This is a genomic window from Micromonospora marincola, assembly GCF_056150385.1.
In genome coordinates this window covers 1-113,763 of sequence record NZ_JAXCFT010000003.1, presented here as the reverse complement: position 1 = coordinate 113,763, position 113,763 = coordinate 1, and the positions used below count along the sequence as shown (strand labels likewise).

111 protein-coding genes (1 of these 111 only partly in view) are annotated in these 113,763 nt (G+C 72.6%); 54 read left to right on the top strand and 57 right to left on the bottom strand.

Annotation, left to right across the window (positions count from 1 at the left end):
- The 13 genes from SM450_RS08615 to SM450_RS08555 form a co-directional block, all read left to right on the top strand.
- Positions 1–523, top strand: the 3' end of a protein-coding gene (locus SM450_RS08615) for a VWA domain-containing protein (RefSeq protein WP_474619160.1). 794 nt of this gene lie to the left of the window's left edge; the window shows 523 of its 1,317 coding nt (coding positions 795–1,317); the start codon falls outside the window, past its left edge; it ends in the stop codon at positions 521–523.
- A gap of 13 nt (positions 524–536) precedes the next feature.
- Entirely contained in the window at positions 537–1,649 is a 1,113-nt protein-coding gene (locus SM450_RS08610) for an ATP-binding protein (RefSeq protein WP_474619159.1), read from the top strand.
- Positions 1,646–4,492, top strand: a complete 2,847-nt coding sequence (locus tag SM450_RS08605; protein WP_474619158.1) for a DUF5682 family protein — start codon at positions 1,646–1,648, stop codon at positions 4,490–4,492. Before SM450_RS08610 ends, SM450_RS08605 begins: the two co-directional genes overlap by 4 nt.
- 126 nt (positions 4,493–4,618) lie before the next feature.
- Complete coding sequence (locus tag SM450_RS08600; protein WP_474619157.1) at positions 4,619–4,999, top strand: YccF domain-containing protein; 381 nt, start codon at positions 4,619–4,621, stop codon at positions 4,997–4,999.
- A gap of 548 nt (positions 5,000–5,547) precedes the next feature.
- Positions 5,548–6,270 carry an FkbM family methyltransferase gene (locus tag SM450_RS08595; RefSeq protein ID WP_474619639.1) on the top strand — a complete coding sequence of 241 codons (723 nt, stop codon included), beginning with the start codon at positions 5,548–5,550 and terminating at the stop codon, positions 6,268–6,270.
- A gap of 225 nt (positions 6,271–6,495) precedes the next feature.
- The gene (locus SM450_RS08590; RefSeq protein WP_474619156.1) at positions 6,496–7,497 is read left to right on the top strand and encodes a LacI family DNA-binding transcriptional regulator; all 1,002 of its coding nucleotides are present in this window, start codon (positions 6,496–6,498) and stop codon (positions 7,495–7,497) included.
- Positions 7,498–7,619: 122 nt separating this feature from the next.
- Entirely contained in the window at positions 7,620–9,299 is a 1,680-nt protein-coding gene (locus tag SM450_RS08585; protein WP_474619155.1) for an ABC transporter substrate-binding protein, read from the top strand.
- A gap of 86 nt (positions 9,300–9,385) precedes the next feature.
- Complete coding sequence (locus SM450_RS08580) at positions 9,386–10,510, top strand: ABC transporter ATP-binding protein (protein ID WP_474619154.1); 1,125 nt, start codon at positions 9,386–9,388, stop codon at positions 10,508–10,510.
- Positions 10,507–11,484: an ABC transporter permease gene (locus tag SM450_RS08575; protein ID WP_474619153.1), complete on the top strand. Its 978-nt coding sequence runs from the start codon at positions 10,507–10,509 to the stop codon at positions 11,482–11,484. Before SM450_RS08580 ends, SM450_RS08575 begins: the two co-directional genes overlap by 4 nt.
- Before the next feature lie 4 nt (positions 11,485–11,488).
- Complete coding sequence (locus SM450_RS08570; RefSeq protein ID WP_474619152.1) at positions 11,489–12,523, top strand: ABC transporter permease; 1,035 nt, start codon at positions 11,489–11,491, stop codon at positions 12,521–12,523.
- A complete protein-coding gene (locus SM450_RS08565) occupies positions 12,520–13,527 on the top strand; it encodes an ABC transporter ATP-binding protein (RefSeq protein ID WP_474619151.1) in 1,008 nt (335 codons plus the stop codon). The genes SM450_RS08570 and SM450_RS08565 overlap by 4 nt, the downstream gene beginning before the upstream one ends.
- A 34-nt stretch (positions 13,528–13,561) precedes the next feature.
- Complete coding sequence (locus tag SM450_RS08560) at positions 13,562–14,971, top strand: GH1 family beta-glucosidase (RefSeq protein WP_474619150.1); 1,410 nt, start codon at positions 13,562–13,564, stop codon at positions 14,969–14,971.
- Positions 14,972–15,122: 151 nt separating this feature from the next.
- On the top strand, positions 15,123–17,006 hold the full coding sequence (locus SM450_RS08555) for a ricin-type beta-trefoil lectin domain protein (protein ID WP_474619149.1): 1,884 nt from the start codon (positions 15,123–15,125) through the stop codon (positions 17,004–17,006).
- 39 nt (positions 17,007–17,045) lie between these two features.
- Here SM450_RS08555 and SM450_RS08550 read toward each other — a convergent pair whose 3' ends face one another.
- Entirely contained in the window at positions 17,046–18,287 is a 1,242-nt protein-coding gene (locus SM450_RS08550; protein ID WP_474619148.1) for an ROK family transcriptional regulator, read from the bottom strand.
- Positions 18,288–18,424: 137 nt separating this feature from the next.
- Between SM450_RS08550 and SM450_RS08545 the strand changes: the two genes are divergently transcribed.
- Positions 18,425–19,768: a glycosyl hydrolase family 18 protein gene (locus SM450_RS08545; protein WP_474619147.1), complete on the top strand. Its 1,344-nt coding sequence runs from the start codon at positions 18,425–18,427 to the stop codon at positions 19,766–19,768.
- Positions 19,769–19,842: 74 nt separating this feature from the next.
- Positions 19,843–21,246 carry a Si-specific NAD(P)(+) transhydrogenase gene (gene sthA, locus SM450_RS08540; protein WP_474619146.1) on the top strand — a complete coding sequence of 468 codons (1,404 nt, stop codon included), beginning with the start codon at positions 19,843–19,845 and terminating at the stop codon, positions 21,244–21,246.
- A gap of 63 nt (positions 21,247–21,309) precedes the next feature.
- On the opposite strand, the gene SM450_RS08535 is transcribed toward sthA, so the two are convergent.
- From SM450_RS08535 to SM450_RS08505, 7 genes are all read right to left on the bottom strand, one after another.
- The gene (locus SM450_RS08535; RefSeq protein WP_474619145.1) at positions 21,310–21,594 is read right to left on the bottom strand and encodes an SDR family oxidoreductase; all 285 of its coding nucleotides are present in this window, start codon (positions 21,592–21,594) and stop codon (positions 21,310–21,312) included.
- 164 nt (positions 21,595–21,758) lie between these two features.
- Entirely contained in the window at positions 21,759–23,546 is a 1,788-nt protein-coding gene (locus SM450_RS08530) for a gamma-glutamyltransferase family protein (RefSeq protein WP_474619144.1), read from the bottom strand.
- 11 nt (positions 23,547–23,557) lie between these two features.
- Positions 23,558–24,544 (bottom strand): ABC transporter ATP-binding protein, encoded by a 987-nt coding sequence (locus SM450_RS08525; RefSeq protein ID WP_474619143.1) that lies wholly within the window; start codon positions 24,542–24,544, stop codon positions 23,558–23,560.
- Positions 24,541–25,518: an ABC transporter ATP-binding protein gene (locus SM450_RS08520; RefSeq protein ID WP_474619142.1), complete on the bottom strand. Its 978-nt coding sequence runs from the start codon at positions 25,516–25,518 to the stop codon at positions 24,541–24,543. The genes SM450_RS08525 and SM450_RS08520 overlap by 4 nt, the downstream gene beginning before the upstream one ends.
- Positions 25,515–26,396 carry an ABC transporter permease gene (locus SM450_RS08515; RefSeq protein ID WP_474619141.1) on the bottom strand — a complete coding sequence of 294 codons (882 nt, stop codon included), beginning with the start codon at positions 26,394–26,396 and terminating at the stop codon, positions 25,515–25,517. The genes SM450_RS08520 and SM450_RS08515 overlap by 4 nt, the downstream gene beginning before the upstream one ends.
- Positions 26,393–27,337, bottom strand: coding sequence for an ABC transporter permease (locus tag SM450_RS08510; RefSeq protein WP_474619140.1), 945 nt, complete (start codon positions 27,335–27,337; stop codon positions 26,393–26,395). The genes SM450_RS08515 and SM450_RS08510 overlap by 4 nt, the downstream gene beginning before the upstream one ends.
- 1 nt (position 27,338) lies before the next feature.
- Positions 27,339–28,880, bottom strand: coding sequence for an ABC transporter substrate-binding protein (locus SM450_RS08505; RefSeq protein ID WP_474619139.1), 1,542 nt, complete (start codon positions 28,878–28,880; stop codon positions 27,339–27,341).
- 170 nt (positions 28,881–29,050) lie between these two features.
- Between SM450_RS08505 and SM450_RS08500 the strand changes: the two genes are divergently transcribed.
- Positions 29,051–30,679: an acyl-CoA dehydrogenase family protein gene (locus tag SM450_RS08500; RefSeq protein WP_474619138.1), complete on the top strand. Its 1,629-nt coding sequence runs from the start codon at positions 29,051–29,053 to the stop codon at positions 30,677–30,679.
- Between the two features lie 3 nt (positions 30,680–30,682).
- Entirely contained in the window at positions 30,683–31,504 is an 822-nt protein-coding gene (locus SM450_RS08495; RefSeq protein WP_474619137.1) for an MOSC domain-containing protein, read from the top strand.
- Positions 31,505–31,511: 7 nt separating this feature from the next.
- Here SM450_RS08495 and SM450_RS08490 read toward each other — a convergent pair whose 3' ends face one another.
- Positions 31,512–32,072, bottom strand: coding sequence for a GNAT family N-acetyltransferase (locus tag SM450_RS08490; protein ID WP_474619136.1), 561 nt, complete (start codon positions 32,070–32,072; stop codon positions 31,512–31,514).
- Between the two features lie 34 nt (positions 32,073–32,106).
- On the opposite strand from SM450_RS08490, the gene SM450_RS08485 reads away from it, so the two are divergent.
- A complete protein-coding gene (locus SM450_RS08485) occupies positions 32,107–33,327 on the top strand; it encodes a MalY/PatB family protein (protein ID WP_474619135.1) in 1,221 nt (406 codons plus the stop codon).
- A gap of 16 nt (positions 33,328–33,343) precedes the next feature.
- Here the strand turns inward: SM450_RS08485 and SM450_RS08480 are convergent, their stop codons facing one another.
- Positions 33,344–33,928 carry a DinB family protein gene (locus SM450_RS08480; protein WP_474619134.1) on the bottom strand — a complete coding sequence of 195 codons (585 nt, stop codon included), beginning with the start codon at positions 33,926–33,928 and terminating at the stop codon, positions 33,344–33,346.
- 89 nt (positions 33,929–34,017) lie between these two features.
- Between SM450_RS08480 and SM450_RS08475 the strand changes: the two genes are divergently transcribed.
- A complete protein-coding gene (locus SM450_RS08475) occupies positions 34,018–35,055 on the top strand; it encodes a helix-turn-helix transcriptional regulator (RefSeq protein WP_474619133.1) in 1,038 nt (345 codons plus the stop codon).
- Here SM450_RS08475 and SM450_RS08470 read toward each other — a convergent pair.
- Positions 35,027–35,338, bottom strand: coding sequence for an NIPSNAP family protein (locus SM450_RS08470; RefSeq protein WP_474619132.1), 312 nt, complete (start codon positions 35,336–35,338; stop codon positions 35,027–35,029). The genes SM450_RS08475 and SM450_RS08470 overlap by 29 nt on opposite strands.
- A gap of 20 nt (positions 35,339–35,358) precedes the next feature.
- The gene (locus SM450_RS08465; protein WP_474619131.1) at positions 35,359–36,129 is read right to left on the bottom strand and encodes a TetR/AcrR family transcriptional regulator; all 771 of its coding nucleotides are present in this window, start codon (positions 36,127–36,129) and stop codon (positions 35,359–35,361) included.
- 222 nt (positions 36,130–36,351) lie between these two features.
- Between SM450_RS08465 and helR the strand changes: the two genes are divergently transcribed.
- On the top strand, positions 36,352–38,565 hold the full coding sequence (gene helR / locus SM450_RS08460) for an RNA polymerase recycling motor ATPase HelR (protein WP_474619130.1): 2,214 nt from the start codon (positions 36,352–36,354) through the stop codon (positions 38,563–38,565).
- Here helR and SM450_RS08455 read toward each other — a convergent pair.
- Positions 38,531–39,409 carry an alpha/beta fold hydrolase gene (locus SM450_RS08455; protein WP_474619129.1) on the bottom strand — a complete coding sequence of 293 codons (879 nt, stop codon included), beginning with the start codon at positions 39,407–39,409 and terminating at the stop codon, positions 38,531–38,533. The genes helR and SM450_RS08455 overlap by 35 nt on opposite strands.
- Before the next feature lie 97 nt (positions 39,410–39,506).
- Between SM450_RS08455 and SM450_RS08450 the strand changes: the two genes are divergently transcribed.
- The 6 genes from SM450_RS08450 to SM450_RS08425 all read left to right on the top strand — a co-directional run bounded on the left by SM450_RS08450 (position 39,507) and on the right by SM450_RS08425 (position 45,121).
- Positions 39,507–41,453, top strand: a complete 1,947-nt coding sequence (locus SM450_RS08450; RefSeq protein WP_474619128.1) for a BTAD domain-containing putative transcriptional regulator — start codon at positions 39,507–39,509, stop codon at positions 41,451–41,453.
- Positions 41,454–41,462: 9 nt separating this feature from the next.
- On the top strand, positions 41,463–42,839 hold the full coding sequence (locus tag SM450_RS08445; protein WP_474619127.1) for a pyridoxal phosphate-dependent decarboxylase family protein: 1,377 nt from the start codon (positions 41,463–41,465) through the stop codon (positions 42,837–42,839).
- A 67-nt stretch (positions 42,840–42,906) separates the two neighbouring features.
- Positions 42,907–43,308: a YbaB/EbfC family nucleoid-associated protein gene (locus tag SM450_RS08440; protein ID WP_474619126.1), complete on the top strand. Its 402-nt coding sequence runs from the start codon at positions 42,907–42,909 to the stop codon at positions 43,306–43,308.
- Positions 43,295–43,615 carry a type VII secretion target gene (locus SM450_RS08435; protein WP_474619125.1) on the top strand — a complete coding sequence of 107 codons (321 nt, stop codon included), beginning with the start codon at positions 43,295–43,297 and terminating at the stop codon, positions 43,613–43,615. Before SM450_RS08440 ends, SM450_RS08435 begins: the two co-directional genes overlap by 14 nt.
- A complete protein-coding gene (locus SM450_RS08430) occupies positions 43,612–44,886 on the top strand; it encodes a WXG100 family type VII secretion target (RefSeq protein WP_474619124.1) in 1,275 nt (424 codons plus the stop codon). The genes SM450_RS08435 and SM450_RS08430 overlap by 4 nt, the downstream gene beginning before the upstream one ends.
- 4 nt (positions 44,887–44,890) lie before the next feature.
- Complete coding sequence (locus SM450_RS08425) at positions 44,891–45,121, top strand: hypothetical protein (protein ID WP_474619123.1); 231 nt, start codon at positions 44,891–44,893, stop codon at positions 45,119–45,121.
- A 135-nt stretch (positions 45,122–45,256) separates the two neighbouring features.
- On the opposite strand, the gene SM450_RS08420 is transcribed toward SM450_RS08425, so the two are convergent.
- Genes SM450_RS08420 through SM450_RS08390 form a run of 7 tightly spaced genes read right to left on the bottom strand, consistent with a single transcriptional unit; the run spans position 45,257 to position 53,009 of the window.
- On the bottom strand, positions 45,257–45,862 hold the full coding sequence (locus tag SM450_RS08420) for a hypothetical protein (protein WP_474619122.1): 606 nt from the start codon (positions 45,860–45,862) through the stop codon (positions 45,257–45,259).
- On the bottom strand, positions 45,859–49,311 hold the full coding sequence (locus tag SM450_RS08415; RefSeq protein WP_474619121.1) for a WD40 repeat domain-containing serine/threonine protein kinase: 3,453 nt from the start codon (positions 49,309–49,311) through the stop codon (positions 45,859–45,861). The genes SM450_RS08420 and SM450_RS08415 overlap by 4 nt, the downstream gene beginning before the upstream one ends.
- Positions 49,312–49,320: 9 nt before the next feature.
- Positions 49,321–49,911 (bottom strand): DUF7019 family protein, encoded by a 591-nt coding sequence (locus SM450_RS08410; RefSeq protein WP_474619120.1) that lies wholly within the window; start codon positions 49,909–49,911, stop codon positions 49,321–49,323.
- Positions 49,912–49,948: 37 nt separating this feature from the next.
- Positions 49,949–50,437 carry an NUDIX hydrolase gene (locus SM450_RS08405; protein ID WP_474619119.1) on the bottom strand — a complete coding sequence of 163 codons (489 nt, stop codon included), beginning with the start codon at positions 50,435–50,437 and terminating at the stop codon, positions 49,949–49,951.
- A 16-nt stretch (positions 50,438–50,453) separates the two neighbouring features.
- On the bottom strand, positions 50,454–51,272 hold the full coding sequence (locus SM450_RS08400) for a hypothetical protein (protein WP_474619118.1): 819 nt from the start codon (positions 51,270–51,272) through the stop codon (positions 50,454–50,456).
- Entirely contained in the window at positions 51,269–52,297 is a 1,029-nt protein-coding gene (locus tag SM450_RS08395) for a tetratricopeptide repeat protein (protein WP_474619117.1), read from the bottom strand. The genes SM450_RS08400 and SM450_RS08395 overlap by 4 nt, the downstream gene beginning before the upstream one ends.
- Positions 52,284–53,009 carry a TauD/TfdA family dioxygenase gene (locus SM450_RS08390; RefSeq protein WP_474619116.1) on the bottom strand — a complete coding sequence of 242 codons (726 nt, stop codon included), beginning with the start codon at positions 53,007–53,009 and terminating at the stop codon, positions 52,284–52,286. The genes SM450_RS08395 and SM450_RS08390 overlap by 14 nt, the downstream gene beginning before the upstream one ends.
- 120 nt (positions 53,010–53,129) lie before the next feature.
- Between SM450_RS08390 and SM450_RS08385 the strand changes: the two genes are divergently transcribed.
- Together SM450_RS08385 and SM450_RS08380 are read left to right on the top strand one after the other, a co-directional pair.
- Entirely contained in the window at positions 53,130–53,465 is a 336-nt protein-coding gene (locus SM450_RS08385; protein WP_474619115.1) for a nucleotide pyrophosphohydrolase, read from the top strand.
- 126 nt (positions 53,466–53,591) lie between these two features.
- Positions 53,592–55,547 (top strand): DNA/RNA helicase domain-containing protein, encoded by a 1,956-nt coding sequence (locus tag SM450_RS08380; protein ID WP_474619114.1) that lies wholly within the window; start codon positions 53,592–53,594, stop codon positions 55,545–55,547.
- Here the strand turns inward: SM450_RS08380 and SM450_RS08375 are convergent.
- Positions 55,537–56,082, bottom strand: a complete 546-nt coding sequence (locus tag SM450_RS08375) for a DUF6817 domain-containing protein (protein WP_474619113.1) — start codon at positions 56,080–56,082, stop codon at positions 55,537–55,539. The two genes, SM450_RS08380 and SM450_RS08375, sit on opposite strands and share 11 nt — an antisense overlap.
- Before the next feature lie 90 nt (positions 56,083–56,172).
- Between SM450_RS08375 and SM450_RS08370 the strand changes: the two genes are divergently transcribed.
- On the top strand, positions 56,173–56,904 hold the full coding sequence (locus SM450_RS08370) for a class I SAM-dependent methyltransferase (RefSeq protein ID WP_474619112.1): 732 nt from the start codon (positions 56,173–56,175) through the stop codon (positions 56,902–56,904).
- A 67-nt stretch (positions 56,905–56,971) separates the two neighbouring features.
- Here the strand turns inward: SM450_RS08370 and SM450_RS08365 are convergent, their stop codons facing one another.
- The 11 genes from SM450_RS08365 to SM450_RS08315 all read right to left on the bottom strand — a co-directional run bounded on the left by SM450_RS08365 (position 56,972) and on the right by SM450_RS08315 (position 64,588).
- On the bottom strand, positions 56,972–57,181 hold the full coding sequence (locus SM450_RS08365; RefSeq protein ID WP_474619111.1) for a hypothetical protein: 210 nt from the start codon (positions 57,179–57,181) through the stop codon (positions 56,972–56,974).
- Entirely contained in the window at positions 57,178–57,993 is an 816-nt protein-coding gene (locus SM450_RS08360; RefSeq protein ID WP_474619110.1) for a Cof-type HAD-IIB family hydrolase, read from the bottom strand. Before SM450_RS08360 ends, SM450_RS08365 begins: the two co-directional genes overlap by 4 nt.
- Positions 57,986–58,531: an AAA family ATPase gene (locus tag SM450_RS08355; RefSeq protein WP_474619109.1), complete on the bottom strand. Its 546-nt coding sequence runs from the start codon at positions 58,529–58,531 to the stop codon at positions 57,986–57,988. The genes SM450_RS08360 and SM450_RS08355 overlap by 8 nt, the downstream gene beginning before the upstream one ends.
- Positions 58,528–59,103, bottom strand: a complete 576-nt coding sequence (locus tag SM450_RS08350) for a histidine phosphatase family protein (protein WP_474619108.1) — start codon at positions 59,101–59,103, stop codon at positions 58,528–58,530. Before SM450_RS08350 ends, SM450_RS08355 begins: the two co-directional genes overlap by 4 nt.
- A 1-nt stretch (position 59,104) precedes the next feature.
- Positions 59,105–59,851 carry an alpha/beta hydrolase gene (locus SM450_RS08345; RefSeq protein WP_474619638.1) on the bottom strand — a complete coding sequence of 249 codons (747 nt, stop codon included), beginning with the start codon at positions 59,849–59,851 and terminating at the stop codon, positions 59,105–59,107.
- A 2-nt stretch (positions 59,852–59,853) separates the two neighbouring features.
- Positions 59,854–60,279: a hypothetical protein gene (locus SM450_RS08340; RefSeq protein WP_474619107.1), complete on the bottom strand. Its 426-nt coding sequence runs from the start codon at positions 60,277–60,279 to the stop codon at positions 59,854–59,856.
- Positions 60,257–60,913 carry a hypothetical protein gene (locus SM450_RS08335; protein WP_474619106.1) on the bottom strand — a complete coding sequence of 219 codons (657 nt, stop codon included), beginning with the start codon at positions 60,911–60,913 and terminating at the stop codon, positions 60,257–60,259. The genes SM450_RS08340 and SM450_RS08335 overlap by 23 nt, the downstream gene beginning before the upstream one ends.
- Before the next feature lie 298 nt (positions 60,914–61,211).
- Complete coding sequence (locus SM450_RS08330) at positions 61,212–61,625, bottom strand: NUDIX hydrolase (protein WP_474619105.1); 414 nt, start codon at positions 61,623–61,625, stop codon at positions 61,212–61,214.
- A gap of 227 nt (positions 61,626–61,852) precedes the next feature.
- The gene (locus SM450_RS08325) at positions 61,853–62,362 is read right to left on the bottom strand and encodes a pyridoxamine 5'-phosphate oxidase family protein (protein ID WP_474619104.1); all 510 of its coding nucleotides are present in this window, start codon (positions 62,360–62,362) and stop codon (positions 61,853–61,855) included.
- A 40-nt stretch (positions 62,363–62,402) separates the two neighbouring features.
- Entirely contained in the window at positions 62,403–63,560 is a 1,158-nt protein-coding gene (locus SM450_RS08320) for a mandelate racemase/muconate lactonizing enzyme family protein (protein WP_474619103.1), read from the bottom strand.
- A complete protein-coding gene (locus SM450_RS08315; protein ID WP_474619102.1) occupies positions 63,557–64,588 on the bottom strand; it encodes a LacI family DNA-binding transcriptional regulator in 1,032 nt (343 codons plus the stop codon). The genes SM450_RS08320 and SM450_RS08315 overlap by 4 nt, the downstream gene beginning before the upstream one ends.
- A 138-nt stretch (positions 64,589–64,726) precedes the next feature.
- Between SM450_RS08315 and SM450_RS08310 the strand changes: the two genes are divergently transcribed.
- From SM450_RS08310 to SM450_RS08275, 8 genes are read left to right on the top strand one after another with little or no spacing between them, the layout of a single operon-like run.
- Complete coding sequence (locus SM450_RS08310; protein WP_474619101.1) at positions 64,727–65,605, top strand: ABC transporter permease; 879 nt, start codon at positions 64,727–64,729, stop codon at positions 65,603–65,605.
- A 17-nt stretch (positions 65,606–65,622) separates the two neighbouring features.
- Positions 65,623–66,642: an ABC transporter substrate-binding protein gene (locus tag SM450_RS08305; protein WP_474619100.1), complete on the top strand. Its 1,020-nt coding sequence runs from the start codon at positions 65,623–65,625 to the stop codon at positions 66,640–66,642.
- Between the two features lie 5 nt (positions 66,643–66,647).
- Positions 66,648–67,469, top strand: a complete 822-nt coding sequence (locus tag SM450_RS08300; RefSeq protein ID WP_474619099.1) for an ABC transporter ATP-binding protein — start codon at positions 66,648–66,650, stop codon at positions 67,467–67,469.
- Between the two features lie 20 nt (positions 67,470–67,489).
- Positions 67,490–68,641: a Gfo/Idh/MocA family protein gene (locus SM450_RS08295; protein ID WP_474619098.1), complete on the top strand. Its 1,152-nt coding sequence runs from the start codon at positions 67,490–67,492 to the stop codon at positions 68,639–68,641.
- Positions 68,638–69,801 carry a dihydrodipicolinate synthase family protein gene (locus tag SM450_RS08290; protein ID WP_474619097.1) on the top strand — a complete coding sequence of 388 codons (1,164 nt, stop codon included), beginning with the start codon at positions 68,638–68,640 and terminating at the stop codon, positions 69,799–69,801. Before SM450_RS08295 ends, SM450_RS08290 begins: the two co-directional genes overlap by 4 nt.
- Positions 69,798–70,637 (top strand): sugar phosphate isomerase/epimerase family protein, encoded by an 840-nt coding sequence (locus tag SM450_RS08285; protein WP_474619096.1) that lies wholly within the window; start codon positions 69,798–69,800, stop codon positions 70,635–70,637. The genes SM450_RS08290 and SM450_RS08285 overlap by 4 nt, the downstream gene beginning before the upstream one ends.
- On the top strand, positions 70,637–71,803 hold the full coding sequence (locus tag SM450_RS08280) for a glycerate kinase (RefSeq protein ID WP_474619095.1): 1,167 nt from the start codon (positions 70,637–70,639) through the stop codon (positions 71,801–71,803). Before SM450_RS08285 ends, SM450_RS08280 begins: the two co-directional genes overlap by 1 nt.
- An 18-nt stretch (positions 71,804–71,821) precedes the next feature.
- Positions 71,822–72,997, top strand: a complete 1,176-nt coding sequence (locus SM450_RS08275; protein WP_474619094.1) for an SGNH/GDSL hydrolase family protein — start codon at positions 71,822–71,824, stop codon at positions 72,995–72,997.
- A 45-nt stretch (positions 72,998–73,042) separates the two neighbouring features.
- Here SM450_RS08275 and SM450_RS08270 read toward each other — a convergent pair whose 3' ends face one another.
- Together SM450_RS08270 and SM450_RS08265 are read right to left on the bottom strand one after the other, a co-directional pair.
- Entirely contained in the window at positions 73,043–73,618 is a 576-nt protein-coding gene (locus SM450_RS08270; protein WP_474619093.1) for a hypothetical protein, read from the bottom strand.
- A 199-nt stretch (positions 73,619–73,817) separates the two neighbouring features.
- A complete protein-coding gene (locus SM450_RS08265) occupies positions 73,818–74,087 on the bottom strand; it encodes a GlsB/YeaQ/YmgE family stress response membrane protein (protein ID WP_474619092.1) in 270 nt (89 codons plus the stop codon).
- Positions 74,088–74,225: 138 nt separating this feature from the next.
- Here SM450_RS08265 and SM450_RS08260 point away from each other — a divergent pair, with 138 nt between their 5' ends.
- Positions 74,226–74,585: a hypothetical protein gene (locus tag SM450_RS08260; protein ID WP_474619091.1), complete on the top strand. Its 360-nt coding sequence runs from the start codon at positions 74,226–74,228 to the stop codon at positions 74,583–74,585.
- On the opposite strand, the gene SM450_RS08255 is transcribed toward SM450_RS08260, so the two are convergent.
- From SM450_RS08255 to SM450_RS08245, 3 genes are all read right to left on the bottom strand, one after another.
- Entirely contained in the window at positions 74,582–74,914 is a 333-nt protein-coding gene (locus SM450_RS08255) for a YciI family protein (RefSeq protein WP_474619090.1), read from the bottom strand. The genes SM450_RS08260 and SM450_RS08255 overlap by 4 nt on opposite strands.
- 164 nt (positions 74,915–75,078) lie before the next feature.
- Positions 75,079–77,181, bottom strand: a complete 2,103-nt coding sequence (locus SM450_RS08250; protein ID WP_474619089.1) for a PQQ-dependent sugar dehydrogenase — start codon at positions 77,179–77,181, stop codon at positions 75,079–75,081.
- Between the two features lie 32 nt (positions 77,182–77,213).
- Positions 77,214–78,164, bottom strand: coding sequence for a LamG-like jellyroll fold domain-containing protein (locus tag SM450_RS08245; RefSeq protein WP_474619088.1), 951 nt, complete (start codon positions 78,162–78,164; stop codon positions 77,214–77,216).
- 154 nt (positions 78,165–78,318) lie between these two features.
- On the opposite strand from SM450_RS08245, the gene SM450_RS08240 reads away from it, so the two are divergent.
- On the top strand, positions 78,319–79,353 hold the full coding sequence (locus SM450_RS08240; protein ID WP_474619087.1) for a LacI family DNA-binding transcriptional regulator: 1,035 nt from the start codon (positions 78,319–78,321) through the stop codon (positions 79,351–79,353).
- 65 nt (positions 79,354–79,418) lie between these two features.
- On the opposite strand, the gene SM450_RS08235 is transcribed toward SM450_RS08240, so the two are convergent.
- Genes SM450_RS08235 through SM450_RS08225 form a run of 3 tightly spaced genes read right to left on the bottom strand, consistent with a single transcriptional unit; the run spans position 79,419 to position 82,823 of the window.
- Positions 79,419–81,365: a beta-propeller domain-containing protein gene (locus SM450_RS08235; RefSeq protein WP_474619086.1), complete on the bottom strand. Its 1,947-nt coding sequence runs from the start codon at positions 81,363–81,365 to the stop codon at positions 79,419–79,421.
- Positions 81,366–81,414: 49 nt separating this feature from the next.
- Positions 81,415–81,711 (bottom strand): MoaD/ThiS family protein, encoded by a 297-nt coding sequence (locus SM450_RS08230; protein ID WP_474619085.1) that lies wholly within the window; start codon positions 81,709–81,711, stop codon positions 81,415–81,417.
- A complete protein-coding gene (locus SM450_RS08225; RefSeq protein ID WP_474619084.1) occupies positions 81,708–82,823 on the bottom strand; it encodes a WD40/YVTN/BNR-like repeat-containing protein in 1,116 nt (371 codons plus the stop codon). The genes SM450_RS08230 and SM450_RS08225 overlap by 4 nt, the downstream gene beginning before the upstream one ends.
- A gap of 163 nt (positions 82,824–82,986) precedes the next feature.
- Between SM450_RS08225 and SM450_RS08220 the strand changes: the two genes are divergently transcribed.
- From SM450_RS08220 to SM450_RS08205, 4 genes are all read left to right on the top strand, one after another.
- Positions 82,987–83,406 (top strand): MmcQ/YjbR family DNA-binding protein, encoded by a 420-nt coding sequence (locus tag SM450_RS08220; RefSeq protein WP_474619083.1) that lies wholly within the window; start codon positions 82,987–82,989, stop codon positions 83,404–83,406.
- Between the two features lie 142 nt (positions 83,407–83,548).
- A complete protein-coding gene (locus SM450_RS08215) occupies positions 83,549–85,219 on the top strand; it encodes a serine/threonine-protein kinase (RefSeq protein WP_474619082.1) in 1,671 nt (556 codons plus the stop codon).
- A 115-nt stretch (positions 85,220–85,334) separates the two neighbouring features.
- On the top strand, positions 85,335–85,781 hold the full coding sequence (locus SM450_RS08210) for a CBS domain-containing protein (protein WP_474619081.1): 447 nt from the start codon (positions 85,335–85,337) through the stop codon (positions 85,779–85,781).
- On the top strand, positions 85,778–87,076 hold the full coding sequence (locus SM450_RS08205) for an ArsB/NhaD family transporter (protein WP_474619080.1): 1,299 nt from the start codon (positions 85,778–85,780) through the stop codon (positions 87,074–87,076). Before SM450_RS08210 ends, SM450_RS08205 begins: the two co-directional genes overlap by 4 nt.
- A gap of 9 nt (positions 87,077–87,085) precedes the next feature.
- Here the strand turns inward: SM450_RS08205 and SM450_RS08200 are convergent, their stop codons facing one another.
- On the bottom strand, positions 87,086–87,604 hold the full coding sequence (locus SM450_RS08200) for a GNAT family N-acetyltransferase (protein WP_474619079.1): 519 nt from the start codon (positions 87,602–87,604) through the stop codon (positions 87,086–87,088).
- Between the two features lie 96 nt (positions 87,605–87,700).
- Here SM450_RS08200 and SM450_RS08195 point away from each other — a divergent pair, with 96 nt between their 5' ends.
- From SM450_RS08195 to SM450_RS08185, 3 genes are all read left to right on the top strand, one after another.
- Positions 87,701–88,324, top strand: coding sequence for an alpha/beta hydrolase family protein (locus SM450_RS08195; protein WP_474619078.1), 624 nt, complete (start codon positions 87,701–87,703; stop codon positions 88,322–88,324).
- 26 nt (positions 88,325–88,350) lie between these two features.
- Positions 88,351–88,770 (top strand): ASCH domain-containing protein, encoded by a 420-nt coding sequence (locus SM450_RS08190; RefSeq protein WP_474619077.1) that lies wholly within the window; start codon positions 88,351–88,353, stop codon positions 88,768–88,770.
- 112 nt (positions 88,771–88,882) lie between these two features.
- Positions 88,883–90,316 carry an acyl-CoA synthetase gene (locus tag SM450_RS08185; protein ID WP_474619076.1) on the top strand — a complete coding sequence of 478 codons (1,434 nt, stop codon included), beginning with the start codon at positions 88,883–88,885 and terminating at the stop codon, positions 90,314–90,316.
- 5 nt (positions 90,317–90,321) lie between these two features.
- On the opposite strand, the gene SM450_RS08180 is transcribed toward SM450_RS08185, so the two are convergent.
- From SM450_RS08180 to SM450_RS08170, 3 genes are all read right to left on the bottom strand, one after another.
- Positions 90,322–90,954 (bottom strand): dihydrofolate reductase family protein, encoded by a 633-nt coding sequence (locus SM450_RS08180; protein ID WP_474619075.1) that lies wholly within the window; start codon positions 90,952–90,954, stop codon positions 90,322–90,324.
- A 164-nt stretch (positions 90,955–91,118) separates the two neighbouring features.
- The gene (locus tag SM450_RS08175; RefSeq protein WP_474619074.1) at positions 91,119–91,310 is read right to left on the bottom strand and encodes a DUF397 domain-containing protein; all 192 of its coding nucleotides are present in this window, start codon (positions 91,308–91,310) and stop codon (positions 91,119–91,121) included.
- A complete protein-coding gene (locus SM450_RS08170) occupies positions 91,297–92,103 on the bottom strand; it encodes a helix-turn-helix domain-containing protein (protein WP_474619073.1) in 807 nt (268 codons plus the stop codon). Before SM450_RS08170 ends, SM450_RS08175 begins: the two co-directional genes overlap by 14 nt.
- Positions 92,104–92,258: 155 nt before the next feature.
- Between SM450_RS08170 and SM450_RS08165 the strand changes: the two genes are divergently transcribed.
- Both SM450_RS08165 and SM450_RS08160 read left to right on the top strand, forming a co-directional pair.
- A complete protein-coding gene (locus SM450_RS08165; RefSeq protein WP_474619072.1) occupies positions 92,259–92,549 on the top strand; it encodes a hypothetical protein in 291 nt (96 codons plus the stop codon).
- On the top strand, positions 92,546–92,818 hold the full coding sequence (locus tag SM450_RS08160; RefSeq protein WP_474619071.1) for a hypothetical protein: 273 nt from the start codon (positions 92,546–92,548) through the stop codon (positions 92,816–92,818). Before SM450_RS08165 ends, SM450_RS08160 begins: the two co-directional genes overlap by 4 nt.
- A 26-nt stretch (positions 92,819–92,844) precedes the next feature.
- Here the strand turns inward: SM450_RS08160 and SM450_RS08155 are convergent, their stop codons facing one another.
- The gene (locus SM450_RS08155) at positions 92,845–93,306 is read right to left on the bottom strand and encodes a tetratricopeptide repeat protein (RefSeq protein ID WP_474619070.1); all 462 of its coding nucleotides are present in this window, start codon (positions 93,304–93,306) and stop codon (positions 92,845–92,847) included.
- 209 nt (positions 93,307–93,515) lie between these two features.
- On the opposite strand from SM450_RS08155, the gene SM450_RS08150 reads away from it, so the two are divergent.
- A complete protein-coding gene (locus SM450_RS08150) occupies positions 93,516–94,253 on the top strand; it encodes a zf-HC2 domain-containing protein (protein WP_474619069.1) in 738 nt (245 codons plus the stop codon).
- Between the two features lie 120 nt (positions 94,254–94,373).
- On the opposite strand, the gene SM450_RS08145 is transcribed toward SM450_RS08150, so the two are convergent.
- The 7 genes from SM450_RS08145 to SM450_RS08115 form a co-directional block, all read right to left on the bottom strand.
- Complete coding sequence (locus SM450_RS08145) at positions 94,374–94,943, bottom strand: sigma-70 family RNA polymerase sigma factor (protein ID WP_474619068.1); 570 nt, start codon at positions 94,941–94,943, stop codon at positions 94,374–94,376.
- Between the two features lie 162 nt (positions 94,944–95,105).
- Positions 95,106–95,579: a molybdenum cofactor biosysynthesis protein gene (locus SM450_RS08140; protein ID WP_474619067.1), complete on the bottom strand. Its 474-nt coding sequence runs from the start codon at positions 95,577–95,579 to the stop codon at positions 95,106–95,108.
- 5 nt (positions 95,580–95,584) lie between these two features.
- A complete protein-coding gene (locus SM450_RS08135; protein ID WP_474619066.1) occupies positions 95,585–96,667 on the bottom strand; it encodes an NYN domain-containing protein in 1,083 nt (360 codons plus the stop codon).
- A 35-nt stretch (positions 96,668–96,702) separates the two neighbouring features.
- Complete coding sequence (locus tag SM450_RS08130; protein WP_474619065.1) at positions 96,703–96,930, bottom strand: hypothetical protein; 228 nt, start codon at positions 96,928–96,930, stop codon at positions 96,703–96,705.
- Positions 96,931–97,171: 241 nt separating this feature from the next.
- Positions 97,172–98,761 (bottom strand): DHA2 family efflux MFS transporter permease subunit, encoded by a 1,590-nt coding sequence (locus SM450_RS08125; RefSeq protein WP_474619064.1) that lies wholly within the window; start codon positions 98,759–98,761, stop codon positions 97,172–97,174.
- 877 nt (positions 98,762–99,638) lie between these two features.
- Positions 99,639–100,244 carry a DUF305 domain-containing protein gene (locus tag SM450_RS08120; RefSeq protein ID WP_474619063.1) on the bottom strand — a complete coding sequence of 202 codons (606 nt, stop codon included), beginning with the start codon at positions 100,242–100,244 and terminating at the stop codon, positions 99,639–99,641.
- Between the two features lie 56 nt (positions 100,245–100,300).
- Positions 100,301–101,053, bottom strand: a complete 753-nt coding sequence (locus tag SM450_RS08115) for a lytic polysaccharide monooxygenase (protein WP_474619062.1) — start codon at positions 101,051–101,053, stop codon at positions 100,301–100,303.
- A 225-nt stretch (positions 101,054–101,278) separates the two neighbouring features.
- Between SM450_RS08115 and SM450_RS08110 the strand changes: the two genes are divergently transcribed.
- Positions 101,279–103,357, top strand: coding sequence for a cellulose binding domain-containing protein (locus SM450_RS08110; RefSeq protein ID WP_474619637.1), 2,079 nt, complete (start codon positions 101,279–101,281; stop codon positions 103,355–103,357).
- An 8-nt stretch (positions 103,358–103,365) separates the two neighbouring features.
- Here the strand turns inward: SM450_RS08110 and SM450_RS08105 are convergent, their stop codons facing one another.
- Positions 103,366–104,217 carry a phosphatase PAP2 family protein gene (locus SM450_RS08105; RefSeq protein ID WP_474619061.1) on the bottom strand — a complete coding sequence of 284 codons (852 nt, stop codon included), beginning with the start codon at positions 104,215–104,217 and terminating at the stop codon, positions 103,366–103,368.
- A 91-nt stretch (positions 104,218–104,308) separates the two neighbouring features.
- Positions 104,309–105,949, bottom strand: coding sequence for an MDR family MFS transporter (locus tag SM450_RS08100; protein ID WP_474619060.1), 1,641 nt, complete (start codon positions 105,947–105,949; stop codon positions 104,309–104,311).
- Between the two features lie 120 nt (positions 105,950–106,069).
- Here SM450_RS08100 and SM450_RS08095 point away from each other — a divergent pair, with 120 nt between their 5' ends.
- The gene (locus tag SM450_RS08095; protein ID WP_474619059.1) at positions 106,070–106,660 is read left to right on the top strand and encodes a TetR/AcrR family transcriptional regulator; all 591 of its coding nucleotides are present in this window, start codon (positions 106,070–106,072) and stop codon (positions 106,658–106,660) included.
- An 11-nt stretch (positions 106,661–106,671) separates the two neighbouring features.
- On the opposite strand, the gene SM450_RS08090 is transcribed toward SM450_RS08095, so the two are convergent.
- The 3 genes from SM450_RS08090 to SM450_RS08080 form a co-directional block, all read right to left on the bottom strand.
- Positions 106,672–107,358 carry a class F sortase gene (locus tag SM450_RS08090; RefSeq protein WP_474619058.1) on the bottom strand — a complete coding sequence of 229 codons (687 nt, stop codon included), beginning with the start codon at positions 107,356–107,358 and terminating at the stop codon, positions 106,672–106,674.
- A 7-nt stretch (positions 107,359–107,365) separates the two neighbouring features.
- Positions 107,366–108,157 (bottom strand): hypothetical protein, encoded by a 792-nt coding sequence (locus SM450_RS08085; RefSeq protein WP_474619057.1) that lies wholly within the window; start codon positions 108,155–108,157, stop codon positions 107,366–107,368.
- A gap of 84 nt (positions 108,158–108,241) precedes the next feature.
- Positions 108,242–110,125, bottom strand: a complete 1,884-nt coding sequence (locus SM450_RS08080) for a serine/threonine-protein kinase (protein WP_474619056.1) — start codon at positions 110,123–110,125, stop codon at positions 108,242–108,244.
- A gap of 91 nt (positions 110,126–110,216) precedes the next feature.
- On the opposite strand from SM450_RS08080, the gene SM450_RS08075 reads away from it, so the two are divergent.
- From SM450_RS08075 to SM450_RS08065, 3 genes are all read left to right on the top strand, one after another.
- The gene (locus tag SM450_RS08075) at positions 110,217–111,533 is read left to right on the top strand and encodes a low temperature requirement protein A (RefSeq protein ID WP_474619055.1); all 1,317 of its coding nucleotides are present in this window, start codon (positions 110,217–110,219) and stop codon (positions 111,531–111,533) included.
- Between the two features lie 33 nt (positions 111,534–111,566).
- Complete coding sequence (locus tag SM450_RS08070; RefSeq protein WP_474619054.1) at positions 111,567–112,628, top strand: SRPBCC domain-containing protein; 1,062 nt, start codon at positions 111,567–111,569, stop codon at positions 112,626–112,628.
- 377 nt (positions 112,629–113,005) lie between these two features.
- Positions 113,006–113,763: cellulose-binding domain-containing protein (locus tag SM450_RS08065; RefSeq protein WP_474619053.1), on the top strand; the 758-nt coding region annotated here is incomplete at its 3' end.

The following is a 113,763-nucleotide window of genomic DNA, read 5'->3' as shown; positions in this document are numbered from 1 at the left end:
TTACCGGCAGACCGCCCGCCGCACCACCCCGGCCCGGCTCATCGTGGTCGTCGACCAGTCCGGCTCGATGGTCGACTCCATGGTCAACTGCACCATCCTCGCGTCCATCTTCGCCGGCCTGCCCAGGGTCGACGTGCACCTGATCGCCTACGACACCCGGGCACTGGACCTCACCCCGTGGGTCCACGACCCGTTCGAGGTGCTGCTGCGCACCAACCTCGGCGGCGGCAACGACGGCCCGGTCGCCATGGCCCTGGCCCGGCCCAAGATCGTCGAGCCGCGCAACACAGTGCTGGTCTGGATCTCCGACTTCTACGAGTTCGACCGCTCCCAACCGCTGTTCGACGGCATCGAGGCCGTGCACCGCTCCGGGGTGAAGTTCATCCCCGTCGGCTCCGTCAGCAGCTCCGGCCACCAGAGCGTCAACCCCTGGTTCCGGCAACGCCTCAAAGACCTCGGCACGCCAGTCATCTCCGGCCACATCCGCAAGCTCGTCACCGAGCTGAAGAACTTCCTCACCTAGGAGAGCACCCCTGATGTCCGACATGCTCCGCGCCCCCGCCGAGGCCAAGTACGCCGACGAGCTGGACTGGCTCGAATCGGTCGACACCGGGCCGAAGCCGTTCTCCTGGCGCCTCAGCCCCCGCATGGTCCGCCTGTTCATCCTCGGTTCCGAACGCGCCGACGGCCTCGACCGGGAGATCCCGCAGAAGTGGTTCGGCGACCGCAGCTTCGTCGAACGCAGCATCGTCACGCTCGCCTCCGACCGGGGCCTGCTGCTCATCGGCGACCCCGGCACCGGCAAGAGCTGGCTCGCCGAGCTGCTCTCCGCCGCGATCTGCCGCAACTCCACGCTGGTCGTGCAGGGCACCGCCGGCACCACCGAGGACCACATCAAATACTCCTGGAACGTCTCCATGGTCATCGCCCGCGGCCAGTCCCGTGAGTCGATGATCCCCTCGCCGATCATGAACGCGATGGAGCAGGGCGTCATCGGCCGTTTCGAGGAGCTGACCCGCTCCACGAGCGACGTGCAGGACGCGCTCATCTCGATCCTGTCCGAGAAATACGTGTCCATCCCCGAGCTGGACCACGACAACATCGTCTTCGCCCAGCCCGGTTTCTCGATCATCGCCACCGCCAACAGCCGCGACCGGGGCGTCAACGACCTCTCCTCCGCGCTCAAGCGCCGGTTCAACTTCGTCCGCATCCCGGTCGTCACCAACAAGCGCAGCGAGGCCGAGATCGTCCGCTTCCGCACCGAGGAACTGCTGCGCCGGCACCGCATCGAGCTGGAGGTCCCCCCGACCCTGCTCGACATCCTGCTGCAGAGCTTCGCCGACCTGCGCGCCGCCGCGTCCGCCGCCACGAGCGACGACGAGAAGCTCGAGTCGGCGCTGTCCACCGCCGAGCAGATCGGCGTGCTGGAGGACGCCGTCCTGCACAGCCAGTTCTTCGGCGACCGCACCCTGCGCGCCCAGACCCTCGCCGGATCACTCGTCGGCTCGCTGGCCCGCCGCAGCCCGGAGGACCTGGCCATCCTCAACAAATACCTGCACGGCGTCGTCGAGCCCCGCGCCAAGGCCGACGGCGGCGACTGGGACGGCTTCCTCGACGGTGGCCGCCAGGCGATCGCGTCCCTGTCGTGACCGCACCCGCCCCGACCGGCCTGTTCGGCGCGCTGCGCGAACAGCTCACCGACGCCGCCGCCGCGTTCGCCGACTCCCCCGACGCGCTCGCCGACATCCTCGCCGGCATGGTCGACGACGTCGACCGGGCCCTGCGCGAACGGCTGGAGATCTTCCCGGTCTGCCACCACTCCCCCGCCTCCGCGCTGGCCATGGCCCGCCGGCTGCGCGCCCGCCCACCCAAGGTCATCTACCTCGAACTCTGCGAGGACCTGCGGCCCCTGCTCGACGAGCTGCGCAACTGCCGCCTACCGGTGGCCGTGCAGGCGTTCGCCACCGAACTCGACGGCTTCCCCGTCGAGTGGAGCCCGCTGAGCGTCATCGCCCCGATCACCGAGGCCTCCGCGGAATACCAGGCCATCGCGTACGCCCTGGACACCCCCGGGGTGGAGCTGGTGCTCGTGGACCGCTCCACCGACCACGTCTACCAGTGGACCCCGCGCGCCGACGGCCCCGGCGCGGCCCCGACGTCCGACGAGGACGCCGCGCTGCACGGCGACGCGGTCGGCGTGGAGATCGGCGACCTGCGCCCCCGGTTCGCCGAGCTGGAGGCGCACCTGCTGCACCACGGCAAGGTCCGGCACTGGTCGGAATGGTGGGAGCAGTACGTCGAACGCCCCCTCGCCGACGCCGACCACGACGCCTACCGGCAGGTGATGGTGCTCATCGGCAGCCTGTTCCGGCGGCTGCGCCCGTCCCGGGCCGACCGCGACGACCGGGACGCCGACCGCGAACGCCACATGTGGACGCGGATGCGCCAACACCTCGCCGCCACCGGCGCCGACCCGGCCGACTGCCTATACGTCTGTGGCGCCTACCACGCCGCCAGCCACGTCGAGCAGTTCGGCCTCGACTCCACCGCGCCGGACTTCCCGATCAGCCCCCGCACCGGCACCCGCTGGCGCTACGGTCTCATCCCGTCCAGCCACTCGGCCATCGAGTCGCAGTTCGGGCTCGCCCCCGGCACCGTCTCCATCGCCGCCGCCAACTGGACCACCGCGCTCGGCCGCAGCAGGCTCACGCCCTACCGGCTGACCGGACAACCCACGGCGAAGAAGGGCCGGCGTGCCCGCGCGGGCACCGCGCCCGCCGCGCCCGCCGCAGCCACCGACCGCCTCACCGGCTTCCTCGCCGCGCCGCCCGCGCTCGACGATCTCGACGAGGCGCAGCTACGCGGCTGGTGCGTGGACATCGTCCGGCTCGCCCGCCGCAACGGCTACCTGGCCAGCACCGCCGACGCGATCGCCGTGTTCGAGACCTCGATCCTGCTGGCCAACCTGCGCAACCGGGCCCGACCGACGCCGTACGACTTCGCCGACGCCGCCGTCACCTGCATCGAGAAGGACGTGGTGCCCGGACGGCGCGACGTACGCCGGCTCTGCGAGATCCTGCTCGGCGGCGACCGGATCGGCCAGGTCGGATACGATTCCCTGCCACCGCTGGCCCGCGACGTCCTCGACCGGCTCCAGCCGCTCGGCCTCGACCTGGAGCGGCGCACCGTGCAGCGGGCACTGCTCGACCTGCGGACGGACCCGGCGCTGGCGCCCTGTTCCGACCTGCTCTGGATGCTGCGGCACCTGCTGCCCGCCGACGCGGTCCGCCCGATCATGGGTGAGCACCGCCTCGGCCACCGCTCCACGCAGGAGAGCTGGGACCTCGCCCTCGGCCGCAACCAGCGCGCCCTCATCGAGCTGGGCTACGAGGGCGTCACCGTCGAGCAGGTGCTGGAGCAACGACTCCGCCGGGCCGTCCGCGGCCCCGACGCTACCGCCGCCCGCGCGCTCGCCGCCGTCGAGGACGCCATCCGCCTGCTCGGCAGCCCCCGCCTGGTCGACGAACTCGGCACGCGGGCGGTGGAGCTGCTCGCCGCCGAACGCACCGTCGACGACGCGCCGGAGGTGCTGCGCCGCATCCGGCGGCTGCTCGCCCACCACCGCACCACCGCGCCGGCGCTGCCCGCCTGGTGCCAGGCGTTCGTCACCACCGGCTACGCCCACTACTGCACGCTCCTGCCCACCGCGTTCGTCGACGAGGCCACCGGCGTACGTCAGGTCGGCGCGATGCTCGGCTTCCTGTTCAGCATGGAGAGCCTCGCGTTGTCGCTGGGCTGCGACAGGTCCCAGCTCGAACTCGCCGTCGCCCAGGCCCACCCGGAGACGCCCGCCAAGCTGGCGCTGCTCTGGGCCGCCCGCCACCAGCTCGGCCTGCTGCCGCTGGCGCGCCTGCGCGAGCGCTGCGCCGAACTGCTTGCCAATCCGCTAGTGGTGCCGGCGTTCCCGCAGTACCTGTCCGGCTTCGTGCACGCCCTCGAACCGGTGCCCGGGCTGGCGCCGTTCGTGGTGGAGACCATGTCCGCCGCGTTCGCCGGGCTGCCCGATCCGGTGCTGCTGCCCTGGCTGCCCACCCTGATCACCACGCTGCGCGAGCACGGCCCCGAGCTGGTGCCGCTGCTGGTCCGCGAGGCGGAACGCACCTTCCCCGCCACGCTGCCCGCGCTTGACGACTGGACACCGCCGTGGGCCGCCGACCCCGCCGCGCCCACCGCGCCGACGCCGACGGTCCAGGCCGGACCGGTACTCGACCTGCTGACCACCCATCCGGACGCGGTCGAAGCGGTCGCCGCGCTGCTGGGCTGCGACGCGCCGTGGCGCTCCCCCACCGGCGAGGCCCAGATGTCCGGCGGTGCTGGCGGGGCCCCGGTGGCGGGCGCCGCCACGGCGCTACTCACCGCGCATCCGGCCACCGCACACGCCGTGGCGGCCCTGGTGACCACGCCGGAGCGCACCGCAGTCGGCACGGGGTGACCAGCGTCTCCACAAGAGCGTTCGAGGACCTCGACATCGCCGACGTGGCGGGCGTCAGGCCCGGCCCCCGGCGTGGATCAGCACCGGCTCGGCGGGGTGGTTGCGGGCGGCGGGCACCATGAAGTGGTGATCCGCTTCCTGCTGAACCTGCTGTGGCTCGTCTTCGGTGGCGGCCTCGTCCTCGCCCTCGGCTACGGCGTGGCCGCCCTGATCTGCTTCGTCCTGGTCGTCACCATCCCGTTCGGTGTCGCCTCGCTGCGCCTCGCCTCGTACGCGCTGTGGCCCTTCGGGCGCACGATCGTGCCCAAGCCGGGCGCCGGCGTGCCCTCCGGCCTGGCGAACGTGCTCTGGGTGCTGCTGGCCGGCTGGTGGCTGGCCCTGTCGCACATCCTCGCCGGGGTGGCGCTGTGCGTGACGATCATCGGTATCCCGTTCGGGGTGGCCAACTTCAAGCTGGTCCCGGCGGCGCTCTGGCCGCTGGGCCAGGAGATCGTCGAAACCCCCTGAGTTCATGATCCGGGACGACGTCTGGTTGACCCGTTCTCGCGTGGGCGTGGCGCACCGACGCCATGCCCCTGAGGCGGCGGCATCTCCCGTCCCTTGATCGACTCCACCTCGCCGAAGTGGTGGCATCCCGACGCCGTGATGCCACCACTTCGGCGGACTGGAGTCGATCAAGGGCGCGTTCTCGCTTCATGGGAGAACCTTCCCACCTCCTGGCGACGGGAGATGGGAGCGGGGAACAGATCCACCCTGCCTCTGGTTGCCCGGTTTTCGCGTCTGCGTGATGCCCCCGGAGGGCTGGGTTACCGCCGGAACGGACCGGTGTTGCCCGTTGGCCTTTGCGGCATCTCGCGGGACCGGGTCATCTGCCACGAAGATGCTCCCGGAGAGAACTCCGGCGAGCCGGGTCACCACCCCTCAAGCGTCCTAGGGGGGTGGGGTGGTGGGCGGGCGGAAGCGCGTGAGCCGCCCGCCACGATCAAGGGCGGGCTACGGTCGGTGGTGTGGGAGATCGGGACGAGGTGATCGAGGCGCTCAAGGCCGATCCGGCGATGTCGGGCCTGCGCCGGTCGCTTGAGTTCTATCACGGTGACCGCGCGCGGGAGGCGGCACTCGACGCGTTCTACGCGCCCCTGGTCGACGCCGGTGACCTGGTCTTCGACGTCGGCGCGCACGTCGGCGACCGGCTGGACAGCTTCCGTCGCCTCGGCGCCCGGGTGGTCGCCGTGGAGCCGCAGGCGCTCTGCGCGCGGGTGCTCCGCGCCCTGCACTCGGGCGACGACGCGGTGACGGTGGTGGAGGCGGCCTGTGGACGGGTCCCCGGGCCGGTGCGGCTGCACGTGAACTCCGTCAACCCGACCGTCTCCACCGCCTCCCGGAGTTTCGTCCGCGCCGCCGGGCAGGCCGCCGGCTGGGAGGGCGAGACGTGGGACGGCGAGATCGAGGTGGCCGGCACCACACTTGACGCGCTCGTCGACGCCCACGGTGTCCCGGCGTTCGTGAAGGTGGACGTGGAGGGCTTCGAGGACGCCGTGCTGGCCGGGTTGAGCCGCCCGGTGCCGGCGTTGTCGTTCGAGTTCACCACCATCGCCCGGGACCTGGCCGAACGCTGCCTGGACCGGCTCACCACGCTCGGCTTCACCGGGTTCGCCGTGGCGCTCGGCGACGAGATGGCGTTCGCCCCGCCGGGTTGGCGTCCGGCCGCCGAGGTGGCGGCGCACCTGCGCGCGCTGCCGCACGAGGCCAACTCCGGCGACGTGTACGCGCGGATCTGATTTCAGTCCACATCGGACAGCCCGCTCGGCGCCGCATCGACCCTGCTCACCGCCGTGATCGACACATCCGCTGCCCGACTACTTTTTTTAGGAGTCGAACTTAGCCGTGTTTCGTTATCTGCCCGTTATTGACGTGACCGGCGCCACTTCGGTTGACTGCCACGGAACCGCTACCGCAACCGGTTCCGAAACATCCCCCTCATCCCCGCGACCCGGGAGCGTCACGTGCCGATCACCATCGCCGACGTCGCCACCCGCGCCGGGGTGAGCAAGACGACCGTGTCGCGGGTGCTCAACGGCAAGGGCGAGGTGCACATCCGCACCGCCGACCGGGTCCGCGCCGTCATCAGCGACCTCGGTTACGTGCCGAGCGCCCGCGCGGTCGGCCTGGCCCGCGGGCGTACCCGGGTGGTGGGCATGCTGGTGCCGGCGCTGACCTGGCCCTGGATGGGTGAGGTGCTCCAGGGCGCGGTGGACGCGGTCGAGGCCGCCGGGTACGGCATGCTGCTGTTCACCTGCACCCACGGCGACGAGTCGATGCGGCGGTTCGCCTCCCAGGTCTCGGCCAAGTCCTTCGACGGCCTGCTCGTGGTCGAACCCGAGGGCACGCTCGACTACATCACCGGGCTGCACCGGCGCGGCCTGCCGGTCATCCTCATCGACGACCGTGGCCACCAGCCCGGCTTCCCGTCGGTGCGCACCACGAACGAGGCGGGCGCGCGGGCCGCCGCCGTGCACCTGCTGGCACTCGGTCGCCGCCGTCCGCTCGTCGTCACCGGCCTGCGCCGCTTCGGCTGCACCCGGGAACGGCTGGCCGGCTTCGCCGACGCCTACGCCGACGCCGGCGTACCCACCGAATCGATCCGGGTGGTCGAGGGCGACTTCACCTTCGAGTGCGGGCGCGCCGCGGTACGACGGCTGCTCGCCGAGGGCGCGCCGTTCGACGCCGTCTTCGCGCACAACGACCTGTCCGCCGCCGGCGCGCTCCAGGCGCTGCGCGACGCCGGCCGGCGCGTCCCGGAGGACGTGGCGGTGGTCGGCTTCGACGACCTGCCGCTGGCCGGGCACACCCACCCGCCGCTCAGCTCGGTGCACCAGCCCCTGCGGGAGATGGGCGCCGCCGCCGCCCGGCTCCTCATCGCCCACCTCACCGGCACGCCGCTGCCCGACACCCCCACCGTCATCCCGACCCGCTTCGCCGCCCGCGCCTCCACCGGCGTCACCTGACCCCGTACCGCCGAACCTCGGCGACCACGCCGTCGGGCACCCGCCCGCCGGTGGCACCACCGCACACCCTTCATCCACCACATCCCGCCCGAGAACACGCGGGACCACCGAGGGAGACCTCCATGAGAAGAAGGCAACTCCTCGCCGTCGCGCTGGCCGGCGCGATGGTCACCACCACGGTCGCCGCCTGCGGCGACAGCCCCAACGCGGAGAAGAAGAACGGCCAGGCCGCGACCGTGCTGAACGTCGGCATGCCGAACGGTCCGCAGGCCGAGAACAACAACCCGTTCCTCACCACCTCGGCCGCGGCGTCGCTCGGCTACCGCTGGCAGATCTACGAGCCGCTGATGATGTGGAACCCGGTCAAGCCGGCCGAGCCGTTCAAGCCGTGGCTGGCCACCAAGGCCGAGTGGTCGGCGGACTACAAGTCGGTCAAGGTGACCGTCCGGGACGACGCCACCTGGTCCGACGGGCAGAAGGTCACCGCCGAGGACGTGGCGTTCACCTACAACCTGGTCAAGAAGTTCCCGGCGCTCAACGACCAGGGTGTGCCGTACACGGACGCGACCGTGAGCGGCAACGACGTCACGATCACGATGTCCAGCCCGCAGTTCGTCAACCAGCAGAAGGTGCTGTGGCGGGTGCCGATCGTGCCGAAGCACCTCTGGGAGAAGATCGCCGACCCGACCACCGACCCGGTGAAGCAGCCGGTCGGCAGCGGCCCCTACACGCTCAAGTCGTTCACGCCGGCCACCACCACGCTCACCGTGCGCGACAGCGGCTACTGGCAGGACGCGCCGAAGGTGAAGGAGCTGCGCTTCACGTCGTACACCGACAACAGCGCGCAGACCACGGCGCTCGCCAACGGCGAGTCGGAGTGGAGCTTCGTCTTCATTCCCAACTACCAGACCGTGTTCGTGGCCAAGGACCAGAAGAACCACAAGGTGTGGGCGCCTGCCGTGCTGGGCATCCACGGCCTCTACCTCAACACCACGAAGAAGCCGTTCGACGACCCGGCGCTGCGCAAGGCGATGAACATGGTCGTCGACCGGGCGGACATCTTCACCACCGCCGAGGCGGCCTACTTCCACCCCGAGGTCAAGAGCGTGACCGGCCTGCCCAGCCCGGCCGGCGACTCGTTCATCGCGCCGGAGTACCAGGGGCAGGAGCACAAGGTCGACGTCGAGGGCGCCAAGGCACTGCTCGCCGGCGCCGGCTACAAGCTCGACGGCACCACGCTCAAGGACAAGAGCGGCAAGCCGGTCACGATCAAGCTGACCGACCCGGCCGGCTGGTCCGACTACCAGACCAGCCTGGAGATCGTGAAGGACAACCTGTCGAAGATCGGCATCGCGGCGACCATCGACAAGGCCAACCAGGACGCCTGGTTCCGCAACGTGGAGCAGGGCAACTTCGACGCCACCTTCCGGTGGACCGAGAGCGGCGCGACGCCGTACGACATCTACCGGACGATCATGGACGGTCGGGTGCTCAAGCCGATCGGCACCGCCTCCCCCGCCGGCAACTTCGGCCGCTTCGACAACAAGACGGCGACCGACGCGCTCGTCTCGTACGCCAACGCGACCGACGAGGCCGCCCGCACCACGGCGCTCGCCACGCTGCAGAAGATCTTCGTCGAGCAGACGCCGATGATCCCGGTCGGCGCGGACAACATCGGCGGCGCGTACAGCGCGAAGAACTGGACCGGCTGGCCGGACGACTCGAACCCGTACGGCGCGCTGCAACCCACCCAGCCCAACGCGCTGGACGTGGTGCTGCACCTCAAGCCGACCGCCGGCTGACCCGGCGTCGCCTCCCCGGCCGGCCCGCGCCGGCCGGGGAGGCGGCACCCGCCCCTCACCCCGGCAACCCCAGACAGGAATTCGGCATGACGACGACCGAGAGCGCCCCGGCGCCGGCCGACGAGGTGGTGCTGGAGGCCGTCGGCCTGACCAAGCACTTCCCGGTCCGCCGGCGGCTGCGTGACCTCCTCTCCCGGACCCCGGCGGCGGTGCACGCCGTCGACGACGTCTCGATCGCGCTGCGTCGCGGCCGGGTGACCGCGCTTGTCGGGGAGTCCGGCTCCGGCAAGTCCACGGTGGCCCGGCTGCTGGCCCAGCTCTACCCGCGCACCGCCGGCGACATCCGGCTGCACGGCGTCCCGACCCGGGTACGCGGCGGACGCCGGTTCCGGGCGTACGTGCGCCAGGTGCAGTTGATCCTCCAGGACCCGTTCGCGTCGCTGAACCCGGTGCACACCGTGCGCTACCACCTCACCCGGTCGCTGCGCATCCACGGCAACGCCGGGGCCGGGCCGGACGGGCTGGAGAAGGCCCTGGCCGACCTGCTCACCCGGGTCAGCCTCACCCCGCCGGAGCGCTACCTCGACGCGTTCCCACACGAACTCTCCGGCGGCCAGCGCCAGCGCGTCGCGATCGCCCGGGCGCTCGGCGCCGACCCCGAGGTGCTGCTTGCCGACGAGCCGGTCTCCATGCTCGACGTCTCGATCCGCCTCGGCGTGCTCAACCTGCTCCAGGACCTGAAGGACCGGCTCAACCTGGCCATCCTCTACATCACCCACGACATCGCCTCGGCCCGCTACTTCGCCGACGAGACGATCGTGATGTACGCCGGGCGGATGGTCGAGGGCGGCGACAGCGAGACGGTCACCCAGCGGCCGGCCCACCCGTACACCAGGTTGTTGATCGACTCGGCGCCGGACCCGCAGCGGATCACCGGCGCGGACGCCGGCGGCGACGCGGCGGGCGAGCGCGGTCACGGCGAGCCGCCGAGCCTGATCCGCCCACCCGCCGGATGCCGCTTCCACCCCCGTTGCCCGCACGCCATGCCCCGATGCGCCACCGAACTGCCGCCGCCGATCCCGATCGACGACCGGCCCGGACACTGGGCGGCCTGCTGGCTGTTCGACCCGGCCACCGCAGCGGCCGGGAAGGCCGACCCCACCGTGGCGGCCGAGAGCGCCGGCGCCGCCGGACGGGAGGCGGCCCGATGAGGTTCCTGCTGCAACGGACGGTCTTCTACCTGTTCACCGCCTGGGCGGCGATCACCCTCAACTTCTTCATCCCGCGGATCGTGCCGGGCGACCCGGTGCAGGCGCTGATCTCGCGCAACCAGGGCCGGATCAGCGCCGACGCGATCGCGTCGCTGCGGGTGCTGTTCGGGCTGGACTCCGACCGCAACCTGTGGCAGCAGTACGTCGCCTACTGGGGCCAGCTCCTGCACGGCGACCTGGGGTTGTCGTTCACGTTCTTCCCGGCGCCGGTGTCCGAGGTGATCGGGAGCAGCCTGCCGTGGACGGTCGGCCTGGTCGGCGTCACCACGATCGTCAGCTTCCTGCTCGGCACCGCGCTCGGCGTGGGCGCCGGCTGGCGGCGCGGGTCGTGGATCGACGGGCTGCTGCCGGCCACCACGTTCCTCTCCTCGATCCCCTACTTCTGGCTGGGCCTGGTGGCGATCGCCTTGTTCGCCGGCCCGGGCAGCTTCTTCCCCTCCTCCGGCGGTTACGAGCCGGGACTGGTGCCGGCGTTCGACGCGTACTTCATCCCGAGCGCGCTCCAGCACAGCATCCTGCCCGCGGCGACCATCCTGGTCTCGTCGATGAGCGGCTGGATCCTCAGCATGCGCAACATGATGGTCACCGTCTCCAGCGAGGACTACATCACCGTCGCGCACGCCAAGGGGCTCTCCGAGCGCCGGGTGGCGCTCAGCTACGCCGCCCGCAACGCGCTGCTGCCGAACGTCTCCGGCTTCGCGCTGTCGCTCGGTTTCATCGTCGGCGGCACGCTGCTCGTGGAGATCGTCTTCTCCTATCCGGGCCTGGGGTTCCAGCTCTTCCAGGCCGTCGGCAGCAAGGACTACCCGCTCATGCAGGGCATCTTCCTGATCATCACGATCTCGGTCCTGGTGGCGAACCTGCTCGCCGACGTCGCGTACCTGCTTCTCGACCCGCGGACCCGAAAGAGCTGAGCCGATGACACTCTCCCCTTCGAGTATCGAGCAGGTCATCCCCGGCCAGGGCGCGATGGCGCAGCCGTCGGCCCGGGCGCGGCGACGCCGGTTCCGCTTCGTCGCCAACGGCAAGGCCGCCACCGGGCTGGCCATCGTCGGGGTGTACGGGCTGCTTGCGGTCATCGGGCCGTGGATCGCGCCGTACGACCCGGACGCGCGCGGCGCCGACGTGCTCCAGGCCCCCTCGGCCCGGCACTGGTTCGGCACCACCCACCTCGGCCAGGACATCTTCAGTCAGATCCTGGTCGGCACGCGCAGCGTGATGGTGGTGGGGCTGATCGCCGGCGTGCTGGCCATGATCCTGTCCATCCTGATCGGGGTGACCGCCGGCTATCTGGGCGGCGCCGCCGACGAGAGCCTGTCGGCGCTCTCGAACGTGTTCCTGGTGATCCCCGCGCTGCCGCTGATCATCATCGTGGCGTCGCTCGTCGACCAGGCCGGCGAGCTTCTGGTCGCGCTGATCATCGGCCTCACCTCGTGGGCCTGGGGCGCCCGGGTGCTGCGCGCCCAGACCCTGTCGTTGCGCCGCCGCGACTACGTCGAGGCCGCGCGCGCCACGGGCGAGCGGACCTGGCGGATCATCGGCTTCGAGATCCTGCCCAACCTGACCGCGATCATCGCCTCCGGCTTCGTCGGCACCGTGATCTTCGCGGTGATGTCGGAGATCACCCTGGCGTTCATCGGCATCTCCTCGGTGTCGTCGTGGAACTGGGGCACCATCCTGTTCTGGGCGCAGGGCCAGCAGGCGCTCGCGCAGGGCGCCTGGTGGTGGTTCGTGCCGGCCGGACTGGCCATCGCGTTGCTCGGCACCGCGCTCGCACTGATCAACTTCGGCATCGACGAGTTCGTCAGCCCCCGGCTGCGCACCGGCGGCCGGACCCGGATCCGCACCGCCGACGGCCGGACCGTCCGGATGCGGGTCGGCTTCACCCCGGTGCTGGCCCCGAAGGCCGCCGCCGTGCCGATGCAGGACAGCCGGAAGGACGTCACCCCATGAACGGCAAGGTGCTGGAGATCCGTGGGCTGTGCGTCGACTACGGCATCGGCGCGGACGCGGTGCACGCGGTCCGCGATGTCGACCTGACCCTGCACCGGGGCGAGGTGCTCGGCCTGGCCGGGGAGAGCGGCAGCGGCAAGTCCACCCTGGCGTACGGGCTGACCCGGCTGCTGCCCCCGCCCGGGGTGGTGAGCGGCGGTCAGGTGATCTACCACCCGGTCGACGGCCCGCCGGTGGACGTGCTGACGCTCAGCCCGGCCCGGCTGCGCCAGTTCCGCTGGGCGGAGACGTCGATCGTGTTCCAGGGCGCGATGAACTCGCTCAACCCGGTGCACAAGGTCTCCACCCAGCTCCTCGACGTGATCAAGGCACACGAGCCGAAGAGCACCGCGGCCGGCCGGCTGGCCCGCGCCAAGGATCTGCTGCGGCTTGTCGGCATCGCCGCCGACCGGCTGGACAGCTATCCGCACCAGCTCTCCGGCGGCATGCGGCAACGGGTCATGATCGCCATGGCGTTGGCGCTGGAGCCGCAACTGGTCATCATGGACGAGCCGACCACCGCGCTCGACGTGGTGATGCAGCGCCAGATCCTCGGCCAGCTCGCCGAGCTGCGCGAACGGCTCGGCTTCGCGGTGCTGTTCATCACCCACGACCTGTCGCTGCTCGTGGAGTTCTCCGACCGGATCGCCATCATGTACGGCGGCCGGATCGTCGAGGAGGCGCCCGCCGCCCGGCTGTACGCCGAGCCGCTGCACCCGTACACCGAGGGGTTGCTGCACTCGTTCCCGGCGCTGCACGGGCCGCGCCGCGAGCTGACCGGCATCCCCGGTTCCCCGCCGGACCTGCGCGCCATGCCGGCCGGCTGCGCGTTCCACCCGCGTTGCCCGAAGGCGTTCGACGGGTGCGACGAGCGGGTGCCGGTGCTGGGGCCGCCCGGCGTCGACGATCCGACGCGGGCCGTCGCGTGCTGGCTGCACCCGGCCGTCGCACCCCTACCCCGCTGACCCGCCCGAGCCCACCGCTACCGCGAGGAGAACCATGGACACCGACCTCAACCGCCCGAGTGTGGACCAGGCGGACCCGATCGACACGCTGCCGCCGACCTTCCGGTGGGGGGTGGCGACATCGTCGTACCAGATCGAGGGCGCGGTGGCCGAGGACGGCCGCACCGCGTCCATCTGGGACACCTTCTGCCGGGTTCCGGGGGCGGTGGCCAACGGCGACCACGGCGACGTGGCCTGCGACCACTACCACCGGATGCCGCAGGACGTGGCGCTCATCGCCGACCTGGGGCTGGACACGTACCGGTTCTCGGTGGCGTGGCCGCGGGTGCAGCCGGGCGGGCGCGGCCCGGCCAACGCGGCCGGGCTGGGCTTCTACGACCGGCTTGTGGACGAGTTGCTCGGCCGGGGCGTCGACCCGTGGGTGACGCTCTACCACTGGGACCTGCCGCAGGAGCTGGAGGACGCGGGCGGCTGGCCGAACCGGGACACCGCCTACCGCATCGCCGACTACGCGGAGCTGGTCTTCGCCGCGCTCGGCGACCGGGTACGCACCTGGACCACACTCAACGAGCCGTGGTGCTCGGCGATGCTCGGGTACGCCTACGGCGACCACGCCCCGGGCCGGCGGAACCTGGGTGACGGCATCGCGGCGGCGCACCACCTGCTGCTCGGGCACGGCCTGGCCACCCAGCGGCTGCGCGCGGCGGCGCCGGGACCGGTCGAGCTGGGCCTGACGCTCAATCTGACCACCGCCGACCCGGCCACGGACAGCGCGGCGGACCGGGACGCGGCCCGGGCGGCGGACGGGCTGGGCAACCGCCTCTACCTGGATCCGGTGCTGCGCGGCGCGTACCCGGAGGACGTGGTGGCGGACCTGGCCGCCGAGGGGGTCCGGATCCCGGTCTCCGACGGTGACCTGGAGGTGATCGCCACCCCGATCGACGTCCTCGGGGTGAACTACTACTTCGGGCAACTGCACTCCGGGGTGGACGAGCAGGGCCGCGAGCGCGACGACGACGGCAGGCCGGTGCGCCGGGTGGTCCGCCGGGACCTGCCGCGCACCGCGATGGACTGGGAGATCGTGCCGGAGTCCTTCACCGACCTGCTGGTGCGGCTGCACCGCGACTACCCGGGCGTGCCCATGGTGATCACCGAGAACGGCGCGGCGTTCGACGACCAGGCGGACGCCGACGGGTTCGTGGCCGACGACGACCGGGTGGCCTACCTGACCGAGCACCTGCGGGCGGTGGCGCGGGCCCGGCAGGCCGGCGCGGACGTGCGCGGCTACTTCGCCTGGTCGCTGCTCGACAACTTCGAGTGGGCGTACGGCTACGACAAGCGGTTCGGCATCATCCGGGTCGACTACGACTCGCAGCGCCGCACCCCGAAGCGCAGTGCGCTGTGGTATCGCGACACCGTCCGGCGGGTGCGCGGGCAGCGCTGACCCGACCGTCCGGGGTGGCCGCGCGGGAGCTTCCCGGGTGGCCGCCCCGGCACGTCCCGGGCCCGGTCCGACCACTTTTTTCATTCCTTGACATAAGACGGGGAGAACGGTTTTCTCATTCGCGGATGTCGATTCACCGGAAGGAGCATCCGTGTCCCCCACCACCGTTCCCCGCATCGCCGGCCGCGTCGCCCTGACGCTCTGCCTCACCGCCGGCGCCCTCGTCCCCACCACCGCGGCACACGCCGCCGGCGAGACCGTCAACATCTGGCTCACCACCACCTCCGACTCCGGCGGCCGGACCGTCACCCGCGGGCTGCAACAGCAGAGCCCGCTGAGCTTCGCCGGCACGAGCGCCGGCGCCACCCACACCATCACCGTCGACGAGAACACCCGCTACCAGCCGTTCGACGGCGCCGGCGCGTCCATCACCGACACCACCGCCCACCTGCTACGCGGCGGCCCGGTCAGCGCGGCCACCCGTGACGCGGTGATGCGCAAGCTGTTCAGCCCCACCGACGGCATCGGGCTGTCGTTCGTGCGCAATCCGATCGGCGCGTCCGACCTGTCCCGCCCCGGAAACGTGTCCCTCGACGACACCTGCTGCGACCTCGGCGACTTCGGGGCGAACGGCTACGACACGAACGTCGAACTGCTCACCGCGCAGGCCCGGCAGCTCAACCCGGCGCTGCGGGTGATGGTGGTGCCGTGGAGCGCCCCCGGCTGGATGAAGGACAACGGCCGGATGGACCAGATGGGCTGGCTGAAGTGGGAGCACTACGCCACCTACGCCCAGTACCTGGTCAAGACCGTCCAGGCGTACGCCGCGCGCGGCGTGAAGGTCGACTACCTGTCGGTGCAGAACGAGCCGAACTGCTGCCAGTCCGGCAACCCCACCGCGATGGACTACCCGGGGATGAGCTGGAACTCCTCCGGCCTGGCCGAGCTGACCAAGAACTTCGTCTACCCGGCGTTCCGGGCCGCCGGCCTCACCACGAAGGTGCTCGTGCACGACTGGAACTACGGCGACTACGCCACCATGGGCGCCGGCGTGCTCGGCGACTCCGGCGTGCGTAACGACCCGCTCTTCGGCGGCATCGCCTGGCACGGCTACTTCGGTGACCCGGCGGTCGGCAGCCAGGTCCGCGCGCAGTATCCGGCGGTGCCGCAGTTCAGCACCGAGCACTCCGGCGGCACCTGGATCACCAACCAGCACAACGAGGACATGGCCGACATCGTGACCTACGCGCGGAACTGGAGCCGCAGCGTGGTGAAGTGGAGCCTCGCGGTCAACCAGAACATGGGCCCGCACAACGGCGGCTGCGGCACCTGCACCGGCCTGATCACCGTGCAGGAGGGCGGCGCCCGGGCCGGCCAGGTCGACTACACAGTCGAGTACTACACCACCGGGCACCTGACCAAGTTCGTCCGGCCCGGCGCGACCCGGATCGACTCCACCGCCAACGGCACCGTGCCGAACGTCGCCTACCGCAACCCGGACGGCTCCAAGGCGCTGCTCGCGCACAACGGCGGCACCTCGGCACAGTCGGTGAAGGTGGTGTGGGGCGGACAGTCCTTCACCTACTCGCTGCCGGCCCGCACCACCGCCACGTTCACCTGGTCCGGCACCCCGTCCGGCGGCGGCCCCACGCCGACCGGCCCGGTCACCGGCATCGGCGGCAAGTGCCTGGACGTCACCGACAACGCCAGCGCCGACGGCACGCCGGTGCAGATCTGGAGCTGCGTCGGCGGCGCCAACCAGCAGTGGACCCGGGCCGCCGACGGCACGCTCCGGGCGCTCGGCAAGTGCCTGGACGTGGCCGGTGGCGGCACCGCCGACGGCACGAAGGCGCAGTTGTGGACCTGCAACGGCAGCGCCGCCCAGCAGTGGACCTGGACCGCCGGCCGGGACCTGGTGAACCCGCAGGCGAACAAGTGCCTCGACGTCACCGGCAACACCTCCGCCGACGGTACGAAGACACAGGTGTGGAGCTGCACCGGCGGCGCCAACCAGAAGTGGACGCTGCCGTCCTGACCATCGTGGCCGGGTCGGCGGGAACGCCGGCCCGGCCCGTCAACGACGGTTCGGCCGCCGCGCCGGGGCGGGTCGGACCGCCGGTTCGCGGGGCACGCCGCCGTCGCGCAGCAGCCGGGTCATCGGCAGGGTGGCCGCGCCCATCGCGACCGCGTCCGGTCCGAGCCGGCACAGCTCGATCGAGGTCTGCGCGTACGGCTGGCGCAGCGCGTGCCGCGCGGTGGCCTCGCGGATCGCCGGCAGGTGGCGCTCGCCGAGCGCCAGCCCGGCCCAGCCGCCGAGCACCACCCGCTCCGGGTTGAACAGGTTCACCAGGTTCGCCACCCCGGCGCCCAGGTAGCCGACCGTCTCGTCAATCACCCTCGCGGCGGTGCGGCCGGTGGCGCGCAGCAGCTCGCCGAACGCGGTCTCCTCGTCCCCGCCGGCCGCCGGTCGACCCCGGTTGGCCTGCCGGAACCGGTCCAGCACCCCCTCCGCCCCGACGTACGCCTCAAGGCAGCCGAGGTTGCCGCAGCGGCAGCGCCGCCCCCCGTACACGATTGTGGTGTGACCCCACTCGCCGGCGCTGCTGTGCGCGCCGCGGTAGCCGACGCCGTCGGCGACCACGGAGGCGCCCACGCCGGAGCCGACCAGGGCGACCACCGCGTGCCGGACGCCACGACCGGCGCCGAACCACATCTCGGCCTGGCCGAGCGTCTTGGCGCCGTTGTCGATGTGCACCGGGACGTCGGTGCCGGCGCGCAGCATCGCGCCGAGCGGTACACCGTCCCAGCCCAGGGTCTGGGCGTGCACCACGGCGTCGGCGGTGCGCTCGACCGTGCCGGAGACGGCGACGCCGAAGCCGAGCACCGCGGCCGGGTCGACGCCTGACTGCTCGGTCACCGCGGCGAGGCCGTGCCGCAGGTGGTCGGCGACCCGCGCCGGGTCGGGCTCGGCGGCGGCGATCGGATATTCCGCCTTGGCCAACGCGGTCATGCTCAGGTCGAACAGCTCGACCTGCACCCGGGTCTCGCCCACGTCGGCGCCGACCAGGTAGCCGTAACCGGGTGCGACGCGCAGCAGCACCCGGGGGCGTCCACCGTCGGACTCGACCGAGCCGGCCTCCTCGACCAGCCCTTCGGCGATCATCTCGCCGACCAGGTTGCTCACGCTGGCCAGGCTCAGCGCGGTCGACTGCCCCAGCTCGTGCCGGCTGAGCGGGCCGTCCAGCCAGATCCGGGTGAGCAGGACCGACCGGTTGGCCCGGCGCATGTCGCGCACCGTGGTGCGTCTAGCGTCCACGTCCGCCGCCGTCCTTCCCTCGGCCGCCCGCCGGCGACCCGCATTCACGTCGTGAACCAAGTGGTGACAGACTACTGCGCATTTACATTTAACAAAGTTAACTGATAGCCTGCGGCGCATCGACGAGGAGGTATGTCATGCGACTCGGACGTCTGATCACCGCTGTGCTCGGTGGCGGCGCGCTGCTCGCCGCCACCGTCGCCCTGCCGGCCGCCAGCGGCGGGGCGACCGCGCGCGGCGCGCTCGTGGCCTGCGACGCGCCCGCCTGGGCCGAGGGCGTCACCTGGACCGCCGGCAGCCGGGCCAGCTACGCCGGCCGGCTCTACCAGGCGTTGGTGACGCACACCCCGCCGCCCGGCGCGGGATGGAACCCGGCCGCCGTACCCGCGCTCTGGACCGACCTCGGCGCCTGCTCCGGCGGCGGCACCCCGTCACCGAGCCCCACCACCCGGCCGCCGTCACCCACCCCCACCGCCTCCCCCTCCCCCACCCGGACGCCCACGCCGACCCCGACCGCCACCGGCGGTGGCACCTGCGCGCTGAAGTCCCGGCCCGGTGGGAAGGTGCTCCAAGGCTACTGGGAGAACTGGGACGGCGCGGCAAACGGCGTGCACCCCGGGCTCGGTTGGATCCCGATCACCGACTCCCGGATCACCGGGCACGGCTACAACGTCGTCACCGCCGCGTTCCCGGTCATCCGCGCCGACGGCACCGTGCTGTGGGAGGACGGCATGGACGCCGGCGTCAAGGTGCCCACCCCGGCGCAGGTGTGCCAGGCCAAGGCCGCCGGGCTGACCGTGCTGCTGTCCATCGGCGGGGCCGCCGCCGGCATCGACCTCAGCTCCACCGCGGTCGCCGACCGGTTCGTCGCCACCGTCGTGCCGATCCTCAAGCGGCACAACTTCGACGGCATCGACATCGACATCGAGACCGGGCTCACCGGCAGCGGGAACATCAACCAGCTCTCGCCGTCGCAGGCCAACCTGATCCGGATCATCGACGGGGTGCTGGCCCAGATGCCGGCCGGTTTCGGGCTCACCATGGCGCCGGAGACCGCGTACGTCACAGGTGGCAGCGTCACCTACGGCTCGATCTGGGGCGCGTACCTGCCGATCGTCAAGAAGTACGCGGACAACGGCCGGCTCTGGTGGTTGAACATGCAGTACTACAACGGCTCGATGTACGGCTGCGCCGGCGACTCGTACCCGGCCGGCACCGTGCCGGGCTTCACGGTGCAGACGCAGTGCCTGAACAACGGGCTCACCGTCCAGGGCACCACGATCCGCGTCCCCTACGACAAGCAGGTCCCCGGTCTGCCGGCGCAGTCCGGCGCGGGCGGCGGCTACATGAGCCCGTCGTCGGTGAGCCAGGCCCACAACTCCGTCCCCGGCCTCAAGGGGCTGATGACCTGGTCGATCAACTGGGACGGGTCGAAGGGCTGGACGTTCGGCGACAACGTCCGCGCGCTCCAGGGCCGCTGACACCGTGGGGCCCCGCGCACCACGCGGGGCCCCACGGCTGGCGTCGGGCCGCACATCCTGCGAGGCTGACTCTCGTGTACGACTACGACCTACTGGTGCTGGGATCAGGACCGAGTGGACAGAAGGCGGCCATCGCCGCGGCCAAACTGGGGCGGCGGGTGGCAATCGTCGACCGGCGCGACATGCTCGGCGGGGTGTGCATCAACACCGGCACCGTGCCGTCCAAGACGCTGCGCGAGGCCGTCCTCTACCTGACCGGGCTGAGTCAGCGTGACCTCTACGGCAGCAGCTACCGGGTCAAGGAGGACATCACGGTCGCCGACCTGGCCGCCCGCACCCAGCACGTGATCACCCGGCAGACCGACGTCATCCGCAACCAACTGGCCCGCAACCGGATCGCGATGATCACCGGCACCGGCCGGTTCGCCGACCCGCACGCGGTCTGGGTCGACGCCGGCTCCGGCCGGGAGGAGCGGATCACCTTCGACAAGGCGGTCATCGCCGCCGGCACCCGGCCGGCCCGCCCGGACAGCGTCGACTTCGACGACCGGACCATCGTCGACTCCGACGGCGTGATCAACCTCCAGGCCGTGCCGCGCAGCATGGTGGTGGTCGGGGCCGGCGTGATCGGGATGGAGTACGCGTCGATGTTCGCCGCGCTCGGCACGAAGGTGACCGTGGTCGAGCGCCGCGACGGGATGCTCGACTTCTGCGACGACGAGATCGTCGAGTCCCTCAAGTACCACCTGCGGGACCTGTCGGTGACCTTCCGTTTCGGCGAGGAGGTGGCCGCGGTGGAGAAGCACCGCACCGCCGCGCTCTGCGTGCTGCGCAGCGGCAAGAAGATCGTCGCCGACACGGTGATGTACTCCGCCGGCCGGCAGGGGCAGACCGACGACCTCGCGCTCGACGCGGCCGGCCTCACCGCCGACCACCGTGGCCGGATCCAGGTCGACGCCAACTACCGCACCGCTGTCGACAACATCTACGCCGTCGGCGACGTCATCGGCTTCCCGGCGCTCGCGTCCACCTCGATGGAGCAGGGCCGGCTGGCCGCGCAGCACGCCTGCGGCGAACCCGCCCGCACCATGTCGGAGCTGCAACCGATCGGCATCTACACCATCCCGGAGATCAGCTTCGTCGGGAAGACCGAGGACGAGCTGACCGAGGCATCCACCCCGTTCGAGGTGGGCATCGCCCGCTACCGGGAACTCGCCCGGGGGCAGATCGTCGGCGACTCGTACGGCATGCTCAAGCTGCTCGTCTCCCCGGGCGACGGGCGGCTGCTCGGCGTGCACGTGTTCGGCACCGGCGCCACCGAGATCGTCCACATCGGCCAGGCCGTGATGGGCTGCGGCGGCACCGTCGACTACCTGCTCGACGCGGTGTTCAACTATCCGACGCTCGCCGAGGCGTACAAGGTGGCGGCGCTTGACGCCGCCAACAAGATCCGCAACATCACCCGGATCGACGGCTGAGCGCCGCGCGCGGGGTCCGTCCCGGTCCGACCGGGCCGGGCCCCGCGCGCGGCGACCCGATGGTCAGATGGCGACGCCGCCGTCGACGTTGATCGTGGCGCCGGTGACGTAACGCCTGTCGGGGCCGGCGGGGAACGCCACCGCGGCGGCAACCTCCGCCGGCTCCGCATAGCGGCCGAGGGCGGTGAAACCGTTGATCGTGCCCGCGTTCGGACCGTCCGCCGGGTTCGAGTCGGTGTCCGTAGGCCCGGGATTCACCAGGTTCACGGTGATCGCCCGGCCGCCGAGTTCCCGGCTCGGCGCCCGAGCCACCACGTCTCGGGCGGTGCGCCGGTCCCGCGCCTCCACGCGCCCCGAATTTTGTCGATCTTGGAGTTGTGGCACCTCACAAAGGTGGCGCACGCCGCAAACCATGGCACCACAAGTCCAAGATCGACGGGGCGGGGCGGGGTGGGGCGGGGCGGGGCGCGGGGCGGGGCGGGGCGGGGCGGGGTGGGGTGGGGTGGGGTGGGTCAGCGGCCGGTGGCGTAGCCCTGGGCGCCCCGCGGGTTGGCGGCGGCCGACAGGACGCCTGTGCGCGGGTCCCGGGTGACCGCGCACAGGCGGCCCAGGCTCCACGGGTCCGCGAGGCGGACGGTGTGCCCCCGCGCGCCCAGGCCGGCCAGCACCGCGGGATCGACGCGGTCCTCCACCACAAGCACGCCCGGCTCGACCTCGCGCGGGTAGAACGACGCCGGCAGGCTCGTGGTGTGCCACGCTGGGGCGTCGATCGCCTCCTGCAACTCCACGCCGCCGACCAGGTGACGCAGCAGGAACAGCAACTGCCACTGGTCCTGCTGGTCACCGCCGGGCGTGCCGCAGGCCAGCACCGGCTCGCCGTCGCGCAGCACAAGCGTCGGGCTCAACGTCGTACGCGGGCGCCGGCCCGGCCGCAACGTCGAGGCGAGCCCCTCCTCCAGCCAGCACATCTGCAACCGGCTACCCAGGGGGAAGCCCAGCTCCGGGATGACCGGCGAACTCTGCAACCACCCGCCGCTCGGCGTGGCCGAGATGATGTTGCCCCACCGGTCGACCACGTCGACGTGGCAGGTGTCGCCGCGGGTCACCCCGTCGGCCCGGACCGTGGGCTCGCCCGTGGTCGGATCCTGCGGGCCGCCCCGCCGGGCGGCGTCGGCGCGCAGGTGCGCCGGCAGTCGCGGCGACACGCCCGCCGGGCTGCCCGGGCGCAACGCGGTCGAGGCACGGTCACGAACGAGCGCGGCCCGCTCCCGCGCGTACGCCGCCGACAGCAGCGCCCCGCCCGGCACGTCGGTGTCGCCGTACCACGCCTCCCGGTCGGCGAAGGCGAGCTTGAGCGCCTCGGCCTGGGCGTGCATCCCGTCCAGGGTGGACGGGTCGAGCGCGGCGGGGTCGTCGAGCGCGTCGAGCGTCGCCAACGTCTGCAGCAGCACCGGACCCTGACCCCAGAAACCGGTCTTCGCCACCGTGTGCCCACGCCAGTCGAGCGTGACCGGTTCCTCCCAGGTGGCCGACCAGCCGGCCAGGTCGTCGCCGGTGACCAGCCCGGCGTGCGGCCGGCCGCTGGAGTCGCGGAACGGGAGACGGCTGAAGCTGTCGACCGCCTCGGCGACGAAACCCTCCCGCCAGGCGCGCCGGGCCGCCTCGATCTGCGCGGTCCGGTCCGCCCCGGCCGCCCGGCCGGCGTCGACGAGCCGGCGCAGCGTCTCCGCGTACGCCGGGTTGGTGACCATCTCCCCCGGCGCCGGCGGCCGGCCGTGGCGCAGCCAGAGATGCGCGGAGGTCGGCCAGTCCTCGGTGAACAGCGTCCGGACCCGGGCCACGGTCTGCCCGGCGGCGCCGACGAGCGGGTGGCCGGCGGCGGCGTAGCCGATCGCCGGTTCCAGCACCTCGTCGAGGGAACGGGTGCCGTGGTCGCGCAGCAACAGCAGCCAGGCGTCCACCGCGCCGGGCACCACCGCGGCCAGCGGGCCGGAGCCGGGCACCAGGTCCAGACCGAGCGAGCGGAAGTGCGCGACGGTGGCGCCGGCCGGCGCCGGACCCTGGCCGCAGAGCACCCGCGGGGTGGGATCGCCGGCCGTGGCCAGCACGGCGGGGACCTCGCCGCCGGGGCCGTTGAGGTGCGGCTCGACCACGTGCAGCACGAACCCGGCGGCGACCGCGGCGTCGAAGGCGTTCCCGCCCCGCTCCAGCACACCCATGGCGGACTGGCTGGCCAGCCAGTGCGTCGAGGAGACCATGCCGAACGTGCCGCGCAGCGTCGGCCGGGTGGTGAACGTCATCGGCGTGGATCCTACGCGGGATCGGCGACCGCGCCGTCGAGCGGGAACAGGCAGGCCGCGTGGTGGTCGGCGCCGACCTCGGCCAGCGCCGGGTCGGTCCCGGCACACTCCGGGCGGGCCTGCGGGCAGCGGGTACGGAAGCGGCAGCCGCTTGGCGGGTCCACCGGGCTGGGAATGTCACCGGAGAGCACGGTGCGGCGGCGTTTCCGCTCGACCCGCGGATCGGCCACCGGCACCGCCGACAGCAGCGCGGCCGTGTACGGGTGGGCCGGCCGCCGGTAGATGCGCTCCGGCGGGCCGGTCTCGACGATCCGACCGAGATACATCACCGCGATCCGGTCGCTCATGTGCTCCACGGCGGACAGGTCGTGCGCGATGAACAGGTAGGTGAGCCCGAGGTCGCGTTGCAGGTGCCGGAGCAGGTTCATGATCTGCGCCTGCACGCTCAGGTCCAGCGAGGCGATCGGCTCGTCCAGGACGATCAGGTCCGGCTCGCCGGCAAGCGCGCGGGCCACCCCGACCCGCTGGCGCTGGCCGCCGGACAGCTCGTGCGGGTGCCGGCCGGCGGTGTCGGCGCGCAGGCCGACCAGGTCCAGCAGCTCGGCCACCCGGTCCCGGCGGGCGGCGGCGGACGACGCCAGCCGGTGCACGGTAAGCGGCTCGGCGATGCTGTCCCCGACCGTGCGACGCGGGTCAAGCGACGCCTGCGGGTCCTGGAAGACCATCGCCACGTGCCGGCGCATGCCGCGCAGGCGACGCCGGGACAGGCCGGTCACGTCCGCGCCGGCCACCCGGACCCGCCCGGCGGTCGGGTCGACAAGTCGCATCAACGCCAGGCCGGCCGTGGACTTGCCGCTGCCCGACTCGCCCACGAGGCCGAGCGTCTCGCCCCGGCGTACTGCAAGGGTGACGCCGTCCACGGCGCGGACCAGGCCGGCCCGGGTCGGGAAGTGCACCGCCAGGTCGTCCAGTTCGGCGACCACGTCCGCCGCTGTCATGGCGTCTCTCCCGGGTAGAAGGTGCGGACGGTGTGCCCGGCGCGGACCGGCGTCAGCGGGGGCAGCTCGTGCTCGCACCGGGGGTCGGCGCGCACCGGGCAGCGCGGCCAGAACGCGCAGCCGGGTGGCAGGTCGAGCGGGCTCGGCGGGGCGCCCGGGATGGCCACCAGGTCCTCGCCCCGCCGTTCCGGATTCGGCCGGGCCGCGAGCAGGGCCCGGGTGTACGGGTGGCTCGGCGTGTCGAACACGTCGTCGACCGGACCCTGCTCGACGATCCGCCCGCCGTACATCACCGCGACCGTGTCCGCGATGCCGGCGACCACGCCCAGGTCGTGGGTGACCCAGACGACCGCGGTGCCGAGCCGCCGTTGCAGGTCGGCGACCAGCTCGACGATCTGGGCCTGGGTGGTCACGTCGAGCGCGGTGGTCGGCTCGTCGGCGATCAGCAGGTCCGGCTCGCAGGCGAGCGCCATGGCGATGACGACGCGCTGGCGCATGCCGCCGGAGAACTGGTGCGGGAAGGCGTCGACCCGCTGCGCGGCCGACGGGATGCCCACCAGGTCGAGCAGTTCCACCGCCCGGGCGCGGGCGGCACGGCGGGTCAGCCCCAGGTGCTCCTCGGCCGCCTCGGTGACCTGCCGGCCCACCGGCAGCACCGGGTTGAGTGACGTCATCGGGTCCTGGAACACGAACCCCACGTGCCGGCCGCGCAGCTTGCGACGGCGGTCGTCGGGCAGCGCGCTCAGCTCGGTGTCGAGCAGCCGCACCCGCCCGGTGACCGTCGCGGCGCGCGGCGCCAGGCCGGTGGCCGCGAGCAGCGTCATGCTCTTGCCGCTGCCGGACTCGCCGACAAGCGCGAACGTCTCCCCGGCACGGACCTGCCAGGACACCCCGGCCACGGCGCGGGCCGGCCCGCGCCGGGTGCCGACGGTGACGGTGAGGTCCTCGACCGAGAACACGGCCTCCTCGCTCATGGGCCACTCCTCCGGGCCTCGCTGACGGTGAGCTGACGCGGGTCGAGCACGTCCCGCAGCGCGTCGCCGACCAGGTTGAACGCGAGCACGGTCAGGAAGATCGCCGCGCCCGGGAACACTCCGAGCCACCAGGCGTCGGTGACGAAGCCACGCCCGTCGAAGAGCATCCGCCCCCACGCCGGGGCCGGCGGTTGGATGCCGAGGCCGAGGAAGGACAGCGCCGCCTCGGAGAGGATCGCGAACGCCAGCGACAGCGAGGTCTGCACGATCAGCGGCGCGGCGATGTTCGGCAGCACGTGCCGGCGCATGATGCGCAGGTCCGACGCGCCGATGGAGACGGCCGCCCGGACGAAGACCTGCTCGCGTACGGAGAGGACGCCCGCGCGGGTGATCCGGGCGAAGATCGGCGTGTAGACCACCCCGATGGCGACCATGGCGGTGAGCAGGCCGGGGCCGAGCACCGCCACGATGGCCACCGCGAGCAGCAGCACCGGGAACGCGAACAGCACGTCCATGCAGCGCATCAGCACGCTGTCCAGCCAGCCCCGGTAGTAGCCGGCGAACAGCCCGAGCGTCACGCCGGCCACGAGCGCGATGCCGACGCTCACCACGCCGACCTCGAGCGAGACGCGGGCCGCGACAAGCACCCGGCTGAGCACGTCCCGGCCCAACTCGTCGGTGCCGAACAGGTGCGAGCCGCTCGGTGGTCGCAGCATCTGGTCCACGTCCACGTCGTTGACGCCGGCCGGGGCCAGCCACGGGCCGGCGACGCCCACCACGACAAGCAGCAGCAGGACGACCGTGCCGCCGACGGCGAGCGGGTCGCGGCGCAGCGCGTCGAGGACCCGGCGTCCGGTGCTCTCCGATGCGTCGCTCACTTGACCGTGATCCTCGGGTCGAGGCGGGCGTAGAGGATGTCCACCAACAGGTTGACGAGCAGGAACAGCGCGGCGACGAGCAGCACGGCGCCCTGCAGGACCGGGTAGTCGCGGGCCTGCACGGCGTCGAAGGTGAGCCGGCCGATGCCGGGCCAGGCGAACAGCACCTCGATGACGATCACGCCGCCGAGCAGGCTTGCGAGTTGCACCGCGACCACTGTGACGACCGGGATCAGCGCGTTGCGCAGCACGTGCCGCAGGATCACCACCCGGTTGCGCAGCCCCTTCGCCTCGGCGGTGCGCACGTAGTCGGCGGAGAGCACCTCCAGCACGGAGGAGCGGATGAACCGGGTGAGGATCGACGCGGTGACCAGACCGACGGTGACCGCCGGCAGGGCCACGTGCGAGGCCCACCGGCCGGGATCCTCGGTGAGCGCCACGTAACCCGACGGCGGCAGCCAACCCAGCACACCGGCGAAGAGGATGATCCCCATGATGCCCATCCAGAAGTCGGGCACCGAGACGCCGAACTGGCTGAACACGCGGGCGGCGTGGTCGACCGCCGAGCCGCTGCGCACCGCCGCCACGATGCCCAGCGGGAACGCGACGAGCAGGGCGAACACCACCGCGGTGACGGCGAGCGACAACGTCGCCGGCAGCCGTTCCAGCACGATCCGGCTGACCGGCTGGCCGGTGCGGAAGCTGACCCCGAGGTCACCTGTGAGCGCGTGGCCGAGATAGCTGGCGTACTGGACCGGCAGCGGCTGGTCCAGCCCGGCGCGGGAGCGCAGCGCCTCGTACGTCTGCGGGTCGAAGCGGGTGCCGAGCGCCACCCGGACGGGGTCGCCCGGCACCAGCTGCAGCAGCAGGAAGACCACAAGGGTCACCCCGAGCAGCACGACCGCGGACTGCAGGACCCGCCGTAGGACGAAACGGGTCATCTCACTTGCCGAGGGCGACCGTGCGGAACCGGATCGCCCGGTCGCTGCGGACGTCGTAGCCGGAGACCTTCTTCGACCACCCCTGCACCACGTCCGGGTTGTAGAGGTAGAGGTAGCTGGCGTCGTCGACGATCTGCTTCGCCGCCTGGTCGTACGCCTGCTTGCGGGCGTTCTGGTCGGTCTCGGTGCGGGCCTGGTCCAGCAGCTTGTCCACGGCCGGGTTGGTGTACTTGTGGAAGTTGAACGCGCCGCCGGTGTGGTGCTGGGCGTAGTAGAACTCGTCCGGGTCGACGTTGCCCAGCCAACCAAGCATGAACCCGTCGAAGTTGCTCTTGGCCTGCTCGTCGAGCCACTGGGCGAAGTCCAGCGTACGGATCTTCACGGTGATCCCGACGTCCTTGAGCTGCGCGGCGATGACCTGGGCGGCGGTGACCGTCTCCGGGTATTCGCTCGTGACCATCAGGTCCATGGTGAGGTTGGTGACGCCGGCCTGGCCGAGCATCTGCTTCGCCTTGCCCGGGTCGTGCGAGTAGGGCGCGTAGTCGTAGAAGAACGCGCTGTTCTTCGGGATGGCGGTCTGGTTGACGGTGGCGAGGCCGAACTTGGCCGCCTTGGTGATCGCCTCGCGGTCCAGGGCGTAGCCGATCGCGCGCCGGACCTCGGGGTTGTCGTACGGCTTGCGGGCCTCGTTGAGCGCCACGTACCAGTAGTCGGTGGAAGGGGCCGACTCGACCACCGGGTCGTCATCGTCCTGCAACGACTTCACCTGCTGCGGCGGCAGGTTGTCGGTCCACTGGACCTGGCCGCTGCGCAGGTTCTGCAGCGCCACCGTGGGGTCCTTGACGAAGGTGAAGGTGACCCCGTCCAGCTTCGGCTTGTCACCCCAGTAGGCGTCGTTGCGGACCAGCTTGATGCTGTCGCCGGAGGTGTAGCCGGCCACCTTGAACGGGCCGCTGCCGACCGGCGCGGTCTTCACCTTGCCAGACTCGACGTTGTCCTTCTCGACGATCGCCACGCCCTTGAACCCGCCGAGGTTGGCCAGCAGGTTCGGCGTGGGCGCGCTCAGCGTCACCACGACGGTCGCCGGGTCGGGCCCGGTCACCGACTTGACGGTGTCGAACTTGTAGGCGTTGTTCAGCTTCTGCTTGATGATCCGCTCGTAGGAGTAGACGACGTCCTCCGAGGTCAGCGGCGAGCCGTCGGAGAACGTGACGCCGTCGCGCAGGGTGAACGTCCAGGTGAGCTGGTCCTCGCTCGTGGTCCACTTGGTAGCGAGCGCGGGCACCATCTTCAGGTCGGCGTCCGGCTCGACAAGGGTGTCGTAGACGTTCTCCAGGACCTGGAAGCTGTAGTACGCCGAGGTCTTGTGCGGGTCGAGCTGGTCCGGCTCGCCGCCGATCGCGGCGTTGAGGACACCCCCGGCGCCGCCGGCGTTCCCCCCGCCGTCGCCGACGTCGACGCTCTCACCGCCGGTGCATCCGGACAGAACGCCGACCGCGAGGGTGAGCACGGCGCCGATCACGCCGATCTTGTTCCTGGACATTGGCCCCCCTGCCGCTTCCCGAACAAAAGAAAGTTTCGGCGAGTCTTCTCGCCGGGCGGGATGATGTCAAACGAATCCAGTCAAACTGACTGGTCCACGCGCGGTTGCCGGCCGGGATTGAACGGTGGTTCAATCCACCTTCCGCCACCGTGCGCGCTGGGAGTGTCACCGTGACCACACACGAGGTCGTCAACCAGGTCCCCCCGCTTGTCGGATACGACACCGCCGACGACCCGGCGCTGCTCGACGGGCTGGCCCGGGAGGGCGCCGGGTGGGCCGCCGCCGGGCTGCACGACCTCGGCCGGCTGGCCGGCGGCGAGCCGGCCGCCGAGCACGGCCGGCTGGCCAACGAGCACCCGCCGGCGCTGCGCACCCACGACCGGTACGGCCACCGCGTCGACGAGGTGGAGTTCCACCCGTCCTGGCACGAGCTGATGCGCACCGCGGTCGGGCACGGCCTGCACGCGGCGCCGTGGGCCGACGACCGGCCGGGCGCGCACGTGGCCCGGGCCGCCGGCTTCTACGTGTGGCGGCCCGACGCCGGGCACGGCTGCCCGATCTCGATGACCTACGCGGCGATCCCGGCGCTGCGGCACAGCCCCGAACTGGCGGCACGCTACGAGCCGCTGCTCACCGCCACCGAGTACGACTTCGGGTTGCGCCCGCCGCTTCGCAAGCGCGGCCTGCTCGCCGGCATGTCGATGACCGAAAAACAGGGCGGCTCGGACGTACGGGCCAACACCACCACCGCCCGACCCCAGCCGGACGGCAGCTACCGGCTGGTCGGGCACAAGTGGTTCACCTCGGCGCCGATGTGCGACCTGTTCCTCACCCTCGCCCAAGCGCCGGACGGGCTCACCTGCTTCCTGGTCCCCCGCGTGCTGCCCGACGGCAGTCGCAACGCGATGCGGCTGATGCGGCTGAAGGACAAGCTCGGCAACCGCTCCAACGCCTCCGCCGAGATCGAGTACGAGCACGCGGTGGCGTGGCCGGTCGGCGACGAGGGCCGGGGCGTGCGCACCATCATCGACATGGTCAACCTGACCCGGCTGGACTGTGTGATCGGCGCGGCGGCCGGGATGCGCCAGGGCGTCACCACTGCCGCGCACCACGCCACGCACCGTCGGGCGTTCGGCCGTTACCTGGCCGACCAGCCGCTGATGCGCAACGTCCTGGCCGACCTGGCGGTGGAGTCCGAGGCCGCCACCGTGCTGATGACGCGGCTGGCCGGCGCGACGGACCGGTCGGCCCGCGGTGACGCCGGTGAGACCGCGTTCAAGCGCCTGGCGCTCGCGGTCGGCAAGTACTGGGTGTGCAAACGGTGGCCTGGGCATACCGCCGAGGCGCTGGAGTGCCTGGGCGGCAACGGGTACGTCGAGGAGTCCGGCATGCCACGGCTGTTCCGCGAGTCGCCGCTGAACTCGATCTGGGAGGGCTCCGGCAACGTCGCCGCGCTTGACGTGCTGCGCGCGCTCACCCGTGAGCCGCAGGTGCTTGCCGCGTACGAGGCGGAGGTGGCGGCCTCGGCCGGCGCGGACGCGCGCCTGGACGCCGCGGTCCGCCGGGTGCGCGACGAGTTGTCCGACCACACCGACCTGGAGTTGCGGGCCCGCCGGGTGGTCGAGCGGCTGGCGCTCGTGCTCCAGGGCTCGCTGCTGGTGCGCCACGGCCACCCCGCGGTCGCGGACGCGTTCTGCGCCTCCCGGTTGGACGGCGACCACGGCCAGGCGTACGGGACGCTGCCCGGCGGGGTCGACCTCGCCGCCATCATCGACCGGGCCACCCCGAAGGTCGGCTGAGGCATGCGGCTCGTCTCGACGCACATCCACCCGGTGAAGTCCCTGGCCGGTGTCGACGTGGACCGGGCCACGGTCGAGCCGTGGGGGCTGCGCCACGACCGGCGCTGGATGCTCCTGCAACCCGACGGCGGTGTGCTCACCGCCCGTGCCGCGCCCCGGATGCTCGGCCTGACCGCCGTGCCCGGACCCGGGTCGGTCACGCTCACCGACTCCGGCGGCGCGTCGCTCACCGTCGCCGAGCCGGTGCAGGGGCCGCCGGCCGCCACCTCCCTGTCCCGGCTGGACACGGTGCGGCTCGCGGCCGGCGAGGCGCACGACTGGCTCTCCGACCGGCTGGACCGTCAGGTGCGGCTCGGCTGGCTGGACGACCCGCGTCGCCGGCCCGTCTCGACCGCGCACGGCGGCCGACCGGGTGACCCGCTGAACCTCTCCGACGCCGGCCCGCTGCTGGTCGCCACGCTGCCGTCGCTGCGCCGGCTGCGCGACTGGATCGTCGAGGGCGCGCTGGAGCGGGGCGAGCCGGCGCCCGATCCGCTGCCGATGGCACGGTTCCGCCCCACGGTGGTGCTCGACGGGCCGGTCGAGCCGTTCGCCGAGGACGGCTGGACGCGGCTGCGGATCGGCACGGTCGACTTCCGGGTCGCCGATCGCTGCGACCGCTGCGAGCTGACGCTGATCGACTCGGTGACGTTCACCCGCGGCAAGGAGCCGATCCGCACGCTGGCGCGGCACCGCCGGCAGGACGGCAAGGTCTGGTTCGGCGTGTGGCTGATCCCGGTGACCACAGGCGAGATCCGGGTCGGCGACCCGGTCGTCGCCGACTGACCCCGGCTCAGCTCGCGCGCGACCGCCACTCGTCGGCGAGAACCGCGAAGACGAGTTGGTCGGCCCACCCGCCCCGGAACCGGTAGCTGCGCACGTGCCGGGCCTCCCGCCGCATGCCGAGCCGGGTGGCCAGGCGGGCGGACGGCTCGTTGTCGGCGTGGCACCGGGCCACCACCCGGTGCAGCCCGAACGCACCGAAACCCCAGTCCAGCAGCGCCCCGGCCGCCTCGGTGGCCAGCCCACGGCCGCCGTGGTCGGGGTGGAAGACCCAGCCGAGCTCGCCGGTGCGGTCGGCCGCGCCGCCCCAGACCAGCTCCACCGCCCCGACCACCCGACCCGCGGAGACCGCGGCAAGCGTCAGGCAGTCACCCTCCGCGCGCAGCGCGTCCTCGCCGGCCATCGCGGTCACCGACGCGAGGGACTGCGCGCGGGTACGCGGCTCCGCGCCGCGCATCCAGCGGACCACGTCGGGGCGGCGCTGCCAGGCGTGCACGTCGTCGAGGTCGTCCAGGGTGACGGGGCGCAGCAGCAGCCGCGGGGTGCGCAGCGGGTACGTCGGGTGGGCCATCGGGCAAATGGTAGGGAAGCCTAGGGTGGACGGCATGCGTGTTTCCGCCGACGATCGCAATCCGCTGACCCGGCTCACGCTCGACCAGCTCCGGCAGCGCACAAGCGTCAAGTGGCGGCTGCACCCGCCGGACGTGCTGCCGCTGTGGGTGGCGGAGCAGGACGTGCCGTTGGCCCCGCCGGTGGCCGCCGCGCTGCGCCGCGCGGTCGACCTGGGCGACACCGGCTACGCGTACGGGACGGCGTACGCGGAGGCGCTCGCCGGGTTCGCCGCGCAGCGCTGGGGCTGGGCCGACTTCCCGGTCGGACGCAGCACGATTGTGGCGGACGTGATGACGGGCGTGGTCGAGGTGCTGCGGTTGGTCACCGGGCGGGGCGACGCGGTGGTGGTCTGTCCGCCCGTCTATCCGCCGTTCTACGCGTTCGTCACGCACGCCGACCGGCGGGTGCTCGAGGCTCCACTCGGGCCGGACCTGCGGCTGGACCTCACCGCGCTGGATGAGTCGTTCCGCCGGGCGCGGGACCTCGGCGACCGGCCGGCGTTCCTGCTCTGCAACCCGCACAACCCGACCGGGGTGGTGCATCGCGCCGACGAGCTGGCGGCCGTCGCCGAGCTGGCCGCGCGGCACGGCGTGCGGGTGCTCTCCGACGAGATCCACGCGCCACTGGCGCTTGCCGGCGCGCGGTTCACCCCGTACCTCATGGTTCCCGGCGCGGAGGACGCGTTCGCCCTGCTCTCGGCGTCGAAGGCGTGGAACCTCGCCGGGCTCAAGGCGGCGCTGGCGGTCGCCGGGCCGGCGGCTGCCGCCGATCTGGCCCGGATGCCGGAGGAGGTCAGCCACGGCCCCAGCCACCTCGGGGTGCTCGCGCACACCGCCGCGTTCGGCGCCGGCGGGCCCTGGCTGGACCTGCTGCTCGACGGCCTCGACGCGAACCGCGCGCTGCTCGGGTCGCTGCTTGCCGAGCACCTGCCCGAGGTCACCTGGCACCGGCCCGAGGGCACGTTCCTCGCCTGGCTGGACTGCACCCGACTCGGCGTGCCCACCGAGTCGCCGGGTGACGGGCCGGGGGTGGCGAGCGACCTGGCCGGCCCGGCGCGGATGTTCCTCGACGACGCCCGGGTGGCGCTCAGCTCCGGGCACGTCTTCGGCGCCGGCGGCGCCGGCTTCGTGCGCCTCAACTTCGCCACCTCGCCCGCCGTGCTGACCGAGGCGGTGACCCGGATGGGCCGCGCGGTGGGGCCGGCCGGCGCCTGACCGGCCCCCGCCGGGTTCAGCCGGCGCTCTGCCGGTCGAGCGTCTCGCGCAGGATCTCCGCGTGGCCGGTGTGCTGGCGGGTCTCGGCGATGACGTGCATCAGCACCTCGCGCACGCTCAGCACCGTGCCGGGCTCCTGCCAGGGCACGTCCGGCACCGGCTGCGTCGCGGACAGGTCGTCGACGGCCGCGATGATCTCCTCGGTGCGGGCGGCCACCCGGGCGTACCGGTCGAGGATGGCCGGCAGCGTGTCCTCGGGCAGCATCTGGAACGTCCGCTCCCGGTCGATCGCCCACCGCGGCAGCTCGCGCGCCGTCCCGGCCATGAAGTCCGCCCAGGTCACGCCCGCGGGCAGGTCGAAGGTCATCACCGCCGGCCCCTCGGTCACGAACCGCAGCCAGTCCTCCTCGCCGGACGCGACGTGCTTGAGCACGCCACCCAGGCAGAGCGCGCTGACGGTGGGACGCTCGCCGGCCTGCGCGTCGGTGAGGTCGCGCACCGTGGCGGTGAGCGCGGCGCGGGCGGCGGCGAGCGCGCGGAGCAGGTCGGCCCGCTCGGCGTCGAGCGCGGTGGGGGTCGTGGTCGGGACGGTCATGGTCATCGGTTCCTTCCGGTTCTGATCGGGTACGGGTCCACCCTCGCAGGCGTAGCGGACAGGTTGTGTCCGCTACTGCCGGCAGAATGCGGAACATGTCGACGACCTCCGCCCGGCTGCTCTCCCTGCTGTCCCTGCTCCAGGCCCGCCGCGACTGGCCGGGCGCGGTGCTTGCCGAACGGCTCGGGGTCAGCCCGCGCACCGTGCGCCGCGACGTCGACCGGCTGCGCGAGCTGGGCTATCCGATCGCCAGCGCCAAGGGACCGGACGGGGGCTACCGGCTGGGCGCCGGCTCGGCCCTGCCGCCGCTGCTCTTCGACGACGAGCAGGCCGTCGCGCTCACCGTGGCGCTGCAGACCGCCGCGACCACTGTCACCGGCATCGAGGAGGCCGCCGCGCGGGCGCTGACCACGGTCCGGCAGGTGATGCCGGCGCGGCTGCGCCACCGCGTCGACGCCCTGCGGGTCGTCGCCGTGGAACGGGCCGGCGCGGCGGCGAAGCCCCGGGTCGAGCCGGCCCTGCTGATGACGCTCAGCGCCGCCGTGCACGCCCGGGAGGTGCTGCGCTTCGACTATCCGCCCGCGTCGACGGCCGACCCGACCGGCGGCGCGCCGCTCCCCCGCCGGGTGCAGCCGCACCACCTGGTCACCTGGGGCGGGCGCTGGTATCTGGTCGCCTGGGACCTGGACCGCGACGACTGGCGCACCTTCCGCGTCGACCGGCTCCGTCCGCGTACCCCCACCGGCCCCCGGTTCACCCCGCGCGAGCTGCCCGGCGGGGACGTGGCCGCGTTCGTCGCCGGGCGGTTCCGCGGCGCCGGCGGCCCCGGCGACTGGCCGTGCCGGGGCGAGGTGATCCTCGACCTGCCCGCCCGGACGGTCTCCACCTGGACCCGCGACGGCCTGGTCGAGGAACTCGGGCCGGACCGTTGCCGGCTGGTGCTGGGCGCCTGGTCCTGGCCGGGGCTGGCGGCCGTGCTCGGCCGCTACGACGCCGACATCGAGGTGGTCGGGCCGCCGGAGCTGCGGGCCGCCTTCGCCCACCTGGCCCGGCGCTACGCCGCCGCCGCGGACGGCACGGCCGCCCGGCCCGATGCCGGCGAGGTCAGTCGGTCGGCAGGAGCGGACGCATGAAGGTGCGCTCGTAGCGCAGGACGCAGCCCGACTCGTCGCGGATCCGGTCGGCGGCGACGAAGTCCGGGTCGACGCCGAAGCGGGTCCGGTACCGCTCGTACGCCGCCAGGCTGTCGAAGCTGAACAGCGCCTCGGCCCGGTCGCTGGCGCCCTCGGCGGGCAGGAAGTAACCGTGGTGCACCCCGCCGTGCCGCTGCACCAGCCGCATCCAGGCGCGGGCGAACCGTTCGAACGCCTCGATCTGCGCCGGGTCGATGGTGTAGTGCACCACGCAGGTGATCATGCGACCACCATAGTGGGCCGTCAGCCGCCCGCCGACCGTTCGGCGACCACCACCGAGATGCCGTCGAGCACCCGCTGGAGACCGAACTCGAACGCGTGGTCCGGCCCGTACGCCGCGCCGTGCGCCATGCCCGCGGCCGTGCCGATCCGGGCGGCGAGCGGGAAGTTGCCGGCCGTCATGAACTTCTCCAACCAGGGCGCGTGCGTCTGCCACCACTGGTCGTCGGTCATCCCGGTCTCGCGCTCCAGCTCGACCACGTCGACGGCGGCCCGGGCCGCGCTCTTGGCGTGCCCGAGCACGAGGGTCAGCACGGCGTCCATCTCCACGTCGTCGAGCCCGATGCCGGCGACCGCACGCAGCTCGTGGTCGTACTTGGCGAGCACGTTGGGGCCGAGGACCGGCCGGGTGGTCTCGGCGCGCAGCAGCCACGGGTGGGCGCGGTAGAGCGCCAGATTGTCCCGGGCGATGCGTTCCAGCCGGCCACGCCAGCCGCCCGGCACGTCGGACGGGCGGGGCAGGTCGCCGAGGACGGCGTCGACCATGACGTCGAGCAGTTCGGCCTTGCCCGGCACGTAGGTGTAGACGGACATGGTGCCGACGCCGAGCGCCTCGCTGACCCGGCGCATGGTGAGCGCGTCGATGCCCTCGGCGTCGGCGATCTCGACGGCCGTCCGCACGATCCGCTCGACGCTGAGGCCGGGCCCGGCGCCGCGGCTGGTCGGCTCCCGCGTCCGCCAGAGAAGGGCCAGGCTGCGGGCGGGGTCGGCCTTGCGCCTGCGGTCGGTCGACATGGTGTCGCCATCCTACCGGCCACGGAATCCGCACGCGGCCGACGGGACTGGCGCAAAATGAATGGCGGAACCTCCCGCCACTACCAACATATAGCGCACCCCCGGCCTTGCGGCAAGCCCCCGGTGATGGCGCAGAATTGCCGGCCGAAGCCCATTCCCCGCACCTGAGAAAGCCGCGAAGAGCGGAGGCCCTCGCGTGCCCGCAGATCGGAGCCCACGCCCGTGAACCCGTCCACCACAAGCGTCTTCGATCTTCCCGACCGCCTCTCGGCGAAGGCCGATCCGGCCCTCATCGCCGACGACGAGCGGCATTTCGCGACCATCGCGGAAAGCCTGCGACGATCGATCGCGGAGTTGTCCGACCGGCTCGACACCGAACGCCGGGCGGCCGGCGGCAAGGGCCGGCAGGCGGTCGACCGGGACCAGGAGATCCGCCGGCTTACCGCGCGCCTGCGTACCCTGCGCCGGTACGGCCTGGACCTGTGCCTGGGCCGGATGGTCGGCGCGGACGGTGCCGAACCGGTGTACGTGGGGCGGCTGGGCCTCACCGACGGCGCGGGCGGCCGGCTGCTGCTGGACTGGCGCTCCCCCGCCGCCGAACCGTTTTTCGGCGCCACCCACGCCGACCCGATGGGGCTGGCCAGCCGCCGCCGCTACCGCTGGACCCTGGGCCGGATCACCGACTACTGGGACGAGGTGTTCACCGCCGACGGGCTCACCGGGCACGCCGCCCTCGACGACCAGTCCGCGTTCGTCGCCAGCCTGGGCGGCACCCGGTCGGCGCGGATGCGCGACGTGCTCGGCACCATCCAGGCCGATCAGGACGCCATCATCCGGGCCGGCTCCCGGGGCGCGCTCGTCGTCGACGGCGGGCCGGGCACCGGCAAGACCGTCGTCGCGTTGCACCGCACCGCGTACCTGCTGCACGCCGACCCGCGGCTGGGCGAACGCCGCGGCGGGGTGCTCGTCGTCGGGCCGCACCAGCCGTACCTGAGCTACGTCTCCGACGTGCTGCCCAGCCTCGGCGAGGAGGACGTGCAGATATGCACGCTGCGTGACATGGTGCCCGAGGGCGCGGCGGCGAGCGCCGAGACGGACCCGGAGGTGGCCCGGCTGAAGTCGTCCGCGCGTCTGGTCGACGCGGTCGAGGCGGCGGTGCGGTTCTACGAGGAGCCGCCCGCGACGTCGTTGACGGTCGTCGTCGAGGACGCGGACCTGCGGTTGACCGCCGGCGACTGGGCGGAGGCGTTCGCGGCGGCCGGACCCGGCGCACCGCACAACGAGGCCCGCGACGACGTGTGGGAGGAACTGGTCACGATCCTGCTGGAGCGGTACGACGGCGACGAGCCGGAGCACGCGGTCCGCCGGTCGCTTGCGGGCAACCGCGAGCTGGTTGCCGCGTTCGGCCGGGCGTGGCCGCTGCTCGACCCGACCGACGTCGTCGCGGACCTCTGGTCGGTGCCGGCCTACCTGCGCCGGTGCGCCCCCGACCTGAGCGTGGACGAGATCCGTACGCTGCGACGGGCCGACGCCCGGGCCTGGACGGTGGCCGACCTGCCGCTGCTGGACGCCGCGCGGCGGCGCGTCGGTGACCCGGAGGCGTCCCGGCGGCGGCGCCGCAACGACGCGGCCCTGGCCGCGCAGCGGGAACGGATGGACACGGTCGTCGACGCGCTGCTCGCGACGCACGCCTACGACGACGGCGAGGGTCTGATGACCATGCTGGTCGGGGCGGACATGCGGACCAGCCTGGTCGACGAAAGCGTGCTCACCGTCGCCGACCGCGACCTGCTGGCCGGGCCGTTCGCGCACGTGGTGGTGGACGAGGCGCAGGAGCTGACCGACGCCGAGTGGCAGATGCTGCTGGCGCGCTGCCCGTCGCGCAGCTTCACCGTGGTCGGCGACCGGGCCCAGGCCCGGCACGGGTTCACCGAGTCGTGGCGGGAACGGCTGGAACGGGTCGGTTTCGACCGGATCGAACTGGCCTCGCTCACCGTCAACTACCGCACCCCGGCGCAGGTGATGGCGGAGGCCGAACCGGTCATCCGGGCGGTGCTGCCGGACGCCAACGTGCCGACGTCCATCCGTACCGGCGACGTGCCGGTGCGGCACGGCGCCCGCGCGGACCTGGACGCGGTGGTGGCGGCGTGGCTCGCCGCCACCACCGAGGGGATCGCCTGCGTGATCGGCGACCCCACGTTCCCGGCGTCGGCCCGGGTCCGGTCGCTGACCCCGCAGCTCGCCAAGGGGTTGGAGTTCGACCTGGTCGTGCTTGTCGACCCGGACGCGTTCGGCGACGGGGTCTCCGGGGCGGTGGACCGCTACGTGGCGATGACCCGGGCCACCCGCGAGCTTGTCGTCCTCACCGGCGGGGGCGGTCCCGCCGCCCCCGCCGGCCGCGCTACCGCGTCAGCAGCTCCCGCAGCGCCCCGCTGATCTCGGCCGGCGCCTCCTCGGCCATAAAGTGGCCCGCCGTGGTGGTGCGGTGGTCCAGGTCCGGCGCCCAGGCCCGCCACACCGCCGCCGCGTCGTAGCCGAGCGCCGCGCCCCAGTCCTGCTGGATCACCGTGACCGGCATGGCCAGCCGCCGGCCCGCGTCCCGGTCCGCCCGGTCGTGCGCCACGTCGATCCCGGCCGAGGCGCGGTAGTCGGCGACGATCGAGTCGACCGCCTCCCGGGAGGCCCGCAGGTACTCGGCGCGCACCTGCGCCGGGATGGCCGCCGGGTCGCTGCTCCAGGCGTCGAGGAAGTGGCCGAAGAAGGCGTCCGCGCTCGCCGCGATCATCCGCTCCGGCAGGCCGGGCGGCTGCGCCATCAGGTAGAGGTGGAACGCCACCGACGCGGACGCGCCGTGCAGCACGTCCCACATGTCGAGGGTGGGCAGCACGTCGAGCGACGCCAGATGGGTGACCGCGTCCGGGTGGTCGAGCCCGGCGCGGACCGCGACCAGGGCGCCCCGGTCGTGCCCGGCCAGCGCGAACCGCTCGTGACCAAGCGCCCGGGCCAGGGCCACCACGTCGGCGGCCATGGTCCGCTTCGCGTACGTCTGGTCGGTGCGCGCGGTCGGCTTGTCGCTGGCGCCGTACCCGCGCAGGTCCGGGCAGATCACCGTGTGGTCGGCGGCCAGGTCGGCGGCGACGTGCCGCCACATCAGGTGGGTCTGCGGAAAGCCGTGCAGCAGCACGACCGGGCGGCCCGCGCCGCCCACCGCAACGTTCAGCGTCACGCCGTCGGCGACGGTGACGCGCTCGTAGTCGAATCCGGTGATGCCGGTGCTCATCTCGGTGCCTCTCTTCTCCGTCGTACCGGCCAAGCGTCGCGGCGTCGGATGAGCAACCGATGAGCGCGGTACGGTGACTCCGGTCATGGAGGGGTCGGTGCCTGTCAGCTTCGGTGTGCTCGGGCCGGTCACGGCCTGGGACGGCACCGGCGCGCCCGTCGACCTGAAGGGTTCCCGGCACCGCGCGGTGCTGGCCCGGCTGATCGTGGCCCGGGGCCGGGTGGTGCCCGTCGGCCACCTCGTCGAGGACCTGTGGGACGACCCGCCGCCGGGCGCGGTCGGCGCGGTCCGCACGTTCGTGGCGGCGCTGCGCCGCCGGCTGGAACCGCACCGCCCGCCACGCGAGCCGGCCCGGCTGCTGGTCACCGACGGACCGGGGTACGCGCTGCGTGCCGCCCCGGACACCGTCGACGCCTGGCGGTTCGCCGACGCGGTCACCACAGCCGCCGACGAACTCCCCCGGTCGACGCTCGACCGGCTCGACACGGCGCTGGGCCTGTGGCGCGGGCCCGCGTACGCCGACTTCGACAAGCCATGGGCGCGCGCCGACCGCCACCGGCTCGACCAACTGCGGCTGACCGCGGTGGAGCGGCGGGCCGAGGCGCTGCTGGCGCTCGGGCGGGCCGCCGACGCCGTACCCGATCTGGACGCCCACGTCGCGGACCATCCCTGGCGGGAGGACGGCTGGCGGCTGCTGGCGCTGGCGCTCTACCGGGCCGGGCGGCAGGCCGACGCGCTCGCCGTGCTGCGCCGGGCCCGCGAGCTGCTGCGCGACCAGCTCGGCCTGGACCCCGGCCCGCGACTAAGCCGGCTGGAGACCGACCTGAGACGCCAGGCCGACCCGGAGCCGACCGGCCCGGCCCGGGTGTGGGCGGACGCCGCGGCGGCGTACGAGCGCAGCGTGGTGCCCGGCTCGCGGGCCCGGCTGGAGTCCACCGTCGGCCTGCTGCGCAGCCTCGCGGTGACCGGACCGGGCGGCCTGGAGGCGGCCCGGGACCAGCGGGTCGCGGCCATCGACGCGGCCGAGCAGCTCGGCGACCCGGACCTCACCGCCCGGGTGATCGGCGGGTACGACGTACCCGCGATCTGGACCCGCGCGGACGACCCGGAGCAGGCGGCCCGGGTGGTGGCCGCGGCGGAGCGGGCACTTGCCGGCCTGGGTCCGGACGCGCCGGAGGCGACCCGGGCCCGGCTGCTCGCCACCGTCGCGGTCGAGTCACGCGGCCTGCCGTCGACGCGCGGACCGCAGGCGGCCCGGCAGGCCGAGGCGATCGCCCGGCGGCTGGCCGACCCGGCGCTGCTGGCCCAGGCGCTCAACGGCGTGTTCATGCAGACGTTCCACCGGGCCGGGCTGGCCGCCGAACGGGACGCGGTCGGCGCGGAACTTGTCACGCTTGCCGCCCGGCACGGCCTCGCCCCGGTCGAGATCCTCGGGCACCTGATCCGGGTGCAGGCGCGCGGCGCGCTCGCCGACTTCGCCACGGCCGACACCCACGCCGACGCCGCCGACCGGCTGGCCGCGCGCCACGAGTCCCCACTCACCGGTGTCTTCACCACCTGGTACCGGGCCATGCGCACGACGGCGGGCGGCGCGCCTTACCCGGAGGCGGAAGCCGCCTACCGGACGGCGGCGACCCGACTGGCCGGCTGCGGCATGCCCGGCGTGGAACGCGGCCTGCTCCCGCTGGCGCTGCTCTGCCTGCGGGTGTGGCACGACCGGCCCGCCGACTTCCCCGACGACACCGACTGGGGCCCGTACGCGCCCTGGGCCCGCCCGCTGACCCTGCTCGCCGCCGGTCGCCGCGCCGACGCGACCGCCGCGCTGCGCCGGACCCCGACACCCCCGCGCGACCTGCTGCAGGAAGCACTGTGGACGCTCAGCGGCCACGCGGCGGTGGCCCTCGGCGACCGGGACGCGATCCGGCGGGCCCGGACGGCGCTCGCCCCGGCGGCGCACGAGCTGGCAGGCGCCGGAAGCGGCATGCTCACCGCCGGGCCGGTCGCGGCGCACCTGGACCGCCTGGGCGCCGCCCTGAACGGTTAGGGTGCGGCGATGGACGAACTGAGGGACCTGTTCCGGCGGGCCGCCGACCACGCGGCCGACTACCGGCGGTCGCTGCCGGACCGGCCGGTCGGGGTGCCGGTCGACCAGGCCGCGCTGAACCGGGCATTCGCCGCCAAGCTGCCGGCCGCTCCCACCCCGCCCGAGCAGGTGCTCGCGGAGCTTGTCGCCGCCGCCGAACCGGGACTGGTCGCCACCGCCGGGCCGCGCTACTTCGGCTTCGTGGTCGGCGGCGCGTCCCCGGCGTCCACCGCCGCCGACATGCTCGCCGCCGGCTGGGACCAGATCGCGTTCAACGCCGTCACCGCACCGGCCGCCGTGGCCGCCGAGACGGCCGCCGGCACCTGGCTCAAGGAACTGCTGGGCATCCCGGCGTCGGCGTCGGTCGGCTTCGTCACCGGCGGCCAGGCCGCCAACACCGCCGGCCTCGCCGCGGCCCGGCACCAGGTGCTCGCCGACGCCGGCTGGGACGTGGAACGGCGCGGCCTGACCGGCGCGCCGCCGGTGCGGGTGCTCGCCGGCGCCGAACGGCACGCCACCGTCGACCGGTCGTTGCGCCTGCTCGGGCTCGGCACCGACGCGCTGCGGGAGGTGCCCGCCGGCCCGCAGGGCGCGATCGACCCGGCCGCGCTGGCGGCGGCGCTGCGCGACGCCGACCCCGGCCCGACGATCGTCTGCCTCCAGGCCGGCAACGTGAACACCGGCGCCTGCGACGAGCTGCGCGCCGCGTGCGACCTGGTCCACCGGCACGGCGGCTGGGTGCACGTGGACGGCGCGTTCGGGCTGTGGGCCGCCGCCAGCCCGACCACCCGGCACCTGGTGGACGGCATCGAAGCGGCCGACTCGTGGGCCTGCGACGGCCACAAGTGGCTCAACCTGCCGTACGACACCGCGTTCGCGTTCTGCGCCCGGCCCGACGTGCACGCGGCGGCCATGTCGTACGCGGCCGCGTACCTCGTGGGTTCCGGTGGCGTGCCGGCGGGGGCGGACCTGACCGCGGAGTCCTCGCGCCGCGCCCGTGGCTTCGCGGCCTGGGCCGGCCTGCGGGAACTCGGCCGCGACGGCGTCGCCGCGCTTGTCGAGCGGTGCTGCGCGCTGGCCCGCCGGTTCGCCGCCGGGCTGACCGCGGCCGGGTTCGAGGTGGTCAACGAGGTCGTCCTCAACCAGGTCCTGGTCGGCTTCGGCGACGACGCGCGCACCGACCGCACGGTGGCCGCGGTGCAGGCCGACGGGACGTGCTGGGTGGGCGGTACGACGTGGCGGGGCCGGCGGCTGATGCGGATCTCGGTGTCGAACGCCACCACCACGGAGGCGGACGTCGACAGGTCGGTGGCGGCCATCACCCGGCTGGCGTCGGACGCCTCCTGACCGGACACCACGGAGCGCGACCGATTGGTATCGTCGCCGTCACCGATCTCATCAGGGGAGGGTGGCCGTGTGGGCGGACGAGGCCGCGTTGGACGCGGCGGGGCGCCGACTCGACGAGTGGGAGTCCGGCCTGACCGACCGCGCCGCACGGGCGCAGGCCCTGTCCGTCCGCGCGCAGGCGCTCACCGGCACCGCCCGCAGTGACGACGGCCTGGTCGAGGTGACAGTCGACGCCTCCGGGCTGCTTGCCGACCTGCGGCTCGACGAACGCACCCGGCGGCACTCCGCCGCCCACACCGCCCGGCAGGTCGTGGCCACCACCGGGGCCGCCCGCGCCGACCTGCTGCGACAGCTCACCGAGGCGACCACCGAAACCCTCGGCGCGGACGACCCCGCCGGGCAGGCGATCGTCGACTCCCACCGGCGACGGCTCGACCCCGACCAGGGCCCGCCGGATGAGCGCCGGTGAGATCCTCCGGGTCGACCCGGACGACCTGACCGCCCACGCCGCCCACCTCGACCGCTGCGCCGACAGCATCGACACCGCACACCGGGCCGGGCAGCACGTCCGGCTCGGCGCCGACGCGTACGGGCAGCTCTGCGCGGTGATGCCGGTCCTGCTGGACGGCCTCCAGCGCACCCTGGTCGACGGCGTCGGCGCCGCGGCGGCCTCGGTGCGCGACACCGCCGGCAAGGTCCGTAGCGGCGCCGACCGCTACCGCTCCACCGACGCCGAGGCCGCACACCTGCTCGACCAGGTGCGGAACCGGCGATGACCACGAACCCGCTCGTCGCCGGCGCGGCGGACACCGGGCCCAGCGCCTGGGCGGGAATCTGGATCTGCGAGGACATCGAACTCATCGCCCAGGGTGTGCGCACCGGTAGCTGGATCGACGGCAGCCTCGGCGTGGTCAGCGCCGGCCTGGACGCGCTCGCCCTCGTCTCCGACCCGGCCAGCGCCCTCCTCCAGTACGGCATCGCCTGGCTCATCGAGCACGTCAAACCGCTCAGCGAGGCCCTGGACTGGCTCGCCGGCGACCCCGCCGAGATCACCGCCCACGCACGGACCTGGCGCAACGTCGCCGCGTCGCTGCGCGAGGACGCCGCCGACCTGGCCCACGCGGTACGCACCGAGGTCGCCGGCTGGACCGGCGCCGCCGGCACCGGCTACCGGGCCTGGGCGAACGAGCAGCAGCAGGCCATCACCGGGCTGGCCCAGGGCGCCGAGGCGATGGCCGCGATCACCGAAGGCGCCGCCGGCCTGGTCGCCGCCGTCCGGCTGCTGGTCCGCGACGCCGTCGCCGCCTGCGTCTCCCGCCTGATCGTGTACGCGGCAGAACTCGTCGCCAGCGCCGGGCTGGCGACGCCGCTGGTCGTGGAACAGGTCACCACCACTGTGGCGTCGTGGGGCGCGCGGATCGCGCGGTTGTTGCGGGGGTTGTTGACGAGCCTGCGGCGGCTGATGCCGGAGGTGCGACGGCTCGGCGACCTGATCGAGAAGCTGAAGCAGGCACTGAGCCGACTCATTGGGCCTACCCCGAGTCCGCCACCGAAACCGGTGGACAGGATTCACGGCGGGCACACCACCCGCCCGCGCAACCTGACTGACTACGAGCGTCAGGAAACTTGGGCCAAGGACGCCTACGAGGCAATCCGCCAGCAGGATGACGCCAACCTCATCACGCGCAACCTCGCTGAGACGCCCCGGCTCGACGGATCCCGTGGCTTCTCCCTGGCGGAGGTCGAGCAGATTCGTCGGCACATCTTCTTCGAAGAGCATCCAATGGACGACTACGCCGGCGGGGTCGTCCACCAAAGGTACGACCCGAGCGCACCGATGGCCGAGGCGTGGCTGCGCCTGCGACGCGGTGAACCCCTGCCGGAGGACTTCACGCTTCTGGAACACGAACTGGCAGAGTCGAGGTACTACACCGCCAATCCGCACGCGAGCTACCGGGAAGCTCATCTCGCCGCGAATCGCATCTCGAACTGGGAGGACTCGGTTCCCGGCCCCACGTACGAGGACTACTCAAGGTTCGGAGAATAGTGGCATGGGCATGATGGTGGTCGCGCGTCGGGTGGACGCTCCGGCGGACGAGGTGCGTTACGAGTTCGGGTTCGAGGACAGGTTCGATCGCCTCCTCGTCATCGATCCACAGACCCTCGACGCCCGCGTCGAAGACGGCGATTTCGACACCGCCGCCAGCGCCATCACCGCCAAGATCGTCAACTCCTGGCGCACCGCCGGCGACTTCCCCCAGAGGATGATCTTCGCGAGTTAGTTGGCGGACTGAGTGGAACGCCATGGGTGTCTCCGGCCTCGTTTGACACCCATGGCGTTCCACCGACCACCATTCGGCGAGGTCAGGACGTGCCCGGCCGGACGACGGAGGCTTCCGGCTGACCTGCCGGTCGGGTCACTGCGCGGGGGGAATGGAGACCCCGTTGGCGTCGAGTAACGAGCCGTCCAACGCGCGGTCCGTCTCGACGGCGGTCAGCGACACGGTCACATCGCCGTCGGAGGTCGGGAAACGGGTGAAGTGCAGCAGGACGAATCCCAGCCGCTTGTTTCCCCGCACGGCGTCGTCGAGGGGCCTCGTGTTCACCCCCTCGACGAGCCACTCGTAGACCGGCTGCGCGTCCTCCTCCTGCCAGCCCTTCAACGCGGCGCGGTGAACGGCCAGAGTCAGCTTCTCGGCCAGGTATCCGGGGTCGCAGACGCTGGTGATCGTCACTTCGAGCTTCTCGAACCGGTGTCCCGCCCCGAAATGCCACAGTGCCCGCACCTTGCGGACGCCGGGGGTCAGCGGCCGTCCGACGAACATCCAGTGGTACGCGTCCAGGTGGGGCGCGCGATCCTTGAGCCACCTCTTCCGGTCCCGCTCGACCACGGCCCACGGCGAGGGGATCTCGTCGAACTCGTCGGTCCACGCGATCTCGGGGATCTCCCATGCCTCCAGCCAGGACCGTACCTGTTCCCGGTTGGCCAGGAACGTCGCCCGCAGATCGTGCGTGGACGTCATCGAGCACTCCCGTGGTCCCAGTCGAGGCCCCAGACACGGACGTTGCCCTGGTGGTCCCCGGTGACGATGGTGCGGAAAGCGGCGTCGGCGCGGATCGCGTTCACCCGGACGGGGTGGCCGCGCAGCGACCGGATCCGGCGCCCGGCGCGTAGGTCCCAGACGTCGACGGTCTCGTCGCCACCGGCTCCCGTCACGGCGAACCGTCCGTCGGGCGACACCGCCATCTCCTCGATTCCGTAGCGGAGATCGGACTGCTCCGCGCCGGCCCGCCCGTCGTACACCAGATCGCCGGTCGCGGCGTTCCAGACCACGAAGCCCGTCATTCCGGCGATGGCGGCGAGGCGACGCGAGTCGGCGAAGGCCAGGTCGGCCGACGAGCTGTGCTTGACCCCGTCGAGGCGGTACAGCGGACGCCTGCGACCCGGTCGCCACGCGGTGAGGTGGCTCATCTCGGCCATCAGCAGCACGCCGGAGGCGAAGCGGATCTCGGTGTGCGGATCGAGGTTCGCGAAGGCCCGCAGCGCCTTTCCGGTGTCGATCGACCGGACCTCCACGGTGGTGGCGTCGTCGGTTCGCAGCGTCACGGCGATCGCGCGGGACGCCTCGTCGGCCGTGACGCCGCCGATCGTCCCCCGTCCGGTGCGGATCGTCGCCACGCGGGCTCCGGAGTCGAGTGACCACACCGTCGCCAGCCCGTGCCCGAATCCGACCGTGAGCAGATCGCCGGAGATGTCGAGCGTCGTCTTCCCCTCGTCGTGGGGCTGGGCGCCGGCGACCTTGAACCGTGGCTCGACAGTCGCGGTGTCGTGGCACGCGACCGACCCGTCCGAGTAGCCGATGATCAGGTCACGTCCGCCGCGGGCGAAGCGCAGGCTGGTGGCGGGGTTCCTCCGCTCGACCACGGAACCCACCTTCTGGAGCGTCTCCAGGTCGACGATCTCCACCTGGTCGATGTCGGCGGGAAAGGCGAACAACCGCCCGGAGTCGCTGACGTCGAAGGCCCCGTGGGTGAGCATCACGTCGGACAGTTCCTGCTCCAACCAGATGCCGTGCAGGCCGGTGCGTTGCAGATCCCGGCCCGCTGCCCGGGAGGCCCGCCGCAGTCGCGGATGGCGTTCGTAGCCGGGAATGGCCCTGGCCTCGCGGATGGCGTCGGTCGCGCGCTGCCCCTCGCCGGCCGCGATCATCCCCTCGACCCGCGCCATGACCTGGTCGAACGCCCACTCCTCGTGCGCGAGGGCGCCGACCGGGCGGGGCGGCGCGTACGACCAGGGGGCGAGATGTCCGGGTAGCGGCATGGGGAGACGTGACAGCGAGGTCTGGTCGCGGAAACCGTCCCGCTCGGCGATCACGGCGTATCCGCAGTCACCGCTGAACGCCGTCGCGTCACGCCGGGATCCGCGCTTCCAGTCCTTGGGGAAGGTGCGGACGCAGCGGCGGATGGCGAGTTCGAGCACCTGGAGGTCACCGGTGCCGGGGTCGAGCAGGGCCCACCCGGCCCGGCCCGAGACGCCGAGCACGTCGTAGCTGAGGAGCCAGGGGATCTCCCACCGTCGCGGCTCGTCCCAGACCCGCATGTCCACGGTCATCATCGACCGGACGCCGAGCCTCAGGACGACCGACCCGTCCGTCGCCAGGGCGGTCCTCCGCTCCGCGTTCAACCCGTCGGGAGGCAGGTCCAAGCCCCGCATCCTGGTGCGACGCAGGGGCCACCACTGCTCCACCCGGTGGTCGGCCTCGGGATGCCCCAGCGAGGCGGAGACGCACACCTCCGCCTCCGGGGCGAGGATCACCTGCGTGACCCGCCCCGCGTGGGGCCGGATGTCGACGACGGGCTCCCACCCGCCGGTGCGGAAGACGAGGACGCGGCCGTCGGCCGTGCCTACGCCCGCGAAGCCGCCGTCGGGGCTGACCGCCACGGCCGTTCCTCCGGTCAGCCGGCCTTCGAGTTCGGCGGTCCCGTCGGTGAGGCGCCATCGCTCGACCACCGAGTCCTGACGGCAGACGAGCACCCGCGCGCCGGCGTGGTCGATCGCGACGTCGACGGGCGTCCGGCCGGAATCGGCGAGTTCGCTCACCACCCGGCCCGCGACGGCGTCCCAGATCCGCACCCGGCCCGCCTCCTCGGCCACCACCACGTGCGTCCCGTCGGCATCGCTGGCCATCGCCGCGACCGCACCGGACAACTGCCCGAACACCTCGAGCGTCCCCCGGGGCGCCAACTGCGCGCAGCGTGCGCTCGCGGTCGCGATCTCGGGTGCGCCCGGATGCTTCCGGTCCGCCTCGGCCAGGTGCCGCGCCGCGAGGACGCCGTCGCCGCGTTCCAGGTGGACCATCGCGGCCAGGTGGTCCGCCTCCCAGGAGTCGCCTGTGGCGCGCAGCTCCGACAGCAGGGTCTCGTCGGTGACGAGACCGTCGGCCCACCTGATGAGCCCGTGGTTGTAGACCGCGTGGACGTTGTGCGGGTCGATCGCTCTCGCCTGCTCGAACAGCTCGACCGCCCGGCTCTGCTCGCCGAGGTCCCACAGCGACAGCGCCCTGTTCGACAAGCCGTCGGCCTTCAACGCCGGCGGGACCCGGTCGGAACGCGGGAAGGGGCCGCCCGTGCACTCGGCGTACACGCCGGCGAGGACGGCCTCCGCCTCGGCGGTGTCGCTGATCCGCGACCGGGGATCGCGCGTGAGGCAGCCCGCCAGCAGGTCACGCAGCGGCTGCGGGAGATCGGCGCGTAGCGCCGCCAGGGCGTCCGCGCCGTCGTGGCCCCACTCCCAGAGCCGACGCCCGTGCAACACCTCGATCACCGTCAACGCCCAGGACCACATGTCGCTGGCCCGACCGATCCGGCCGTCCGGGTCGACCTGCTCGGGAGAACAGTATTGCGGCGTGAACCCGCCGAGGGTCGCGTAGGCGGTCCCGGCGCCACCCGGCGCGGGCTCCGAGGCGTACGCCTTCGCCTTGGCGGTGCCGAAGTCGGTCACCCGTGCCGTCTCGCCGTCGTACATGATGTTCGAGGGTTTGATGTCCTGATGGACCAGGCCCGCGGCGTGGGCGTGCCCGATGCCGCGCAGCGTCTGGATCGCGACGTCGAGCGCCGCCGGGAGGTCGCGACCGCGACCCTCCCGCACCGCCGCGGTCAGGTCGCCGCCCGCGATCCATTCCGCGAAGACCACCGGGTACGCGCCGACGCGCCGCACGTACGCGCACCCGACCACGTTCGGGTGCGGGCCGAGATCGGTCCACGCCTGTGCCTCCTGCGCGAGCAGGTCGAGGATCCCGGGCGCCGCGGCCAGGTCCGGGCGCGGCGTCTTCACGGCCAGGTCGACGTTCCAGGTGAGATGGTGGGCGCGGTACACGAAACCCATCCCGCCGGTTTCAACCACCTCGTCGATGCGGTACGTGTCGAGGACGGTCTCCCCCGGCCGCCACCGGATCACCTCCCCCGCGTCCACGCCGAGGCCCTATTCGGCGAGCGCCACGTAGATCGGGCTGCCCAGCAGCGCCCCGTTCGGTCCGGGCCCCTCGGTCAGCCGCTTGGCGATGAACTCGACCCGCTGCGTCGGCCCCGGAAGCCCCGCCCCGATCTGCGACAGCGCCTCGTGGAAACACTCGTCGTCGAACTCGCCCGGATCCGGTCGCAGCTCCCGAAGCTTGCGGAACAGGTACGGCGGGACCGACCCGACCGGCTCGGCGTCACCGCCGCCGACCACGTGCGCCGCCGACCCGCCCAGGACGATCACCTGGCCGTCGAGCGTCCCCGCGAAGACCACGATGCCGGCCGTCGGGAAGACCTGCCAGCGCATCTCCATGCCGGCCTGGAAGTAGGGACGGGAGTCGGCGGCGGCGCCGATCTGGTCGGCATCCTGCAGGTGCCGGACCACCTTCGCCAACTTGTCGAGGTCGTGGCGCTCCGGAAGGACCGCCTTGCGGCTGTAGCGGACAAACTTCAGATCCACGGCGACTTCGGTCTCGTGCTGCGCGGCGGAGGTGACCTGTGCCGCGAGGAGGCCGAGCTTCAGGTGGGACAGGTAGAGGTAGTACGTGAGGGTCAAGGCGCGCTCCGGTGACAGGGAGATGGCCGAACCCAGCCTACGTCGCGCGTGCCCGTGTCGCGGGCCCCTGCCTGTCTGATCCGGGCCAGGCGCTCCGCCGCTCGCGCCACCGCGCGATGGTCCGCTTGTACGGCTCCGGCATGTGCAGGTCGGGCACCTCGTCATATCCGAACACGCCCAACTCCTTGTGCTCGGCGGAGTAGGCGAGTTTCTCGTCGCCCGTGTACACGGCGCCGAAGCTGACGATGAAAACATGCCGCCGTGGCGTGATTTCGTAGACCCACGCGTCGACGATGTCCACGTCACTGATCGTCAGCCCAAGTTCTTCGGCGACCTCACGGCACACTCCTTCCTCGGGCGTCTCGCCGACCTCCAGCTTGCCGCCGGGCAGTTCCCACTCGTCGCGCTCGTTCTTCAGCAGCGGCACCCGGCCTTGGTGGTCAACGACCAGCTTGACCGAGATCGGTAGCTGGTATTCGAGGTACCCGAGGTTGCGTTCGACGAGGTACGGCGGTCTGTCGGTCATGCGGGAGCCTTCCAGATCAGTCTCGGATGATCAGCAGCGCGGCGACGTCGTCGGCATGTTTGAACCGACCACTCACCGCGTCGGTAGCGGCTTCCGCGTCGCGGATCAGCTTCTCCAGGTACGGCAACCCGCGCTCGCACGCCTCGGCAACGACCTCCGGCCATCCCGGATAGAGCTGGTAGTCGGTCACCAACCGGGCGAAGCCGTCGGTGCACAGCAGGATGTGATCGGCTTCCGCCCACGCGCCCACCAGGCCGTGCGGACGCAACACCCGCCGCGGGTGCCCGGAGAAGACGGATTCGGTGCGGCCGGACGTCATGGTGTAGAGCCGGCGCTCGTGCATCGCCGCCGTGATCCGCCGGGCGTCCACCTGGCCGCATCCGACGGCTGCCGCCTCCCGCCGGTCGAAGTAAGCCGTGCCCAGCACAGCGGCCTCCCGCCCACTGACCACTGCGGTGGCGTCACCGACCCGGCTGATCGCGAATCCGGCACCCTGGTCGACGCAGAGTGCGACCGAGCACGCCGGCGGCACGCGGCCCTCCGGAAACCCATACGCCACCTGACGCCGGGCCACCTCAGCGGCGACGCTTTCGAGCAGGGCAGCGGGGTCACCTCGATAGGCACCGGCACCGGCGACCGCTAGCTGCTCTCCGACGGTGTCGACGAGCCACTGCACGTCGCTCCCGGCGGGTAGCGCCGCATCGTCGTACAGGTCGGTGGCGCCGTCGACGACCCAGCCAAGCGTGCCACTGTGGCCGACGCGGTCCTCATTGACCCGTGTGCCGCCAGGTGTGGTGACCATTTCTCGTACCTGCATCGGCTGGTCCGTTCTCATGACATCCACGAGGTGGGGACGAACATCCCTGCCCCGATCAACACACCTCCGAGCAGGACCGCAGCGGCAACCCGATGGATGCTGCTGTTGTTGACAAGTGAAAAGGTACCGAAGACGACGCCAATCGCGCCCGAGGCCACCAGCATCAGGCGGATGCCGTCGGTTCCTTTGCTCTGACTCGCAACATTGCTCGCGGTGGCGATGAACGCCACCACCGCCGCGAGCAGGCCGAGCAGTTGCAATTGCTGTGCCTTGAACTCGGTCAGCTCGGTGCGGAACCGGTCATGGGCACGGGCCCAACGGTGACGCTCCTGCATGAGATCGACCCTCACACGGGTTGCCTGGTATTGGGTCAACCGGCGCAGGTAATCGCGGGACGTCCGCGGTTCGAGTTCGATGGCCTGCCCGACGGCGGCACGTGCCGCTTCGAACTCACCGCGCAACGCCAGCACGCGCCCTTTCGTCTCGTAGTAGTGAGGGATCCAGCCCTGAGTCAGGGAGATCGCGCGATCGACGTGTCGCTCGACCTGGTCGAGGTCCGCGGCAGGCGCAGGGGTCTCCAGCCGTTCAAGGTATTCCACCCAGAAGGCAGCGAGCTGGTGTACGACCGCCGGCACATCGGGCATGGCCTCAACCGCCTGCCGTGAGTACTCGACGGAGCTACGCAGGGAGGCGAGATCACCCCGGGTCCGGGCAACGATGGCGCGGAAGGTGTGAAAGTAGGGCTCCTTACCGAACTCACTTTCACCGTCGCGCACGATCTCTCGGTATTCGCCGTGCCGTTCCTCGCGCCGCAAGCGCAGCAGCAGCGCGTACAGGGCCGCGAACCGGGTCTGTACTCGAAGAGTGCGGTCGTCGAGAATCGTGCGCAGCGCCGGCTCCGGATCGTCATGAGCCTCGATGATCTCCCGGATGATCTGCGGGAATGCCGCGTCGGCCGGAGGAGGCGCCGAGGCCAGTGCGTTGACCAGGCGGGACCGGCCGGCAGCTGGCTTCTCTCCCGACCTGGATCTAGGAATCCGCAACGGAGAACCCCCTGTTGAGCCAGGCGTACGGATGATCGGGTCTGACCTTGGCAAGAAACCGCACCAGGCGCCGGCCACCGGTGAACGCCGTGCGGCCGTGCAGGAAGCGGTGGTTGTGGACGAGATAGCCCTCGCCGGCGGCAAGCTCCAGGGCGAGAGTCTCGTCATCGATCAGGTGGTGGATCTGCGCCACCAGGTCGGGGTTCCCGACCGGGGCCGCAACCTCGTCATCGCGGTACCGGACCCGGGTGACGCCCGCTGCCATCTCGACGACCGGACGCCCGGCCGAACCATCGGCCGGCGTCAGACGCAGGGTCGCCAGCGCGGTGTTGTCGAAATGTCGGCGTAGCCGTGTCAGCACGCGGGCTCCGTCGACGAGGATCGCCGCCCCGCCTGATCGCACCGGCGAGACCATCAGCGCGGCCAGCACGCTCGGCGGCTCCGGCTGCAGGCTGCGGTCGGTGTGCGGTGGCAGGGCGGACCCGGTGAAGCCAGCCGCCCGCTCCGTCCCGAAGTGGCGGTACGGGCTGATGACCGTCAGGCCCTCGGCCACCTGGTGCGGATGGTCGACCGGTTCCGTCCACCGACGCAACAGGGCATCTACCTCGTTGACGCGAGCCTGACGGATGAAGACCACACCGTCGCGACCGAGAGTCCTCGGCACCTGATCAAAGCCCAGTTCGGCAGAGGATCGCGCTTCCAGCAGTCGCATGGTGCTCCCCTGCCAGCCTCAGGACATCGAGAATGATACGTGTCCTGAGTCGCAGTCAGGTGGAGCCGATCATCTATCGCAGAGTCCTCGTTGTCAGTTCTGCCATGTCAGACTGCGGAGATGGACGACCTGACGGCTCGCGTACGGGCCTTCGCCGAGGAGCGTGACTGGCAGCAGTTCCACACGCCGAAGAACCTCGCCATGGCGCTCGCCGGAGAGGTAGGCGAGTTGGTCGCGGAGTTCCAGTGGCTGACTCCCGAGCAGGCGGGCGCGGTGATGGGCGATGCCGAGGCGGGGGCCCGGGTCCGGGCGGAGATCGGCGACGTCATGATCTACCTGACCCGGTTGGCGGACGTCCTCGGCATCGACCTGACGGAGGCCGCTCTCGCCAAGTTGGCCGAGGTCGCCGTCCGCTATCCCGCCCAGGAGGTCAGCGGCTCCGCGACCAAGCGGTAGCGGAGCACGCGGAGAGATGATCTCTTCGCTACAGTCCACTCGTACAGGCGCTCAACGACGGGCTTCCGGCAGTGACCGGACATGCCCCCAAGCGCACGATCATTTCGTGCTGCCCGGGGGCAAGTGTTGTCAGCGTTCCGCACCTCCGCCGACGGTCTCCTTCGCTACGCGACCGGCGGTGACCTGGCCGACCGGATCACGGAGCACCTCGGACACAAGGTGGGCCCCAACGAGCGACGGTCCTGGGAACGGAGCCTCACCGCGCTCGGGCAGGATCTGGTCGATGCCGGTCTCGGCCAGGTCGAGATGCTCGTGGAGTACCAACTCCCGTTGACAAGCAGGCGGATCGACGTGGTCCTCGCCGGCGTCCATCCGAGGACCGCCGACGACTCCTATGTGGTTGTCGAGTTGAAGCAGTGGTCCCGGGTCGAGTCCTACGAGGGATCCGAACGGCTCGTCCTGGTCGAGCACGCCGCCGGACCCCGGTTGCACCCCGGCGTCCAGGTCGAGGACTACTGCGAATACCTGGCCGACTTTCTCGGCGTCCTCTCGCGCGGAGGGAGCCCGATCGCCGGCACCGCCTACCTCCACAACGCGGTCGATCGCGACGTGGCCGACCTGTTCGTGCGGCAGCCCACCGACCACAGCCGGATCTTCACCGGGCAGCGCCGTGGCCAGTTCCTCGACTACCTGCGCCGCCGCCTGGCGCCGACGTCCGGCGCAGCCGCCGCCGACCGCTTCCTCACCAGCTCCGTACGCCCGAGCAAGCACCTCCTGTCGTACGCCGCGGCGGAGCTGAAGGACCGGACGCACTTCACGCTGCTCGACGAGCAGCGACTGGCGTACGAGTTGGTGTTGCACGCCGTGGAGCGGGCCCGGAGCGCGGACCGTAAGTCGGTCGTCGTGGTGTCAGGTGGGCCTGGCAGCGGCAAGAGCGTCATCGCGTTGTCGGTACTCGGTGAGCTTGCCCGGCAGCAGCGCTCGGTCATGCACGCCACCGGCTCGCGATCGTTCACGCAGACGCTCCGCCGGTATGCGGGTAAGGGCTCGACCCGGTTGAAGAACCTCTTCGGATACTTCAACAGCTTCATGACGGCGGAACGGAACGGTCTCGACGTGCTGATCTGCGACGAGGCCCACCGCATCCGGGAGACCTCCGTCAACCGATTCACCCCGAAGGTCAGGCGGGACCGGGCCCGTCGGCAGATCGACGAGCTGATCGCCGCGGCACGGGTGCCGGTCTTCCTGCTCGACGAACACCAGGTGGTCAAGCCCGGTGAACTCGGCAACATCGACGTCATCTCGGCGCACGCGCGGCAGCTCGACCTGGACGTCGCGATGGTGTCGCTGCACGACCAGTTCCGGTGCGGCGGCAGCGAGGCGTACGAGGACTGGGTTCTCGACCTGCTCGGTCTCGACGGCGGGCAGCCCTCGGTGTGGACCGGCGACGGTCGGTTCGACCTGCGGGTGGCGGGATCGCCCCAGGAGATGGAGGCGTTCCTGACGGAGAAGCAGGCTGCCGGGGAGACGGCGCGCATGTCGGCCGGGTACTGCTGGCCGTGGAGTGATCCACGGCCGGATGGATCCTTGGTGCCGGATGTGCGGGTGGGTGACTGGGGACGGCCCTGGAACGTCAAGAGCGACCGGAGCGTCGGAGATGCGCCGGGCAGCGCGTTCTGGGCCACCGACCCCAACGGCTTCGGGCAGGTGGGCTGCGTCTACACCGCCCAGGGATTCGAGTACGAGTGGTCCGGGGTCATCATGGGACCGGACCTCGTCGCACGAGGCGGGAAACTGGTCAGCCAGCGGGCGGAGTCGAAGGATCCGGCGTTCCGCAGCCGGAAGGCGCTCAGTGACGCCGAGGCAGACCGCCTGATCCGGAACACGTACAAGGTGCTGATGACCCGCGGTATGCGGGGCACCGTCATCTACTCGACGGACGCCGAAACGCGGGACTGGCTCAACTCGCTGATCCGCGTGGAACGCGGCCTCGAGACGGTGTACGAGACAGGGCCGCGCCCACCACTTGCTTCTGAACCGTCCGGGGATGCGGCAACAGCACCGACCAGCCTCACCCGCTGACCTCCGGGTCGAGGACGCGCGCCACCTCCTCGCGGCCGGCCGAAGACGCGGCCGGCGCCCACGCGGCGAACAGCCCCCGCAGGTACGCCACGTGCCGGTCCGACACGCGGGGCAGGTGGTCGACCACGTCCAACTCGTTGACGATGCTCAGATCGACGAGCGAGGTCAACTGGTCGGCCCGGACCGTCGTCGTCTCCCCGGTGAAGCGGTCGTGGACCGTCCCGGTGGTCGCGAGCCGCGGCCAGGAGCGCTTGCGGTCGCACGCCCCGTAGAGGTAGACGAGGGCTTCGGCGTCGGCCCCGACGAGGTCACGCAGCTGGCCCCGATCGGTCGGGTCGAGCAACGCCACGTCGAAGCCGTCGGTGCCGTACACGGCGTGCGCCAGGCCGGCCGTTCGCACAGCGGGCTCCTGGCCCAGCTCGGCGAGTCGGTCCCGCACGCGGCACAGGTGGGCGTAGAGGGTGCCGCCGGGATGCTCGATGGTCTCGGCCCCCCGGTCGCGAAGCCACGCCCGCACATCGACGTCGGTATCCATGGGCCGACCCTACGCGCGGTGGCCGGACCCGGTCTGCGCCGTTCGTCACAACGCTTGCCGCGCGTCCGGATCGGATAGTTGGCTTGCGGCATGGCGCGCATCGCGTACGACGACACCGACGCGGAAGCCTTCGCGGCGACCCGCCACCTCACCGACGACGGGCTCACCGCCTGGCGGGCCGCCGTCACCCGGCACCTCGACCCGCGGCCGGGCCTGCGGCTGCTCGACCTGGGCGCCGGCACCGGAAGCTGGGCGCGACGCTTCACCACCTGGTTCCCCGGTCTGGAGGTCGTCGCGGTGGAGCCGTCGGCGGCGATGCGGGCCCGCTGCGAGGTCCGTCCGGTCCTGGCCGGGGACGCGGCGCAGCTCCCGCTCGACGACGACAGCGTGGACGCCGCGTGGCTCTCCACGGTCATCCACCACGTGCCCGACGTGGCCGCCGCGGCGCGGAAACTGCGGCGGGTGGTGCGGCCGGGCGGGCCGGTGCTCATCCGGTCGGCGTTCGCCGGCCGGCACGAAGCGATCACGTTGTTCCGCTATTTCCCGGAGGCCATCCGGGTGCTCGACACCTATCCGAGCGTCGCCGAGGTCGAGGCGGCCTTCGCCGACGCCGGCTTCGCCTCGGCGACCCTGGAGGCGGTCCCGCAGGTCACCGCTGCGTCGCTGCGGGAGGCGGCGGCCACGCTGCGTCGGGAGGCGCACACCCCGCTCCAGCTCATCACCGACGACGAGTACGTGGCGGGAACGAGCCGCCTCCTGCGGGCCGCCGGGGCCGGCCTGAAGCCGGTGGTCGACGAATTGGACCTCCTGGTCCTGCGGTGAAGGTCGGCGGCCCGGCCCGGCCAGGCCGCGCCACGAGACGCGCGCCCCGTCTGCGAGGGCCAACCGATCAGGCGAGTTCACCGGTTGCCGGCACCGCGTCGAATTCGGGATGCGCCGCCCGTATGTGGCAGAGCGCCGCTGCGCAACCATCCTGCTCCATCAACCGGCCCAGGTAGGTCCATTCATCGTCGGAGATGCGCGCTGCCTGGACGAGGACGGTCCATCCAGGTAGGTCGCCGGTCTCCGGACCGTGGTCGCTGTGCCGCACGTTCCTCATCCGGCAGGATCGTCGGCGAGGAGCCTCTCGAGAAACTGCGCCACCCCGTCCTCCTGGTTTGAGCCGCAGACGACGTCGGCCATCTCCTTGATCACGTCACTGGCGTTTCCCATCGCGACCGCCAAGCCGGCGAACCCGAGCAGCGCGGCGTCGTTGTCCTCGTCGCCGAAGGCGACTATCTCGCTGGCGGCAACACCGACGCGGTAGGCCACCATTTCCAGTGCCCGCGCCTTCGACGTGCCGAGCGGGACCAGATCCACGAACTGGGGAACGCTGCTGGAGACCTCGTACTTCTGTTCGAACTCGAACGGCAGTGACTTGCGCATCTCCCGCACCTCTTCGGGCGTCCCGACGTAGGCGATCTTGTAGACCGGGTGGTCCGCCCAGCCGACCGTTGACAACTCCCCCGCCACCTCGAAGTTGACGTCGGGGTTCTTCCTCCGGTAGATCTCGTTGTCCTCGCTGGAGATGATGCGGTCCTCGGTGTAGACGAATATCGGGACGCCGATCGACGTGCCGTAGGCGACCGCGTCGGCGATATCGTCGAGCCCGAACGAGTGACTGTGGAGGCATTCCTTCCCGTCCGCCCTCATCACGATTCCCCCGTTGAAAGCGATCGTGTAGTTGTGGTTGTTAGCCAGATCGAGTATGCGCAGATAAGCGCCGACACGGTAGAACGGTCGGGCGGTGGCCAACACGACCTTGAAGCCACGCGCCTGCCATGCGCGTAAGGCTTCGACGCTGCGCGGGGTGACCTGCTTGTCGGGAGTCAGCAACGTCCCGTCCAGGTCGATCGCGGCTAGCTTATACATCGGTCAATGCCCCTTCCAGTGCCCTCGTGGGACCAGTCACCCCGTCGACCGAGTTGTCGATGGAGATGAAGCGGTCCGCCGTGCTCGCCAGGCGGTTTCTCTCCTGTGTCATGCTGGCGTAACTCGCCATCACCTTGTGTGGCGACACCCGGTACCAGCCCGCTTCCGCCCTGCGCTCCGCTCGCTCGACGCACATCTCGGGCCGCTCGACGGAGACATACACGATGGTGAGCAGGTGCGTCCGACGGCACCTGCTCAGGAACTCCCACTTCCAGTCGCTGGCCACCACGGTCTCCCAGAGGAAGCCACGTCCCGCTTCCGTCAACAGATGAAGCCGGCGGCGGCAGAGATCTCTGGCCCGCGCGTACCGCTGCTCGGCCGAGCAGCAGTCGCAGCGGATGAGAAGCTGGAAATAGAGGTCGGGGTTCACGTACGGAAGCGCCAATCGGTCGACGAGCATCGAGGCGACAGTCGTCTTCCCACTGCCGATCGCGCCGGTCACCAGCACGCAACGGGGGGCGTCGACATGCGTGGTCACCAGATCACCGTCACGGTCTGACAGTGGGCGACGTCGACGTGCTTGTATCCGCCGCCCGGCTCCGGCGAATTGCCCGCCGAAAGGTTCGCGGCCAGGACCATGATCGAGCGGGTGGCCACCACCACGACATCGCCGCTCCGGTCGTACGTGCGCAGCACGGTCAGGATGCGTATCCAGAAGTCGGCCGGAGGCTCGATGCCGTGGATACGCAGTTCGTAAGCCTCGATCTCACGTCGTCGCCAACGGCGGAGTTGCTCGGCGAAATCCGGATAGCGAGCCTCGATGTCGGCCGGTCGCAGGCCACTGACGACTCCCATGGCAGCGGGCGCAAGTCGATCGTCGACGCGATAGTCGCAGCGCAACGTTCTCGCGATGATCCCGGCCGTCTCGACGGTCTGCGTCGCCGGGCATGCGACGACGGTCGGGCGGGCCAGTCGCCGGGCCAGCTCGGAGGCCGCCCGCTCAGCCTGCTCCACACCGCGATCGGTCAACCTCGCTCCCGCGCCACCGGTCACCTCGTCAAGATTCTTCTCACACTCGCCGTGCCGAATGAACACGAATCGCGGCGTCATCTCATTGCCCGAACGCGCCGGTGACCGTGCGGGAGACGAGGTCGAAAAGGCGGTCGCGGACGCTTCGCTCGGTGAAGTTGTGGTCGGCCGCGAGCACTTCGGTGTGGTTGATCCGCTGCCCGGTCGCCCAGCGGACCGACTCGGCGACCGGCGTCATCTCGTCGCTACCGGCGTAGATGAGGTGCGTTCTCGCACGCAGGTCCGCGTCGAGCGGACGGTGCAGCAGTTCCACCGAGTCGAAGAACGACCGATGGCAGTACCACCCTTTGCGCAGCGTGCTTCCGGTCTCGCGGAGCTGCTTCCACTGACCCGTCGTGAACATCGTCGCCTCGAAACCGCGTTCTCCCGGGACGAACGGAGCGACAAGGGTGAGGCTCCGGAGGTTGTCCGGGCGCTCCGCGGCGAGCGCCACGTGGCAGCCGGCGCAGTGCGCGATGATGTGCAGGCCCGCGGGGGCGGCGGTCGCCCGGAGTGTGCGTTGCAGCAGTTCGAAGTCGGCGACATGGTGCGTGAAACGAACGTCCTCGATCCGCCCGTCGCTCTCGCCCATTCCGCTGAGGTCCATCCGGACGACCGTCACGCCTCGACGTCTCAACGATTCGGCGAGTTCGAAGTACAGCCGATAGGGGCCGATGCGATTGGAGGAGAAGTATCCGTGCACGATGACGGCCCATGCCTCGGGGGAGGCATGGTGAATGACTCCCCTGAGCATCCCGAGTGACCCCGGGAGCTCGAAGTATTCGGTCATGCTCACGGCCCGGTAGTCCTCAGCTGTGCACGGTAGCGCCTGATCGCATCGATGTCACTGATGTCCTTCGGACGCCCGAGGGCTCGTTTCTCCGCGATGATCGAGTCGAGCGAGGCCACCTGGATGCCGCGGAGGAGCGCCCACGACGTGGGGATCCACCCGCGGTACGCGGTGACGCCGGGCCGGAGCACCACCTTCGGTCGGCCACTGCGGCTACGCAGTGGTGCGCCCGGCCCGGCGAACCGGCCGAACAAATCGTCCGAGACGGCGAGGTCGATGTCGGAGGTCGCGTCGCGGACTCCGTGCAGAACGAGTGCCGCTCCCATCACCAGCCAGTACTGGCATGCGTCGAGGCCGAGGGCGTGCAGACTCTCGACGATTGTCGGCTCGTCCAGGCGGGCGCGCTCAGGACGTGGTTGCCCGGGCATTCACCAGCCTCCGGTTGACTCGGTTGTACTCGTCGATGATGGCCGGGGTGTCGATCTTCGAGATGTTGTTGGCGGCGATGTTCATCATCCCCTCGGCTGCCGGCACGGCGTACTTGTCGAGGAGGATCCCGGCCATCAGGCAACAGCACCGCACGATATTCTCGTAGTTCTGCGTGGCCTGCGCGAGTTGCAGACCGAGCTGACAACTCCCGTACGCCTGATCCTGTGCCTCCGAGGTGCCGATCTTGAGATAGATGACGCCCTTCTCACGGTGGATCTTCACGATCCGGTCCTTGTTCGTCGCCCCCGTCTCCGGAAACTGCTGCGCCAGCCTCTCGTACAGGGTCAAGGTCTCGTCGAGCGCCGAGATGGCCCCGACATGGTCGCCGTCGGTGAAGGCGATCTTCGACTTGGCGTACGCGAGGGCACCGTCCGCTTCCAGCCGTTCCTTGGACGAGCTGATCCGTTGCGCGGCCGCTGACGCCTTCTCCAACGCGGTACGCGCCCTCGTGCTCTCGCCCTTGAAGGAGTAGCAGTTGGCGAGGTTGCGATAGCCCCGCGAGACGAGGAACGGCTCATCGCGATGAAGAGCGCGGCCGCCACGAAGAACGGAAGGGACGTCTCCAGGCTCCACGGCAGTCTGACGTGGAAGTAGCTCAAGATCCCGTAGAGCAGCCACATCGAGCCGAGGCTGATCCAGAAGGCCAGCAGAGCGCCCTTCCAGAACTTCAGATCCTTGTACCAGCTCAACGATCCCAGCCTTCCCGGACTTCGTACGGACTGAACGGCCCTGAAGCTCGGCAGGTCGACCCGACCGCACCCGCGGAGCGGGTGACCCGACCGCAGGGTACGGAGCTGAAACAAGTATCCGTCTCATGACAGGGCGTGGCCAGCGGCGCGACGGACGTCAGCCGCAGATGCCTGCGGGTGGGCTAAGCGGGGTCGGCCAGGTGCAGCGGCAGGACCTTCGCGGCGCTGACCGCCAGCTCCCGGTCGAGCACCTGGTCGCGAGGGATGAAGACCATGGCCTGGCCCTCGCCGAGCACCACGTCCTCCTGCCGCGCGTCGGTGGCGCCCCGGAACACGTAGACGGTGACGGTGTGCGGGAAGCCCTCCTCGTCCGGGCGGGGGCCGCTCCACAGCAGGTGCAGCTCGCCGGCGGTCAGGCCGGTCTCCTCGAACAGTTCGCGGCGGGCGGCCTGCTCGGGCGTCTCGCCGGGTTCGATGCCGCCGCCGGGCAGGCTCCACTGGTGGGGCGAGACGGGCGCGTTGCCGTCGCGGTGCTGCATGAGGACCGCGCCGGACGGGTCGACGAGCAGGACGAGAGCGACGTCGTAGCTGGCCACCACCCGAGCATGCCACAGGCCCGGCCGGCGGCCACCGCGTCCAGCCCGGCGGCGACGCTACGCCCGGGCAGCGCAGTCCTCGACCAGACCCCGCTTCGCGGGCGCGCCCGTCGATCTAGGAGTTGTGGCACCTCGCAAAAGGTGCACAAGCCGCATACATTGGCACCACAAGTCCAAGATCGACGAGGCGAGGGCAGCGAGGGCGGCGAGGGCAGCGGGGGCAGGGGTTAGCGGTGCCAGTGTTGGCGTGGGGCGTAGCCCTCGCGGCGCAGCCAGTGCTCGGTGTAGACGATCCGGTCCGCCTCGACGAGCACGAGCGTCTCCTCGGGCGGCTCGGTCAGCGACCGGCCCCGCTCGGCGTGCTCGTTCTGCCAGCGGAACGCCGACCAGTGGTGGGCGTGGTCCGGGTGGTCCGGGGCGAGCACCCGGGCAGCGCCGAAAACCTGCGCGCCGCGGCTGCTGGCCAGCCCGACCAGCGGCGCGAAGACACCGACGGAGACGCGCGGGTCGGCGGCGATGTTGCGCATCTTCGGCGACCGCGGCGCGGCGGTGAACATCACCGTGAAGTCGAGCGGGTAGTAGCGCACCGGGGTCGCAAGCGGCCCGTCCGGTCCGACGGTGGCGAGGACGCACATGTTCTGCGCGGACAGCAGGTTGAGGATGCGTTCCTCGAGGCGGTCCCGGTCCAGCTTCCGCGTCGGCGTCGGCCCGGCCAGCCACGGGTTCGTCAACGGCACGCGGCGTCCTCGATCATGGCGGCACCCTACCGGGGCCGGGTCAGGGCCGGGCGAGCACGTCCACCGCCAGATCCCGCACGACCGACTCGTCGACGTCCACGCCGAGGCCGGGCCCGGTGGGCACGGTCGCCACCCCGTCGTGGATCCGCACCGTCTCGCCGGTGGCGTAGGAGGAGGTGAGGAACTGCCGGCCGTTGAGGTCGACCGGGGTGTCGATGCCGTACGCGGCGAACAGGTGCAACGAGGCGGCCAGCCCGAGGTCGGAGTCGGTGAGCCCGGAGCCCATCAGCCGCACTCCGGCGTCCTCGGCAAGCGCGCACAGCCGGCGGGACAGCGTCAGCCCGCCGCTGCGTTGCACCTTGGCGATGGCCAAGTCGACGGCGTCGAGCTTGACGAAGGTGGCCAGGTCGCTGGGGTGGCGCAGGCTCTCGTCGAGGGCGACCGGCACCGGTGAGGCGGCGCGCAGCCGGCGCAGCCCGGCGACGTCGTTCGCCGGCAGCGGCTGTTCGAACGCGGTGACGTCGAGGTCGGCCAGGCGGCGGGCCATCCGCAGCGCGGCGTCCACCGTGTACGCCTGGTTGGCGTCGACCCAGAGCGCCGCGTCGGGGGCGGCGTCGCGCACGGCGCGGACCACTGCGGCGTCCTCGGCCTCGGTGTGCAGGCCGACCTTGACCTTGAACGCCTGGTAGCCGGCGGCCCGTCCCTCGGCGACCGCGTCGGCCACCTCGGCGGCGTTCTGCCCGGCGACGATCCAGCCCAGGTCGATGGTGTCCCGGCGGCGCTGGCCCCAGAGCACGCCGACGGGGACGCCCAGGGCGCGGCCGAGCAGGTCGTGCAGCGCGATGTCGACGGCGGCCTTGGCCAGCGGCGCGCCGATGGTGAAGCCACGGTTGATGGCCCGGTCGAAGGCGATGGTGACGCCGTCGAGGTCCCAGGCGGGGTGGCCGAGGATCGCCGGGGCGAGGTATCTGTCGATCGTGGTGACGATCGACTCGGCGGTCTCGTAGGTCCAGGCCGGGATCGGGGTGGCCTCGCCCCAGCCGGTGATGCCGTCGGCGCTCACCTTGACGAGCACGCGGATGCTCGGGGTGCCGGCGACGGCGACCGCGCCGCCGGAGACGCCGAACGAGCGGATCGTGGGCAGCGCGACCGCGTACGTGTCGACGCGGTCGACGGTGAGGCCGGCGAGCGCGGTCACGCGCCCACCTTGGCGGTGCTGGCGCGGAGGACGACCTCGCCGGTCATGCGCAGGATCCGCCGGCGGCGGCCGGTGTTCTCGGTCAGTGCCATCTCCATCACTTTCTCGCCGAGTTCGCGCAGCGGCAGGGCGACAGTGGTCAGTGGCGGGGTGAGGTCGCGGACGATCGGGATGTCGTCGAACCCGGCGACGGAGACGTCGTCGGGCACGGACAGCCCGCGGTCGCGCAGCGCCGCGTACGCGCCGATGGCCATCACGTCGGTGAGCGCGAACACGCATGTGGCGTCCAGGCCACGGGTGAGCAGCTCGGTCATCGCCTGGTAGCCGCCGTCGCGGGTGAACGGCCCCTCGACGACGTGCGCCGGGTCGAGCGGGACGCCGGCGGCGGCCAGTTCGTCGCGGAAGCCGCCGAGCCGGTCGGCGACTGTGGTGAGCGCGCGGGGGCCGGAGAGCACCGCGAAGCGGCGGTGGCCGAGTTCCAGCAGGGCGCGGGCCATGGCGGCGGCGCCGGCCCGGTTCTCCGGCAGCACGCTGTCGACCTTGAGGCTGCGGTGCCGGCTGACCACGGCGACCCGGCCGCCGCCGTCGAGGTAGGGCTTCAGCTCGGCCTCCATGGCCCGTTCCCAGCGGGCGTCCTCGAAGCCGGAGCCGACGAGCAGGATGGCGGGGGCACGCTCGGCGCGCAGCATCGACACGTACGCGATCTCCCGTTCCGGGTCGCGGAAGGTGCTGGCGAGCATGACAAGCAGGTCGTTGGCGCCGGCGACGCGCATGACGCCGCCGGCGATGGCGGCGAAGTAGGGGTCGGTGACGTCGTGGCAGATCACGCCGACGGTGCGGTGGGAGGCGCCGGCCAGCGCCCGGGCGTGCGCGTTCGGGGCGTACGCGAGGTGCGCGGCGGCGGCGAGGACCCGGTCCCGCAGTTGCGGGGTTACCCGCATGCCGTTCAGCGCGCGGGAGGCCGTGGCAAGCGAGACGTCGGCGGCCTTGGCCACGTCTTCCAGGGTCACGTGCGTCCGTGGCTGCATCGTTTTCCCCCTGCGGTACGTCTTGACCTGCTTGTTTCGGCGTGGTTACGGTAACACCCTGAAAGCGCTTACTGAAAGCGCATTCAGGGCCGATTCCCGACCTCACCGGGTTTTCGGCCCCACCGAGAACGGAGGGTCATGGCCGCGCAGAGCACCATCGAGCAGCCCGGACGGACCAGCCCGCCCGGACGCGACACCCCGGCCGCCCGCCGTGCGCGACGGCCCGGCGCCGCCACGCTCCGGTTCGCCTCGCGCACCTGGCGACCGGCGGCGGTCCTCGCGGCGATCCTCGTCCTGTGGTGGGTGGTCACCGCGGCTGACCTGGTCAAGCCGTACCTGGTCCCCTCGCCCGCGGCCACGCTCGACGTGGTGCGGGCGCAGCCCGGCTACTTCGCCCACCACACCTGGATCACCACCTACGAGACCGTGCTCGGCTTCGTCATCGCGATCGCCGTCGGCGTGTTCTCGGCCGTGGTGATGGTCTACTCCCCCACGGTCGAGAAGAGCCTCTACCCGCTGCTGCTGTTCGCCCAGGTCATCCCGAAGATCGCGATCGCGCCGCTGTTCGTGGTGTGGCTCGGCTTCGGGTTGTCGCCGAAGGTGGTCGTCGCGGTCCTGATGGCGTTCTTCCCGATCGTCATCTCCACCGTCACCGGCCTGAAGTCGATCGACCCGGAGATGCTGCAACTGTCCGCCACCATGGGCGCCGGGCCGGCGCAGACGTTCCGGAAGATCCGGTTCCCGGCCGCCCTGCCGCACCTGTTCGCCGGCCTGAAGGTCGCCGCCACGATGGCCGTCACCGGCGCCGTGGTCGGCGAGTTCGTCGGCGCCAACGAGGGCCTCGGCTACGTGATCCTGCAGGCCAACGGCAACCTCGACACCCCGACGCTGTTCGCCGGGCTGGTCGTCATGTCGTTGCTCGGCGTCGTCCTGTTCGTCGTCGTCGAACTGCTCGAACACGTCCTGCTGCCGTGGCACGCCAGCCGCCGCACCGACGCCACCACCACAACGATGTGAAACGGAGTCATCCGCAGATGAAGAAGCGTTTCCTCACCGCCGCGCTGCTGCCGGCGTTCCTCATCTCCGTCACCGCCTGCGGCTCCTCCTCCGGGGGCGAGCAGGCCAAGAACGCCGACGGCAAGGACAAGGTCACCCTGACGCTCAACTGGTACCCGTACGGCGAGCACGCCCCGTTCTACCTGGGCCAGAAGAAGGAGATCTATGCCAAGCACGGCATCGACCTGACCATCAACGCCGGGCAGGGCTCGCAGAAGACCGTCCAGGCCACCGCCGCCGGGCAGACCGACTTCGGCTGGGCCGACACCCCGGCGCTGCTCGCCGCGGTCGGCCAGGGCATGGACGTCAAGAGCGTCGGCGTCTTCCTCCAGACCACCCCGTCGTCGGTGCAGTTCTTCAGCGACAAGAACATCAACGCCCCGGCCGACCTCAAGGGCAAGACCATCGCCTCCACCGCCGGTGACGCGCTGAGCAAGACGTTCCCGGCGTTCCTGAAGGCCAACGGGCTCTCCGCCGGCGACGTCACGCTCCAGAACACCGACCCGGCCGGCAAGATGGCCGCGGTCATGTCGGGCAAGACCGACGCGCTGCTCGGCTTCGCCAGCGACCAGGGCCCGACCATGCAGGAGAAGGCCGGCAAGCAGGTGTCGTACCTGAAGTTCGCCGAGCACGGGCTCAACTTCTACAGCAACGGGCTGATCGCCTCCACCGACACCATCAAGAACAAGCAGGACCTGGTGAAGCGGATGGTCGCGGCCAGCAGCGAGGCGTGGACCGCGGCCGAGTCCGACCCGGCCGGCGCGGTCGCGGCGATGGCCGGCGCGTCCCAGCAACTGCCCTCGGAGAAGGTGCTCACCGACCAGTTCAACGCCACCCTGCAACTGCTGCACACCGACGCCACGAAGTCCATGTCGCCGGGCGTCAACGACGAGGCCGACTGGCAGAAGACCATCTCCGTCTTCGCCGACTCGGGCGTGATCAGCAAGGCGGAGTCGCCCGCGTCCTACTGGGACGCGAGCTTCGCCCCGAAGGGATGAGCGCGATGACGGTCGGCAACCCCACCGCCGCTGCCGCCGCGGACGCCACGGCGACCGGCGCCGCGGTCGAGATCGACCAGGTGGCGGTCCGCTTCCGCACCAAGAAGAAGGACACCACCGCGCTGCGCGACGTGACGCTGCGGATCGCCCCCGGCGAGTTCGTGGCCATCGTCGGCGCGTCCGGCTGCGGCAAGTCGACGCTGCTGAAGCTGGTCTCCGGGCTGCTGCGTCCGACGTCCGGCCAGGTCCGCCTGGACGGCGAGGACGTACGCGGGCCACGCCGAGACATCGGGTACGTCTTCCAGCGCGCCGCGCTGCTGGACTGGCGCTCCGCCCGGCGCAACATCCTGCTCCAGGCGGAGATGCGCCGGATGCCCAGGGCGCAGGCCCGCGCCCGGGTGGACGAGCTGATCGCGATGACCGGGCTGACCGGCTTCGAGGACGCGTACCCGAACGAGTTGTCCGGTGGGATGCAGCAGCGCGTGGCGCTGTGCCGCGCGCTGCTGCACCGCCCCCCGGTGCTGCTCATGGACGAGCCGTTCGGGGCGCTCGACGCGCTCACCCGGGAACAGATGAACGTCGAACTGCGGCGCATCTGGCGGGAGACCGGCACCACCGTCCTGCTCGTCACCCACTCCATCGCCGAGGCCGCCTACCTCGCCGACCGGGTGATCGTCATGACCCCTCGACCCGGCACCGTCGCCGAGGTCATCGACGTCGACCTGCCCACGGAACGGGACTACGGCCGGACCATGTCCGACCCGGTCTTCGCCCGGGTCACCGAGCGCATCCGCGATCTGCTGGGCGCGACGACGTCGGCCGACTGAGCACTGGGAAGGACACACACGTGGAGCGCACGTCTATCGGGATCATCCTCAACGGCGTGACCGGACGGATGGGCTACCGGCAGCATCTCGTCCGATCCCTGCTCGCGATCCGCGAGCAGGGCGGACTGCCCGCCCGGGACGGCAGCCGCATCTGGCCGGAGCTGACCCTGGTGGGCCGCAACGAGGCCCGGCTCGCCGAGATCGCCGCCCGGCACGGGCTGACCTCGTACACCACCGACCTGGACGCGGCGCTCGCCGACGACAGCCACCAGATCTACTTCGACGCGCAGGTGACCGCCCAGCGGGAGAAGGCGATCCGGGCGGCGATCGAGGCCGGGAGGCACATCTACACCGAGAAGCCGCTCGCCGAGGGGCTGGACGGGTCCCTGGAGCTGGCCCGGCTCGCCGCCGCCCGGGGCGTCAAGAACGGCGTGGTGCAGGACAAGCTGTTCCTGCCCGGCCTGCGCAAGCTCAAGCGGCTCGTCGACGGCGGGTTCTTCGGCCGGATCCTGTCGGTGCGCGGCGAGTTCGGCTACTGGGTGTTCGAGGGCGACTGGCAGGACGCGCAGCGGCCGAGCTGGAACTACCGCACCGAGGACGGCGGCGGCATCACCGTCGACATGTTCCCGCACTGGCACTACGTGCTGGAGCAGATCTTCGGCCCGGTCACCGCCGTCACCGCGGTCACCGCCACGCACATCCCGGAGCGCGTCGACGAGAACGGCGTCACCTACCCGGCCACCGCCGACGACGCCGCGTACGGCATCTTCGAGTTGGCAGGCGGCATCATCGCCCAGATCAACTCCTCCTGGGCGGTGCGGGTCTACCGGGACGAGCTTGTCGAGTTCCAGGTCGACGGCACCCACGGCAGCGCGGTCGCCGGGCTGCGCGACTGCCGCATCCAGCACCGCGGCGCCACCCCGATGCCGGTGTGGAACCCGGACCTGCCGGTCACCGAGCCGTTCCGCGCGCAGTGGCAGACCGTACCGGACAACGCCGACTACGACAACGGTTTCAAGGTGCAGTGGGAGGCGTTCCTGCGGCACGTCGTCGACAACGAGCCGTTCCCGTGGGACTTCCTGGCCGGCGTACGCGGCGTGCAGCTCGCCGAGGCCGGGCTGCGCTCCGCCCGCGAGGGCCGGCGGATCGAGATCGGGGAGATCGACAGGTGACCGCGCGGATCACCCTGCCCACCCCGGGCGGCGGCCTCGAAACGCTCACCCTGCGGGCGCCGGCCGGCTGGCAGCGGCCGGCCGCGCCGCCGGCCAGCCGGATCGCGTACGCGGCGGCGCACGTGGTCGCCGACCCGTACGCCGACAACGCACTCGGCGTCCCGGCCCGGCTGGACTGGGACGCCACCCTCGCGGTGCGGCGCGACCTCTGGTCCTGGGGGCTGGGCGTGGCCGAGGCGATGGACACCGCACAGCGCGGCATGGGACTGGACTGGGCGGCCACCCGTGAGCTGATCCGGCGCAGCGCCGCCGAGGCCGCCGCCTGCGGTGGGCGCATCGTCGCCGGGGCGGCCACCGACCAGCTCACCGGCGTGCCCGACACGCTCGACGAGGTCGTCACCGCGTACGCCGAGCAGGTCGCGTACGTGCAGGAGTGCGGCGCGGTCGCGGTGGTGATGGCCAGCCGGCAGCTCGCCGCGCTCGCCACCGGGCCCGACGACTACCGGCGCGTCTACGAGCAGGTGCTGCGGTCCACCGGCGCGCCTGTGGTGCTGCACTGGCTCGGCGACATGTTCGACCCGGCCCTGGCCGGCTACTGGGGCTCGACCGACCTGGACGACGCCACCAAGACGTTCGTCGCGCTCGTGCACGCCAACGCCGACGTGATCGACGGGGTGAAGGTGTCGCTGTTGGACGCCGGGCGGGAGGTGCGGCTGCGGGAGCTGCTGCCGCCGACGGTGAAGGTCTACACCGGCGACGACTTCCACTACCCGGAGTTGATCGCCGGCGACGGCACCCGGTCCAGCCACGCGCTGCTCGGCGCGTTCGCGGCGATCGCCCCGGCCGCGTCGGCGGCGTTGCAACGGCTCGACGTGGGCGACCCGGCCGGCTTCCGGGCGATCCTCGACCCGACCGTGCCGCTGTCCCGGCACGTGTTCGCCGCGCCCACGCCGTACTACAAGACCGGCATCGCGTTCCTGTCCTGGCTGAACGGGCGGCAACCCGGCTTCACCATGGTCGGCGGCCTGCACGGCGGGCGCAGCGTCCCGCACCTGGTCGAGACGTTCCGGCTGGCCGACGCCGCCGGGCTGCTGCTCGACCCGGAGCTGGCCGCCGACCGGATGCGCGGCTACCTGAGCGTGGCGGGGGTGACCGGATGACCGCCGACCCGCGGCTGGCGAAGCTGTCGCTCAACCAGCGCACCACGCAGCGCTGGTCGGTCCGGGAGGCGGTCGACGGCTGCGTGCGCGCCGGCATCCCGGCGATCGGGCTGTGGCGCGAGCCGGTCGCGGAGATCGGCGTACCGGCCGCCGCGAAGTTCGTCGCGGACGCCGGGCTGCGGGTGTCGTCGCTGTGCCGGGGCGGATTCCTCACCGCCGTCGGCGAGGCCGCGCGGGCCGAGGCGCTCGCCGACAACCGGCGTGCCATCGACGAGGCGGCCGGGCTCGGCACCGACTGCCTGGTGCTCGTCGTCGGCGGCCTGCCGCCCGGCTCCCGCGACCTGGTCGGCGCCCGGCAGCGGGTCGCCGACGCGCTCGCCGAGCTGGCCCCGTACGCGGGCGAGCGCGGCGTGCGTCTCGCGTTGGAGCCGTTGCACCCGATGTACTGCGCCGACCGGGCGGTGCTGTCCACGCTCGGGCAGGCGCTCGACCTGGCCGAGGCGTTCCCGGTGGAGCAGGTAGGCGTCGTGGTGGACACGTTCCACGTCTGGTGGGACCCGGACGTGTGGCGGCAGATCGCCCGCGCCGGGGCGCGGATCGCCAGTTTCCAGGTCTGTGACTTCCTCACCCCGCTGCCGGCCGACGTGCTGCTGGGCCGCGGCATGATGGGCGACGGGCACATCGACTTCCCGCCGCTGCGCCGTGCCGTCGAGGCGGCCGGCTGGACCGGCGACACCGAGGTGGAGATCTTCAACGCCGAGGTGTGGGCGACCGACCCGGACCAGGTCCTCGCCACCATGGCCGACCGCTACGTCGAGCTGGTGCTGGCCGACTGATGCGGGTCGTCGTCGCGCCGGACTCGTTCAAGGGCTCGCTCGCCGCCACCGACGCCGCCCGCGCCGTCGCGGACGGTTGGCTGGCCCGCCGGCCCGACGACGACGTACGGCTGCTGCCGCTCGCGGACGGCGGCGAGGGCACGCTCGACGCCTTCGCCGCCGCCCGGCCCGACGCGGTATGGCACACCACCACCGTGCCCGGGCCGGACGGGCGGCCGGTCGACGCCGGCTGGCTGCTGCTACCGGAGGGCCGGGCCGCCGGGCTGGATCCCGGCCCCGGCGCCACCGGCGGGCGCACCGCCGTGCTGGAACTGGCCCGCGCCAGCGGGCTGCCGCTACTGCGTGTTCCCGACCCCCGGCACGCCCACACCTACGGCCTGGGCGTGGTCGCCGCCGCCGCGCTCGACGCCGGGGCCACCGCGCTCGTGGTCGGTCTCGGCGGCTCCGCGAGCACCGACGGCGGCACCGGCGCGCTGCGCGCCCTCGGGCTGCGGCTGCGGGACCGCGAGGGCCGGGACCTTCCGCTCGGCGGCGCCGCGCTGGCCAGGCTGGCCCATCTCGACCGCGCCGGGCTGCGTCCGCCGCCGCCGGGCGGGGTGCGCCTTCTGGTGGACGTGACCGCGCCGCTGACCGGGCCGGCCGGCGCCGCCGCCGTGTTCGGGCCGCAGAAGGGCGCCGGCCCGGACGACGTCGCCGTGCTGGACGCCGCGCTGCGCCGCCTCGCCGACTCCGCCGGCGGCGATCCCGACCAGCCGGGCGCGGGCGCGGCCGGCGGCACCGGGTACGGGCTGGCGGCGCTCTGGGGCGCGCGGATCGTGCCCGGCGCGGCGGCGGTCGCCGAGCTGGCCGGGCTGCCCGAGGCGCTGGCCGGGGCGGACCTGGTGGTCACCGGCGAGGGGCGGTTCGACGAGACGTCGCTGCGCGGCAAGGTGGTGGGCGCGTTGCTCGACACGGCCGCTGCCGCCGGCGTACCCGTGCAGGTGGTCGCCGGTCAGCTCGGCGCGACGCCGCCGGAGCCGGTGACGGCGGCGGTGTCGCTCGTCGAGCTGGCCGGGTCGGCGGCGTCGGCGCTTGCCGAGCCGGGACGCTGGCTGCGGGAAGCGGGCGGCCGGCTCGCCGCACAAGTCCGGCCTGTCGGGCAGAACAGGTGGCCGTCCGGCGGGTAGGTGCGCCACGATCGGATCATGACCTCCCCGCACCCCTCGATCACCACGCCGATCACCCCCGACCTGCTGCGCGGCGCGCTCGACCTGGAGAGCACCGCCCACGGCGTGCTGCCGCACCGGCTGCCCGCCCGGGCCCGGGCGCAGAACACCGAACCGCAGGTGGCGATGGCGGAGGCGATGCCGTCCGGCGTACGGCTGCTGTTCCGCACCCGCGCCACCGTCGTCGAGCTGGACGTGCTCGCCACCAAGATGGTCTACCGGGGCGCGCCGCCGCGCCCGGACGGCCGCTACGACCTGCTGATCGACGGGCGCCTCGCCGGCCAGGGCACGGCCGACGGCGGCAAGGTGCTCGCCATCGACCTGACCACCGGCGCGGTGACCAACGAGCCGGGTCCGGTCGCCACGGTCGGCTTCACCGACCTGCCCGCCGGCGACAAGGAGGTGGAGATCTGGCTGCCGCAGCGGGAGATCACCGAGTTGGTGGCGCTGCGCACCGACGCGCCGGTCGAGACCGTCGGCGACCGCGGGCGGCGGGTGTGGCTGCACCACGGCAGCTCGATCAGCCACGGCTCGGACGCCGAGAGCCCCACCGGCACGTGGCCGGCCATCGCCGCCGGGCTCGGCGGAGTCGAGCTGGTCAACCTCGGGTTCAGCGGCAGCGCGCTGCTCGACCCGTTCACCGCGCGGGCGATGCGGGACAGCCCGGCGGACCTGATCAGCGTGAAGATCGGCATCAACCTGGTGAACAGCGACGTGATGCGGCTACGCGCGTTCACCCCGGCGGTGCACGGCTTCCTCGACACCCTCCGCGAGGGGCACCCGGACACCCCGCTGCTCGTCGTCTCGTCCATCCTGTGCCCGGTGCAGGAGGACACGCCCGGCCCCGGCGCCGCCGACCTCAGCACCGGCACGCTCCAGTTCCGCGCCACAGGCGACCCGGCCGAACAGGCCGCCGGCAAGCTCACCCTGCGGGTCATCCGCGCGGAGCTGGCCCGGATCGTGGCCGCCCGGGCCGCCGCGGATCCGCACCTGCACTACCTGGACGGCCTGACCCTCTACGGCGAGGCGGACTTCGCCGAGCTGCCGCTGCCCGACCAACTGCACCCCGATCCGGTCGCGGACCGCCGCATCGGCGAGCGCTTCGCGGCGCTGGCGTTCGGCCCGGGTGGCCCGTTCGCCGCCGTCCCTTCCTGAGAAACCGGCCCGGCCGGAACGCTCGCGGCGTCCCGGCCGGCTCCGTCAGGGGGTGCGGGTCCCCACGATCGGGGGTGGCTCCTGGCGGCGGACGTCGAGGATCGGTGCGCCGTACTCCTCCTTGGCCGCCTCGAACGCGTCGCGGAAGGCGCGGAACCGCCGCTTGACCTCCGGCGCGGACTGCGACTCGTCCGACTCGCTGTGGAACACGCGCAACGTCCGTTGCAGCCTGACCGCCTGCTGGTGACCGAGCATGGACTGTTCGCGGTCACGGACGACCCCCTGCACGAGCTGGCCGGATGCGGCGAGGAGCCCGAGCGCCGCCGGCACCCAGGTGGGCGCCGGGACCGCCAGTGCGAACGGAACCGCGAGCGCCGAGACGCCTGACGCCACGGCGACGCACTGGTAACGGATCGAGCGGACCCGTGCCACGCCGACCACCGCCGCGATGTGGCTCTGGGCCCAGCTCACGTAGTCACGCTCGGCCTTGTTCAACTCGCCCGGCGGCTCGTACCTGCGGAACGCGCGTGGATCGGGTCGACTCTCCTCGGTGAGCAGGGTCCGCGCCACCGCCAGGATCACCAGCGGCACGGTCACGCCGACGACCGCACGTCGAGGCATGCGTACCTCCCGATCAGGCTCCGCGGCCGGGACGTCGGGCCAGCGCGTCCTCGCCGAAGCCGCAGCGTAGACAGTGCCGGCAACCGGCGCCGCGCCGATCATGTCCGGCACACACCGTATCGACCGCGAAGCGGACCCCGGCATGACGCCGGGGTCCGGGCGCGGACCCGCCGTCATGCGGGCCCGGGGTGCGGTCGGGTCAGAGTCGCCGTCGGCCGTACGTGCCGGCGACGATGGCCACGCCGATCGCGGCGAAGACGACCTGGATCAGCAACTCGATCCAGTCGACGCCGTTGGTGTCGGCCACGTCGAGCGCGCTGGCGACGGCCGTGCCGAGGAGCGCGGCGACCACGCCGATGACAAGGGTGAGCCAGATCGGGATGTTCTGTTTGCCGGGTACGACCAGCCGGCCCGCCGCGCCGATGATCAGACCGATGATGATGCCGGAGACGATGCCGCCGACGTGCATGGTTGCCGCCCTTCCACGGGGTACGAGTCGACCGCCTGATTGCCCGGGGCAACGAAAAATCAAACCGGTGGCCGGCTGGCCGGACCGCCGCCGAGGGGGTGTGATGGTCCGGAGAACCGGCGCGCCCGAGGAGGACCCATGGCACACGGCCCGGTGCTTGTCATCGGACTCGACCCGGCCCTGATCCCCGGCTGGGACCCGGAGCCGGTGGTGGCCGCGATCGCGCGCGGCCACGCCCGCTTCGCCGAGCACGGGATCGAGGCCGACCTGTGCCTCACCGCGACCGACGCGGACGCCGAACGGGAGATCGCGGCGGCGTTGACCCGGCGGGACTACGCCTGCGTGGTGGTCGGCGGCGGCATCCGCAAGCACGAGCCGCTGCTCGAGTTCTTCGAGCAGGTGATCAACCTGGTGCACCGGCACGCGCCGGGCGCGGCGATCGCCTTCAACAGCAGGCCCGACGACACCGTGGACGCCGCGCTGCGCCGGCTCGGTTAGGGCGCGTCCCGCAGCGGCCACACCTCGATGACGCCGTGCGCGACGGCGCACGGCGTCCTCGACACCTTCTCGATCGCCTCCGCCAGCGAGACGGCCTCGATGACGGCCAGCCCGGCGACCGGAAGCGCCGAGGTCAGGAACGCCCCGTCGCGCACCTCGGTGCCCGCGTCGTCGTGGTTGCGCACCTGCACCGGCGAGCCGGCGACGCCCATCCGCACCCCGGCCGCCCGCAGCCGCTCGTCGTGCGCGTGCGCCGCGTCGCGTACCGCGGGATCGGTGCGGTCGTAGCCCTCCTGATCGCCGTACCCGATGGTGATGAACGTCGGCATGGCAGTTCCTCTCTCGTCGTGGTGGTCGACCGGCACACGACATGCCAGTCACGACCTCCCTACCACGTCCCCCGCACCCCCACCCCGCGCACTTTCACGGAAAGAGTGGCCATTCTGCGCGGAATGGCCACTCTTTCCGTGAATCAGCAGGGTGGAGGGGTGTGTTAGGCCGGCCTGCCGGTCACCGTGAGGTTTCGGGTACGACCCTCGTTGTCGAACGAGCCGAAGCCCACCCGACCCGAGGTGAACGTGGTGTCCTTCGCGGTCATCACCGGATCGGAGTGACCGTCGACGTAGACGGCGATCTCGCCGGTGGCGGGCAGGTGCACCACCCGCACGTCGTGCCACTTCGCGTCGGTGACCGCCGGGTTGGCGCCCCGGGAGCGACCGTTCCACTGGTGGTCGATGCGCTCGCGGTCGGCGTTGTCGACCTTGAAGATGCCGTTGTGCGGATAGATCGTGTTGTCGGTGGACAGGTGCGCGTAGTAGTACTGCGTGTCCGACTGCCAGCCGAACACGATGATCACGTCGCGGTTGGTCACCTCGACCGGCGTGTCCAGGCGTACCTTGGCGTCGATCCGGACCGACGACCAGGCCGGGCCCTTGGTCAGCACCGCATACTCGAAGGGACGCCGCGGGCCCTCGGGCGCGTCGCCGGCCTCGGCGAGGATCACCTGGTTGCCCTCGAACCGCCACTTCGACGGCGTCCGCGGCGCCCAGTTCCGGGCTCCCCCGGTGTTTGTCACCCTGGTCCGGCCCACGTCGCCGTCCGCCACCCTCTTCGTGCCGACCACCTTCCAGATCTTGCCGTTGGCCTTGGCCACCAGGTAGATCTCGCCTGCCGCGTCGGTGCCGAAGCGCAGGTCGACCCGGTTCGGGTCGCCGGGCGCGCCGGGCGCGGACAGGTCCCGCATGCGTGCCAGGTCACCGGCGGGCGTGTACAGCGCGAGCTGGTGGATCTCGGCGAGCCCCCGGCCGCGCCGCATCTGCTTGGCCTCGGTGTAGAGGACCCGGCCGTCGACCAGGTCACCGAAGACGTACTTGCCGGTGAGCGCCGGCAGCGTCCGGCCACGGTAGACGAAACCGCCGGCCACCGCGACCCCGACGTCCGAGGTGCAGTTCCAGTCCGCGGCCGGGTCGTGGTCGTACGCGGCGACCGGGTACGTGTAGCCGTACTTCGCGTCGTCGGCCGGCAGCGGGTAGAGCTTGTCGCACGGGTTCGTGGCGGTCTTGTCGAAGACCCAGTTGCCCTCGCGCTCACTCCAGCCGAAGTTGTCGCCGGCGCGTACCTCGTAGATGGACTCGACCGCGTGCTCGCCGATGTGGCCCAGGTACATCTTTCCGGTGGCCTTGTCCCAGGAGAACCGGTGCGGGTCCCGGAAGCCCACCGCGTAGATCTCGCCGAGCGCGCCCGCCTGCTCGACGAACGGGTTGTCGGCGGGGATGCCGTAGCGGCCGTTGGGGGCGTTGGTGCCGCGCGGGTCGATGCGCAGCAGCTTGCCGTGCGGCAGGCCCATGTTCTGCGGGTCGCCGTTCTGATAGCCCTGCCCGCCGTCGCCCACGGCGAGGTAGAGCATTCCGTAGTCCCGGTCGCGCGGCTTCGCGGTGGGGTTGAAGTTGATCTCCTGAACGCCGTGGATCTGGCCGGCGAAGCCGATCCGCAGCAGTTCCCGGTGGGTGCCGGCGAACGTGTCGGCGGCCGGGTCGCTCGCCGTCCACTCGGTGATGACCGCCTGGTAGATGGTCTTCGGCTGGGCGTAGTCGGGCGTCCGGGTGGCGAGCGCCGCCTGCTCGGTGTGGATGGTGTAGAAGCGGCCGTTGCGGCCGAACTCCGGGTGGAAGGCGACGTAACCGAAGCCCTGGCCCAGGCCACGGCCGGAGAAGAACTGCGGCGCGAACGTGGCGGCCACGTCGAGGTAGACGTGCGGCACCCCGTCGCGTACGAGATAGAGGTTGCCGTTGAGGTCGGGCACCGCGCGGCGGCCGGAGCGGTCCGGCAGCTCGCTGATCGTGTTGATCCGGGCCTTACGGTTCAGACGCTCGTCGACCGGGACCGGGTTGGGGGTGGACTGCGGGAAGCTGGCGTACTCCTCGAGCACCAGCCCGAGGCGGGACTGGGTGGGGCTGGCCGGGATCGGGTCGTAGACCGCGCCGGCGGCCTGCGCGGGCGCGCCGACCAGGGTGGACAGGACGAGGGTGGCGGCGGTGACGCCGGCGGTCAACACGGCTCCGCGGAGCCGGCCGGCGCTGCCACGGCGGTGGGACACGCGGTTCTCCTTCTCGGTCGGACGGTGCCCGGTCATCGGGCCAGGAGGCGGTACTGCGCGGCGATGTCGCGGGCCGGCACGACGGTGTCGAGGAACATCAGCCCGTCCATCCGGCAGTCGCAGGGATTGCGTTCGAGGGTGTCCTGCGGGAAGCTCCCGCCGAGCTTGATGCCACGCGGGTCGGTGGCGCTCGTGACGTGCGGGCCGGGGCCGTCGAGCTGCCAGGGGTCGCCGGCGGTGGTGTAGAAGCCGTCGACCGGCCGGCCGTCGCGGTAGAGCGCCATCGTGCCCCGGGTGAAGTCGTACGTGGCGGCCAGGTGCACCCACGTGCCCTTGGGCAGCAGTGTCCGCCAGTCCTCCCGGGCGGCGAACGTCTGCGAGGCGCCGCCGTCGACCAGCCGGCCGAGCGCGACAAGCCGCAGTTCACCGTTGACGTCGATGAGTTCGAGCAGCGCGCGTACGCCGTGCCCGTCGGAGTCGCCGGTGAGCACGCCCGCCAGGCCGATGGCGTTGTAGCGGTCCGTCGGGTCGGCGGTGGTGGAGTTCAGGGCCGGACCGTCCATCTCGCGCTTGAACCAGCCCATCACTGTGGTGCCACCGGTCGCGGCGAACGGGCGCAGCGTGCGTACGCCGCTGGCGGACCAGGTGCCCGCCTTCCAGTCGTCGTTGCCGGTCACGTCCGGCGCGATCTGCCGGGTCTGCAACGCCCGGCCGCTGCCCGGGTACGCGCGGTCCTTCACCCGCATCGCGGCGCCACCGTTGACCAGCTCGATCTCGGTGCCCGAGCGCCCCTGGTCGCGTTCCAGCGCGGGGTCGCCGGGGACCGGGTGGTCGAAGTCGTAGTAGGCGACCAGGTGCGACCGCAGGGCGGGGTGGACGTCGGGCTGCCCGGGCCGGTCGGCGTTGGCCGGGCTTGCGGCGGCGACGAGTGCCAGCGCCAGCGCGGTGGTGGCCGCGGCGGCGACCCTCTGGTGTCTTCTCATGGTGGTGGTGCTTCCCTTCGTCGGTGTGAGGTGGTGTCGAAGGTGGATCACCAAGCTGCGAAAGCGCTTACGTAAGCGCTTTCGTACCCTATGCTTGTCGGCACGCCCCAGGCAAGAGCGCGGCGCGGATCAATGGCCCTCCAGGAGTTTGTCGATGCCCCGACCCGGTCCCCGGCTGCGCCTCGCCGACGTCGCCGAACGCGCCGGCGTGTCCCTCGCCACCGCCTCCCGCGCCCTGGCCGGCCGCGACGGCGTGAGCGAGGAACTGGCCCGGCACGTCCGGCAGGTCTCCCGGGAACTGGGCTACGTCGCCAACCCGTACGCCCGCACCCTGGCCGGCGGCGCCACCTCCACGGTCGGCCTGATCGTGCACCAGATCGACGACCCCTACTTCTCCGAGATCGCCAGCGGCGTCATCGAGGTCGCCGCCGAGCAGGGTCTGCTCGTCCAGATCGCCCACTCCGGCCGCGACCCGGAGAACGAGCTGCGCCAACTGCGACACCTGATCGCCCAGCGGGTCGGCATCATCCTGATCGCCGGCTCCGGCTACGACGACCCGGGCGTCGAGGCGCAGGCCCGCGACGAGTTGGCCGGGTTCCAACGCGGCGGCGGCCGGGTCGCCGTGGTCGGGCGACACTCGCTCGGCGTGGACGCGGTGGTGCCGGACAACGAGGCCGGCGGTCACGCCCTCGGCGCACACCTGCTCGCCCTCGGGCACCGGCGGATCGCCGTGGCGGCCGGCACGTCCGGCCTGACCACCGTGGCCGACCGGCTCGCCGGCGTGACGGCCGCGCTGACCGCCGCCGGCCACTCCCCCGACGAGATGGCGGTGGTGCACTCCGACTTCACCCGCGACGGCGGTCGGGTGGCCGCCGAACGGATCCTCGGCGCCCACCCGGAGAGCACCGCGATCGTCGCGCTCAACGACGCGATGGCGATCGGGGTGCTCTCCGTGCTGCGGGCCCGGCGCATCCCGGTGCCCGAGCGGATCTCCGTGGTCGGGTTCGACGACGTGTCGGTCGCCGCCGACCTGGCGCCGAGCCTGACCACCGTGCGGCTGCCGATGACCGAGATGGGGCGGATGGCGTTGCAACTCGCCCTGAAGCCCCGGGCCACCCGGCCGCGCCGGCGCTCCACCGGCCACACGCTCATCGTCCGCGACTCGACCGGCCCGGCGCCGACGCCCTGACCCGGCCTCCCGGCACAGCTTTCCGGGTCGGGCCGGTCGGGTCGGGCCGGGCCGGGCCGGGCCGGTCAGGTTGTGGGTAGCCAGGCCAGCGTCGTCATGCCGGCCAGGCCGGTCGCCTTCAGGCCGGCGTCGGAGACCGTCCAGAGCACGTCGCCGACCACGAGCGACCGGCGTATCCGCGTCCAGTCCACCCCGTCGGTCAGGGCCGGTGGGTGCTCGACCGTGCCGGCCACGGTGAACCCGCCGTCGCCGACCCGAAGCGCCAGCGCCCCGGTGCCCGGCTCGCCCGCGGCGACCCCGCCACCGGCCCGGTCGGTGGCCACGCCGGGCCGGGTCACCGGGATCACCAGCAGGTGCTCAGGCGCCCAGTAGAGGAACGCGTGCGGGTCGGACTCGGCGTCGGACCAGCCCTGGGCGACGTGGTGCTGGGCGACCCGGGTCGGCCGGGCCGGGTCGGCGACGTCGAACAGCGACACCTGCGTGCCCTGGACCTGTCCCCGGCCGGTGGCCTCCTGCCCGACACCGAACAACCGGCCGTCCCCGGCCGGGTGCAGGTACGAGGAGTATCCGTTGATCTTCAACTCGCCTGTCACCCGGGGCGCGGCCGGGTCCCGCAGGTCCACCGTGTAGAGCGGGTCGGTCTGCCGGAACGTCACCACGTATCCGGTTTCACCGAGGAACCGCACCGCGAAGATCCGCTCGCCCCGGCCCAGCCCGGTGACCTGACCGACCGTGCGGAGTTTCGCGCCGTCGGCGCGCAGCACGTAGACCCCGGAGGTGGAGTCGTTCCCGCGACGCCTGCCGTCATCGGTGGTGGTGGCGACCCGCAGGTCACCGTTCCACTCGGACAGCGCGTACTGGTTGATCAGCCAGCCCGGCACGGAGCCGGCGGCGACGTAACGCGGGGTGCCCGAGCGGGTGTCGAACTGGTAGATCTCGGTGGTGTCCGCCGGTCGGACCGACGACGTGGCCGGCTGCCACCAGCGCCTGTCGTTTGTGAGATAGAGCCGCGGGCCGCTGCTGTATACGGTGTCGCCGTCCGCGGCCACGGTCACCGGGTCGCCCGTGCCGAGGGCGGCCCCGGCGAGGTCGAAGCTAAGCACGGTCACCATCGAGGCGCCGGAGAAGCCGGCCGGCCGGCTGACCCGGTCGCAGTCGACCCGCCCGCCGGTGGTGCGGCCACCCTCGCGGACCTCGTACCGGGGCAGCCAGTCGTCGAGCGTCGCCTTGGCGATGACGGCGCGGTTGGCGGCGGTGCGCCTGGCGTCCGTGCTATCACGCGGCGGCGCGAAGGCCAGCCGGGGCGTGGAGCGGACCACCACCCGGGCGGTGCCGCCGACCTGCCGGGCGTCGACCAGGCTGCCGTCGAACCGGTAGTCGCCGACGACCCTCGGCGGCCCGGCGAGGTCCACCAGGACCAGTCGGGCCTCGGGTGCGCTCGGGGCCGGTCGGCCCTTCGGCGCGGCGGGCTTGGTCACCCACCGGGCGGGGAGCAGCACCAGCGCCCGGTCGCCGTGCAGCAGCAGGCCGGCGTCCCCGCCGGAGAACCGCTGCCCGGACGGCGAATCGATCGCCAGCCGTCCGGTGAGCTTGCGGCTCACCGGGTCCACCACGGACAGGACGCCCCGGTTGACGGTGACGATCCGCCGTCCGTCGGTCTTGACCAGGTCCGGCTCGTCCACCCCGGCCTCGTGCACCGTGGTGCCGGAGAAGCCGGCCGTGGACGCGCCCGCGGCGTCCTTCGCCACGCCCCCCGCGGACGCGCGTTCCGCGGCGGCGAACGGCTCGAGGTCGCCGTCCGGCCCGAAGCCCCACGGGCCGACCGCCGCCTTCGCGGCGCTCCGAAGCTGCTTCAGCGCCTCGTCGCAGGAGTCGAAGGCGACGAGGCGCAGCCCGCCGGCCGGCCCGCCCCGGTCGCGGGGCGGCGGCGGGGCGGACGGGTGCACGGTGCATCCGGCGAGGGTCAACGCGGCGACCATCGCCCATCCGACGGTCCGGGTTCTGCCAGTCATGGATCGTCAGACGTGACCGCCCCCGAACCGGTTCCCCCGCACCAGGTGCTCAGCCGCCGGCCATCGCGCCGAGCACGATGAACGGCTCCCGGCCGGTGACCACCTCCTCGGGCAGCGTCGCGTCCGGTGGCTCGTTCGACAGGTCCAGCTCGCAGGCGTAGAAGCGGACGAACGGGCGGCGCTCGCCGCTGCGCCGGTCACGGATCGTGCCCAACAGCATCGGGTACGCCGCCTCCAGCGCGTCGAGCACCTCACGCTGGGTGGGCGGCCCGGCCACCTCGACGCGGACCTCACCGGCGACGTGCGCCAGGTTCTTCAGGTGGGCCGGCAGCACGACCCGGATCACGGCAGCACCTGGACCTCGACGGAGAGCACCGCGGGCAGGTCGCGCACGATCGGCGCCCAGGTGTCGCCGTCGTCCGCCGAGTGGTAGACTTGGCCACCTGTGGTGCCGAAGTAGATCCCGCACGGGTCGAGCGTGTCGACCGCCATCGCGTCGCGCAGCACGTTGACGTAGCAGTTCGCCTGCGGCAGGCCCTCGGTCAGCGGCTCCCACCGCTCGCCGCCGGTGCGGCTGCGGTAGACGCGCAGCTTGCCCTCGGGCGGGTAGTGCAGCGAGTCGCTGGTGATCGGCACGACGTAGATCGTCTCCGGCTCGTGCGCGTGCACCGCGATCGGGAAGCCGAAGTCGGTCGGGAGGTCGCCGCTGACCTCCCGCCAGTTCGCGCCGGCGTCGTCGGTGCGCATCACGTCCCAGTGCTTCTGCATGAACAGCGTGTCCGGCCGGGACGGGTGCTGGGCGAGGCGGTGCACGCAGTGGCCGACCTCGGCGTCGGTGTCGGGGATCTCCCCCGACCGCAGCCCCTTGTTGATCGGCAGCCAGCTCGCGCCGCCGTCGTCGCTGCGGAACGCACCGGCGGCGGAGATCGCGACGTAGATCCGGTCGCGGTCCGCCGGGTCGAGGATGATCGTGTGCAGGCACATGCCGCCGGCGCCGGGCTGCCAGGTCGGGCCGGTCGGGTGCTGGCGCAGCGCGGTCAGCTCCGACCACTTCTCACCGCCGTCGGTGGACAGGTAGAGCGCGGCGTCCTCCCCGCCCGCGTATACCGTGTCGGGGTCGTGGCGGGACGGCTCGATGTGCCAGATCCGCTTGAACTCCCACGGCCTGGGGGTGCCGTCGTACCAGAGGTGCTGCCCGACCTCGCCGGTGTAGGCGAAGTCGTTGCCGACCGGCGTCCAGTTCCGGCCGCCGTCGTCCGAGCGCTGGATGAGCTGCCCGAACCAGCCACCGGACTGGGACGCGTAGAGCCGGTCCGGTGCGACCGGCGAGCCGGTCAGGTGGTAGATCTCCCAGCCGCCGAAGTGGGGCCCGTCGACCGTCCAGTCGCCGCGCCGGCCGTCCGACGTCAGGATGAACGCGCCTTTGCGCGTGCCCACCAGTACTCGTGTCGTCGTCACGTCTCGTCCTCCATTCGATCATTCACCAGGTCCGACCGTGCGCCGCGCCGAAACTCATCGCTGTCGTACGCCCCGGGTACGACAATCTGCGTCCGCGCCGGTGGCGGCGAGGTCGCCACGCCGGCCGCCGGAGGTTGTCAGTGGGAATCGTTACCCTGCGCGCATGACCGGGCCCGGAGACGTACCCCCCGCCTACCTCGACCGCCTGCGGCCGGTCTGCCTCGGCCTGCCGGAGACCTACGAGGAGCCGGCCTGGGTCGGCACCCGCTGGCGGGTCCGCAAGCGCACGTTCGCCCACGTGCTCACCGTCGACCCCGACCACCAGGCGGCGTACGCGCGGGCCGCGGCGACCGACGAGCCGATCTGCGCGCTGACGTTCCGCTCCCCCGGCGACGAGATCGCCGGGTTGATCGCCGCCGGCCCGCCGTTCTTCAAGCCAGGGTGGGGCGCCGACGTGGTGGGCATGGCGCTCGACAGCGGAACGGACTGGGCCGAGGTCGCCGAGCTGCTCACCGAGAGCTATTGCGTGCTCGCCCCGAAGAAGCTTGTCGCGCTGGTCACACGCCCGTTCGGCCCGGCGTGACCAACCCGCCGGGGGTGCGGCGTCGCGCCGTTTCCCGATACCGTGTCCGGGGTAGCACTGCCGGAACCCGGGCCCGTCGCCGCGCTGGTCCCGGGGGCAGCGACCGACGCGGCCGACGAGACCGCCGGGGGTGAGCGTGCGGGTGCTGGCAGGGCGTTACCGGCTGGTCGACCAGATCGGTCGGGGCGGAACGGCGATCGTGTGGCGCGCCGTCGACGAACTCCTCGGGCGGACCGTCGCGGTGAAGCTGCTCGACTCCGACGCCGCCGACGACCGCTGGTGGCGGGCCGCGGTGCGGGCCGAGGCACGGGCCGCCGCCCGCCTGAACCATCCGAACGTGGCAATCGTCTACGACTACGGCGAGGCCCGGGTCGCCGGGTTGCGCCGGCTGCCCTTCCTGGTGCTGGAATACGTCGAGGGTGAGACGCTCGCCGACGCGCTGCGCCGCGACGGGGCCCTGGACTGGCCGCGGGCCGCCCGGGTCTGCGCGGAGGTCGCGGCCGGGGTCGCCGCCGTGCACGCCGCCGGCCTGGTGCACCGCGACCTCAAGCCGGGCAACGTGCTGCTGTCGCCGGCCGGGCCGAAGCTTGTCGATCTCGGCATCGCGCTCGCGGTCGGCGCCGACACGGTGAACGGCCGGGGCGAGATCCGGGGCACGCCCGCCTACATGGCGCCGGAGCAACTGCTCGGCGAGGTCGCCGTGCCCGCCAGCGACGTCTACGCCCTCGGCCTGCTGCTCACCGAGTGCCTGACCGGGCGCCGCCCGGTGCGTCCCGACGAGCCCGAGCGCGACGACCACCTCGCCGACCTCCCGCTCGACGGCGTCCCGGAGGCGGTCGACGAGCTACGACGGGCCTGCCTGGCGCCCGAGGTCGAGGACCGGCCGACGGCCGACGAGGTGGCCCGCCGGCTCGGCGCGACCGTCGCGATCCCCCAGGTGCGGATGCGACCCGCCGTGGCCGGCCACCTGGCTGCCCCACCGACGGTGGCCACCGGGCCGGCGCGGTCACGACGCCGCCGGGCGCTGCTGGTGGGCAGCCTGCCGGTCGTCCTGGCGGGCGCGGTGCTCGCCGCCCAACTGCCCGGGCTCTCCTCGACCGGCGACGCCGCCGAGGGCGCGGCGGAGCTGCCGTCCGCCGGGCCGTTCGGGTGTGCCGTCGCCTGGTCCTCCGACCGGGCGACGGACGGCACGTTCGGCGCCGACGTCACAGTCGAGGTGAGCGGGCCACGACCGGCCGGTGAGCCGGTGTTGTCCTTCCGGCTTCCGCCCGGTCAGCGGCTCACCGCGCCGCTCGACCGCTGGCAGTCGGGTCGCCAGGTGCGCCTGCCGGTCGCGGTGGACCGGGCCGGCGCCACGCGCCTTCCGCTGCGGGGCACCTGGACGGATCGCACCGGCGCCGCCGCCGACTCGTTCGCGGTCGGCGGCGTGCCGTGCCGGCGGTCCGCGCTCGTCACCATCGGCGGCACCCCGTCCGCGACCGGCCCGTCCCGGCCCGCGGCGCCCCCGCCCACCGAGCCGGTCCGGGTCGACGCGCCGCCGGCCGGCGCCGTGCCGGGAAGCGAGCCCGCCGCCGATCCCCAGCCGTCCGGTCCGGCCAGCGGCGAACCGTCGCCCTCCGCCACGCCGTCGCGGTCCACCAGCCCGTCGCACTCCGCCACGCCGTCGGCGTCGGCGACACCGCCCCCACCGACCGACGAGCCCACCGGGACGACCGCCCCGCCGACGACGCCGCCCGACGGCGAGGCGGCGGAGCCGACCGCCACGACGCCCGGCGGCGACGCCGGCGAGGTCGATCCCGGCGCCCGGGCCTGAGCACCGGCGGGACCACCACGAGGTACGCCGAGCCGGCGACTAGGGTGAGCACCGGCGTGCCGGCGACCCGGCCGGTGGTTGACCGTCGCGTCCCGAAGGTGTGGCAGGAGTCATCGTGCGAGCCCGTGACCTGGCTGTCCCGTTCCCCTCCATCACGCTCTCCTCGCCCGTGCTGGAGGCGGCCCGGTTGCTGGCGGACAACAACCTGCCCGGGCTCATCGTCGTCGACGACCGGGAACGCCCGGTGAGCGTCCTGCCCGGCGCGCAGGTGCTGCGCCTGGTGATTCCCGGCTACTGCCGGGAGGACCCCGCCCTGGCCCGGATGATCGACGAGCCCACCGCCGACGTGTTCCTGCGGGGTGCGGAGGGCCGGACCGTGCGGGATCTGCTGCCCCGGGAGCGCCCGGAGCCGCCGGTGGTCGAACCCCAGGCGACGGTGCTGGAGGTCGCCGCCGTGATGGCGCAGCGGCTCAGCCCGCTGGTGGCGGTGGCACCCCGCGGCGAGCCGATGATCGGCGGCATCACCCTGGACGCCCTGCTCGACCGGATGCTTGCCGCGTGACCGGGCTGGCCTGGGCCTCGGTGGCCGTCTTCACCGTCGCGTACGTCCTGATCGCCACCGAGAAGATCCACCGGGTCGCCGCCGCGCTCGGCGGGGCGGCGGTGATGTTCCTGATCGGCGCCACCGACGCCGGGCACGCGTTCTTCTCCGAAGAGTCCGGCATCGACTGGAACGTGATCTTCCTACTGATCGGCATGATGCTCATCGTCGCCGTACTCAAACGCACAGGCGGTTTCGAGTACGTGGCGGTCTGGGCGTCGAAGCGGGCGCGGGGCCGCCCGTTCCGGGTGATGGTGATCCTCGTGCTGATCACGGCGGTGGCGTCGGCGGCGCTCGACAACGTCACCACCGTGCTGCTCATCGCCCCGGTGACGTTCCTGGTCTGCGAACGGCTCGAGGTGCCGGCGGTGCCGTTCCTCATCGCCGAGGCGATGGCCTCGAACATCGGCGGCACCGCCACCCTGGTGGGCGACCCGCCGAACATCATCATCGGCAGCCGGGGCGGGCTGTCGTACAACGACTTCCTGGTCCACCTCGCGCCGTTCGTGGCGCTGCTGCTCGTGGTCTTCCTCGGGTTGTGCCGGCTGATGTTCCGCGACGCGTTCCGCTACGACGCGGAGCGGGCCGCCCAGATCGCCGCCCTGCGCGAGCGCGACGCGATCCGCGACCGCCGGCTGCTGATCCTCGGGCTGGCCGTGCTGGCGGCGGTGACCGTGGCGTTCGTGCTGCACACCGTGCTGGACCTGGAACCGGCGGTGGTCGCGCTGCTCGGCGGGCTGCTGCTGCTGGCGCTCTCCCGGCTCGACGCCGGGGAGGTCAGCCGGGACGTGGAGTGGCCGACGCTGGTGTTCTTCGCCGGCCTGTTCATCATGGTCGGCGCGCTCGTCAACACCGGCGTGGTCGAGCAGATCTCCCAGGCCGCCATCAACGCCACCGAGGGCCGGCTGCTGCCCGCGTCGCTCGTGCTGTTGTGGGGGTCGGCGGTGCTGTCGGCGATCGTCGACAACATCCCGTACGTGGCCACGATGAGCCCGGTGGTGGCGGATCTCGTGCACGCCCAGGGCGGCGGCGGGCAGTCGCGGGTGCTGTGGTGGGCGCTGGCGCTCGGCGCGGACCTCGGCGGCAACGCCACCGCCGTGGGCGCCTCGGCCAACGTGGTCGTGCTCGGGCTGGCCGAGCGCGCCGGGCATCGGATCACCTTCTGGCAGTTCACCCGCTACGGCCTGCTTGTCACCCTGGTCACGGTCGGCCTGGCGACGCCGTACCTGTGGCTGCGCTACTTCGCCTTCGCCTGAGCGGCCCGCTCAGCCGAGCTTCTTGCGCAGCGTCTCGAACGCCAGGTCCGGCCGGCGCGGCAGGCCGAACCGCTCGTCGCCGTACGGGAACGGGCTCAGCTCGCCGGTTCGGACGTAGCCGCGCCGCTCGTACCAGGCGATCAGGTCGTCGCGCTGGACGATCACGGTCATCCGCATCTCGCCGGCGTGCCAGCGCTCCCGGGCGAACCGCTCGGCCCCGGCCAGCAGCTCCCGGCCCAGCCCACCGCCCTGCTCGGACGGCGCGACCGCGAACATGCCGAAGTAGGCGTGGTCGTCGCGCCGCTCCAACTGGCAGCAGGCGACCAGGCGGCCGTCGCGCTCGGCCACCAGGACCACCCCGGCCGGGCCGGCCACCGCCGCGGCCACCATCTCCGGGTCGGTGCGCTGCCCGTCGAGCAGGTCGGCCTCGTGGGTCCAGCCGGCCCGGGCGCGGTCCCCCCGGTACGCCGACTCGATCAGGTCGACCAGGGCAGGCACGTCGGCGGGCCGGGCGGTACGGGTGTTCATCGGCGCTCCACGGTCGAGGCGGGGTACCGGGCCAGCGTACAAAGCATTCTGATCCTCCAGCGGCGCGGGACGGCGCGGCGTGGTTGACTGCCCGGCATGGAGGCGACCATCGGGGCGGCGGGCCTGCCGGCCACGCTCGACCTGCCGACCGGGCCGGCCCGGGGCGGTCTGGTGGTCCTGCACGGCTCGCACGCCGACAAGCGGTCCCACTTCCTCTACGCCCACCTGGCCCGGCTGCTGCCGCCGGCCGGCGTCGCGGTGCTGCGCTTCGACCGCCGCCCCCGCGTCGACGGCCACGACGTGCCGCTTGGCGACCAGGCCGACGACGCCGCCGCCGCGGTGGCCGAGCTGCGCCGGCACGTCGGCGCGGCGCCGGTCGGGCTGTGGGGCTTCAGCCAGGGGTCCTGGGCGGCGGCGCTCAGCGCCACCCGGCATCCGGTCGACTTCCTGGTCCTGGTCGGGTCCAGCGGGGTCAGCCCGGCCGCCCAGATGCGCTACGCGACCGCCGAGCAGCTACGCCGGCACGGCTACAGCCCGGCCGACCTGGCCGAGCTGGCCCGCCGCGACGCCGAGCTGACCGTGGCCCGGCTGGCCGGCTGCGACCACGCGCCCACGCTCGACGAACGCGAGGACCTGGCCGGCGTCAGCGCGCAGTACGAGGCCGTCCTGCTGGACTGGCTGCGGCGGCGACTGCCGACCCCGGAATCGCCTCGCCGCTGACCGCCGCCGTGGCTAGGCTGCCCGCCATGACCGCCGCCGAGCTGCCGACCGCCGAGTTCGCCTTCCCCGGCCCGCTGCGCGACCAGTTGGTCGCCGCCATCCTCGACGGGACCAAGACCAGCACCACCGGGCTGCTCCAGGACTACGAGATCGACGACGAGGCGCTGCCGGAGGTCGGCGCCCGGTTCGCGGTGATCGACTCCGCCGGGGCGCCGGTGGCGGTGATCGAGGTGGTCGAGGTCCGCGTCGCCCGGGTCGGCGACGTGGACCTCGACCACGCCCGGGACGAGGGCGAGGGGTACGAGTCGGTCGCCGCCTGGCGGGCCGGCCACGAGCGCTACTGGCACGGCGCGGACTACCGGGGCTGGCTCGGCGACCCGGCGTTCACCGTCGACGACGACACGCAGGCCGTGCTGGAGCGCTTCCGCCTGGTCGAGACGCTCTGACCCGACGGCTCCGGGAGGCGCGGCGCGCGTAGGGGTGGTGGTCAGCCTCGGGGGGTCGGTACGGTCGGGACGACCGGAAGGCGACGTCGGCGGTGGCCGGAGAGGGGAAGCCGTGGCGCTGCTGAGCTGGATCGCCGCGTCCACCGACGAACGTCCGGACGCGATCCGGGTGGACGACCTGTCGATGTCCTGGGTGGAGCTGCGCCGGGCGGCCACCGCGGTCGCCGACGACCTGCGCGGGGCCCGGCGGGTCGCGGTGCCCGCCACGGCGAGCCTGGAAACCGTGGTCGGCGTGGTCGGCGGGCTGCTGGCCGGCGCCGCGGTGGTGCCGGTGCCGCCGGACGCCGGTCCGGTGGAACGCGACCACATCCTGCGCGACTCCGGGGCCGAGGCGCTTGTGACGCCGCCCGGCGCGCCACCGGTCGACGGTTCCGCGACGCAGACCGGCGCTGGTTCCGCGCCCCTGCCGGTCGTGCCGGTGGACCTGACCCGGCGCTCGGACACCCGGCACCCCGAGCCGGACGCGGCGGCCACCGCGCTGATCCTCTACACGAGTGGCACCACTGGCGCGCCCAAGGGCGCGGTGCTGTCCCGTCGCGCGGTCGCCGCCTGCCTGGACGGGCTCGCCGACGCATGGGCGTGGACGCCTGACGACCTGCTGGCGCACGGGCTGCCGCTGTTCCACGTACACGGGCTCGTGCTCGGCGTGCTCGGCCCGCTGCGCGTCGGCAGCCGGTTGCACCACGTCGGCCGGCCGCGCCCCGACCGGTACGCGGCAGCCGGCGGCTCGCTCTACTTCGGCGTACCCACGATCTGGTCGCGGATCGCGGCGGAACCGGCGGCGGCGCGGGCGCTGCGCGGCGCCCGGCTGCTGGTGTCGGGCAGCGCCGCGCTGCCCGAGCCGGTCTTCGCCGCGCTCGGCGGGCTGACCGGGCACCAGCCGGTCGAGCGGTACGGGATGACCGAGACGCTGATCACGGTGAGCGCCCGCGCCGACGGGCCGCGACGGCCGGGCACGGTGGGGGTGCCGCTGCCCGGCGTGCGCAGCCGCGTGGTCGACGAGCACGGCGTCCCGCTGCCCGCCGACGGTGACACCATGGGCGAGTTGCAGGTACGCGGGGAGACGCTCTTCGACGGCTACCTCAACCGGCCGGACGCCGACGCCGCCGCCCGGACCGCCGACGACTGGTTCCGCACCGGCGACGTGGCGACGGTCGGCCCGGACGGCTGGCACCGGATCGTCGGCCGGGCCGCCACCGACCTGATCAAGAGCGGCGGCTACCGGATCGGCGCGGGCGAGGTGGAGGACGCGCTGCTGGCCCATCCGGGCGTGCGGGAAGCCGCCGTCGTCGGCCTCCCCCACCCCGACCTGGGCCAGCAGGTCACAGCGTACGTGGTCGGCGACGGCCTGGGCGAGACCGAGCTGATCGACTTCGTGGCCCGGCACCTGTCCGTGCACAAGCGGCCCCGGCAGGTGCGGCTTGTCGACGCGCTGCCCCGCAACGCCATGGGCAAGGTCCAGAAGAGCCGGCTGACCGAGGGCTGACGACCTCAGACGCCGCGGTCGGGCGCGCCCATGTCCCCCGTCGCGGGCGTGCCCTCGGCGAGCCCGTACCGCAGGTAGACGGTGCCCTTCGGGTTCGCCACCGGCGGTTCGAGGAGGGTGACGTTCGTGGGCACCGCGCCACCGTCGAAGACCTTCTTCCCGACCCCCAGCATGATCGGGTGCACCCAGAGGTCGATCCGGTCGAACAGCTTCTCCCGCAGCAGGGTCTGCACCAGGTTGAGGCTCCCGACGACCTTGATGTGCTCGTGCCGGTCCCGGATCTGCCGCACCGCGCCGGCCAGATCCGGGCCGAGCTTCGTGGACCCGGCCCAGGACAGGTCGGGCCGTCCCCGGGACGCCACGTACTTCGGGATGCGGTTGAACAGCGTGGCGATGGCGTTGTCCTCGCCGCCCTCCTGGTGCGGCCAGTAGGCGGCGAAGATGTCGTACGTCCGCCGGCCGAGCAGGAGGGCGTCGGTGTCCTCGTACGCCTTGAGGACCTGTGCCCCGGAAACCTCGTCCAGCAGGGGCGCCTGCCAGCCGCCGAACGGGAAACCCACCGGGTCCTCGTCCGGGCCGCCGGGCGACTGCCCGACGAGGTCGAGGGTGGTGAACAGCTCGATGTGAATGTGCCCCATGCCGGTGACTCCCGTGGGTAGATCGCCTCAGTCGCAAGGTAGACCGCCCCACTCCGCCGAACTCATCGCACGCGGCTCGCGGCGCGAGCCGCGCGGCAGATCTTGGTACGGGACGGCCCCCATGGGGGCCTTTTCGTACCAAGATCTCGTGGTGACCGAGGCGGTTACGGCTGTTCGGGGAGTTGGGTGAGGAAGGTGCGCCACGTTGACGGGGTGAAGGTGAGCGTCGGGCCTGTGGGGTCCTTGGAGTCGCGTACCGCGACGACGCCGGGAAGGTTGTCGGCGACCTCGACGCAGTTGCCGCCGCTCGCCCCGCTCCGGGTGGACTTGCGCCACCTGGCGTTACTGAGGTCCATGCTGGTTCTCCACTTCCTTCAGCAGGTCGATGGACTGCCGGCGCGGTAGAGCTTCGTTCCGCACGCTCTCCCACCTCGCGTGGAGCGTAGCCACCCCATCGTCCTTGTCGACCACGTCGCCGCCAAGCTGATTCTCCAGGTGCCCCACCCACTGCCCGTCACTCGACCGCGCCAACGCGAACGGGCCGGACAGCCCGACGTGCAGACCGCTGTCCCACGGGATGACGAGTATGTGCACGTGCGGCAGGTCGGTGAGCTCGATCAGGTGGGCGATCTGCTGGGGCATGACCCCGCCGAGCCCGTCGCCGCTTCGACGAAGCGCCCCTTCGTCGATCACCGCGACGAACTGCGGTGGGCGCTCCCCGGTCAGGACCTTCTGCCGGTCCAGCCGCGCCGACGTGCGCTGCTCCACCTCCTCGTCGGTGAGGCTGTCGACCGTTCGGAGCACGCCGCGCGCGTAGTGCTCGATTTGCAGGAGTCCCGGGATCAGGTTCGGCTCGAAGTAGCGGAGTTGGGTCGCTCCGCGTTCGGCGTCGAGCCACGGCCGGAACCACGACGGCGTACCCAGTTCGGCCGCCAGCCGTTCGAAGAGCCCGCCGTTGCGCAGGGCCCGGTCCGCGCCCCGGATGAAGTCGATGGTGAGCGCCCGGGTGCCGCCCTCCACGGCGCTGACGTGCGAGGCGCTGAAGCCGGCGTGCTTGCCGAACGCCTCCTGGGTCATGCCCGCCGCGCCCCGGGCCCGGCGGATCTCGGCAACGATGAAACCCGCTACGGGTCCCGGCACCTCGGCCATCCAGTGCGCTCCAAACCAGAGATCGGCAATCCACGGCTCCACGCCGGAGCGAGCGCTTCTCCCAGTGCTCGCCGGACCGCCGGAGCCCCTTGGCGACCGTAACGCCTCCACAGCAGAGTGTCACCGACGCCATGCCACGACAGAGGGAGAGCGCGGTGCGCGAGGAGACAGCACATGTCCCGGCCGGCCATCGGGCCTGCGGTCCCGACTGGGTGTGCGAACAGTGCGGGCAGGACTGGCCCTGCCCGACATTGCGGTCCACCCCGACTGATGCCGCGCGCCGGGCGACGCTGCTGCCGGAGTTCTCCCGGATCACCCGCCACGCGATCCGTGACCTGCGCGGGCGTCCGGGCGGCCCGGACCCGGTGGCGGTCGTCCGCCGCTTCCTGTGTTTCCTGTCGCTGAGCGACGAGGAGGCCCGCGCCGTCGCGCTGAGGCTGCGATGACCGGCGGCGGCGACAACCAGCATCGTCCCGTACGCCCGCTCTGGCTCTGCCGCCTGGACGGCGCGCACTGGCCGTGCCCACAGGCGCGGGCCGCCCTGCTGCGCGACTACGACGGCGACCTGGTGGGTTTGGCGGTCTACCTGGCCGGAATGCTGCACGACGCGGTAGGCGACCTCTACGCGCTGAACCCGCACAACGTTCCGGAGCCGGCCGTCCTCTGGGACCGCTTCCTGGCGTGGCTCGACAGGTCCCGCCGCGCGCCGCCGTAACCGCTAGCGCGGGCGGCCGGTAGCCGCTATCCGGCGGCGAGCTGCTGGGTCAACCGGTCCAGGCCGTCCCGGATCAACTTGCCGTACCCGTCGTCGCCGAGCGCGTCGATCCCCGCCTCGGCCTCCCGCAGGTGCTCGCGGGCCCGGTCGAGGTCGCCCAGCTTGCGGTGGCACTCCGCCAGATTGAGGTGCAGCGACGGATAGAGACCGGCCACCGACAGCGGCACCCCCGACTCGGCCACCCGGGCGTCGGTGAGGCGACCGGCCGCCGCCAGCGCACGCTCGTCCCAGAGCAGCTCCTGGCGGACGTCGTCCTGCACGTCGGCCATCGCGTGGGCGAGGACGCAGACGTGCAGCGCGTCGCCCCGCTCCCCGCCGATCTCGTCCCACACCTGCCCGAACAGGTCGCGCGCGGCGGCACGCTCGCCCTGCTGGTGGTGCAACTGCACGCCATCGTTGATGCGGGTGAGCGTGGCATCGAAGGTCACCGGCACATGGTAATCCGATCAGCGGGCGGCGGCGGCCCGGCACCAGACGGCCAGCGCGCAGGCTGCCGGACCAGTTCACGAACCGTCGGGTCATCGCGGCGTCCGGCTACCCGCGCCCCGCGGCGCCGATCACCCGCCGACAAGCGTGATCGGCGGGTGATCGGCACCCCGCCGGGAACCAGGTGGCCGGGCCGGACGACTATCCCTACATGGCGTGTGAGCAGTGGCGGGAGATCCTGTCGGCCCAGTTGGACGGCGAGACGTCCCGGGCGGAAACCGAGGCGGCCGAGGCGCACCTGAGCGGCTGCGCCGGATGCCGACGCTGGTTCGACTCGGCCGCGGCGGTCACCCGGCGGGCGCGTACCCACCTCGCCCCGCAGGTGCCCGACCTGGTCGCGTCCGTGCTGGCCGCCGCGCCGCCGCCACGTCCCAGCCGCCGCCGGCAGGTGGCGCTGGGGTTGCGCGCGGCGCTCGGCCTGCTCGGGGCCGTGCAACTGGTGCTCGGCCTGGCGCAGATCGGCCGGGAGGCGGTGGTCGCCCACGCGCACACCTCCGGCCAGCACCTGTGGCACGAGTCGGCGGCGTGGAACGTGGCCGTCGGCGCCGGCTTCCTCTACGTCGCGCTGCGCCGGTCCACCCCGTCCGGGCTGCTGCCGATGCTCAGCGCGTTCGTCGCCACGCTCGTGCTGCTGTCGGTGAACGACCTGATCACCGGGCAGGTGGCGGTGACCCGGCTGGTCAGCCACGGCTTCCTGCTGGTCGGCTGGGCGGTGATGCTGGTGCTGTCCCGGCCCGGCTGGCGGCCCGGCGACACGCCGCCCGGCCAGCGCCGGTCGTCCGGATCCCGCTGGGCGCTGCGCACCGAGGAACCGGCCGCGCCGGCCCCGCTGCGGCTGGTGCCGCCCAACCCGTACCCCGCGCAGGCCCGCGACCGCCACGCCGCCTGACGCCCCACCCCACCCGGCCCGCCCTGCTGCGCTGATTCACGGAAAGAGTGGCTATTCCGCGCGGAATAGCCACTCTTTCCGTGAATCAGCGCTCGGCTCGTGGGGTGGGGGTGGGGCGGCTCAGCGGGCGCGGCGGTTTCGGGTGTCGGTGGTGGTCCAGGCCGTCACCAGGTCCTCGCGGGCGCGGGCGACCCGGGACCGGATGGTGCCGACCGGGCAGCCGCACACCTCGGCGGCCTCCGCGTAGGACAGGCCGAGCACCTGGGTGGCGACGAACGCCTCCCGCCGGTCCGGCGCGAGCCCGGCGATGAGCCCGCGCAGCGCCACGCCGTCGTCCCCGCCGGCGGTCACCGCCCCGGCCGCCTCGGCGGCGGCCTGCCAGTCGGGCAGCGCGGCCACCCGGGGACGTACGGTCGCGGCCCGCACCTGGTCCACGGCGACCCGGCGGGCGATGGTGAAGATCCAGGTCCGGGCCGAGGATCGGCCGGCGAAACCGGGCAGACTGCGCAGCGCGCGCAGGAACGTCTCCTGGGCGAGGTCGTCGGCCTCCGCCGGCCCGGCCAGGTGGGCGAGGAACCGCCACACCGGGCCCTGGAGCGCCCGGATGAACGCGGCGGCGGCCTGCTGGTCACCCTGCCCGGCGAGGTGCGCCCACCGGGTCACCTGCTCGTCGTCGGCGTCCAGGCTCATCCGCGGCTCGCCCGCCGGTCCGACACGCTCATGTCGGACGGTACGGATGCGGGCGTCGTTCGGTTCATCCCTGGCGTCCTCTCCGTCACCTCGCCGCCGACCTCGACGATCGGTGACCCCGAGGTTGGTCGGCCGGCGGGCGGAAAAAGTTCCGGCGCGCCCTCAGCCGTCGACGGCTACCGTGACCGGGCCGACCCGCAGGACGCCGTCGGTGAGGGGCTCGCAGCGCACGCCGGCCCGGCGGCGCAGCGCCTTCCACGTGCCGGGCGCGACCATCACGTCCAGCCAGGCGCACGGCGGCGCGGCCCGGTGCACGCGCAGGCTGACCGGCCCGTCGCCGGAGTCCAGGGTGAGCACCCGGCCGACCAGATCGTCCACCGCGATGCCGCTTGTCAAGACGTTGCGGCGGAGCTGGGTCAGGTCGGCGCCGGGTGGCAGTGACTCCTGCGCGACAAGCGTGATGCTCGCCGTGCGGTGCGCCGCCCGGCCGAAGTAGCGGTCACCGACGACGCCCAGGCCGGCCCGGACGCGCACCTGATCGACAAGTTCGCCGGGCGAAGCCGGGGCCGGCCCGTCCGCCGGCCGGCCCACGTAGCGGTGCACCGGAGAGGCCAGCAACTGGACGATCCGGGCCATGGTGGTCAGGAGGGCTGCGGCGTGAGCAGGTAGTCGCCGTCGTCCGGGCTCCACCGCAGCTCCACCGTCCCGTCGGTCGCGGCGGCCTTGCAGAACTGGAGGAAGCTGCGGTAGCCGAGCTTCTTCTCGCTGAAGTCGGGCCGGGCGCGCCGAAGTTGGTCCTTCAGGCCGGACAGCGCCACCGCGCCGCCCTCGCCGGTCAGGTCCACCACCACGGAGCGGAGCAGCCCGAACGCGACCTCCCGGTCGCCCCGCTCGGGCAGCGACACCTCCGGGTCGCCCTTGGCCGGGCCGGCGGCCAACTCCACCACGTTGGAGGCGGCCAGGTGCCGCAGCAGCTCGCCGAAGGTACGGAAGCCGTAGTCGGATTCGCTGAACGTCGGGTCCTTGCGGAGCAGGGCACGTTTCAGACCGGACGCGGTCACCTCGCCGCTGGAGCTGCCCTGCATGCCGGCAACGGTCTGCACGAGCAGGACCGCGAGCGTGTCGACGTCCCGCGACGACTCGTCCTCGGCCGGGGTGGTCTCCACCGCCGGCTCGGGCGGCGGCTCCACCGGCGACGGACCGGCCGACCGGGACGGGCGCGTACGGCGGGCCGCGGGCGGCGGCACGTCCACCCCTTCGAGGCGGTCGTAGTACAGGAACTCGTCGCAGGCCGGCGGCAGCAGCGCCGAAGTCGACTTCTCCACCCCGACGCCGATCACCCGCTTGTTGAGTTCGCGCAGCTTGTGCACGAGCGGGGTGAAGTCGCTGTCGCCGGTGCAGATCACGAACGTCGAGATGTAGCCACGCTCGAAGGCCAACTCGACCGCGTCCACGGCCATCTTGATGTCGGCGGCGTTCTTGCGCGAGAAACCCATCCGCTGCGGGATCTCGATCAACTCGACGTGCGAGCGGGTGAGCATCCGCCGGTCCTCGTCGAAGTACGACCAGTCGGCGTACGCCCGGCGCACCACCACCCGGCCACGTTCGGCGAGCGCGTCGGCGATCGGACGGAGGTCGAACGGCCGACCGCCGTGATGGTCCCGTACGCCCAGCGCCAGGTTCTCGTAGTCGAGGAACAGCGCGATCCGGTCTTCCTGATCCACGCCGTCAGCCTAGCCGGGCGGGGTGGCCGTGCCGGTCACCCCCGCCGCTCGTCGCGGTAGACCGTTTCCCGGCGGGCCACCCGCTGGATGGCGTAGCTGGCGGCGAGCAGCAGCAGGGCGAGCACCACCTCAAGGCCGGCGACCGTGCCGGTGGCCACGGTGAGCGCGAGCAGCAGCAGGATCAGGCCGACCACGGCCAGCAGGCCGGCCAGCAGCAGGCGCTTGCGCCGCCGCGCCGACCGGTCCTCGCCACCAGCGCTCACCCTGCCCGCCTCTCGCCGGCTCCCCGCCTCTCGCCCGCTCCCCGCCTCTCGCCCGCTCCCCGCCTCTCGCCCGCTCCCCGCGTCGAGCCTAGGCGCTGCCCGGCCCGCCGGTGGCGATACGCCTCGGCCCCCGCCGACCCGTGACCCGGCCCGGCCGCCACCGACGAGCCGACCGATGTCGGCCGACACGTCATAGGGCCGACCGCCGTCGGCGGTCGGCCCTATGCGGAACGGGCGCAAATCAGTGGATCGGCACCGGCGTCGGCCGCTGCTCCTGCCCCGGCTCGCCGTCGAGCAGGTGCGACGGCTCCCGCCGGCGGGGCAGGAGGGCGGCCGGGATGAAGGTGAGCAGCACCAGGCCGAACGCCACCCAGAACGTGGTGGCGAACGAGTTGGCCGCGAAGTCGAGCCCGCGCTCGATCAGCGACGGCGGCACCGGGAACTGCTGGGCCACGTCGGGCTGCTGCTGCACGGCGATGGCGAGTTGGGCCTCGGTGAGCGGGGCGCCGCTGCCCGGGTCGGTCACGCCGGGGATCGCCTGCGAGCCGTTCAGCTCGCTGGTGAGGATCACCGACATCACCGCCGCGCCGACCGAGCCGCCGATCTGCTGGAGGATGTTCACAAGCGTCGACCCACGTGCCACCTCCGCCGCCTGCAACGTCTTCAGCGCCGAGGTCATGATCGGCATCATGGTGCCGCCCATGCCGAGGCCCATCACGAACAGCGCCCCGCAGAGCAGCAGGTAGGACGTGTCGGTGCCGAGCTGGGTGAAGGTGAAGAACCCGGCCGCGATGAGGACCAGCGCGAACGGCACCGTCCGGCCGACGGGCACCCGGTCGGCGAGGATGCCGGCGATCGGCATGGTGATCATCGCGCCGATGCCCTGCGGCGCCATCAGCAGGCCGGCGGTGAGCGTGGTCTCGCCGCGGATCTGCAGGAAGTAGCTCGGGAACAGCAGGCCCGCGCCCATGAACGCGATGATGAAGACGAACAGCGTCAGCGCCGCGACGGTGAGGTTGCGGTTGCGGAACAGCCGCAGGTCGAGCAGTGGGTGCCGGGGCCGGAACGAGTAGCGGACGAAGGCGACCACGAGCGCGGCCCCGACGGCCATGGGCAACCAGACCTCGGGGTCGGTGACCGTGCCGGCCTCCGGCAGCGAGGAGACGCCGTAGAGGAACAACGCCAGGCCCGGCGAGAGCATCAACATGCCGAGGAAGTCGAACGACTCCGACGGCTCCGGAGCGTCCTTCGGCAGCGCCAACTGGGCGTAGATCAGCGCGACCACGCCGATCGGCAGGTTGATCAGGAAGATCCAGTGCCAGCTCGCGGTGTCGATCAGCCAGCCGCCGAGGATCGGACCGCCGATCGGGCCGAGCAGCATCGGAATGCCGAGCACGGCCATCAGCCGGCCGATCCGGTGCGGGCCGGCGGCCCGGGTCATGATGGTCATGCCGAGCGGCATGAGCATGCCGCCGCCGAGGCCCTGGACGACGCGCCAGGCGATCAACTCGCCGATGGAGTCGGCGGTGGCGCACAGCCCGGAGCCGATGGTGAACAGCGCCAACGCCACCATGTAGAGGCGTTTGGTGCCGAACCGGTCCGCGGCCCACCCGCTGAGCGGGATCACCGTCGCCAGCGCGAGGGTGTAGCCGGTCATGGTCCAGGCGACGCGGGCGTACGAGGCGTCGAACTCGCTCTGGAACGTCGGGATGGCCACGCTGACGACGGTCACGTCGAGGATCGACATGATCGCACCGAGCACGACGACGCCCGCCACCTTGAGCACCGCGGCGTCGAGTTTGTTCGATGTCGCGACGGGTTGCTGGGTCACAGACAATCTCCTGGTTCCGGTCCGGTCCGAGGGCGGTGGCGGCGCCGCGCGCCACGGGGCGCACGGTAAGACGTGAGGGTGGGACGACGTTCGGCGAAAAGCCTAGCCACGGGCTGCGACATCGCGCGGCCCGTTTTGCCGAGAGGCGAACGACCGTGCAGCCGCCGACCGGCCTCCGCGGCGTGAGCGCGGGCCATTTCCGGCGTGCGTCCCGGATCTCAACGTGTGGAAAGCACCGATGCGACCCGTTTCGTCAGCCGCCGCGACTTCGCATCGCCGTTCCGCGTGAGCACCCCCATCGTGACGAACGTCATGCCCCCCGTCGCGCCCTCTTCCACCCGCTCAGCGGCAGCTCGGCCCGCCGAGCGTGCACCCGCACCTCGCACCTCGCCGAGGTGGCGGCGTCCGCCACCCCGGGACCACCCCACTCCCCGAGCCGGCGCAAAGCCAGCCCCACTCCCGACCCAAGCGCCCTCCTGCCTCCCGCTCCCCCCTTGCCCGCCGGCCCTCTGCCCGCCCGGCCTTCTGCCCGCCTGCCCTCTGCCTTGGCCCTGCCCGCGCCGTTCTGCCCTCTACCCCCTGGCGCCTGACCCCGTCCCTGGCCCCTGACTCCTGACCCTCGCTCCTGGCCCTGACCCCTCGCTCCTGACCCCTGGGCCTCGGCCCCTGGCCCCTGGCAAATTCCTTGGTCACGCCGAGAGATCGCCCCGATGGCCAGCCGAGGCGGGGAGAATGCGCTGATCATGAAGTTGACGGCACTGGGGAGCGCTCTCCCGGCAGTCAACTTCATGATCAGCCGGGAGCCGGGGAGCTGAGGTCCGGTCAGGACCGACAGGACCGACAGGACCGACAGGACCGACCGAACCGAAGTGGACGTTCAGGAACGGAGCGGAGCGGACCGCGAAGGTGTCATCAGTGCCACCTCGGCCGTGCGCGAGCGGTCGATCCGGGTGGCGAGGTCGCGTACCCGCTCGCTGGTCCCGGCGGTGACCTGGGCGTGGGCCAGGGCCGCGGCCGTGCGCTGGTGGCCGGCGAGCACGTCACGCAGCACCCGGTCGAAGTCGTCGGCCGGGGCGGCCCGCAGCCGGGCGAGGCCGGCGACGGCGTCGCTGTGCCCGGAGTGGTCGTGCCGGGCGGCGGCGGCCGACGCGGAGGGGCCGGCCTCGCGCAGCCAGCCGCGCATGGTGGCCAGCTCGTCGGTCTCGGTGGCGCGGATGGCGGCGATCAGCGTACGGAGTTGGGGGTCGGTGACCCGGTCGAGGCCGAGCCCGACGATCTCCAGGGTCTGTTCGGTGTGCGCCACCATCATGGCCAGGAACAACGCGTCGATGCCGCTGACCTCGGCGGCACCCGTCGACGTCGACGGCGCGCCGATGGGTGTCGCAGGCGCACCCCCGCACCCGCCCAGAGCGAGCACAACCCCCACCAGAAGAGCCACCCCCACCCGCCGGGCCGAGCGCTGGTTCACGGAAAGAGTGGCCATCCCGCGCGGAACAGCCACTCTTTCCGTGAAAGCGCAGCAGGAGGGGCGGGGAGCGGTCAGAGCTGCTGCCACAGCGCCGGCACGTTCGGGGGTTCCCAGCCGGCGATCGCGGTGTGCGCCTGGCGACAGCGGTAGCTGCGGCCGGCGTAGGTCACCGTGTCACCGACCTGGTACGCCCTGCCGGCGGCCCAGGTGCCGCCGGGTGCCGGCGTGGTGGCGGTGGGGGTGGGGGTGGGTGACGGCGTGGCGGTGCGGGTCGGCGACGGCGTCGGGGTGGGTGACGGTGACGGGTTGCCTCCGCCGCCGATCTGGAGGTCGACGCAGGAGTAGAACGCGTTCGCGGTGTCGGAGATGTTCCAGACCGCGAGCAGCTTCTGCCGGCCGGAGTAGCCGCCCAGGTTGACCGTGTGGGACACGGTGGCGTCGGGCTGGCGGCCACCGCCGTCGACCACCGCGACCCGGGTGTTGCCGATCCAGTATTCCCAGTTGGCGGTGGCGTGTCGGGCGGTGTTGATCCAGGTGAACGTCACCGTGCCGCCGACCGAGGTGGCCGGCCAGTTGCGGCTGTCGTCGTTGAGCACCGCGAACTGGGCGATGTTGGCGTTGCAGGTCTTCAGGCCCTTGGGTCCTTCGACGCTCTGCGGCTCGTACCGGATCTGGCCGCAGTCGGGCACCCGGTTCTGGGCGCAGAGCGCCTGGCGGCTGGGCGGCGAGGAGATGTAGCCGTGGGCCTGCGCGGGGGCGGCCAGGACCAGTGTCGCGGTGACGGCACCGGTGGTGAGCAGCGGGAGGGTGATTCTTCGGCGCATGGTTGCCAACTCCTTCGGGGGTTCGGAAGGTGTCACGAACATAAATTAAACCTTGTTAACAGTAAAGACTCCTATCTATAAATTAAGCCTTGAGCGCTTCGCCTCGTGCGTGTGATCCTGATCAGCGCGTGGAGCCGATCGTCGTTCCTGGGCACCCGGGCGCCGGCAGGCATCCGGGAGGACGGCGGCACCGACCCGGGAACCCGCCTCTCGAAGGACACCCCCATGTGGAGATCCCTGCCCCACGTACGCCGCTGGACCGCGTACGCGGCCAGCCTGCTGCTCGCCACCACCGCGCTCGCCACCGTCGAGGCGCCCGCCGCCGGCGCCGCCGCCGACCCGGTCGCGGTGACCGTGAACGCCCGCGCCGGGCTGGCCACCGTGCCGGACACCGCGCTCGGCGTCAACCACGCCATCTGGGACGCCAAACTCGGCAGCGCCGAGACGTCCGACCTGCTCAAGGCCGCCGGCGTGAAGATGTTGCGCTACCCCGGCGGCTCGTACGCCGACATCTACCACTGGAAGACGCACACCGCGCCGGGCGGCTACGTCGCGCCGGACACCGACTTCGACACGTTCATGGCGGCGGCCCGCCGGGTCGGCGCCCAGCCGATGATCATCGCCAACTACGGCACCGGAACGCCCGCCGAGGCGGCCGACTGGGTGCGCTACGCCAACGTCACCAAGGGCTACGGCGCGAAGTGGTGGACCGTCGGCAACGAGAACTACGGCAACGGCCTCTACGGGTCGGCCTGGGAGGCCGACGACCACGCCGACAAGAGCGCCACCCAGTACGCCAAACTGGTGATCGAGTACGCCGACGCGATGAAGGCGGTCGACCCGAGCGTCAAGGTCGGCGCGGTGCTGACCATGCCGGGCAACTGGCCCGACGGGATCACCGCCGGCGCCGACCCGGGGCCGTGGAACCAGACCGTGCTCTCCCTCGCCGGCCCGAAGATCGACTTCGTGGACGTGCACTGGTACCCGGGTGGCACCGCCGCCGAGTCGCTGGCCCGCACCAACCAGCTACCCGACGCCGCCTGGCTGCTGCGCCAGCAGATCTCCCGGTACGCCGGCGCGGACTCCGACCGGATCGGGATCAGCCTCACCGAGGTGAACGTCGACGCCGGCCGGAACACCCAGCCGGGCGCCCTGTTCCTCGCCGACGCCTACAGCGGCCTGCTGGAACAGGGCGTCTTCACGGTGCAGTGGTGGAACGTGCACAACGGCCTCGGCACCGTCTCCGAGGTGGCCGGGCAGACCGACTACGGCGACTTCGGGCTGCTCTCCAGCGGCAACTGCACGAGCGAGGGCGACGTCTGCCAGCCGCCGTTCAACACGCCGTTCGCGCCCTACCACGCGCTGTCCATGATGAACCTGTTCGCCCGCCCCGGCGACCAGTTCGTCCGCGCCGGCACCGACCAGCCGCTCGTCACCGCGCACGCGGTACGCCGGCCCGACGGCAGCCTGGCGGTCCAACTGCTCAACAAGGACCCGGACACCGCGTACCCGGTGGCTGTCGACTATGCCGGGTTCACCCCGGCGGACGAGGCGCCCACCGTGCACACGCTCACCAACGGCGCGACCGGGGTGAGCACCGACCGTTCCGGCAGCGCGACCACCCGGACGCTGCCGCCGTACTCCCTGACCACGCTCGTGCTGCGACCGGCCGGCGGCACGGCCGGGCGGCCGACCGCGCCGGGGCGGCCGACCGCGAGCGCGGTGACCGACCGCGCGGCGACCATCTCCTGGCCGGCGGCCACCGCGGGCGCCGCGCCGATCGCGAAGTACGAGGTGTACCGGCAGTTCGGCGCGGTGAGCGAGCAGCTCGGCGAAACCGCCGGCACCTCGTTCGCCGTGCGCAACCTCGAACCGGGCGCCCGATACACGGTGAACGTGCTCGCCCGGGACACCGCGGGGCGGGTCTCCTGGTCGTCACCGCCGCTGACGTTCGCCACCGGCAGCCCGGCCGACAGCGGCTGCGCGGTCCGCTTCCACAACGACACCGACTGGGGTAACGGCTACGTGGCGACAGTCGACGTGGTGAACACCGGCCCGGACGTGGTCGACGGCTGGACGCTGACTTGGACCTGGCCGACCGGTTGGCAGCAGGTGAGCAGCGGCTGGAACGCCAACTGGACCCAGACCGGCAGGGAGGTCCGGGTGACCCCGACCGCCGACAACCGCCGGCTCGCGGCCGACGGCGGGAGCACAAGCGCCGGCTTCGTCGGCGCGTACAGCGGGCCCAACGTGCCGCCGGGCGTGTTCCGGCTCAACGGCACGGTCTGCACCGTGCGCGGCTGAGCCGCAGGTCAGCCCCGACCGGGTGGTCGGAGCCGGGCGTCGGCCGCCGTCGGGACCATCGCGGTCCGGCGGCGGCCGGCGCGGCGCGGCAGGGGCACCACGTGCGGGCGCGGTGGTCCGGTCGTCGGCGGTGGCGCCGGCCGGGACGGCGCGACGGGTCGGGGCAGTGCGGCCAGGATCAGCGCGAGCAGGGCCACCGCGACAACCCCGTCGAGCCAGTAGTGGTTGCCGGTGCCGACGACCACGAGCATGGTGATCAGCGGGTGGGCCAGCCAGAGCCAGCGCCACCGCCCGGGGGTGACCGCCACCAGGGCCAGCGCCACCGCCACCGCCCAGCCCACATGCAGCGAGGGCATCGCGGCGTACTGGTTGCTGAGCTGGTCGGCCTCGGGCGGACCGTAGACGGTGGGGCCGTACCGGCGGCCGGTGTCCACCAGGTGGGTGAGCGCGGTCAGCCGGGGCGGCGCGAGCGGCACGCAGACGTGCAGCACGAACGCCGCGGCGGTGAGCGCCGCGAGGGCCCGCCGGAGCCTGAGGTAGTGCGCCGGCCGGCGCAGGTAGAGCCAGATCAGGCAGAGCACGGTGGCCGGGAAGTGCACGTACGCGTAGTAGCTGTTGGCCAGCCGCACCGGCAGCTCGTGCGCCAGCAGCGGCGCCTGCACGAGCGCCTCGTTCGGCAGGTGCAGCAGCCGCTCCAGCCACCAGATCCGCTCGCCGTTCGACAGCGCGGTGCCGGCCCGCCCGGCGACCAGTTGCCGGCCCACCTTGTAGGCGAGGAAGAGCGCCGCGACAAGCGCCAGCTCGCGGGCCGCCCGGCGCAGAGCGCCACCCCGTGTGGACGCGCCCTGCCTGGTCTGCACCCGCTCCTCCTCCTTCACCTGGTCCGTCCGCCGGCCGGCACGCACGCGCCAGGGCCGCCGCCGTGGTCGGCGACGGCCCTGGGGTACGGGCTCAGCGGCGGGCGTGTTCCTCCCGGCCGGCCGGGTCAGCACCCACCCCGTCGAACGCGGGCGCCCCGTCGACCGCGTCGGCGCCCACCGCCACCGATCGACCGACGTCCGGAAGATCGAGGCTGGAGCGAAGAGTAACGGGGCGAAGCAACAGCGCCGCAACGATGCCGACGACGGCGATCGCGGCCGAGATGAGGAAGATGTGCCCGGTGGCGTCCCCGTACGCGGCCCGGACGATCTGCCGTACCGGCTCGGGCAGCGCGTCGAGGTTCAACGTGCTGCTGCCACCGCTGCCGGAGGCGGGGATGCCGGCCACGGTGAGGTCGCGGGTGATCCGGTCGGTGACCTGCCGGGCCAGGATCGCGCCGAGCACCGACACGCCGATGGTGCCGCCGAGCGAGCGGAAGAAGGCGACGCTGGCGCTGGCCGCGCCGATGTCCTTGAGCGCCACCGTGTTCTGCACCGCGAGCACCAGGTTCTGCATGGTCATGCCGACGCCGACGCCGACGACGAACATGGCGACCCCGACGATGACCAGGGAGGTCTCGTGGTCGATGGTGCCCAGCAGCGCGAAGCCGGCGACGAGCACGATCGAGCCGAACACGATGTACGGCTTGATCTTTCCGCTGGTGGTGATCATCCGGCCGGCGACGATCGAGGAGATCAGCACGCCGCCCATCATCGGGATGGTGAGCAGGCCGGCCTCGGTCGGGCTGTAGCCGCGGCCGATCTGGAAGTACTGGCCGAGGAAGACCGCGCCGCCGAACATGGCCATGCCGACCGCGAGGCTGCCGAGGATGGCAAGCGCGGTGGTGCGCTCACGGACGATCGACAGCGGGACCACCGGCTCGGCGGCCCGCGCCTCGACCCAGACGGCGAGCGCCAGCAGCAGCACCGCGCCGCCGACCATGGCGCCGGTCTGCCAGGAGAGCCAGGCGAACGAGCCGTCGACGAAGGAGATCCAGATCAGCAGCACGCTGACCCCGGCGGCGATGAGCGCGGCGCCCAGATAGTCGATCTTGACGTTCTGCCGGCGGACGGTGGGCAGGTTGAGCGTGATCTGGAGCAGGAACAGCGCGATGATCGCGACCGGCACGCCGACGAAGAAGCACCAGCGCCAGCCGAGCCAGGAGGTGTCGACGATGAGGCCGCCGAGCAGCGGGCCGCCCACCGTGGCGAGCGCCATGACGCCGCCCAGGTAGCCGTTGTAGCGGCCCCGCTCACGCGGCGGGATCATGGCCGCGATGGCGACCTGGACCAGCGCCTGGAGGCCGCCGACGCCGATGCCCTGGAAGGCCCGGGCGCCGATGAGCTGTCCGGCGCTCCGCGAGAAGCCGGCCGCGACGGAGCCGACCAGGAAGACCACGATGGCGACCTGGATCAGCAGCTTCTTGTTGAACAGGTCGGCCAGCTTGCCCCAGATGGGGGTGGTCGCCGTGGCGGTGAGCAGGGTGGCGGTGACCACCCAGGTGTACTGCGTCTGCGAGCCGTTCAGCGCCCCGATGATCTTCGGCAGGGCGGTCGAGACGACGGTGCTGCTCAGCATGGCTACGAAGAGCACCAGCAGCAGCCCGCTGAGTGCCTCAAGCGTCTGCCGCCGGCTCATGGGCGCGGCCTCGGCCGTCGCGGTGGGTGCGCTCATCGCGCGTCCTCCAGGTGTGTCGGATAGGGTGGCCGCTTGGTTGCCTCAAGCAATCATCAGCAAAGGTTGCCCATTAGGCAAGTTTGCCCATTGAGAAAAGGATCACGTACGCTGGCCGGCATGGAGGAGTGCACCGGCCTGCGCGAGCGGAAGAAGGCGGCCACCCGCCTGGCGCTGCACGAGGCGGCCCTGCGCCTGGCCGTCGAGCACGGCCCCGACCGGGTCACCGTCGAGGCCATCGCCGACGCCGTCAACGTCTCCCGGCGCACGTTCTCCAACTACTTCTCCGGCAAGGAGGAGGCCCTCTTCCACGGCGACACGCTGCGGCTGCGCCGGATGCTGGCGCTCGTCGCGGAGCAGCCCGCCGAACTGCCGCCCTGGAGCGCGCTGACCCGGGCCGCCGTGGCCCAGGCCGACGAGAGCCACGACGACCCGGCCGAGCCCTGGCTGACCCGGCGCCGGCAACTGCACGGCCACCCGAGCCTGGTGGCCCACCAGGTCGCCGCGTACGCGGCGATCGAGCGGGACCTGTCCGCGGCGATCACCCGCCGGCTCACCGGCCCGGACGTGCCGCTGCGGGCACGCGTCCTGGCCGCCACGTTCCTGGCCACGCTCCGCGTCGCCGCCCAGCAGTGGATCGAGCACCCGGACACGCCCCTACGCGACGTGCTGCGCGACGTCCTCGCCCACGCCACCCCGGCGGCCGGATGAGCCGCCCGGGTTCACGCCGGCTGGGCGCGCGCGAGCCGCGCGTAGACGATGACGTTGTCCCGGTAGCTGTCCCGCTTCCGGTCGAACTCACCTCCGCACGTGATCAGGCGCAGCGCGGCGTGATCGGTCGGGCCGTAGACGTCGTCGCTGGGGAACCTGTCCTTCGGGTGCTGCTCGACCCGGGTGACGACGAACGTGGCGGTGCTCCCGTCGCGCCGCCGCACGGCCAGCGGGGTGTCCGGACGCAGTCGGGCCAGGTCGAAGAAGGAGCCCTCGCGCCCCTTCCAGTTCACGTGTCCGGCCAGCACCGCCGGCCCGAGAGAGCCCGGCGTCGGGGCCCGGGTGAACCAGCCGACGTCGGTCGCGCTGTCCGGCACCTGCATCGCGCCGTCCGGCCGTAGTCCGAGCGGGACGATCGGCGCGTCCACCCCCAGGCTCGGGATGCCGATGCGCACCGGCGGGGACGAGGCCATCAACGGCCCGCTGGTCAGCACGCCCGCCCGCCCGACGGGCGGCGGCGGCGCCGGAGCCGGACTCGTCGCCGCCGGGACCGTCACCCGCGGCGGGCTGTCGTTCCCACGGAACACCACCAGGCCGACGGCGACCGCGGCGGTGACGGCGAGCAGGGCCGCCCCCGCCGCGAGCACGGTGCGCTGACGGCGGGGGCCGGTGGCCGAACGATCCTGCGGGCTGTCCACGGCCGGCTCAGCCCTGCCGGCCGACGCGACGCCGCGCGACGACCAGGCCGGCCGCCCCGAGCAACGCCAACCCGCCCGCGGCGTACATGCCCATCGGGGTCGCTTCGGTGCTGCCGTCGCCGGTGGCCACCCCGCCGGCCGGTACGGAGCCCGCGGCGGCGCCGCTGACCATGCCGCAGGTGGCCGGGTCGGTAGCCTCCTCCGGGATGCCGTTCACGCCTACCGACTTGGCGAACGTGGACTCGCCGAGCGCCTCCATGTCGTACCTGCCGTTGCGGTTGGCGTCGATGCCGTGCTGCACCAGGTGCAGGTCCTTGAGGTGGTCGATGGTGCCGGCCGGAAGCTCGGCGGCCCTGATGACCCGGTCGTAGGTCAGCTTGCCCTGGGCGTCCGCCTTGGGCATCCGGTCCACCGCCAGCCCGCTGGCCCGGGTGGTGTCACCGGCGGTGGTGAGCGAGATGAAGATGTCGCCGTACATCTTCAGGCCCTCCTCGGTGCTGACGTAGCCGTCGCCGTCGGCGTCGGCGTCGGCGGACTTGTCCGGGCAGTGGAAGTCCATGCCGTTCACCGCGCCGTGGATGTGCTGCGCGTGCGGGGAGTTCGGGGTCATCCCGGTGGAGGTGATCCGCACCCGCAGGTCACCGCCGTCGGTCGCGGTCAGCGTGGCCGTGCCGCGAGCCCCGGTCTCGTTGAGGTCCAACAGGGCCACCCGGACGCTCTCGTCGGCGTGCGCCACCCCGGGGAAGCCGAGGACGAGCGCCGCCGCCGGCAGCGCCAGCAGGGTTCGGGACAGTTTCACGGTTTCTCCTCGTCGCCGGTCCCGGCACCCGCGCCGGGACGTGCCAGGCATTCGGAGCGGCGCGGCGACCGGATGGGTCGCGGCTCAAGCCGGCCGGCGGAAGCTCCCCAGCACGACCCGGTAGACCTCCTGCTCCGCCGACCAGCGGTCGTCGGCGGTGACCCAGACCAGCCGGTGCCGGCTGCCGGCCCCGGTTCCGTTGGCGACCAGGCGGCGAGCGTGCAGCCGGCCGTCGGGACCGTCCCACGTGTACTCCCACTCGGCCGCGCCGCCCGGCCGGATCACCGGGCCGATGCTGATCCGCTCGTATCCGGGCAGCCCGCCGGAGGCGCGCAGCCGTTCGGCCTCGCGCCGCCACAGTCCGCTCGGGTCCGCCACCCGGCCACCGGCGACCTGCACCCCCAGCACCCGAGTGCCGGCCGGGTCGCGCAGGCAGACCACCGCGCCGTCGACGTCGCGTGTCCAGCCGGCCGGCAGGCCGACGGCGAAGCCGACCCGGTCCCGGTGCCACACCCACCCGGTCGGCAGCCGGCCACCACCCGCCGGCGCCCGGCCGGCGGTCACCGGCGTCGACCCGGACGGCCGATCGAGACACGGCGCACCCGGCGCGGCGCCTGCCCCGACCGCCGCCGGACCCGTCCCGGCCGGCGTCGGACCCGTCCCGGCCGGCGGCCGGCCAGGCGCGGCGGAACCGGTCGCCGTCAGGGTCGGCACGGGCCCGGCCGCCGTCGGAGCCGGACCACCCACGACGCCGTCGCGCCACCCGCCGAGCGCGGTCCGCACGCCGGCGACCGCCACCCCGCCGGCCGTCGCCAGCGCCACCACCACCGTGGCCAGGGTGGCTGCGGAACGCCATCCGGTACGCCGGTCCGACCCGCCGGTCGGCACGCGCAGCGGCACGACATCGAGCTCCGGTACGACGGGAGTCCGGCGGACACCGTGACCACCGCCCGGCAGCGCCTGGGTGACCTCCGCCCCCGACGGCGGCGATCCCGTGATTTCCGCTGCCGGCAGCGATCCCGTGGTCTCCGCTGCCGGCAACGCCTGCGTCACGTCGGCGCCGGGTGACGGCGTCGGCGGCGTACCCGGTGGCCGGTCCGCCCCCTCAACGGACCGGAAGGGTGGGCGGAGCCGGCCGAACCCTCGGCGACCGTCGAGGCCGGCGACCCGGCGCAGCATCGGGGCCGCCTCCCCCGCGGTCAGCCGCTGCCGCTCGTCCCGGGCGAGCAGACCGGCGACGACTTCAGCGAGCGGGCCGGCGCGACGCATCCGGTCCGGAGGCTCGGTCGCCATGGCCAGCAACGTGGCCATGGTGCCGTCCCGGTGGTAGGGCGGGCGCCCCTCGACCGCGGTGTAGAGCGTGGCGCCCAACGCCCACAGGTCGGTGCCGGGTGAGGAGACGCCCCGGCGGACCCGCTCCGGCGCCACGTACTGCGGGGTGGCCGTGATCCCCCACGACCGGCTCAACGCCGCCGCCCCCTCGACCGCCGCCACGCCGAAGTCGCCGAGCAGCGCCTGCCCGTCGGTGGTGACAAGCACGTTGCGCGGGGTGACGTCCCGGTGCAACACCCCGACCCGGTGCGCCGCACGCAGCGCCTCCACCAGTTCGACCCCGAGGCGGGCCACCACCCGGGGCGGCAACGGGCCGTCGTCGGTGACGATCCGGTGCAGCGACCGGGACGGGACGTACTGCATGATGATCCAGGGCCGGCCGTCGGCGGTGATGACGTCGTGGACGCGTACCACGTTGGGGTGGTCCAGGCGGGCGGCGGCCCGCGCCTCGCGCAGCGTGCTGTCGTGCAACTCGGCGGTCTCCGGCGGCGACGCGCCGGCCCGCGGAAGTACCTCCTTGACCGCGACATCGCGGTCGAGCAACTCGTCCCGGGCCAGCCACACCCGCCCCATGCCGCCCTGGCCGACGCAGCGCACCAGCCGGTACCGCCCCACGCGCTCGAGATGGTCCGTCACGACTGGTGATTCGGCGCCGCCCCGGCAGCGGATGGGTGGCCTGACCACCAAATTCGGCCCGGCCCCTGAGCTGGGCTGACACACTCGGCCGGTGGGCGGTGACCGGTGGCGCAAGGGCCTCGGGCCCGCGGCCGAGGTCGCCCCGGCCACCCGGGTGGACAAGTTCGAGGTCTTCTTCGACCTCGTCTTCGTGGTGTCCTTCTTCCTCATCACCCGGGCCACCGCCGCCAACCTGACGCTGCGGGAACTGCTGCACGCGCTGCTTGTGCTCGCCGTGCTCTGGTGGTGCTGGGTGGTGCACAGCGCGGTGGCCGCCCGGCTGCGGCTGGGCGAGGGCTTCGTGCCGATCCTCATGGTGGTCGGCATGGTCGCGTTGTTCACGTTCGCGCTGGCCCTGCCGCAGACCTTCGGCGACCTGCACAAGAGCGCCACCGGCCCGATCCTGGTCACGGTCAGCTACGTGGTGATCCGGATCGTGCACACGTCGCTCTACTGGTACGCCACCCGCGTCGACCCACCGGCCCGACGCAAGGTGTGGCTGTTCCTGCCCGAGCTGCTGCTCTCGACCTGCCTGCTGCTGGTGGCCGCGTTGCTGCCGCCACACGTCGACCCGCAGAACGGACAGTGGCTGCGCGACGGGCTGTGGATCGCCGTCGTCGCGGTGCAGTACAGCAGCGGGCTGCTGGCCGGCACCGACGGTTGGAGGATCACCTCGGCCGAGCACTGGACCGAACGCTACGACCTGATCCTGATCATCGCGCTGGGCGAGTCGGTCATCTCGGTCGGCGTCGGCGGCAACCTGCTCGGCAAGCCGGTGACCTGGCCGGCCATCCCGGCGGCGATCTTCGGCATCCTGTTCACCGCCGCGTTGTGGTGGGCGCACTTCGACATGATCGGGCCGGCCGCCCGGATCGCGCTGCACGCCGCCAGGGGCCATCCCCGGGTGGCGATGGCCCGCGACGCGTACGCCTACCTCTACCTGCCGATGATCGCCGGGGTGATCCTGTTCGCGATCGGCGCGGAGGAGCTGGTCCGGACCGTCACCGACCCGTCGGGCGGGGCGGCCGAGCGGGGCCACGGGCCGGCGGCGCCGCTGCTCTTCGTCGGCGTGATGCTCTACCTCGCCGCCAACATGGCGTTCCAGTGGCGCACGCTGCGGACCCTGTCGTGGACCCGGGTCGGCACGCTTGTCGCGCTCGCGGTCGCGCTGCCCGTGGGCCCGCACCTACCGGCGCTCGGCGCGCTCGGGCTGCTGACCGCGATCTGCGTGGCACTTGTCGCGGTCGAGCTGGTGGTCTTCGCGGATGCCCGCGCCGCGCTGCGACGACTGGTGCACCAGGAGCGGGTCAGCGCCGAGGAGCGCGAGGCCGCCTGGCGGGCCCGGTGGCGCCAGGATGGGACGGAGTGACCCAATACTTGACAGAGGCCCTAGAGTCTCCGCGTGATCGAGATCGTCACCGAGGTCGACCTGTCCCATCCGTCCGCCCGGATCTGGCAGGCGTTGACCGAACGGGCGCTGCTGGCCAAGTGGTTCGCCGAGAGCACGTCGGAGGACGACCGTTGGGTGCTGGCGACCGCGGGGCTGTCCGGCTACCAGGCCGACACCGAGGTCGAGGTGGTCGAGCTGCGCGTCGCCCAGCGGCTTGTCGTGCGGTGCCGGGAAGCCGGTCGGGCCACCCGCCTGGCCTGCGACCTGGTCCCCACCGCGCACGGCACCCGACTCTCCGTGCGCGAGGTCCTGGAGGAGGGCGACTGGGACGCCGACGCCCGCGCCGCGCAGCACGGGCAGGCGGTGACCGGACGCCTGCCGGCGATCCTCGACTGGCTCGCGTTCCAGGAGGTCGACCTGCGCCGCGCCGAGGGCGGGCTGACCGCGGAGATGCCTGTGGTCCGGTTGCTCGGCGACAAGCGCCGCCGACCCGGACGGCGGGTGCTGCTGGCCGCCGGCGCCGTGGTGCTGCTCGGCGCCGCCACCGGGGCGACACTGTGGACGAACCGGGACACCCCGTCCGCGTCCGACGCGCCGCCGCCGTCCCCGCCGCCGCTGGTGATGCCCTCCGCCACCGCCAGCGCGTCGCCCCGGCCCACGCCCGCCCGGCCCACGCCGAGCGCCAGCCGCCGCAGCACCTCGCCGTCACCGTCGGCGTCCCCCTCCCCCAGCCCCACGCCGAGCCCGACGCCGCCGGTCGCCGTTCCGCTGACCGCGACCTACCAGACCGTCACCGACCGGGTCTTCGGCTATCGCGGCGAGGTGGTGCTGCGCAACCCGGGCCAGGTCCCGCGCCCGGAGTGGACGGTGACGGTGACCATCGGCGACAACGCCACCGTGGGCTCGGTGGACGGCGCCGAGGCGGCGCAGGAGGGCGCGGTGGTCACGTTCACCGGCGCCGAACTGCCGCCCAACGGGTCGGTCACCATCAGCTTCGACATCCGCGACCCGGACCCGCTGCACAACGCTCCGGCCGCCTGCGCCACCGACAACACCCCCTGCACCACCCCCTGACCCACCCCACCCTGACCCGCCCCGCCCCGCGCCGCCCCGCGCCACCGGCGCGTTGATCATGAACTTGGCGGCTCCTTTTGTCTAACTTGTCGCCGCCCACTTCATGATCGCCCCGCCCAGGTCCTCGGGCGGTCACAGGCGCACCCCAGCCGGGCGGTGTTCCTGACGTCGGCTGTGGCAGCACGGATCAGCGGGGCGGGCGATCCGGAGGGTGCGGGGTCGGGGGTCCGGCCGGGGATCGCCGGGCGTCTTCTTAAGAATTTCCCCCATTGAGCGCATGGGAGCGCTCCCGTAACATACCTGACGCGGCTGTTAACGTTCACAACACAATCATCCCCGCGAATGCACCGGCCGCCACCACCACAGGAGGAAGCGTTATGCCTAGATTTAGGGCCGCCAATGTCGGCCTGGCTTCGGCCGGGGCCGTGCTGCTGGCCACGACCGGCGTCGTCGCGGCGCTGCCGGCCGGCGCCGCAGCGGCCGGATGCTCGGTGAAGTACACCGTGTCGTCACAGTGGGGCGGCGGATTCGGCGCCGAGGTCGCCATCACCAACCTCGGCGACCCACTGTCGAGCTGGACGCTCAACTGGAACTACGGCGCCGGACAGAGCGTCACCCAGGCCTGGAACGCCACCGTCACCCAGAGCGGCGCCGCCGTCACCGCCAAGAACGTCAGCTACAACGGCTCCATCCCCACCAACGGCACCACCTCATTCGGCTTCAACGGCGCCTGGACCAGCAGCAACCCCGCCCCCACCAGCTTCACCCTCAACGGGGTCACCTGCACCGGCGGCACCACCGAACCAACCACCTCACCAACCAGCTCGCCGACCACGTCGCCGACGAACTCACCCACGCCCACCCCGCCGCCGACGACCACGCCGCCGCCGACCGGCACGTGCAACCTGCCGTCGAGCTACCGCTGGTCCTCGACCGGCGCGCTTGCGCAGCCCAAGTCGGGCTGGGTGTCGCTGAAGGACTTCACGGTGGTGCCGTACAACGGCAAGCACCTGGTCTACGCCACCACGCACAACACCGGCTCGTCGTGGGGCTCGATGAACTTCAGCCCGTTCACCAACTGGTCGGAGATGGCCTCGGCCAGCCAGAACGCCATGAACCAGGGCACCGTCGCGCC

What these genes read in the sequence shown, in the direction of transcription:
- SM450_RS08610 (WP_474619159.1), top strand. Translation starts at nt 537, where the DNA reads ATGTCCGACATGCTCCGCGCCCCCGCCGAGGCCAAGTACGCCGACGAG.
- SM450_RS08595 (WP_474619639.1), top strand. Translation starts at nt 5,548, where the DNA reads ATGTCGGGCCTGCGCCGGTCGCTTGAGTTCTATCACGGTGACCGCGCG.
- SM450_RS08585 (WP_474619155.1), top strand. Translation starts at nt 7,620, where the DNA reads ATGAGAAGAAGGCAACTCCTCGCCGTCGCGCTGGCCGGCGCGATGGTC.
- SM450_RS08580 (WP_474619154.1), top strand. Translation starts at nt 9,386, where the DNA reads ATGACGACGACCGAGAGCGCCCCGGCGCCGGCCGACGAGGTGGTGCTG.
- SM450_RS08575 (WP_474619153.1), top strand. Translation starts at nt 10,507, where the DNA reads ATGAGGTTCCTGCTGCAACGGACGGTCTTCTACCTGTTCACCGCCTGG.
- SM450_RS08570 (WP_474619152.1), top strand. Translation starts at nt 11,489, where the DNA reads ATGACACTCTCCCCTTCGAGTATCGAGCAGGTCATCCCCGGCCAGGGC.
- SM450_RS08565 (WP_474619151.1), top strand. Translation starts at nt 12,520, where the DNA reads ATGAACGGCAAGGTGCTGGAGATCCGTGGGCTGTGCGTCGACTACGGC.
- SM450_RS08560 (WP_474619150.1), top strand. Translation starts at nt 13,562, where the DNA reads ATGGACACCGACCTCAACCGCCCGAGTGTGGACCAGGCGGACCCGATC.
- SM450_RS08545 (WP_474619147.1), top strand. Translation starts at nt 18,425, where the DNA reads ATGCGACTCGGACGTCTGATCACCGCTGTGCTCGGTGGCGGCGCGCTG.
- SM450_RS08530 (WP_474619144.1), bottom strand. Translation starts at nt 23,546, where the DNA reads ATGACGTTCACCACCCGGCCGACGCTGCGCGGCACGTTCGGCATGGTC.
- SM450_RS08525 (WP_474619143.1), bottom strand. Translation starts at nt 24,544, where the DNA reads ATGACAGCGGCGGACGTGGTCGCCGAACTGGACGACCTGGCGGTGCAC.
- SM450_RS08520 (WP_474619142.1), bottom strand. Translation starts at nt 25,518, where the DNA reads ATGAGCGAGGAGGCCGTGTTCTCGGTCGAGGACCTCACCGTCACCGTC.
- SM450_RS08510 (WP_474619140.1), bottom strand. Translation starts at nt 27,337, where the DNA reads ATGACCCGTTTCGTCCTACGGCGGGTCCTGCAGTCCGCGGTCGTGCTG.
- SM450_RS08505 (WP_474619139.1), bottom strand. Translation starts at nt 28,880, where the DNA reads ATGTCCAGGAACAAGATCGGCGTGATCGGCGCCGTGCTCACCCTCGCG.
- SM450_RS08495 (WP_474619137.1), top strand. Translation starts at nt 30,683, where the DNA reads ATGCGGCTCGTCTCGACGCACATCCACCCGGTGAAGTCCCTGGCCGGT.
- SM450_RS08490 (WP_474619136.1), bottom strand. Translation starts at nt 32,072, where the DNA reads ATGGCCCACCCGACGTACCCGCTGCGCACCCCGCGGCTGCTGCTGCGC.
- SM450_RS08485 (WP_474619135.1), top strand. Translation starts at nt 32,107, where the DNA reads ATGCGTGTTTCCGCCGACGATCGCAATCCGCTGACCCGGCTCACGCTC.
- SM450_RS08480 (WP_474619134.1), bottom strand. Translation starts at nt 33,928, where the DNA reads ATGACCATGACCGTCCCGACCACGACCCCCACCGCGCTCGACGCCGAG.
- SM450_RS08475 (WP_474619133.1), top strand. Translation starts at nt 34,018, where the DNA reads ATGTCGACGACCTCCGCCCGGCTGCTCTCCCTGCTGTCCCTGCTCCAG.
- SM450_RS08470 (WP_474619132.1), bottom strand. Translation starts at nt 35,338, where the DNA reads ATGATCACCTGCGTGGTGCACTACACCATCGACCCGGCGCAGATCGAG.
- SM450_RS08465 (WP_474619131.1), bottom strand. Translation starts at nt 36,129, where the DNA reads ATGTCGACCGACCGCAGGCGCAAGGCCGACCCCGCCCGCAGCCTGGCC.
- SM450_RS08455 (WP_474619129.1), bottom strand. Translation starts at nt 39,409, where the DNA reads ATGAGCACCGGCATCACCGGATTCGACTACGAGCGCGTCACCGTCGCC.
- SM450_RS08445 (WP_474619127.1), top strand. Translation starts at nt 41,463, where the DNA reads ATGGACGAACTGAGGGACCTGTTCCGGCGGGCCGCCGACCACGCGGCC.
- SM450_RS08435 (WP_474619125.1), top strand. Translation starts at nt 43,295, where the DNA reads ATGAGCGCCGGTGAGATCCTCCGGGTCGACCCGGACGACCTGACCGCC.
- SM450_RS08430 (WP_474619124.1), top strand. Translation starts at nt 43,612, where the DNA reads ATGACCACGAACCCGCTCGTCGCCGGCGCGGCGGACACCGGGCCCAGC.
- SM450_RS08425 (WP_474619123.1), top strand. Translation starts at nt 44,891, where the DNA reads ATGGGCATGATGGTGGTCGCGCGTCGGGTGGACGCTCCGGCGGACGAG.
- SM450_RS08420 (WP_474619122.1), bottom strand. Translation starts at nt 45,862, where the DNA reads ATGACGTCCACGCACGATCTGCGGGCGACGTTCCTGGCCAACCGGGAA.
- SM450_RS08405 (WP_474619119.1), bottom strand. Translation starts at nt 50,437, where the DNA reads ATGACCGACAGACCGCCGTACCTCGTCGAACGCAACCTCGGGTACCTC.
- SM450_RS08400 (WP_474619118.1), bottom strand. Translation starts at nt 51,272, where the DNA reads ATGAGAACGGACCAGCCGATGCAGGTACGAGAAATGGTCACCACACCT.
- SM450_RS08390 (WP_474619116.1), bottom strand. Translation starts at nt 53,009, where the DNA reads ATGCGACTGCTGGAAGCGCGATCCTCTGCCGAACTGGGCTTTGATCAG.
- SM450_RS08385 (WP_474619115.1), top strand. Translation starts at nt 53,130, where the DNA reads ATGGACGACCTGACGGCTCGCGTACGGGCCTTCGCCGAGGAGCGTGAC.
- SM450_RS08375 (WP_474619113.1), bottom strand. Translation starts at nt 56,082, where the DNA reads ATGGATACCGACGTCGATGTGCGGGCGTGGCTTCGCGACCGGGGGGCC.
- SM450_RS08370 (WP_474619112.1), top strand. Translation starts at nt 56,173, where the DNA reads ATGGCGCGCATCGCGTACGACGACACCGACGCGGAAGCCTTCGCGGCG.
- SM450_RS08365 (WP_474619111.1), bottom strand. Translation starts at nt 57,181, where the DNA reads ATGAGGAACGTGCGGCACAGCGACCACGGTCCGGAGACCGGCGACCTA.
- SM450_RS08360 (WP_474619110.1), bottom strand. Translation starts at nt 57,993, where the DNA reads ATGTATAAGCTAGCCGCGATCGACCTGGACGGGACGTTGCTGACTCCC.
- SM450_RS08350 (WP_474619108.1), bottom strand. Translation starts at nt 59,103, where the DNA reads ATGACGCCGCGATTCGTGTTCATTCGGCACGGCGAGTGTGAGAAGAAT.
- SM450_RS08345 (WP_474619638.1), bottom strand. Translation starts at nt 59,851, where the DNA reads ATGACCGAATACTTCGAGCTCCCGGGGTCACTCGGGATGCTCAGGGGA.
- SM450_RS08340 (WP_474619107.1), bottom strand. Translation starts at nt 60,279, where the DNA reads ATGCCCGGGCAACCACGTCCTGAGCGCGCCCGCCTGGACGAGCCGACA.
- SM450_RS08315 (WP_474619102.1), bottom strand. Translation starts at nt 64,588, where the DNA reads ATGCAGCCACGGACGCACGTGACCCTGGAAGACGTGGCCAAGGCCGCC.
- SM450_RS08310 (WP_474619101.1), top strand. Translation starts at nt 64,727, where the DNA reads ATGGCCGCGCAGAGCACCATCGAGCAGCCCGGACGGACCAGCCCGCCC.
- SM450_RS08305 (WP_474619100.1), top strand. Translation starts at nt 65,623, where the DNA reads ATGAAGAAGCGTTTCCTCACCGCCGCGCTGCTGCCGGCGTTCCTCATC.
- SM450_RS08300 (WP_474619099.1), top strand. Translation starts at nt 66,648, where the DNA reads ATGACGGTCGGCAACCCCACCGCCGCTGCCGCCGCGGACGCCACGGCG.
- SM450_RS08285 (WP_474619096.1), top strand. Translation starts at nt 69,798, where the DNA reads ATGACCGCCGACCCGCGGCTGGCGAAGCTGTCGCTCAACCAGCGCACC.
- SM450_RS08280 (WP_474619095.1), top strand. Translation starts at nt 70,637, where the DNA reads ATGCGGGTCGTCGTCGCGCCGGACTCGTTCAAGGGCTCGCTCGCCGCC.
- SM450_RS08275 (WP_474619094.1), top strand. Translation starts at nt 71,822, where the DNA reads ATGACCTCCCCGCACCCCTCGATCACCACGCCGATCACCCCCGACCTG.
- SM450_RS08270 (WP_474619093.1), bottom strand. Translation starts at nt 73,618, where the DNA reads ATGCCTCGACGTGCGGTCGTCGGCGTGACCGTGCCGCTGGTGATCCTG.
- SM450_RS08265 (WP_474619092.1), bottom strand. Translation starts at nt 74,087, where the DNA reads ATGCACGTCGGCGGCATCGTCTCCGGCATCATCATCGGTCTGATCATC.
- SM450_RS08260 (WP_474619091.1), top strand. Translation starts at nt 74,226, where the DNA reads ATGGCACACGGCCCGGTGCTTGTCATCGGACTCGACCCGGCCCTGATC.
- SM450_RS08255 (WP_474619090.1), bottom strand. Translation starts at nt 74,914, where the DNA reads ATGCCGACGTTCATCACCATCGGGTACGGCGATCAGGAGGGCTACGAC.
- SM450_RS08245 (WP_474619088.1), bottom strand. Translation starts at nt 78,164, where the DNA reads ATGAGAAGACACCAGAGGGTCGCCGCCGCGGCCACCACCGCGCTGGCG.
- SM450_RS08240 (WP_474619087.1), top strand. Translation starts at nt 78,319, where the DNA reads ATGCCCCGACCCGGTCCCCGGCTGCGCCTCGCCGACGTCGCCGAACGC.
- SM450_RS08235 (WP_474619086.1), bottom strand. Translation starts at nt 81,365, where the DNA reads ATGACTGGCAGAACCCGGACCGTCGGATGGGCGATGGTCGCCGCGTTG.
- SM450_RS08220 (WP_474619083.1), top strand. Translation starts at nt 82,987, where the DNA reads ATGACCGGGCCCGGAGACGTACCCCCCGCCTACCTCGACCGCCTGCGG.
- SM450_RS08200 (WP_474619079.1), bottom strand. Translation starts at nt 87,604, where the DNA reads ATGAACACCCGTACCGCCCGGCCCGCCGACGTGCCTGCCCTGGTCGAC.
- SM450_RS08195 (WP_474619078.1), top strand. Translation starts at nt 87,701, where the DNA reads ATGGAGGCGACCATCGGGGCGGCGGGCCTGCCGGCCACGCTCGACCTG.
- SM450_RS08190 (WP_474619077.1), top strand. Translation starts at nt 88,351, where the DNA reads ATGACCGCCGCCGAGCTGCCGACCGCCGAGTTCGCCTTCCCCGGCCCG.
- SM450_RS08180 (WP_474619075.1), bottom strand. Translation starts at nt 90,954, where the DNA reads ATGGGGCACATTCACATCGAGCTGTTCACCACCCTCGACCTCGTCGGG.
- SM450_RS08175 (WP_474619074.1), bottom strand. Translation starts at nt 91,310, where the DNA reads ATGGACCTCAGTAACGCCAGGTGGCGCAAGTCCACCCGGAGCGGGGCG.
- SM450_RS08170 (WP_474619073.1), bottom strand. Translation starts at nt 92,103, where the DNA reads ATGGCCGAGGTGCCGGGACCCGTAGCGGGTTTCATCGTTGCCGAGATC.
- SM450_RS08160 (WP_474619071.1), top strand. Translation starts at nt 92,546, where the DNA reads ATGACCGGCGGCGGCGACAACCAGCATCGTCCCGTACGCCCGCTCTGG.
- SM450_RS08150 (WP_474619069.1), top strand. Translation starts at nt 93,516, where the DNA reads ATGGCGTGTGAGCAGTGGCGGGAGATCCTGTCGGCCCAGTTGGACGGC.
- SM450_RS08145 (WP_474619068.1), bottom strand. Translation starts at nt 94,943, where the DNA reads ATGAGCCTGGACGCCGACGACGAGCAGGTGACCCGGTGGGCGCACCTC.
- SM450_RS08140 (WP_474619067.1), bottom strand. Translation starts at nt 95,579, where the DNA reads ATGGCCCGGATCGTCCAGTTGCTGGCCTCTCCGGTGCACCGCTACGTG.
- SM450_RS08120 (WP_474619063.1), bottom strand. Translation starts at nt 100,244, where the DNA reads ATGGCCACTCTTTCCGTGAACCAGCGCTCGGCCCGGCGGGTGGGGGTG.
- SM450_RS08115 (WP_474619062.1), bottom strand. Translation starts at nt 101,053, where the DNA reads ATGCGCCGAAGAATCACCCTCCCGCTGCTCACCACCGGTGCCGTCACC.
- SM450_RS08110 (WP_474619637.1), top strand. Translation starts at nt 101,279, where the DNA reads ATGTGGAGATCCCTGCCCCACGTACGCCGCTGGACCGCGTACGCGGCC.
- SM450_RS08100 (WP_474619060.1), bottom strand. Translation starts at nt 105,949, where the DNA reads ATGAGCGCACCCACCGCGACGGCCGAGGCCGCGCCCATGAGCCGGCGG.
- SM450_RS08095 (WP_474619059.1), top strand. Translation starts at nt 106,070, where the DNA reads ATGGAGGAGTGCACCGGCCTGCGCGAGCGGAAGAAGGCGGCCACCCGC.